Source organism: Pollutimonas bauzanensis, from assembly GCF_900129885.1.
Lineage (GTDB): Bacteria > Pseudomonadota > Gammaproteobacteria > Burkholderiales > Burkholderiaceae_B > Pollutimonas > Pollutimonas bauzanensis.
The window spans coordinates 1-114506 of the sequence record NZ_FQXE01000010.1 but is presented as its reverse complement, the minus strand read 5'-3'; the positions used below and the strand labels follow the sequence as shown (position 1 = coordinate 114506).

103 protein-coding genes, 2 tRNA genes and 1 other RNA gene (1 of these 106 running past the window's edge) are annotated in these 114506 nt (G+C 62.5%); 73 read left to right on the top strand and 33 right to left on the bottom strand.

Annotation, left to right across the window (positions count from 1 at the left end; all coding sequences use genetic code 11):
- The 8 genes from BUB23_RS17565 to BUB23_RS17530 all read left to right on the top strand — a co-directional run.
- Positions 1-60: the end of a UvrD-helicase domain-containing protein gene (locus BUB23_RS17565; protein WP_073105439.1), read on the top strand. 3258 nt of this gene lie to the left of the window's left edge; the window shows 60 of its 3318 coding nt (coding positions 3259-3318); its start codon lies off the left edge, out of view; the stop codon is at positions 58-60.
- Positions 61-88: 28 nt separating this feature from the next.
- Positions 89-186, top strand: an RNA gene (gene ffs, locus BUB23_RS17560) — signal recognition particle sRNA small type.
- Positions 187-284: 98 nt separating this feature from the next.
- Positions 285-2402: a DNA polymerase III subunit gamma/tau gene (locus tag BUB23_RS17555; protein ID WP_073105436.1), complete on the top strand. Its 2118-nt coding sequence runs from the start codon at positions 285-287 to the stop codon at positions 2400-2402.
- Positions 2403-2443: 41 nt separating this feature from the next.
- Positions 2444-2770: a YbaB/EbfC family nucleoid-associated protein gene (locus BUB23_RS17550; RefSeq protein ID WP_073105433.1), complete on the top strand. Its 327-nt coding sequence runs from the start codon at positions 2444-2446 to the stop codon at positions 2768-2770.
- Entirely contained in the window at positions 2770-3378 is a 609-nt protein-coding gene (recR, locus tag BUB23_RS17545) for a recombination mediator RecR (RefSeq protein ID WP_073105430.1), read from the top strand. The genes BUB23_RS17550 and recR overlap by 1 nt, the downstream gene beginning before the upstream one ends.
- A 123-nt stretch (positions 3379-3501) precedes the next feature.
- Positions 3502-4542, top strand: a complete 1041-nt coding sequence (locus tag BUB23_RS17540; protein WP_073105428.1) for an ABC transporter substrate-binding protein — start codon at positions 3502-3504, stop codon at positions 4540-4542.
- Positions 4535-5344, top strand: a complete 810-nt coding sequence (locus BUB23_RS17535) for an ABC transporter ATP-binding protein (protein WP_073105425.1) — start codon at positions 4535-4537, stop codon at positions 5342-5344. The genes BUB23_RS17540 and BUB23_RS17535 overlap by 8 nt, the downstream gene beginning before the upstream one ends.
- Position 5345: 1 nt before the next feature.
- The gene (locus BUB23_RS17530) at positions 5346-6140 is read left to right on the top strand and encodes an ABC transporter permease (protein ID WP_073105422.1); all 795 of its coding nucleotides are present in this window, start codon (positions 5346-5348) and stop codon (positions 6138-6140) included.
- A 51-nt stretch (positions 6141-6191) separates the two neighbouring features.
- Here BUB23_RS17530 and tal read toward each other — a convergent pair whose 3' ends face one another.
- Positions 6192-7151: a transaldolase gene (tal, locus tag BUB23_RS17525; protein ID WP_073105419.1), complete on the bottom strand. Its 960-nt coding sequence runs from the start codon at positions 7149-7151 to the stop codon at positions 6192-6194.
- A 165-nt stretch (positions 7152-7316) separates the two neighbouring features.
- On the opposite strand from tal, the gene carA reads away from it, so the two are divergent.
- From carA to BUB23_RS17480, 9 genes are all read left to right on the top strand, one after another.
- The gene (gene carA, locus BUB23_RS17520; RefSeq protein WP_073105415.1) at positions 7317-8471 is read left to right on the top strand and encodes a glutamine-hydrolyzing carbamoyl-phosphate synthase small subunit; all 1155 of its coding nucleotides are present in this window, start codon (positions 7317-7319) and stop codon (positions 8469-8471) included.
- Positions 8472-8480: 9 nt separating this feature from the next.
- On the top strand, positions 8481-11723 hold the full coding sequence (carB, locus tag BUB23_RS17515) for a carbamoyl-phosphate synthase large subunit (protein ID WP_073105410.1): 3243 nt from the start codon (positions 8481-8483) through the stop codon (positions 11721-11723).
- Between the two features lie 13 nt (positions 11724-11736).
- A complete protein-coding gene (locus BUB23_RS17510; RefSeq protein WP_073105407.1) occupies positions 11737-12498 on the top strand; it encodes an SDR family oxidoreductase in 762 nt (253 codons plus the stop codon).
- A 322-nt stretch (positions 12499-12820) separates the two neighbouring features.
- Positions 12821-13522 carry a response regulator transcription factor gene (locus tag BUB23_RS17505; RefSeq protein WP_178372335.1) on the top strand — a complete coding sequence of 234 codons (702 nt, stop codon included), beginning with the start codon at positions 12821-12823 and terminating at the stop codon, positions 13520-13522.
- 12 nt (positions 13523-13534) lie between these two features.
- A complete protein-coding gene (locus BUB23_RS17500) occupies positions 13535-14950 on the top strand; it encodes a HAMP domain-containing sensor histidine kinase (protein WP_073105403.1) in 1416 nt (471 codons plus the stop codon).
- Positions 14951-15349: 399 nt separating this feature from the next.
- Positions 15350-16102: a transferrin-binding protein-like solute binding protein gene (locus BUB23_RS17495; RefSeq protein ID WP_073105399.1), complete on the top strand. Its 753-nt coding sequence runs from the start codon at positions 15350-15352 to the stop codon at positions 16100-16102.
- A gap of 156 nt (positions 16103-16258) precedes the next feature.
- Entirely contained in the window at positions 16259-17992 is a 1734-nt protein-coding gene (locus BUB23_RS17490) for a transferrin-binding protein-like solute binding protein (RefSeq protein ID WP_073105395.1), read from the top strand.
- 107 nt (positions 17993-18099) lie between these two features.
- Positions 18100-19569, top strand: a complete 1470-nt coding sequence (locus tag BUB23_RS17485) for a surface lipoprotein assembly modifier (RefSeq protein WP_073105390.1) — start codon at positions 18100-18102, stop codon at positions 19567-19569.
- An 80-nt stretch (positions 19570-19649) separates the two neighbouring features.
- The gene (locus BUB23_RS17480) at positions 19650-21833 is read left to right on the top strand and encodes a FepA family TonB-dependent siderophore receptor (RefSeq protein ID WP_178372334.1); all 2184 of its coding nucleotides are present in this window, start codon (positions 19650-19652) and stop codon (positions 21831-21833) included.
- 27 nt (positions 21834-21860) lie between these two features.
- Here the strand turns inward: BUB23_RS17480 and BUB23_RS17475 are convergent, their stop codons facing one another.
- The 6 genes from BUB23_RS17475 to BUB23_RS17450 all read right to left on the bottom strand — a co-directional run bounded on the left by BUB23_RS17475 (position 21861) and on the right by BUB23_RS17450 (position 28073).
- Entirely contained in the window at positions 21861-22292 is a 432-nt protein-coding gene (locus BUB23_RS17475) for a YchJ family protein (RefSeq protein WP_073105385.1), read from the bottom strand.
- A 7-nt stretch (positions 22293-22299) separates the two neighbouring features.
- Positions 22300-22947: a histidine phosphatase family protein gene (locus BUB23_RS17470; protein ID WP_084136093.1), complete on the bottom strand. Its 648-nt coding sequence runs from the start codon at positions 22945-22947 to the stop codon at positions 22300-22302.
- On the bottom strand, positions 22944-23852 hold the full coding sequence (locus tag BUB23_RS17465; RefSeq protein WP_073105382.1) for a LysR family transcriptional regulator: 909 nt from the start codon (positions 23850-23852) through the stop codon (positions 22944-22946). The genes BUB23_RS17470 and BUB23_RS17465 overlap by 4 nt, the downstream gene beginning before the upstream one ends.
- Before the next feature lie 15 nt (positions 23853-23867).
- Positions 23868-24953: an ABC transporter ATP-binding protein gene (locus BUB23_RS17460; RefSeq protein WP_073105374.1), complete on the bottom strand. Its 1086-nt coding sequence runs from the start codon at positions 24951-24953 to the stop codon at positions 23868-23870.
- Positions 24950-26662 (bottom strand): ABC transporter permease, encoded by a 1713-nt coding sequence (locus tag BUB23_RS17455; RefSeq protein WP_073105370.1) that lies wholly within the window; start codon positions 26660-26662, stop codon positions 24950-24952. Before BUB23_RS17455 ends, BUB23_RS17460 begins: the two co-directional genes overlap by 4 nt.
- Positions 26663-26753: 91 nt before the next feature.
- Positions 26754-28073, bottom strand: a complete 1320-nt coding sequence (locus tag BUB23_RS17450) for an ABC transporter substrate-binding protein (RefSeq protein WP_073105364.1) — start codon at positions 28071-28073, stop codon at positions 26754-26756.
- Positions 28074-28290: 217 nt separating this feature from the next.
- On the opposite strand from BUB23_RS17450, the gene BUB23_RS17445 reads away from it, so the two are divergent.
- Together BUB23_RS17445 and greA are read left to right on the top strand one after the other, a co-directional pair.
- The gene (locus BUB23_RS17445) at positions 28291-29625 is read left to right on the top strand and encodes a solute carrier family 23 protein (RefSeq protein ID WP_073105357.1); all 1335 of its coding nucleotides are present in this window, start codon (positions 28291-28293) and stop codon (positions 29623-29625) included.
- A gap of 232 nt (positions 29626-29857) precedes the next feature.
- Positions 29858-30334 carry a transcription elongation factor GreA gene (greA, locus tag BUB23_RS17440; RefSeq protein ID WP_073105355.1) on the top strand — a complete coding sequence of 159 codons (477 nt, stop codon included), beginning with the start codon at positions 29858-29860 and terminating at the stop codon, positions 30332-30334.
- 103 nt (positions 30335-30437) lie between these two features.
- On the opposite strand, the gene BUB23_RS17435 is transcribed toward greA, so the two are convergent.
- A complete protein-coding gene (locus BUB23_RS17435) occupies positions 30438-31007 on the bottom strand; it encodes a YhbY family RNA-binding protein (RefSeq protein WP_073105352.1) in 570 nt (189 codons plus the stop codon).
- Positions 31008-31024: 17 nt separating this feature from the next.
- Between BUB23_RS17435 and BUB23_RS17430 the strand changes: the two genes are divergently transcribed.
- The 5 genes from BUB23_RS17430 (at position 31025) to BUB23_RS17410 (ending at position 36752) form a co-directional block, all read left to right on the top strand.
- Positions 31025-31660 (top strand): RlmE family RNA methyltransferase, encoded by a 636-nt coding sequence (locus tag BUB23_RS17430; RefSeq protein WP_073105349.1) that lies wholly within the window; start codon positions 31025-31027, stop codon positions 31658-31660.
- Positions 31661-31794: 134 nt separating this feature from the next.
- Complete coding sequence (gene ftsH, locus BUB23_RS17425; RefSeq protein WP_073105346.1) at positions 31795-33690, top strand: ATP-dependent zinc metalloprotease FtsH; 1896 nt, start codon at positions 31795-31797, stop codon at positions 33688-33690.
- Between the two features lie 30 nt (positions 33691-33720).
- Complete coding sequence (folP, locus tag BUB23_RS17420; RefSeq protein ID WP_073105343.1) at positions 33721-34560, top strand: dihydropteroate synthase; 840 nt, start codon at positions 33721-33723, stop codon at positions 34558-34560.
- On the top strand, positions 34557-35903 hold the full coding sequence (gene glmM, locus BUB23_RS17415; protein WP_073105341.1) for a phosphoglucosamine mutase: 1347 nt from the start codon (positions 34557-34559) through the stop codon (positions 35901-35903). Before folP ends, glmM begins: the two co-directional genes overlap by 4 nt.
- A gap of 66 nt (positions 35904-35969) precedes the next feature.
- Positions 35970-36752, top strand: coding sequence for a GNAT family N-acetyltransferase (locus BUB23_RS17410; RefSeq protein WP_073105338.1), 783 nt, complete (start codon positions 35970-35972; stop codon positions 36750-36752).
- A gap of 15 nt (positions 36753-36767) precedes the next feature.
- Here the strand turns inward: BUB23_RS17410 and BUB23_RS17405 are convergent, their stop codons facing one another.
- A complete protein-coding gene (locus BUB23_RS17405; protein WP_073105336.1) occupies positions 36768-38258 on the bottom strand; it encodes a Ppx/GppA phosphatase family protein in 1491 nt (496 codons plus the stop codon).
- Positions 38259-38446: 188 nt separating this feature from the next.
- Here BUB23_RS17405 and ppk1 point away from each other — a divergent pair, with 188 nt between their 5' ends.
- The 13 genes from ppk1 (at position 38447) to BUB23_RS17340 (ending at position 55485) form a co-directional block, all read left to right on the top strand.
- Positions 38447-40519: a polyphosphate kinase 1 gene (gene ppk1 / locus BUB23_RS17400; protein WP_073105333.1), complete on the top strand. Its 2073-nt coding sequence runs from the start codon at positions 38447-38449 to the stop codon at positions 40517-40519.
- A 102-nt stretch (positions 40520-40621) separates the two neighbouring features.
- Complete coding sequence (pstS, locus tag BUB23_RS17395) at positions 40622-41665, top strand: phosphate ABC transporter substrate-binding protein PstS (protein ID WP_073105331.1); 1044 nt, start codon at positions 40622-40624, stop codon at positions 41663-41665.
- 109 nt (positions 41666-41774) lie between these two features.
- Positions 41775-42713, top strand: coding sequence for a phosphate ABC transporter permease subunit PstC (gene pstC, locus BUB23_RS17390; protein WP_073105328.1), 939 nt, complete (start codon positions 41775-41777; stop codon positions 42711-42713).
- Positions 42714-42728: 15 nt separating this feature from the next.
- The gene (gene pstA, locus BUB23_RS17385) at positions 42729-43589 is read left to right on the top strand and encodes a phosphate ABC transporter permease PstA (RefSeq protein WP_073105325.1); all 861 of its coding nucleotides are present in this window, start codon (positions 42729-42731) and stop codon (positions 43587-43589) included.
- Between the two features lie 39 nt (positions 43590-43628).
- A complete protein-coding gene (pstB, locus tag BUB23_RS17380) occupies positions 43629-44408 on the top strand; it encodes a phosphate ABC transporter ATP-binding protein PstB (RefSeq protein ID WP_073105323.1) in 780 nt (259 codons plus the stop codon).
- A 130-nt stretch (positions 44409-44538) separates the two neighbouring features.
- Positions 44539-45939 carry a S8 family serine peptidase gene (locus BUB23_RS17375; RefSeq protein ID WP_218599061.1) on the top strand — a complete coding sequence of 467 codons (1401 nt, stop codon included), beginning with the start codon at positions 44539-44541 and terminating at the stop codon, positions 45937-45939.
- A gap of 15 nt (positions 45940-45954) precedes the next feature.
- Complete coding sequence (locus BUB23_RS17370) at positions 45955-46185, top strand: hypothetical protein (RefSeq protein ID WP_073105320.1); 231 nt, start codon at positions 45955-45957, stop codon at positions 46183-46185.
- Positions 46186-47656: 1471 nt separating this feature from the next.
- Complete coding sequence (locus BUB23_RS17365) at positions 47657-49039, top strand: substrate-binding protein (RefSeq protein WP_073105318.1); 1383 nt, start codon at positions 47657-47659, stop codon at positions 49037-49039.
- 47 nt (positions 49040-49086) lie between these two features.
- Positions 49087-49962: a branched-chain amino acid ABC transporter permease gene (locus BUB23_RS17360; protein WP_073105315.1), complete on the top strand. Its 876-nt coding sequence runs from the start codon at positions 49087-49089 to the stop codon at positions 49960-49962.
- Positions 49959-51878 (top strand): branched-chain amino acid ABC transporter ATP-binding protein/permease, encoded by a 1920-nt coding sequence (locus BUB23_RS17355; RefSeq protein WP_245801313.1) that lies wholly within the window; start codon positions 49959-49961, stop codon positions 51876-51878. Before BUB23_RS17360 ends, BUB23_RS17355 begins: the two co-directional genes overlap by 4 nt.
- Positions 51875-52579 (top strand): ABC transporter ATP-binding protein, encoded by a 705-nt coding sequence (locus BUB23_RS17350; RefSeq protein WP_073105313.1) that lies wholly within the window; start codon positions 51875-51877, stop codon positions 52577-52579. Before BUB23_RS17355 ends, BUB23_RS17350 begins: the two co-directional genes overlap by 4 nt.
- 32 nt (positions 52580-52611) lie before the next feature.
- A complete protein-coding gene (gene acs, locus BUB23_RS17345; RefSeq protein ID WP_073105310.1) occupies positions 52612-54591 on the top strand; it encodes an acetate--CoA ligase in 1980 nt (659 codons plus the stop codon).
- A 108-nt stretch (positions 54592-54699) separates the two neighbouring features.
- On the top strand, positions 54700-55485 hold the full coding sequence (locus BUB23_RS17340) for an AraC family transcriptional regulator (protein WP_073105307.1): 786 nt from the start codon (positions 54700-54702) through the stop codon (positions 55483-55485).
- On the opposite strand, the gene rssA is transcribed toward BUB23_RS17340, so the two are convergent.
- The 3 genes from rssA to BUB23_RS17325 form a co-directional block, all read right to left on the bottom strand.
- Positions 55460-56431, bottom strand: coding sequence for a patatin-like phospholipase RssA (gene rssA / locus BUB23_RS17335; RefSeq protein WP_073105304.1), 972 nt, complete (start codon positions 56429-56431; stop codon positions 55460-55462). The two genes, BUB23_RS17340 and rssA, sit on opposite strands and share 26 nt — an antisense overlap.
- A 50-nt stretch (positions 56432-56481) precedes the next feature.
- Complete coding sequence (locus BUB23_RS17330; protein ID WP_073105302.1) at positions 56482-56892, bottom strand: DoxX family protein; 411 nt, start codon at positions 56890-56892, stop codon at positions 56482-56484.
- A 105-nt stretch (positions 56893-56997) separates the two neighbouring features.
- Positions 56998-57447, bottom strand: a complete 450-nt coding sequence (locus BUB23_RS17325) for an AMP-binding protein (RefSeq protein ID WP_073105299.1) — start codon at positions 57445-57447, stop codon at positions 56998-57000.
- A 152-nt stretch (positions 57448-57599) separates the two neighbouring features.
- Between BUB23_RS17325 and BUB23_RS17320 the strand changes: the two genes are divergently transcribed.
- From BUB23_RS17320 to BUB23_RS17295, 6 genes are all read left to right on the top strand, one after another.
- Positions 57600-58349 carry an IclR family transcriptional regulator gene (locus BUB23_RS17320; protein WP_073105296.1) on the top strand — a complete coding sequence of 250 codons (750 nt, stop codon included), beginning with the start codon at positions 57600-57602 and terminating at the stop codon, positions 58347-58349.
- Positions 58350-58374: 25 nt separating this feature from the next.
- The gene (locus BUB23_RS17315; RefSeq protein WP_073105293.1) at positions 58375-59121 is read left to right on the top strand and encodes a transporter substrate-binding domain-containing protein; all 747 of its coding nucleotides are present in this window, start codon (positions 58375-58377) and stop codon (positions 59119-59121) included.
- Positions 59118-59786, top strand: a complete 669-nt coding sequence (locus tag BUB23_RS17310) for an amino acid ABC transporter permease (protein WP_073105290.1) — start codon at positions 59118-59120, stop codon at positions 59784-59786. The genes BUB23_RS17315 and BUB23_RS17310 overlap by 4 nt, the downstream gene beginning before the upstream one ends.
- Positions 59783-60556 (top strand): amino acid ABC transporter ATP-binding protein, encoded by a 774-nt coding sequence (locus BUB23_RS17305; protein WP_073105287.1) that lies wholly within the window; start codon positions 59783-59785, stop codon positions 60554-60556. Before BUB23_RS17310 ends, BUB23_RS17305 begins: the two co-directional genes overlap by 4 nt.
- Entirely contained in the window at positions 60553-61515 is a 963-nt protein-coding gene (gene hutG / locus BUB23_RS17300; RefSeq protein ID WP_073105285.1) for a formimidoylglutamase, read from the top strand. The genes BUB23_RS17305 and hutG overlap by 4 nt, the downstream gene beginning before the upstream one ends.
- Before the next feature lie 64 nt (positions 61516-61579).
- Positions 61580-62683 carry a PLP-dependent cysteine synthase family protein gene (locus tag BUB23_RS17295; protein WP_218599059.1) on the top strand — a complete coding sequence of 368 codons (1104 nt, stop codon included), beginning with the start codon at positions 61580-61582 and terminating at the stop codon, positions 62681-62683.
- A 20-nt stretch (positions 62684-62703) separates the two neighbouring features.
- On the opposite strand, the gene BUB23_RS17290 is transcribed toward BUB23_RS17295, so the two are convergent.
- Positions 62704-62985, bottom strand: coding sequence for a hypothetical protein (locus tag BUB23_RS17290; RefSeq protein WP_073105282.1), 282 nt, complete (start codon positions 62983-62985; stop codon positions 62704-62706).
- 100 nt (positions 62986-63085) lie between these two features.
- Between BUB23_RS17290 and BUB23_RS17285 the strand changes: the two genes are divergently transcribed.
- Positions 63086-63994, top strand: a complete 909-nt coding sequence (locus BUB23_RS17285; protein ID WP_073105279.1) for a LysR substrate-binding domain-containing protein — start codon at positions 63086-63088, stop codon at positions 63992-63994.
- Here BUB23_RS17285 and BUB23_RS17280 read toward each other — a convergent pair.
- Positions 63948-64850 (bottom strand): alpha/beta hydrolase, encoded by a 903-nt coding sequence (locus BUB23_RS17280; RefSeq protein ID WP_073105276.1) that lies wholly within the window; start codon positions 64848-64850, stop codon positions 63948-63950. The genes BUB23_RS17285 and BUB23_RS17280 overlap by 47 nt on opposite strands.
- Positions 64851-64961: 111 nt before the next feature.
- Here BUB23_RS17280 and BUB23_RS17275 point away from each other — a divergent pair, with 111 nt between their 5' ends.
- Positions 64962-65678, top strand: a complete 717-nt coding sequence (locus BUB23_RS17275; protein WP_342743860.1) for a spermine/spermidine synthase domain-containing protein — start codon at positions 64962-64964, stop codon at positions 65676-65678.
- Positions 65679-65689: 11 nt separating this feature from the next.
- Here the strand turns inward: BUB23_RS17275 and BUB23_RS17270 are convergent, their stop codons facing one another.
- Positions 65690-66178, bottom strand: coding sequence for a CreA family protein (locus tag BUB23_RS17270; RefSeq protein ID WP_073105274.1), 489 nt, complete (start codon positions 66176-66178; stop codon positions 65690-65692).
- A 116-nt stretch (positions 66179-66294) separates the two neighbouring features.
- Here BUB23_RS17270 and BUB23_RS17265 point away from each other — a divergent pair, with 116 nt between their 5' ends.
- From BUB23_RS17265 to BUB23_RS17235, 7 genes are all read left to right on the top strand, one after another.
- The gene (locus BUB23_RS17265; protein ID WP_073105271.1) at positions 66295-66909 is read left to right on the top strand and encodes an LON peptidase substrate-binding domain-containing protein; all 615 of its coding nucleotides are present in this window, start codon (positions 66295-66297) and stop codon (positions 66907-66909) included.
- Positions 66910-67154: 245 nt separating this feature from the next.
- Complete coding sequence (locus tag BUB23_RS17260; RefSeq protein ID WP_073105268.1) at positions 67155-68414, top strand: ABC transporter substrate-binding protein; 1260 nt, start codon at positions 67155-67157, stop codon at positions 68412-68414.
- Between the two features lie 42 nt (positions 68415-68456).
- Positions 68457-69326 carry a branched-chain amino acid ABC transporter permease gene (locus BUB23_RS17255; RefSeq protein WP_073105265.1) on the top strand — a complete coding sequence of 290 codons (870 nt, stop codon included), beginning with the start codon at positions 68457-68459 and terminating at the stop codon, positions 69324-69326.
- 56 nt (positions 69327-69382) lie between these two features.
- Positions 69383-70273 carry a branched-chain amino acid ABC transporter permease gene (locus BUB23_RS17250; protein ID WP_084136101.1) on the top strand — a complete coding sequence of 297 codons (891 nt, stop codon included), beginning with the start codon at positions 69383-69385 and terminating at the stop codon, positions 70271-70273.
- Positions 70270-71019 carry an ABC transporter ATP-binding protein gene (locus BUB23_RS17245; RefSeq protein ID WP_073105260.1) on the top strand — a complete coding sequence of 250 codons (750 nt, stop codon included), beginning with the start codon at positions 70270-70272 and terminating at the stop codon, positions 71017-71019. The genes BUB23_RS17250 and BUB23_RS17245 overlap by 4 nt, the downstream gene beginning before the upstream one ends.
- Entirely contained in the window at positions 71016-71756 is a 741-nt protein-coding gene (locus BUB23_RS17240; RefSeq protein ID WP_073105257.1) for an ABC transporter ATP-binding protein, read from the top strand. The genes BUB23_RS17245 and BUB23_RS17240 overlap by 4 nt, the downstream gene beginning before the upstream one ends.
- Before the next feature lie 91 nt (positions 71757-71847).
- Positions 71848-73509 (top strand): acyl-CoA synthetase, encoded by a 1662-nt coding sequence (locus tag BUB23_RS17235; protein WP_073105254.1) that lies wholly within the window; start codon positions 71848-71850, stop codon positions 73507-73509.
- Here BUB23_RS17235 and BUB23_RS17230 read toward each other — a convergent pair.
- Positions 73506-74435 (bottom strand): LysR family transcriptional regulator, encoded by a 930-nt coding sequence (locus tag BUB23_RS17230; RefSeq protein WP_073105250.1) that lies wholly within the window; start codon positions 74433-74435, stop codon positions 73506-73508. The two genes, BUB23_RS17235 and BUB23_RS17230, sit on opposite strands and share 4 nt — an antisense overlap.
- Before the next feature lie 92 nt (positions 74436-74527).
- Between BUB23_RS17230 and BUB23_RS17225 the strand changes: the two genes are divergently transcribed.
- From BUB23_RS17225 to BUB23_RS17195, 7 genes are all read left to right on the top strand, one after another.
- Positions 74528-76000 carry an aldehyde dehydrogenase gene (locus BUB23_RS17225; protein ID WP_073105247.1) on the top strand — a complete coding sequence of 491 codons (1473 nt, stop codon included), beginning with the start codon at positions 74528-74530 and terminating at the stop codon, positions 75998-76000.
- 18 nt (positions 76001-76018) lie between these two features.
- Complete coding sequence (locus tag BUB23_RS17220) at positions 76019-77041, top strand: NAD-dependent epimerase/dehydratase family protein (protein ID WP_073105244.1); 1023 nt, start codon at positions 76019-76021, stop codon at positions 77039-77041.
- 85 nt (positions 77042-77126) lie between these two features.
- The gene (locus tag BUB23_RS17215; RefSeq protein ID WP_073105242.1) at positions 77127-78086 is read left to right on the top strand and encodes a tripartite tricarboxylate transporter substrate binding protein; all 960 of its coding nucleotides are present in this window, start codon (positions 77127-77129) and stop codon (positions 78084-78086) included.
- Positions 78087-78171: 85 nt separating this feature from the next.
- Entirely contained in the window at positions 78172-79140 is a 969-nt protein-coding gene (locus BUB23_RS17210) for a tripartite tricarboxylate transporter substrate binding protein (RefSeq protein WP_073105240.1), read from the top strand.
- 59 nt (positions 79141-79199) lie between these two features.
- Positions 79200-79868 (top strand): RraA family protein, encoded by a 669-nt coding sequence (locus tag BUB23_RS17205; RefSeq protein WP_073105237.1) that lies wholly within the window; start codon positions 79200-79202, stop codon positions 79866-79868.
- Positions 79865-80836 (top strand): 2-hydroxyacid dehydrogenase, encoded by a 972-nt coding sequence (locus BUB23_RS17200; RefSeq protein ID WP_073105235.1) that lies wholly within the window; start codon positions 79865-79867, stop codon positions 80834-80836. The genes BUB23_RS17205 and BUB23_RS17200 overlap by 4 nt, the downstream gene beginning before the upstream one ends.
- Positions 80833-82245 carry an FAD-binding oxidoreductase gene (locus BUB23_RS17195; RefSeq protein WP_073105232.1) on the top strand — a complete coding sequence of 471 codons (1413 nt, stop codon included), beginning with the start codon at positions 80833-80835 and terminating at the stop codon, positions 82243-82245. The genes BUB23_RS17200 and BUB23_RS17195 overlap by 4 nt, the downstream gene beginning before the upstream one ends.
- 120 nt (positions 82246-82365) lie before the next feature.
- Here the strand turns inward: BUB23_RS17195 and BUB23_RS17190 are convergent, their stop codons facing one another.
- Entirely contained in the window at positions 82366-82692 is a 327-nt protein-coding gene (locus BUB23_RS17190) for a nuclear transport factor 2 family protein (protein WP_073105230.1), read from the bottom strand.
- Between the two features lie 160 nt (positions 82693-82852).
- Between BUB23_RS17190 and BUB23_RS17185 the strand changes: the two genes are divergently transcribed.
- Positions 82853-83194: a winged helix-turn-helix transcriptional regulator gene (locus BUB23_RS17185; protein ID WP_073105228.1), complete on the top strand. Its 342-nt coding sequence runs from the start codon at positions 82853-82855 to the stop codon at positions 83192-83194.
- 139 nt (positions 83195-83333) lie between these two features.
- Here the strand turns inward: BUB23_RS17185 and BUB23_RS17180 are convergent, their stop codons facing one another.
- The 4 genes from BUB23_RS17180 to BUB23_RS17165 form a co-directional block, all read right to left on the bottom strand.
- Positions 83334-83753: a PH domain-containing protein gene (locus BUB23_RS17180; protein ID WP_073105633.1), complete on the bottom strand. Its 420-nt coding sequence runs from the start codon at positions 83751-83753 to the stop codon at positions 83334-83336.
- A gap of 139 nt (positions 83754-83892) precedes the next feature.
- Entirely contained in the window at positions 83893-84210 is a 318-nt protein-coding gene (locus BUB23_RS17175; protein WP_073105225.1) for a BrnA antitoxin family protein, read from the bottom strand.
- A gap of 113 nt (positions 84211-84323) precedes the next feature.
- Positions 84324-84400: transfer RNA gene (locus tag BUB23_RS17170), tRNA-Pro, on the bottom strand.
- Between the two features lie 48 nt (positions 84401-84448).
- On the bottom strand, positions 84449-86032 hold the full coding sequence (locus tag BUB23_RS17165) for a TerC family protein (protein ID WP_073105223.1): 1584 nt from the start codon (positions 86030-86032) through the stop codon (positions 84449-84451).
- Between the two features lie 231 nt (positions 86033-86263).
- Here BUB23_RS17165 and BUB23_RS17160 point away from each other — a divergent pair, with 231 nt between their 5' ends.
- Positions 86264-86845 (top strand): DJ-1/PfpI family protein, encoded by a 582-nt coding sequence (locus BUB23_RS17160; protein WP_073105222.1) that lies wholly within the window; start codon positions 86264-86266, stop codon positions 86843-86845.
- A 28-nt stretch (positions 86846-86873) separates the two neighbouring features.
- Here BUB23_RS17160 and BUB23_RS17155 read toward each other — a convergent pair whose 3' ends face one another.
- Entirely contained in the window at positions 86874-88763 is a 1890-nt protein-coding gene (locus tag BUB23_RS17155; RefSeq protein ID WP_073105220.1) for an LTA synthase family protein, read from the bottom strand.
- Between the two features lie 114 nt (positions 88764-88877).
- Between BUB23_RS17155 and BUB23_RS17150 the strand changes: the two genes are divergently transcribed.
- Genes BUB23_RS17150 through BUB23_RS17135 form a run of 4 tightly spaced genes read left to right on the top strand, consistent with a single transcriptional unit; the run spans position 88878 to position 93537 of the window.
- Positions 88878-90086 (top strand): ABC transporter substrate-binding protein, encoded by a 1209-nt coding sequence (locus BUB23_RS17150; protein ID WP_073105218.1) that lies wholly within the window; start codon positions 88878-88880, stop codon positions 90084-90086.
- A gap of 39 nt (positions 90087-90125) precedes the next feature.
- Positions 90126-92012: an ABC transporter permease gene (locus BUB23_RS17145; RefSeq protein WP_073105217.1), complete on the top strand. Its 1887-nt coding sequence runs from the start codon at positions 90126-90128 to the stop codon at positions 92010-92012.
- On the top strand, positions 92009-92788 hold the full coding sequence (locus BUB23_RS17140) for an ABC transporter ATP-binding protein (RefSeq protein WP_073105215.1): 780 nt from the start codon (positions 92009-92011) through the stop codon (positions 92786-92788). The genes BUB23_RS17145 and BUB23_RS17140 overlap by 4 nt, the downstream gene beginning before the upstream one ends.
- Positions 92785-93537, top strand: coding sequence for an ABC transporter ATP-binding protein (locus BUB23_RS17135; RefSeq protein WP_073105213.1), 753 nt, complete (start codon positions 92785-92787; stop codon positions 93535-93537). The genes BUB23_RS17140 and BUB23_RS17135 overlap by 4 nt, the downstream gene beginning before the upstream one ends.
- Positions 93538-93563: 26 nt before the next feature.
- Here BUB23_RS17135 and BUB23_RS17130 read toward each other — a convergent pair whose 3' ends face one another.
- Entirely contained in the window at positions 93564-97160 is a 3597-nt protein-coding gene (locus BUB23_RS17130; protein ID WP_073105211.1) for an indolepyruvate ferredoxin oxidoreductase family protein, read from the bottom strand.
- Between the two features lie 130 nt (positions 97161-97290).
- On the opposite strand from BUB23_RS17130, the gene BUB23_RS17125 reads away from it, so the two are divergent.
- On the top strand, positions 97291-98241 hold the full coding sequence (locus BUB23_RS17125; protein ID WP_073105207.1) for a LysR family transcriptional regulator: 951 nt from the start codon (positions 97291-97293) through the stop codon (positions 98239-98241).
- A 29-nt stretch (positions 98242-98270) separates the two neighbouring features.
- Here BUB23_RS17125 and BUB23_RS17120 read toward each other — a convergent pair whose 3' ends face one another.
- Positions 98271-99575 (bottom strand): phospholipase A, encoded by a 1305-nt coding sequence (locus BUB23_RS17120; RefSeq protein WP_073105205.1) that lies wholly within the window; start codon positions 99573-99575, stop codon positions 98271-98273.
- A gap of 212 nt (positions 99576-99787) precedes the next feature.
- Here BUB23_RS17120 and BUB23_RS17115 point away from each other — a divergent pair.
- A tRNA-Arg gene (locus tag BUB23_RS17115) sits at positions 99788-99864 on the top strand.
- A 59-nt stretch (positions 99865-99923) separates the two neighbouring features.
- Here BUB23_RS17115 and BUB23_RS17110 read toward each other — a convergent pair.
- The 9 genes from BUB23_RS17110 to BUB23_RS17070 form a co-directional block, all read right to left on the bottom strand.
- Positions 99924-100670 carry a GntR family transcriptional regulator gene (locus BUB23_RS17110; RefSeq protein WP_073105201.1) on the bottom strand — a complete coding sequence of 249 codons (747 nt, stop codon included), beginning with the start codon at positions 100668-100670 and terminating at the stop codon, positions 99924-99926.
- Between the two features lie 96 nt (positions 100671-100766).
- The gene (locus BUB23_RS17105; protein ID WP_073105197.1) at positions 100767-102107 is read right to left on the bottom strand and encodes a class-II fumarase/aspartase family protein; all 1341 of its coding nucleotides are present in this window, start codon (positions 102105-102107) and stop codon (positions 100767-100769) included.
- A gap of 35 nt (positions 102108-102142) precedes the next feature.
- Positions 102143-103105, bottom strand: a complete 963-nt coding sequence (locus BUB23_RS17100) for a Bug family tripartite tricarboxylate transporter substrate binding protein (protein ID WP_073105194.1) — start codon at positions 103103-103105, stop codon at positions 102143-102145.
- A 29-nt stretch (positions 103106-103134) separates the two neighbouring features.
- The gene (locus tag BUB23_RS17095) at positions 103135-103803 is read right to left on the bottom strand and encodes a 3-oxoacid CoA-transferase subunit B (protein WP_073105190.1); all 669 of its coding nucleotides are present in this window, start codon (positions 103801-103803) and stop codon (positions 103135-103137) included.
- The gene (locus BUB23_RS17090) at positions 103800-104471 is read right to left on the bottom strand and encodes a 3-oxoacid CoA-transferase subunit A (RefSeq protein WP_073105186.1); all 672 of its coding nucleotides are present in this window, start codon (positions 104469-104471) and stop codon (positions 103800-103802) included. The genes BUB23_RS17095 and BUB23_RS17090 overlap by 4 nt, the downstream gene beginning before the upstream one ends.
- 58 nt (positions 104472-104529) lie before the next feature.
- Positions 104530-105699 (bottom strand): thiolase, encoded by a 1170-nt coding sequence (locus BUB23_RS17085; RefSeq protein WP_073105181.1) that lies wholly within the window; start codon positions 105697-105699, stop codon positions 104530-104532.
- A complete protein-coding gene (locus BUB23_RS17080; RefSeq protein WP_073105177.1) occupies positions 105696-106103 on the bottom strand; it encodes a Zn-ribbon domain-containing OB-fold protein in 408 nt (135 codons plus the stop codon). The genes BUB23_RS17085 and BUB23_RS17080 overlap by 4 nt, the downstream gene beginning before the upstream one ends.
- A gap of 24 nt (positions 106104-106127) precedes the next feature.
- Positions 106128-107030, bottom strand: coding sequence for an SDR family NAD(P)-dependent oxidoreductase (locus BUB23_RS17075; RefSeq protein ID WP_073105172.1), 903 nt, complete (start codon positions 107028-107030; stop codon positions 106128-106130).
- A 437-nt stretch (positions 107031-107467) separates the two neighbouring features.
- Positions 107468-108523: a GntR family transcriptional regulator gene (locus BUB23_RS17070; RefSeq protein ID WP_073105167.1), complete on the bottom strand. Its 1056-nt coding sequence runs from the start codon at positions 108521-108523 to the stop codon at positions 107468-107470.
- A 283-nt stretch (positions 108524-108806) separates the two neighbouring features.
- On the opposite strand from BUB23_RS17070, the gene BUB23_RS17065 reads away from it, so the two are divergent.
- From BUB23_RS17065 to BUB23_RS17040, 6 genes are all read left to right on the top strand, one after another.
- Entirely contained in the window at positions 108807-109976 is a 1170-nt protein-coding gene (locus tag BUB23_RS17065) for an alpha-hydroxy acid oxidase (RefSeq protein ID WP_281255562.1), read from the top strand.
- A gap of 109 nt (positions 109977-110085) precedes the next feature.
- Positions 110086-110850 carry an acetoacetate decarboxylase family protein gene (locus BUB23_RS17060; RefSeq protein WP_073105163.1) on the top strand — a complete coding sequence of 255 codons (765 nt, stop codon included), beginning with the start codon at positions 110086-110088 and terminating at the stop codon, positions 110848-110850.
- 181 nt (positions 110851-111031) lie between these two features.
- Complete coding sequence (locus BUB23_RS17055) at positions 111032-112276, top strand: ABC transporter substrate-binding protein (RefSeq protein ID WP_073105158.1); 1245 nt, start codon at positions 111032-111034, stop codon at positions 112274-112276.
- Positions 112273-113010 (top strand): SDR family NAD(P)-dependent oxidoreductase, encoded by a 738-nt coding sequence (locus BUB23_RS17050; protein WP_073105152.1) that lies wholly within the window; start codon positions 112273-112275, stop codon positions 113008-113010. The genes BUB23_RS17055 and BUB23_RS17050 overlap by 4 nt, the downstream gene beginning before the upstream one ends.
- Before the next feature lie 123 nt (positions 113011-113133).
- Complete coding sequence (locus tag BUB23_RS17045) at positions 113134-113991, top strand: fumarylacetoacetate hydrolase family protein (protein WP_073105146.1); 858 nt, start codon at positions 113134-113136, stop codon at positions 113989-113991.
- A gap of 105 nt (positions 113992-114096) precedes the next feature.
- A partial coding sequence (locus BUB23_RS17040) for an ATP-binding cassette domain-containing protein (protein ID WP_245801311.1) occupies positions 114097-114506 on the top strand: 410 nt, incomplete at its 3' end.

Here is a 114506-nt window from a genome sequence, read left to right as displayed (position 1 = left end):
GGGCGGCCCGCGCGCGGCGCCCTGTACTTTCCCCGGGCCGATGTGTGGGTGGATTACTGAAACCGCAAACCCTGTTAAACTCTTACTTGGCGGGCCCCTTCGCATGGTTCGGCGGTGAAACTGGTCAGGTCGGGAACGAAGCAGCCATAGTCGCTCAGAATCAGTGCCGAAGTCAGGCTCGCCTTCTTGTTTTTCTGTTTATCCCCCCGAATACCCCAAGCTTGCGTCTAATCCGGTACACTTTTCGTTTATCGTCTGATAGCCTCCGGCTTTAAGCTTTTCGCATGACTTATCTGGTACTGGCGCGTAAATGGCGGCCACGTTCGTTTGACACCCTCATAGGCCAGGACCACGTGGTCCGGGCGCTGACGCACGCCCTGTCCACCCAGCGCCTGCATCATGCATGGCTGTTCACCGGCACGCGCGGCGTGGGCAAGACGACGCTGTCGCGCATCCTGGCCAAGTCGCTCAATTGCGAAATCGGCATTACCGCCACCCCTTGCGGCGTTTGCCGCGCCTGTACGGAAATCGATACGGGCCGTTTCGTCGATTATGTCGAGCTCGATGCCGCCTCGAACCGGGGCGTCGAAGAAATGACGCAGTTGCTCGAGCAGGCGGTGTACGCTCCGGGCAGCGGGCGCTTCAAGGTCTACATGATCGACGAAGTCCATATGCTGACCGGGCATGCCTTCAATGCCATGCTCAAGACGCTCGAAGAGCCGCCGCCGCATGTGAAGTTCATCCTGGCCACCACCGATCCGCAGAAAATACCCGTCACGGTCCTGTCGCGCTGCCTGCAGTTCAACCTGAAGCAGATGACGGCGGAAGCCATCGTGGCGCATTTGCAGGAGGTGCTGGGCCAGGAGGACATGCAGTTCGAAACGCCCGCGCTGCGCCTGCTGGCGCAGGCCGCATCGGGCTCCATGCGCGACGCGCTGTCCCTGACCGACCAGGCCATCGCCTACAGCGCCGGCAATCTCACGACCGATGCCGTGCAGGGCATGCTGGGAACGATAGACCATCGGCATCTGGTCGAACTGCTGCAGGCCCTGGCGGCGGGCGATGCGACGCAGGTATTGCGCGTGGCCGACGAACTGGCGTCGCGCGGCTTGTCCTATTCGGGGGCGCTGGCCGATCTGGCCGTATTGCTGTCGCGCGTCGCCATCCAGCAGCGCATTCCCGGCACGATACCGGCCGATGACCCGCAGGCCGGCGATATTGCGCAGCTTGCGGCCGTCCTGCATCCCGACCAGGTGCAATTGTTCTACTCGGTGGCGGTGCATAGCCGCCAGGAACTGTCGCTGGCGCCCGACGAATACGCGGGCTTTGTGATGGCCTGCCTGCGCATGCTGGCGCTGGTGCCGGCCGGGTCGCTGGCCCCCGCCGACCCGCCTCAGACACCGACACCGACACCGACACCGACCGATGCGGCGCCGCTTTCGGCGCCCGCCGCCCCTGCGCCGGCGCAGCCATCCCCTCAGCCGGTTGCCGATGCCTCTGCGACCACGGCGTCGTTGCGTGCAAGCAGCCCTTCGGCGGCCAAGGCCGTTGTCGCAGCGGTCGCAGCGCCCGTGGCGAATCCCGCCGGGCTTGATGATACCCCCGCCTGGGAAGAGGCGCCCGCGCCGTCGGCGCCGCGGGCCAGCCGGCCGGAGCCCAGCCAGGCTCAGCCCAGCCAGCCCAGCCAGCCCAGCCAGCCCAGCCAGCCCAGCCAGCCCAGCCAGCCCGAACCTCCGATCGCGGCGGCCCGGCAGCCCTCTAATCCGTCCGCCCGGCAGGCCGTCCGGGCGGACGAGCAGGATGCCGCCTTCGAAACCCTGCAGACCCGGGAATTCGAAAGCGCGCAGCCTCAGGAATTCGAACCCATGGACGAGGGCCGCTATGAGCCGGTCGACATGGGCGATCCCGGCTTCGATATGCCCGAAGACACGCTGCAGGGCGCCGTCGAACTGGCCGCGCCGGTGTTTGCGGCGGAACGCAAGAAAACCAGGTCGCCCCGCTTGCGCGGCATGAGCGGCCAGGCCTGGCCCGCCCTGGCGGCCACTTTGCCGGTCACCGGACTGGCCGCCGAACTGGCGCGCCAGAGCGAATGGCTGGGCGTGCAGGGCGAGCAGATCAATTTGCGCGTGGCGATCCGCACGCTGGCCGAAAGCCCCGGCAAGGCGCGGCTTTGCACCGTCCTGTCCGAGCACTTCGGCACGGTGGTCCAACTGAATGTGGAATATGGCGCCACGGGCGATGAAACCGCCCATGCGGTCGAGCAGGCTCAAAAAGCCGTGCGCCAGCAAGAGGCCGAGCAAGCCGTGGCGGCCGATCCCTTCGTTCAGACCCTCATTAGCGAATTCGGCGCCAAGGTGGTGCCGGGTTCCATACGCGCCGCGCCCCTGAGCCGGGCCGCCTAGGCGCCAGTCCCACTTACTCTCTTACTTCAGGAAAGCTAGCCATGATGAAAGGTCAGATTGCCGGTTTGATGCGCCAGGCGCAGCAAATGCAGGAAAACATGAAAAAGGCGCAGGACGCGCTTGCCGACATCGTCGTCGAGGGCGGTTCGGGCGGCGGCCTGGTGAAAGTCTCGATGACCTGCAGGCACGACGTCAAGCGCGTCACTATCGATCCCAGCCTGCTGGCCGACGACAAGGACATGCTGGAGGACCTGGTGGCCGCGGCCTTCAATGACGCCTTGCGCAAAGCCGAAGCCACGTCGCAGGAAAAAATGTCGGCCGTCACGGCCGGCATGCCTTTGCCTCCAGGAATGAAGCTGCCCTTCTGATGGACGAGCCGCTGCCCGAGCCGGAGCCGCTCAAGACGCTGATCGATGCCTTGCGCCGTTTGCCCGGCGTCGGTGTGCGTTCGGCCCGCCGCATGGCCTACCATCTGCTTCAGCACGACCTGGCCGGCGCCGAGCAGCTGAGCCGCGCCCTGTCCAATGCGGTGCAGGGCCTGCGCCACTGCTCGCGCTGCAATGGCTTTGCCGAGGACGATATCTGCGCCACCTGCGCCAATCCCAAGCGCGATCCCGCGGTGCTGTGCGTGGTCGAGACGCCCGCCGATCAGAACATGATCGAGTCCAGCCACGGCTACCGCGGCCTGTACTACGTGCTGATGGGGCGGCTGGCGCCGCTGGAAGGCGTGGGGCCCAATGAGCTGCAGTTCGACCGCCTGATAAGCCGCGCCACCGACGGCGTGGTGCAAGAGGTCATACTCGCCACCAATTTCACGGCCGAGGGCGAAACCACGGCGCATTATTTGTCGGAGCTGCTGCGCTCGCGGGGGCTGTCGGTGACCCGGCTGGCGCGCGGCGTGCCGGCGGGCAGCGAGCTGGAATACGTCGATGCGGGCACCATCGCCTGGGCGCTGATGGAAAGGCGCAGCACATAATCCGGCGCCGGATCGCCCTGCATCGCATGGAATAAACAATGTTTATCAATACAAATCCCGATGAGCAGCGGCTGCATTCTCGGGTAAGATGTGAAAAAATTCATACTTCCCAGGAGACCCCTAATGTCCATATCCCGTCGCGATTTACTTAAACTGGCTGGTGTCGCGGGCGCCGCAAGCGTCGCGCCCGGCATGGCCCAGGCCCAGCAACTCGAAAAGAAAGACGTCGTCGTCGCCGTGGGCGGCCAGGCCCTGATCTACTACCTGCCCTTGTCCATCGCCGATATCAAGGGCTACTTCAAGGAAGAAGGCCTGAATGTCCAGATCGCGGACTTCGCCGGCGGCTCCAAGGCTTTGCAGGCCGTGGTCGGCGGCAGCGCGGACGTGGTTTCGGGCGCCTTCGAGCACACCATCACCCTGCAGTCCAAGGGCCAGGCCTACCGCACTTTCGCCCAGCAGGGGCGCGCGCCCATGATAGTGCTGGTGGTGTCCAACAAGACCATGGCCGGCTACAAGACCCCGGCCGATCTCAAAGGCAAGAAAATCGGCGTCACCGCGCCGGGTTCCTCCACCAACATGATGGCCAGCTTTTTCCTGGCCCAGCATGGCCTCAAGCCCACCGATGTTTCCTTCATCGGGGTGGGCGCCGGCGCCGGCGCGATCACCGCCATGCGCACCGGGCAGATCGACGCCATGGCCAACCTGGATCCCGTGATCAGCACGCTGATCAAGGAAGACGCGGTCAAAGTCATTGCCGATACGCGCACCCTGAAAGACACGATGCAGATCTTCGGCGGCAACATGCCGTCGGGCTGCCTGTATACCTCGCAGGAATTCATCGACAAGAATCCCAACACCACCCAGGCCCTGGCCAACGCCATCGTGCGCGCCGACAAGTGGATACAGGCCGCCAGCCCGGACGACATCGCCAAAGTGGTGCCGCAATCGTACTTGCTGGGCGATCCGGACCTGTACAAGCTGGCGCTCAAGGGCAACAAGGAAGCCTTGTCGCCCGACGGCAGCGTCGCCCAGGACGGCCCGCAAACCGCGTTGAAGGCCCTGGCCGCCTTTGTGCCCAACTTCCCGACCGATAAGATCGACATCACGAAAATCTCGACCAACGATTTCGTGGTCAAGGCCAACAAGAAGTATCCGAATGCCTGACGCTGCACTATTGCTTGACAACATCACCTGCACCTTCGCTTCGCACGACGGCGACAAGCAGGGCTATACCGCGGTAAAGCAGGCCTCGATCGCCATCGCCCCGGGCGAGTTCGTTTCGGTGGTCGGGCCTACCGGCTGCGGCAAATCCACCTTGCTCAATGTGGGGGCCGGCTTGCTGGCCCCCTCGTCGGGCGAAATAAAAGTGTTTGGCAAAACGCTGCGGGGCGTGAATCACCGCGCCGGCTACATGTTCCAGGGCGAAGCGCTCATGCCCTGGCGCAGCGCCTTGTCCAATGTGATGGCGGGCCTCGAATTCGCCAATGTGCCCAGCGCCCAGGCCCGGGAGCAGGGGCGCGAATGGCTCAAGAGGGTGGGGCTGGGCGGGTTCGAGGACCGCTATCCGCACCAGATGTCCGGAGGGATGCGCAAGAGGGCCATGCTCGCCCAGACGCTGATCCGCGACCCCGATATCATCCTCATGGACGAGCCGTTCTCCGCGCTCGATGTCCAGACGCGGCAGTTGATGGAAAACGAGGTCCTGGACTTGTGGATGGCCAAGCGCAAGGCGGTGCTCTTCATCACCCACGATCTCGACGAAGCCATCGCCATGAGCGACAGGGTGGTCGTGCTGTCGGCTGGCCCGGCCACGCACCCCATAGGCGAATTCGATATCGACATCCCCCGCCCGCGCGATGTCGCCGAAGTGCGCAGCAACCCGCGCTTCATCGAGCTGCACAAGGCTATCTGGGATGTCTTGCGCGAAGAAGTGCTAAAGGGCTACGCCCAACAAAAACGGGCCTGAAATGTCCAATTCCAAGAAATCAAATTCCTACACTATGCGGTTCTGGCAAATCCTGCTGCTGGTGATCATCCTGGTGGCATGGCATTTTGCCGCGCGGGACAAGAACTTCGCTTTTTTCTTCGGGCAGCCCATCGAGATCGCCAAGGTCGTCTGGGTATGGTTCGTCGTCAATGCCGACATCTACCGGCATCTGGGCGTGACGCTTTCCGAAACGGTGCTGGCCTTTTTCATCGGGACCATCGCGGGCCTGGCAGCCGGGCTCTGGCTGGGACTGTCGCGCGGGGCCAGCGCTTTGCTCGATCCCTACATTACCGCCGCCAATTCCATGCCGCGCGTGATCCTGGCCCCGATTTTCGGCATGTGGTTCGGGCTGGGCATCTGGTCCAAGGTGGCGCTGGCGGTCACCCTGGTGTTTTTCATCGTGTTCTTCAACGTGTACCAGGGCGTGCGCGAAGTGAGCTCCACTTTGCTGGACAATGCCCGCATGCTGGGCGCCAACCGCAAGCAGCTCCTGCGCCATGTCTATATCCCGTCGGCGACCAGCTGGGTGTTTTCCAGCCTGCACACCTCGGTGGGGCTGGCCTTCGTGGGCGCCGTGGTGGGCGAATACCTGGGATCGGCCAGCGGCGTGGGTTATCTCATCCTGCAGGCCGAAGGCACGCTGGACGTCAACACCGTCTTTGCCGGCATCGTGGTGCTGACGGTCTGCGCCCTGATACTGGACGGCCTGGTCACCCTGTTCGAAGACCGGATGCTGTCCTGGAAGCCCAAGGCCGGGGAAACCGAAAAGCTGTAGGGCCGCCGGATCGCGCGCCGCGGCCCGCATGCGGGCCGGCGGCGCATTCCGCTACTTCTGGCGCGCCTGGGCGATCAGCGCGTCCAGCTTGACGGCGTCGGCGGCGAACACGCGTATGCCTTCGGCCAGCTTCTCCGTCGCCATGGCATCCTGGTTCATTTCCGTGCGGAAAGAAACTTCATTGCTGGCCTGCCATTCCGGAGCATGCTGTTTCGAGGCTTGCGGATCCAGCTGGCGTTCGAGCGGCCCGGTGTTGGCGGCCAGCTCGCCCAGCAATTCGGGGCTGATGGTCAGCAGGTCGCAGCCGGCCAGGGCCTGTATCTGGCCGATATTGCGAAAGCTGGCGCCCATGATCTCGGTGGGGATGTCATAGGCCTTGTAGTAGTCATAGATCCGCTTTACCGACTTGACGCCGGGGTCGGCGGCTCCGGCATTGGCGGCTTCGTCCCACTGGCCGCCCGCCGATTTCTTGTACCAGTCGTAAATGCGGCCCACGAAGGGCGAGATCAGCTGGGCTTTGGCCTGGGCGCAGGCCAGGGCCTGCGGCAAGGAAAACAGCAAGGTCATGTTGCAGCGTATGCCTTCCGCCTGCAGCACCTTGGCCGCCTGTATGCCTTCCCAGGTGGATGCCAGCTTGATCAGGATCCGTTCGCGCGCGATCCCGGCGCGCCGGTAGATTTCGATGATCTGCCGCGCTCGCTCGATGCTGGCCTGGGTATCGAAGGACAGGCGCGCGTCGACTTCGGTCGAGACCCGGCCGGGCACTATCTTCAATATTTCCTGCCCGAAGGCTATCAGCAACTGGTCGACCAGCTCGCTGCTGGAACCCTGACTGTGGTCGGCGACCACTTTCTCGAGCAAGTGCCGGTTTTCTTCTTTTTGCACGGCCTTGAGTATCAGCGACGGATTGGTGGTGGCGTCGGTGGGCCGATAAATGCGCATGGTTTCGAAATCGCCGGTGTCGGCGACCACCGTGGTGAACTGGCGCAGGGCTTCAAGTTGATTGGGCATAATATTCACACTGTTAAACAAGTACGGGAAAGCGTCTGTTAATGTAGACCATTTTGGGGCCGCGCACAGGGTGGAGGCCGGTACTTGCCGCCCGTTCTTTGGGCGGCGACTGTCTCAAGGTATAATCGGAAGGTTTAATTATTGACTTTACAACCGGGGTTTACAGTGCTGCCGTCACTCTTTCCTGAGGGGGCCAACAGGTTTCCTTCTGCAATTCTTGCCTTGGCAGACGGTACCATCTTCAAGGGTGTCTCTATCGGCGCCGATGGTTATTGCGTCGCCGAAATTGTCTTTAACACCGCCATGACCGGCTATCAGGAAATCCTGACCGATCCCAGCTACAACGGGCAGATCGTCACCCTGACGTATCCGCATATCGGCAATACGGGCGTCAATGCGGAAGACGTCGAGTCCAGCCGCGTTCACGCGGCCGGCCTGGTCGTGCGCGATTGCTCCCTGCGCGTGTCCAATTTCCGCGCTACCCAGTCCTTGCCCGACTACCTGAAGGCCCAGGGCGTCGTCGCCATTTCCGGCGTGGATACCCGCAAGCTTACCCGCATATTGCGCGAGGGCGGAGCCCAGGGCGCCTGCATATTGGTGGGCGACGACGCCGAACGCGCCGTCGAGCTTGCCAGGAACTTTCCCGGCATGTCGGGCCAGGACCTGGCCAAGGTGGTGTCCATCAAGGACGCCGAAAACTGGCGCGAAGGCACCTGGCAGCTCGGCCGGGGCTTCGCCCAGCCCGAAAACAGCGGCTACCACGTCGTTGCCTACGATTACGGCATCAAGACCAACATCCTGCGCCTGTTGGTCGACAGGGGTTGCCGCATCACCCTGGTTCCGGCCCAGACCCCGATCGAGGAAGTGCTGGCCCTGAAGCCCGATGGCATCTTCCTGTCCAACGGCCCCGGCGACCCCGAGCCTTGCGTGTATGCCATCGACGCCTTCAAGGCGGCGATCGACAAAAAAATACCGCTATTCGGCATTTGCCTGGGCCAGCAGATCATGGGCCTGGGCCTGGGCGCCAAGACCATCAAGATGAAAACCGGCCACCATGGCGCCAATCACCCGGTCCAGGACCTGGGCACGGGCAGGGTCTTCATCACCAGCCAGAACCATGGCTTCAATGTCGATATCGATACCCTGCCGGCCAATGTCCGCGTCACGCATGTGTCGCTGTTCGATGGCAGCCTGCAAGGGTTCGAGCTCACCGACAGCCCTGCGTTCTGCTTCCAGGGCCATCCCGAAGCCAGTCCCGGCCCACACGATATCGTGGTGCTATTCGATAAATTCATCAGCCTCATGGCCGGACAAAAATAATTCAGAATTATGCCAAAGCGTTTAGACTTAAAAAGCATTCTCATCATTGGGGCCGGCCCTATCATCATCGGTCAGGCCTGCGAATTCGACTACTCCGGCGCGCAGGCCTGCAAGGCGCTCAAAGCCGAGGGCTACCGCACCATCCTGGTCAACAGCAACCCGGCCACCATCATGACCGACCCGGAAACGGCCGATGTCACCTACATCGAGCCGATCACCTGGGAAGCCGTCGAAAAAATCATCGAGCGCGAAAAGCCCGATGCCCTGTTGCCCACCATGGGCGGGCAGACCGCGCTCAATTGCGCGCTCGACCTGGTGCACCAGGGCGTGCTGGAAAAGCACGGCGTCGAACTCATAGGCGCCAACGAGCACGCGATCGAGAAAGCCGAAGACCGCCAGAAGTTCAAGCAGGCCATGACCAAAATCGGCCTGGAATCGGCCAAATCGGGCGTGGCGCACAGCCTCGATGAAGCCTGGGAAGTGCAGCGCCGCATCGCCAAGGAAGCCAATGTATCCGGCTTCCCGGTGGTGATCCGCCCCAGCTTCACCATGGGCGGTTCGGGCGGCGGCATCGCCTACAACAGCGAAGAATTCGAAAGCATTTGCCGGCGAGGCCTGGAAGCGTCGCCGACCAGCGAATTGCTGATCGAAGAGTCCCTGCTGGGCTGGAAAGAATACGAGATGGAAGTCGTGCGCGACAGCGCCGACAACTGCATCATCATCTGCTCCATCGAAAACCTCGATCCCATGGGCGTGCATACGGGCGATTCGATCACCGTGGCGCCGGCGCAGACCTTGACCGACAAGGAATACCAGATCATGCGCAATGCGTCGATCGCGGTATTGCGCGAGATCGGCGTCGACACGGGCGGCTCCAATGTGCAGTTCGCCGTCAATCCCGACAACGGCCGCATGATCGTGATCGAAATGAATCCGCGCGTGTCGCGCTCCTCGGCCCTGGCCTCCAAGGCGACGGGCTTTCCCATCGCCAAGGTCGCGGCGCGCCTGGCGGTCGGCTATACACTGGACGAGCTGCGCAACGAAATCACCGGCGGCGCCACGCCGGCCTCGTTCGAGCCGTCCATCGATTACGTCGTCACCAAGGTGCCGCGTTTCGCCTTCGAAAAATTCCCGGCCGCCGATTCGCGCCTGACCACGCAGATGAAATCCGTGGGCGAAGTCATGGCCATAGGCCGCACTTTCCAGGAATCCTTCCAGAAGGCCTTGCGCGGCCTGGAAGTCGGGGCCGACGGCCTGAACCAGAAAACCACGGATCGCGAAAAGCTCCAGATCGAACTGGGCGAGCCCGGTCCGGAACGCATCTGGTATGTGGGCGACGCCTTCGCCCAGGGCTTTTCTCTTGAAGAAGTGCAAAGCCTGACCCGCATCGACCCCTGGTTCCTCGCCCAGATCAAGGAAATCGTCGACATCGAGCTCGCGCTCGAACAAAAGACCCTGGCCGATCTCGACTACGACACCGTGCGGGAGCTCAAGCGCCGCGGCTTTTCCGATCGCCGCCTGGCTTTTCTGCTGGACACCTCCGAAACCGAAGTGCGCAAGCTGCGCCACCAGCTTGGCGTGCGCCCCGTCTACAAGCGCGTGGACACCTGCGCGGCCGAGTTCGCCACGCGCACCGCCTACATGTACTCCACCTACGAGGACGAGTGCGAGGCGGCGCCGACCGACCGCAAGAAGATCATCGTTCTCGGCGGCGGCCCCAACCGTATCGGCCAGGGCATAGAATTCGATTACTGCTGCGTGCACGCGTCGCTGGCCTTGCGCGAGGACGGCTATGAAACCATCATGGTCAACTGCAATCCGGAAACGGTCTCCACCGATTACGATACCTCGGATCGCCTGTACTTCGAGCCCGTGACGCTCGAGGACGTGCTGGAAATCGTGCACAAGGAAAAGCCGGTAGGCATGATCGTGCAGTACGGCGGCCAGACTCCGCTCAAGCTCGCGCGCGCGCTCGAAGCCAATGGCGTGCCCATCATCGGCACCAGCCCCGAATCCATCGACATGGCCGAAGACCGCGAGCGTTTCCAGAAGCTGCTGACCAAGCTCGGCTTGCGCCAGCCGCCCAACCGCACTGCCCGCACCGAAGGCGAGGCACTGGCCCACGCCGCCGAAATCGGCTATCCCCTGGTCGTGCGCCCAAGCTATGTGCTGGGCGGCCGGGCCATGGAGATCGTGCATGAGCAGCAAGACCTCGAACGCTATATGCGCGAAGCCGTCAAGGTCAGCAACGATTCCCCCGTGCTGCTGGACCACTTCCTGAATAACGCCACGGAAGTCGATGTCGATTGCATCGCCGACGGCGAGACGGTGTTCATCGGCGGCGTGATGGAGCACATCGAGCAGGCGGGCGTGCACTCGGGCGATTCGGCCTGCAGCCTGCCGCCGTATTCGCTGTCGGCCGAAGTCATCGCCGAAATCAAGCGCCAGACTTCGCTCATGGCCCGCGCCCTGAACGTGAAGGGTCTGATGAACGTGCAGTTCGCCATCCAGGATGGCGACGTGTACGTGCTGGAAGTCAACCCGCGCGCCTCGCGCACGGTGCCTTACGTGTCCAAGGCCACCGGCCTGCAGCTGGCCAAGATCGCCGCAAGGGCGATGGCGGGCAAGACGCTGGCCGAGCAAGGCATACGCAAGGAAATCGTGCCTGCGTATTTTTCGGTAAAGGAAGCCGTCTTCCCCTTTGTGAAGTTCCCGGGGGTCGACACCATACTCGGCCCTGAAATGAAGTCCACCGGCGAAGTCATGGGCGTGGGCGAAAGCTTCGGCGAAGCCTTCGTCAAGTCGCAACTGGCCGCCAGCGTGTCGCTGCCCGAATCGGGCACGGCGTTCATCAGCGTCCGCGAACAGGACAAGCCGCGCGCCGTCGAAGTGGCGCGGGGCCTGATCACTCTGGGCTTCAAGATCGTCGCCACGCGCGGCACCGCCGCCGCCATCGAGGCGGCCGGGCTGGAAGTGCAGGTCGTCAACAAAGTGACCGAGGGCCGCCCGCATATCGTCGACATGATCAAGAACGGCGAAATCGCGCTGGTCATCAATACGGTCGAAGAGCGGCGCAATGCGATTGCCGATTCGCGCACGATACGCATCAACTCGCTGGCGGCGCGGGTTACCTTCTTCACCACTATCGCCGGCGCGTGCGCGGCGGTGGAAGGCCTTCAGTACCTGCGCCAGGGGGGCGGCCTCAAAGTCTATTCCCTGCAGGACCTGCACGCCGGCCTGCCCAGGCAATGACGCGCCGCCGCCCATGACGCGCGTCTTCATTACGGGAGCGAGCGGCGGCATAGGCGCCGCGCTCGCCGTGCTTTATGCGCAGCGGGGGGCTCAATTGGGGCTGGTGGGGCGCCGCCATGATGCCTTGCTGGCCTTGAAGAACAGCCTGCCCGGCGATGGGCACAGGGTCTATGCGCTGGATGTGCGCGATCGCGGCGCGCTGCACGCGGCAGCCAGGGATTTCCTGGCGCAGGGCCGCGTGGATGTGGTGATTGCCAGCGCCGGCATCAGCGCGGGCACGCTGACCGAGGAGCCCGATGATTATGCCGTATTCGAGGCGATCATCGCCACCAACCTGAATGCGACGGCAGCGACTTTCGAGCCTTTCATTGCGTCCATGAAGCAGCAAGGCGCGGGGCGATTGGTGGGCATAGCCAGCGTCGCCGCGCTGCGTGGCCTGCCGGGAGCCGGGGCGTACAGCGCTTCGAAGGCGGCGGTCAGGATGTATTGCGAGAGCCTGCGGGTGGAGCTGGGCCTGACGGGCGTCAAGGTGGTGACCCTGGCGCCGGGTTTCATCCAAACGCCGATGACGGCGCGGAATCCATACAAAATGCCTTTCCTGATGCCGGCGGAACGCTTCGCCGCGCTTGCCGCGCGGGCGATCGACAGGGGCGTGTCGTACAAGGTGATTCCGTGGCAGATGGCCTGCGTGGCCAAGCTGCTGCAGGTCGTTCCCGACTGGCTCTACGATCATTTCGCCGCGCGCCGCAAACGCAAGCCGCGCATGGGGGCGTAGGTTTTGTCGGATCGTTTTTGAGATATGTGTTTGCCGGGATGTGCATGCCGATCCGGGCTGATCGCGCCGAGGACATTGGTAAACAGTTGTTGCAAATCAATCTGAATATCATTATCGTATCAAGAGCGTGTGTGGCTTTCTGATTCCACTCCTGTCGCCTTCGTACAGGGGCGCCTCCGGCCGCCTAGCCCTCAATTCGCGATGCTTCCAAGGTAAGACCGCCTGCGTACGTATTGCCTTGCGCTGCAACCGTTGAGTGCGCCTGTCACTGCGGCGGTGCAGAAGGTATGCAATGTGCCACGCGTTTTTTAGGAAAGCGGCGATGATGGCGTGCCAGAACCAGCGGATTTTGGTCATCGAAGATGATCTTACTCTCGCCTTTGCGTTGCAGAATCATCTCAACGATATCGGCTTCGATGTCACCCTGAATTGCGACTGCGCAAGCACCCTGCCGCTGCTGTCGGACGGGCGGTACGACTTGATGCTGATGGATATTCTGCTGCCGGGCGGCAACGGTCTCGAAGTGCTTTCCCGTGTGCGCGCCACCCATAAAGTGCCAGTCATTCTTATGTCTGCGCTCGGGTCGGAGCACGACCGCATCGCTGGCTTCGTGCAAGGCGCGGATGATTACCTGCCCAAGCCTTTCAGCATGGCGGAACTCGAAGTCCGCATTGCCGCGCTGCTGCGGCGCGTGGCCTACGAGCGCGTCGAGGCGCGGACGCCGTTCCGGGGCGGCGCGCAGCTGCATTGCGACGAGCGCCGGCAGGATGTCCGGGTCGGTGAACGCTGGGCCGGTCTGACTCCGACGGAATATCGTCTGCTGATGCTGCTGCTGCGTCACGACGAGGTGCTGAGCAAAGCCTTTCTCTACCAGCAGGTGCTGCATCGGCCGTTCATGCGCCACGATCGCGTGCTCGACATGCACGTCAGCCACGTTCGGCGCAAGCTGCTCAAGATTGGCTACACCGAAGGCAGCATCGAGACGGCGTGGGGCACGGGCTATATACTGAAAACCGCAGGTTGAATAGATGACGGCATGAAAATCCCCAACCGGCATTCCTTGTTCTGGAAACTGGTCGCGTCCTTGGCCGTGTTCTGCTTTCTGCTGATTGGTCTCTACGCCCAGCAGCGCGAGTCGCTGATTCAAATTACCTCATTCATTTCCGACGCCGACAAGGATATCCTGCGGAATTATGCCCGCCAGGCGGAGCTGGCCTGGAAAGAGCAGGGGAACGGCGGCTTGGCCGCCTATCTGGCAATGGTGCGTCAGAAAGAACAGGTCTGGGTCGAGGTGGTGGATGAACACGGGCGCACGATGGACGGTCTTCCTTTGCGGGGCCGCGAGCGCAAGCGCCTCAATTTCATGCGCGAACTGGATTGGAGCGTGGGCCGCCCCCAGCGCAACGACAATACCACCGTCTTCCTGCCATTCGCCGACGGGCTGCACCGCCTGGTCATGGAACTGCCCTGGCACATGAACCCGCGCCGCAATCTGGCCGCGCTGACCAATCTGCTGCACATAATGCCGGTGGCGCTCTCGCTGCTGCTCGGGCTGATGCTCTACCGCATCTTCATGACGCCGCTATCCCGTCTCGGCAGGAAGGCCAGTCTGCTCGGGGCCGGCGACCTCTCCGCCCGCATCGGCGCGCCGATGGTCAATCGCACGGACGAACTGGGCCGGCTGGCGGCAACCTTCGACCACATGGCGGATCGTCTCGAAAATACCATCGAGCTCCAGCGTACGCTGCTGCATAACCTGTCGCATGAACTGCGCACGCCGCTTAGCCGCCTGCGCGTGCTCAACGACAAAACTCCGGACGCGGACATGTTGCGCCAACGCCTGGGCTACGAGGTGGAGGGCATGGAGCGGCTGATCAGCAACACGCTGCAGCTGATCTGGCTCGAGACCGACACGCCTGACTTGCCATTGGAGCCGGTGGACGTGGCCATGCTGTGGGACATCATCCGCAGCGATGCATGCTTCGAAAGCGGCTGGGACTCAGGACGCATCCGCTGCGCAGTGGCACCCGGCGACTGCCTGGCAAGGGCGAATCTCTCCGGCTTGGGACAGGTGCTGGAAAATATCCTGCGCAATGCCATCCGCCACTCGCCGCCCGACGGCATCGTCACCTTGTCAGCCCGGCGCGAAAACGGCAATTGGCGCATCGAACTGCGGGATCGGGGCCCGGGTGTGCCGCAGGATAAGCTGGAGTTCATTTTCCTGGCCTTTGCGCGCCTGGACCAGCCGCGTGTCGGCGGCAATGGTTTCGGCCTGGGCCTTTCCATTGCGCGCCGCATGATGGCGCTGCAGGGCGGAGCGCTATGGGCCGAAAACGCCTGCCCGGGGCTGCGCGTCTGCTTGTCGCTGCCGGCCTGGCGCCCGGCCGGCGTAGGGCGCGATGCGCCGGCCGACCCTGACGCAGGCAGCGCGCTGGCCGCCACCACCTCCTGACGCTTCGCATCGCCAGACATATCCGTTGCGCAAAGCTGTGCGGCGCAGCCTGTTTCACAGGCCCGCGCGCTAACCCGCGCCCGCGGCTTGCGCAGTACGCAAAGGGCTGAAAGGGCCAAAAGTATATTCTGTAAATTCAGTTCGTCCAGTGAAAGATAATCATTATCATTCGTAGCGTTGAGCGGTGGGAAGTTGCAGAGCCCATCCGGAGGCCCGCTTCGGGAAAGGGAATGGCATGTGCATCAGCTTGAAGAAATGGGCAGGTTCATGCGCAAGCGTTTTCGTCCAAAACGCGGCGCCGCCGTCCTGTTGCCATACGTGCAACGGAAAGGGCCGCCAAGACCTTGGCGGCATCCATTTTTCAATAGCTTGTTTCAGCCATTTTTGAAAGGAATTGAAATGAAGAAAAATGTGATTTTGATTGCGGTGCTGCTGGCTTGCAGCGGGGTTGCGCACGCGGAAATAGAATCCGCTGTCTCGGGGTACGGGGTGACGCTGACTGGCGGCCTGGGCGGCGAGCAAGGCGTCGGTTTCATCCAGCCCATCGACTCCGACAGCCTCAACTCGGTGACCATCGACGTTGGCGGCAATGACGTCACTTTCGACGTCACGCTGCCCAGCCTCAAGGGTGATGCATACACGCTGGAGGGGCCTAGTCATGAATTTGAATACAGCGCCAACGTCGCGCAGAAGAAGTTCTTGTATTCGAGCAGGGACCTTCAATACGCGAAGTTCGGCAGCTGGATCAGCCGCATCACCAATCCCGACAAGATCGACGCCTTCTTCGCGCAGGGCAATGCCACGCTCGCGGCCGACGTGCCGTCCACGGGGACGGCAAGCTATTCCGGAGCGGCGGTATTCGGCGCCGCGGATGGCGCGGGCGGCTACGCCGGCCGGGTCGTCACGCCCGCATCGTTCGATGTCAATTTCGGCGCGCATCAGCTCATCGGCACCATAGGCGCGGACGGCGGCATCCTGAGCAATGATCTGGTCTTCAATGCCGCCATCAATGGCAATGCCTTCGAAGCGGGCTCGGCAGCCGGCGACGGCTTCCATACCCAGGGCAAGTTCTACGGCCCGAATGCCGACGAACTGGCCGGTGTGTTCCGGGACGCCACCTATGCCGGCGCCTATGGCGCGGCAAAGGACTGACGCCTGCGCTTTGAGCGCATGACCGTCCCCGGCTGACCGGGGACGCTTCGGCCTCGGCTTGCGGGCCGCGCCCAGGCCAAGGCGGCTTTTCCCGCCTGCCGGTATTTGAATAATCAAAAGTTCTGGAACATGAAAAACAATGGGGTTCAACGTCCTATGAATAGGAACAAATTCAGCGCCGCCGGCCTGGCCGTGGCTTCCATCCTGGCGCTTGGGGCGTGCAGCACCAGCCATCCGGTGGTTTTCAATACAAATCCCCCGGCTTCCGACGTCGGTTCGGGCGATGGCAATGACAACAGCGATGGCCTCAGCTACACCAAGGATACCTTCCCGTCCGACGCGACCACGGTGTCCGGCAGCTATGTCCGGCGCAGCAGCGAAGGCGGGGAAATCAGCGCCCTTACGGACACCTCGCATACGATTGCCGGCGGCCGTCCGGTCTTTACCGATACGTACCCCATCGCAATGGCCGATGGCTCCACGTACAACCCCATTTACGATTACCAGGCCAAGCTGCTCAACGAGGCGGTGAGCGCCGGCGAGGATTTCTTCGTCCTGGACAGATACGGCTTCTACGGCATAATCAAGTATTTCGGTGCCAATCTGGGCGCGGCGTTGTGGGGGCTGTCGTACAACAGGACGGACAGCATCAATGGCTTCGTCGAGGTGGCTTTCGCCCAGGGTTTTGCCACGGATGCCGGCGTGGTGGACGCGCAAACCGGCTCCGCCGTCTACAACGGCCGGGCCATCGTCAATGGCGCGGGGATCGAGCGCGTACAGGCGGATTCGTCTTTTACCGTCGATTTCGGCAACAAGATCCTGAGCGGCACCATTTCCCCTTCCGCGGGCAGCGAAACCACGTTTTCCAACATCCTTCTGGCGGCAAGCATCAATGGCAATTCGTTCAGCGGCGAAAAGGACGGCACCACGACGGCGGGCCAATTCTACGGTGTCAACGGCAATGAACTGGCCGGTACCTTTGCCAATGCCGAAAGGGATTTCCTGGGCGCCTATGGCGCGATCAGGGGTGTTTCGGGTGGTGGCGGCGGCGATGGCGGCGGCGGACCAATCGAACCGGAAATAGACTACAAGTCCGGCGGTTTTATTGTTGCTAAAAGCAACTTCTTCGACACCGGCCGCAGCATCATGGAAATCAACAAAAGCGAGCAGACCTTTCTTGATCTCACCCAATATCCCACAGATAGATATGGACATGTGGCATATCACGCTTACGACACTACGACATATTATGACCCGGTGTCAGAGCAGTATGTCGATCCGCTCTCGGATGCCTGCGTGATAAGCGAATGCACGGTCGAAGTCAGATCCATCACTTTCAATCTAAATGACCCCCACTATTTCCTGACCTCCTCCGCCACGGCAAGCAAGCTGGTTCTTTATCCTAATGCGGGCCATATCTATTTCCAGAGCAAGAAGTCCACGGGATTGGGTAATACGGCTATAGGATTGAATCTGAGACAGGGTCAATGGAGCGCTGGCCCCAGCAATGGAGTGAGTGCTGTATGGGCATTCGGCAACTTTACGCCCGAAGACGCCATGCCCATCAGCGGAACCGTGAATTACACCGGGTTGGCCGCAACCTATACCGGCGAATCCACGCTTGCGAACAAGTCAAATAACGTTATTCCGTCCACCGCGGCGTTCAGTGTCGACTTCGCCAACAAGGCGTTCGCGGGCACCATCACCGCCATGGACAGTTCGATCGACGAGATCGCGCTGGGCGGCAGGGTCGCCGGGAATACCTTCGTTGGCACCAAGGACGGCTTCGTGACGCAAGGCCATTTCCTCGGACCAGGCGCTGAGGAAATGGCTGGCGTCTATGTGAACAACGACACATTGGTGCAAGGGGCTTTCGGCGTCAGCAAGTAGCTGCGCCCGCGGCGCATGGCCGGATCCGGCGATTTTCCGGTAGGCATGCGCGACCCATACCGTAGATCCCTGCAGGCATGCGCGGCACTTACTTGTTGGAAAGAAATATGACGGAAGGACAACGCTGGGTCATCGCTATGCTGATGCCGGCATTGCTGAATGGCGGCGCGCTGGCGGCGCAGGCTGCCGAGTCCGCGCCCATGGCTGTTCCCCAGAACAATGTGCCCGAGCAGAACAGGAATTTCAATCTGACCGACCAGTGGCGGGAGGAGCGTCGCAACGATCAGCCCGCCATGCCCTTGCCCGGCGCGCAGAAAAGTCATTCCATCCGGCTGAGCGAGAAGGAACTGCTGCAGCATCCACAACTGCTCGGCCGCATGATGCTGTTGTCATTGCTGAAGCAGGATGTGGCGGGCGTGCGCCTGCTGCTGCCGCTGTACGTGCAACTGCCCGACCACGACCCTCTGATGGCCCAATACGGCGAAGGCCTCATTGCTCAGGAAGATGGCAACTTCGCGAGCGCGATTGAAAAGTACCGGGGCGTTCTGGAACGGGATGCCGCCCTGTCCATGGTGCGTTTCAGCCTGGCGGTGGCGCTGTTCATGGACAGCCAGCTGAACGAGGCCAGAGCGGAATTCAAGGCTATCGGCAATGACCCGCGGTTGCCCCAGGAACTTAGGGCCGTGCTGGAACAGTTTGAGAAGGGGATAGACAGGCAGACCGGGTTGAAAGTCGACGCCAGCCTCAGCTACGTGTCCGACCCCAACGTCAACAACGCCCCGAGCCAGCGCTACATCTATACCGCTTACGGCCGCTGGACCCTGCCTGAACCCCAGTCTGCGCATGGCGCCCGCTATTATCTGGGACTGCGCAAAGACACGCCGCTCTCCGGTCATTTCCACTGGCGCAACCAGGCTTATGTCTTCGGCAAGTATTACTGGGACAAGCACGATTACGACGACACTTACAGCCGCGTGACCAGCGGCATCGCATGGCGCAATGCGCGCCACGAGATATCGGTGATGCCGTTCTTCGCGTACCGCTGGTTCGGCACCGAGCCGTATTCGCAGACCGCGGGCCTGCGGGCGCAGGAAAGCTACTTCATCAATCGCGACTGGCAGATCCTGGCCGCCGCCGAGTATGGCCGGCTGTCGCACAAATCGCGCACGTTTCTGAATGGCCACAGTCTGTCGGCCTCGCTCTCGGTCGTGCACAGGCTCTCCGACCGCCAGTATCTCGTGCTGGGCACGGACGTGGGCAAACAGACCGCCGCGGACAGCAGCGAAGCCTACGACTACTACGGCCTGCGTCTTGGGCACATGTATGCCTGGCCGCTGGGCATTACTTCGCAAATAGATGCCAGTGCGCTGCGGCGCAAGTACCGGGCGCTCAATTTTTTCAATGTCATTCAGTCCGACAAGGATTATTCCGCGACGCTGTCCTTGTGGAAAAGCAATTGGAGCTGGAGAGGCTTCACGCCGCGGCTGACGTTCGAGTACCGCAAGGTGGACAGCAATTATGTGCTTGCCGCGTATTCGAAAAAGCAGTTCGGTGTGCAGATAAGAAAAGAATTCTGAGATACGCAGGGGCTGGCGCGCGCCCGGCATGAAAACTTCAATTCGAGCAACAGCGATTCGGGGAAGAGATGAAAAAAGAAATGAAAATCAGGAAAACCATCGTTGCGTCGCAGATCATGCTGCTGTTCTCGCCATGGTCAGCGCAACTCGCATCTGCGCAGGACGGCAGCGGCGTAACCGAACTCGAGACTATCTACGTGACCCCGGCAGAGCAGGTCAAGCAAAGCCTGGGCGCTTCGGAGGTGAGAGCCAAGGACATCGACCGGCAAGGCGTCACCAATGATTTATCCGAAATCATACGTAAACAGCCGGGCGTGAACCTGACCGGCAATTCCACCAGCGGCCAGCGCGGCAACAACCGCCAGATCGAGATCCGCGGCATGGGGCCGGAGAATACGCTGATCCTGGTTGACGGAAAGCCGGTGCGCAGCCGCAATTCCGTGCGCTACAGCCGGCGCAACGAGCGCGATACGCGCGGCGATTCCAATTGGGTGCCGGCCGAAATGGTACAGTCCATCGAGGTGTACCGCGGCCCGGCCGCGGCCCGTTACGGCGATGGGGCGGCAGGCGGCGTCGTGAATATCATCACCAAGAAAAAATTCGATGCGTTCTCGGGCAGCGTCAATACCTATTACGCTGCTCCATATCATGATGAAGAAGGCGACACGAAGCGCGCCAACTTCAACCTGATGACGCCTCTGGGCGGAAACTTCGGGCTGCGCGTCTATGGCAGCTACAACAAGACCGACGCCGACGCCTGGTATATCAACCTGCTGCACAACCGATCGGAAGACGGCAGCCTGCCGTCGACCATCACGGCCGGCCGCGAAGGGGTGAAGAATCGCGACGGCAACGTTCTGCTGCGCTGGTCGCCCGCCGCCCGGCAGACTCTCGACCTGGAATTCTCCAACAGCCGCCAGGAGAATATCTATGCCGGCGACGCGCAGATCAGCCAGGGCACCGTGGACGCCATCGCCAAGGGCGGCGGGCAGTTCGACCTGACCGACCTGATTGGCCAAAATTCCAACACCATGACGCGCAACGTCTATTCGCTGACCTACAACGGATCGTGGGACAACGTGAGCAATACCACCTATGTGCAGTACGAGAACACCAGGAACAACCGCTACGACGAAGGCCTGAGCGGTTTGGCGGAAGGCGCGATTTCCGGCGACCGCAGCCGCATCACGTCCAGGCTCAATAACCTGGACATCATGAGCGAGACCACGGTCAATTTCCGCAGCCCGTTCGCGCATAGCCTGACGCTAGGCCTGGGCTATACCCAGGCCAGGCTGCACGATATGAACATCGTGAAGCAGCAGGTGCTGGATCCGGACGATATCGGCGACCGCAGCCCGGACTATAAAACGAAATTGTTCAGCCTTACGCTGGAAGACAACATCATCCTCGAGAACGGCCTGACCATCACGCCTGGCGTCTTCTACGAGCGCCACAACGTTATTGGTTCCAGTCTCAACCCATCCCTGAACGTCTGGTATGCGCTCAATGATGAGGTGACCCTGAAGGCCGGGGTGGCGCGCGCCTACAAGTCGCCCAATATCTACCAGCTGGATCCCGATTACCGCATGTATAGTCAGGGCTTCGGCTGCTGGGGCGGCACTGGCCCGTGCTACGTGCGCGGCAACGAAGATCTTGAAGCCGAGAAAAGCCTGAACTCGGAGATAGGCCTGGAATACAAGAGCGAGCGCATCCTGACCAACCTGACATTCTTCAATAACGACTACAAGAACAAGGTGGAGCCGGGTATCCAGAGCGAGGGAAAATTCGGCAGCCTGTACGAGTACCAGTACTACAACGTGCCCAGGGCCATCGTCCGGGGGCTGGAAAGCACATTCAATGTACGGCTGACGGATAGGCTGAGCTGGGACAACAACGCTACCTACATGATCAAGTCGAAGAACCGGGATACCGGCGAGGCGCTCTCGACGACACCCAAGTTCACGTTGAACTCGATACTCGCCTGGGACATTACCGACAGGCTCAATGCGAATGTGATGGTGACCTGGTATGGCAAGCAGAAGTCGAGGACGCTGGATTCACGGGGAGAACCGTATCTTGGGGAGGATCGCGATCCCTATGCATTGCTTTCGGTGAGCGGAACTTTCCGGGTCAGCAAGCACCTCAATCTGCGGGCCGGCGTCAACAATGTGTTTGACAAGCAGCTGTATCGCAGCGGTGCCGGGGCCAACACCTATAACGAGCCCGGGCGCCTTCTGTGGGCCGGCGCGAGCGTTTCGTTCTGAGCGGTCGCGTTCCTTATGCGCCAGCCATCACCGCGACGACGCGTCGAAATCCACGTCGCCGTCCACATAAAACCATTGCCCGTTTTCCAGCACGAAGCGGCTGTGCTCTTTCAGGCGCCGCGCGCGGCCGCCTTCGCGGTACCTTGCCGTGAACATCACCTGCGCCTGGGTTTCCGTCAACTGCGTGTGGCTGTGGACCGCCAACTCCAGCCAGCGCATCGCATGCGGCGCGCCCGCGGCGTCCAGCGCCAGCTCCGGCGGCCGCGTGCTGGCGTGCCAGGTCGACAGCACATAGGCCGCGTCGCCCAGCGTGTAGGCCGTATAGCGCGACCGCATCAGGTGTTCGGCCGTGGGCGCCCGTTCGCGCCCCTCGATATAAGGCTGGCAGCAGGCCGCATAGCTAGCCCCCTGGACCATCCCGCCGCAGGGGCAGGCCGAAGCATTTCGCGCTTTTTTCATGCTTCGGCTAAACGATATCGTCCAGGGCGCTGATTTCCAGATGCCCGACGCGGCCCCAGTCCATCAGCGTCCAGTTATTGTCCCCGTCTATCGAGAAGCGGTTGATGCTGGTGTTCAGTATCGGATCGGGCCGTTCAGCGTCCAGCGACAGCCGGCTGGCCCTGCGCCAGGCGATATCGATGACGCCGCCGTGGGCGAACGCCAGGACATTGCGGCCCTGATGGCGCCGCGCCAGGGCTTCGAAGGCCTCGCGGATGCGCGCATCGAAGCGGTGCAAGGCCTCGCCTTTCTCAATGTCCTGCTGCGGATCGCGAAAATTCACCGCGGCGGCGCCCGTCAAGGGATTGTTGAGCATGGCCCAGTCCTGGCCTTCGTAGACGCCGTAGCTGCGCTCGCGCAATTCCGGGCTGGCCTCGATGGCGTGGCCAAAATGGCTGGCGGCGATGCGCGCCGTTTCGAAGGCGCGGCTCAGGTCGCTGCTGACCACGGCGTCGATGGCCGCGTCAAAGGACGGCGAACGCAGATAATCCGCCAATTGTTCCGCCTGCCTGATCCCGACCGAGCTCAAGGGGATGTCCAGCCATCCTTGGAGGCGCCTGCTGGCGTTCCATTGCGTTTCCCCATGGCGGACCAGCCAGAAGTGAGTGATGCTCATGCTACGATTTTTTCCATTAGGTTATCGATGTTCCAGATCTCTTTCAGCATCGAAATCAGGGCGACAAGTATCGGTTGCGCGGCGTTTTCGGTGGACGTAATGAACCCCAGGCTGGCGTCTATCCTTGCATGACCCCACACAAGGAAGTCCTGCCGCTGGGCGCCGGCCAGCGCGACCTCTTCGCGCACCAGCGCGCAGCCCGCGCCGGCCCGGACCAGCGCGTCCATATTGGCCTGGTCGGCGCTATTCATGACGACCCGTGGGGTAAGCCCATGCCGTTCGAAAAGCTCCCGCAACAGAAGGTGTATATGGCTGCCATGCGGACCGTCTAGCCAGGGCAGCATGGCCAGTTCCGGCCAGCCGCCCAGTTTGAGATGCTCCGCCATGGCGTTGGGCAGTACGATGCGGTAGGTGATGCTGCGCAGCGGCATCCACTGGACATCGCGCGGCGGGTAGGCCGCAATGGTCAGGGCGGCCGACAGGCGGCCGGTGCAGACATATTCTACCAGTTGAGTGGTCGGCAGCACCTGGGTCTGCAGTTCGATGAGCGGCAGGCTTCTTGTGACGCTGCTGGCCAGTTCGCCCAGGCGCAGGAAATCCACCTGTTCGCTGGGAATGCCCAGCTCCACCGTGCCATGCAGCTCGCCCTGCAGCTTAAGCGCTTCGGACTTGAGCTGGGTGCCCAGCGCCAGCACGGCTTCCGCGGTGGGCAGCAGGGTCGCGCCCGCCTTGGCCAGGGCGAACTTGCCGGCGCTGCGGTCGAACAAGGCCACGCCCAGGCTTTGTTCCAGGGCCTTGATCTGGGCGGTGACGGCGGGCTGAGTCAGGTTCAGGGCCTGGGCCGCGCGGGTCAGGTTGCCGACCCGCGCCACGGTGACGAATGCCCGTATCTGATAGATTTCCATCGTCCAGCTTGCCGGTCAGGCGCTGAGCAGGCGGATCTGGGCCGGTTCCAGCCCGATGGATACCGGCGCGCCGGGCCGATACAGGCTCAGGCCGGCATAATGCGCCTGGTCCGCCGTGATGCGCTGTTCTCCGACCCGCACTTCGTAGCGCGTGAATTCGCCCAGGAATTCGCTGCGCTCGATAATGCCGGGCAGCCAGATAAAGCGCGCGTCGCCCCAGCCGCCGGCGTTTTCCATTTGCACGGTATGCGGGCGAAAGCTTGCCGCGATCCGCGGGCTGTCGGGAGCCTCGGCCTGCAAGGGCAGGCTCAGGTCGCCGACGCCGCCTATGCTGAGGGTGATGTTCTTGCTGCTGCGCTGCTTGACCTCGCCTTCCAGCACATTCATGGTGCCCACGAAATTGGCGACAAAGCGGTTGCACGGAAAATCGAACAGGTTGGACGGGCTGCCGACTTGCTGTATCACCCCCTGGTCCATCACGGCCATGCGGTCCGCCGTGGTCATGGCTTCTTCCTGGTCGTGCGTCACGAAGATGGTGGTGATGCCCAGCCGGCGCTGCAGCGCCAGCAATTCCTGGCGCATCTGCACCCGCAAGTTCTTGTCCAGGTTGGACAGCGGCTCGTCCAGCAGCAGCACTTGCGGTTCTATGACTATGGTGCGGGCCAGCGCGACACGCTGCTGCTGGCCGCCGGAAAGCTCATTGGGGCGCCGCTTGCCGTACTGGGACAAGCCCACCAGCTCGAGCGCGGCGCCGACCCTGGCCTTGATTTCGGCCCTGCGCAGCTTGCGCTCCACCAGGCCGAAGGCGACGTTGTCCCATACCGTCATGTGCGGCCAAAGCGCATAGCTCTGGAATACCATGCCGATATTGCGCTTGTGCGGCGGCACCCCGCCTATGTCCTGGCCGTCGACGAACAGCTGGCCGGAGTTCTGCTGGTTGAACCCGGCGACCAGGCGCAGCAGCGTGGATTTGCCCGATCCGGACGGTCCCAGCAAGGCGAAGAATTCCCCGGGTTCGATCAGAAGGTTGATGTCTTTCAGGACTTCGGTCCTGCCATAGGACAGCCTGATGTTGCGGCATTCGACACTGACTTTTTTCATGTTGTTTCCTGGCTTGCGGGGGAAGGGCGCTGGCGGGCCGAAGCGCGCTCGACGATGACATGGGAAGCATAGGTTCCCGCCGCGACGGCGACCACGGCCAGCACGCCCAGAGCCGCGCCGGGCCCGCGCCCGGATGCGCTTTGCATGTAGAGATAAATGCCGTAGCTCATGGGCGCATCGCTGTCCCGGGTGACCAGCATAATGGTAGCCGAGAGTTCGACCGCCGCCGTGATGAAGCTGGTCACGAAGCCGGCCAGCATGCCGCCGGCCATGAGGGGGATCACCACCCGCCGTATCGTGCTGAAGCGATTGGCGCCCACGGAGGCCGCCGCTTCCTCCAGCGACAGGTTGATCTGCTGCAGGGCCGCCACGCAGGAGCGCAGCGCGTATGGCAGGCGGCGCACCGAGTAGGCGATCATGATGAGCACCCAGGTCGTGGTGAGACCTATCTGCGTGCCGGGCAGGTCGACACCGCGGAACGTGCGCATGAAACCTATGGCCAGCACAATGCCGGGCACCGCCAGCGCCGCCGAAGATATCCAGTCCAGCCATTGCCGGCCGGGAAGCTTGGTGCGCAGCATCAGGTAGGCGATGGCGGTGCCCAGGATGACATCTATGCCGGCGGCCAGGCCGCAGTAAAGCAGGGTGTTGCTGATCATGCCCTGCGATTCCTGGAACACCGCCGAATAATGCGCCAGGGTATAGCCGTCGGGCAGCGGGGCGTAGCTCCATACGGTCGCCAGCGAGAGCAGCAGTACGCCCAGGTGGGGCGACAGCACCAGCAGCAGCACCATGGCTATCCAGCCATAGGCCAGGACGGTCTGGGTCTTGTTCAGGGCGCGCTGCTGCAGCGAACTGCCGCCCTTCTGCAGCGTGGAATAGTCCTTGCCCTTGAGCATCCTGGCCGAGAGCCACAGCGCCAGGATGGAGAAGCCTATCATGATGACGCTGATGACATAGCCCAGCGGGTCATCGATGCCGACCTGCGTGATGCGCAGGTAAGCCTGCGGCGCCAGCATATTGGTAATGCCCAGCACCAGCGGCGTGCCCAGGTCGTCGAAGACCTTGACGAACACCAGCGACGCGCCGGCGACATAGCCCGGCAATGCCAGGGGGAAAATGACGCGCCTGAACAGGCGCCAGCCTTTGGCGCCGAGGTTGACCGCCGCCTCTTCCATGGCGCCGTCGATATTGCGCAGGGCCACCGTGAGATTCATGAGGATGAAGGGGAAATAGTGCAGCGATTCCACGAAGATGATGCCGTTGAGGCCGTCCATCAGGGGCAGCGTGACGCCGAACCATTCATCCAGCAGCAGGTTCACGCTGCCTGCGCGGCCGAAGATCAGTTGCATGGCGACCGCCCCGACAAAAGGCGGCATGATGAGCGGCAGCACGCCCAGGGTCTGGATGATGAGCGCGCCCCTGAAGCGGAAGCGTATCGTCAGATAGGCCAGCGGAACGGCGATGATCGAGGAAAAGAATGTCGCGGCCAGGGCGACGTACAGGCTGTTGAAAAACGACTCCTTGAGGAGCGTCTGGTGGAAGAAAGCGCCGAAATGGCCCAGCGTGAAGCTGCCGTCCGCGTTCACGAAGGCGCTATAGAAGACGGTGCCGACCGGAATGACCAGGAACATGGCCAGGAACGCCAGCACGATCAGCGCGACAAGCACGAAACCCGAAGGGAATCGCGATGAGAAGAATGGGGTCATGGAGGCCTCGGAATGCGCCTGGCGCAGCCTATGTCGCTACGGAAAACAAAACGGGCCCAAGGCGCGCCAGGCGGCCTTGGGCATACACGGCCTATAGCGACGCGGCTTCTTTCGCCAGCGCCTGGGCCTTCTCGTAATTGGCCTTGGCCTGGCTGTTCCAGTCGCCCTGGAGCCTGGACAGTTTCTGGCTTATGTCGGCGTCCTTCTTGTTGCCCTTGAATATGGCCAGCAGCTCCGGGGATTGCGCCTGCTTCACGTCCAGCAGAGGCGTCCAGGCGAGTTTCCTGGCTTCGGCCAGCAGCTCGCCGGCCTTCGCGCCAGGCTGGGCGCCCAGCTTGGCCTGGGCGTCGTGGATGGCCTTGGTGGCCTGCTGCAGATCGGCGAAGCGGAAGGTGATCGTCTGGTCGAACAGGGACTGGACAATGTAGTAGCGGCTTTGCGACAGGTCGACGTCGAACTGCACTTTGCTGCGCTTGGCGATTTCGTCCGGGTCGGGATAGCCTTGCGGCACATTGGAGAGGTTTTTGTACGGCAGCACCGGCAGGCGCGAAATCTCCGGCCTCAGCAGCAGCTCCTGGCCTTCCTTGCTGAGCGTGTAGGCAATGAATTTCTTGCCTTCTTCCGTGTTTTTCGCGCCGGCTATCAGGGCGATATTGGCCGGCACGATAGCGGTTTCCTCGGGGTATACGAATTCGACCGGGAATTTGGAGTATTTGCTGGACAGGCCGAAAAAGTCGATGACCGGGCCGGCGCCGAATTGCCCGTTGTTGACGCCGTCGGGCACGCCGAAGGAACGATCGGTGACGGCGGCGCTATTGCCCGCCATGCGCAGCAGCGTGTTCCAGCCCTGGTCCCAGCCTTCGCCCTGCAGAATGGTTTCCACCGTCAGGTGCATCGTGCCGGAGCGCGACGGCGAGGTAATCCCCACGTTGCCATACCATTCGGGCTTGAGCAGGTCGGTCCAGGATGCCGGCGCGGCCAGCTTCTTGGCCTTGATCAGGCGCGTGTTGTACATGATGCCGTAGCCGGCCAGGGCTTGGCCCATGAACATCCCGCCCGGGTCGTTGATAGGAAAATTGCCTATCTTGTCGGGCACGTCGGGGTTGGCGATGTCGCCCGCTTTTTCCAGCAGCTTGGCCTGGGCCAGCACTTCGAAGGCGTCGGGGGCGCTCGCCCAGAAGACTTCAGGCCGCTTGCCCGCCTCGGTTTCCCTTACGTAGGCGATGCCCGACACCGTGTTCTTGTTGAGGATCTCCAGCTTGATATCGGGATGGGCTTGCTCGAAGGCGGACTTGTATGCCTGCGTCAATTCCTTGGGAAAAGAGGTGATCACCGTGACGGTTCCGGCCAGCGCCGGCGCGCCCGCGGCCAGCAATAAGGCGGACAGCAAAGGCTTGAGCTTCTTATTCATGTTTGTCTCCCTGACAGTGGTGGATCTTCGCAACATAGGCAATGCGGGCGCCGCAGTCCAATCAAAATTTTTAATGCGGACGATAAGCCCCAGCCAATTGGATGCTTTTTTCAGGGTAAACGCCAGGGAAATGCATCAGTGATTGCCGCCGCGGGCGCGGCGACCGTACACTCTCGCCACGGTAAAACAGCTCATCTTTAAAAAAAGGTCCCATTCCATGTCGAATTCTTATTTCCCGCGCTGGCGCAAGGTGCAAGGCGGCTCGCAGGACGTTGTCGTGCAGCCCGACGAATGTCTGTCCTGGCCGCAGAATATTGCCATGGGAGCCCAGCACGTCGTGGCCATGTTCGGCTCCACCATCCTGGCGCCGCTGCTGATGGGCTTCGACGCCAACGTGGCCATCCTGATGTCCGGCATAGGGACGCTGGTGTTTTTTGTTTTCGTCGGCGGGCGCGTGCCCAGCTATCTGGGCTCGAGTTTCGCCTTTATCGGCGGGGTGATCGCGGTTACGGGCTACGCCGGTTCCGGGCCCAACGCCAATATCGGGGTTGCGCTGGGGGCCATCATTGCCTGCGGCCTGGTCTACACCCTTATCGGCCTGTTCGTGTGGTGGATGAATGCCCGATCCGGCGGCGGCGCCGACTGGATCAACCGCTGGATGCCGCCGGTCGTCACCGGCGCCATCGTCGCGGTCATAGGCTTGAACCTGGCCCCGATAGCGGCCAAGGGCGCCATGGGCGGCTCCACCTTCGACGCCTCGATGGCCCTCATGACGGTCCTGTGCGTGGGCGGCATCGCGGTGTACACGCGCGGCACGGTGCAGCGCCTGCTGATACTGGTGGGCCTGCTGCTGGCCTGCCTGGTGTATGCCTTTTTCGCCAATGTGCTGGGTTTCGGCCAGGCCATAGACTTCAGCGGCGTGGCCCGGGCCTCATGGCTGGGCCTGCCGCATTTCGCCGCGCCGGTATTCCAGCTGCACGCGGTCAGCGTCATCGTGCCGGTCGCCATCATACTGGTGGCGGAAAACCTGGGCCACATCAAAGCCGTGAGCGCCATGACCGGCAGGAATCTGGACGTATATCTGGGCCGCGCCTTCGTCGGCGACGGGGTGGCCACCATGCTGTCGGGCGCCGTCGGCGGCACCGGCGTGACCACCTATGCGGAAAACATCGGCGTCATGACGGTGACCCGCATCTATTCCACCCTGGTGTTCGTGGTGGCCGCGCTGATCGCCATATTGCTGGGCTTCTCGCCCAAGTTCGGCGCCTTGATCCAGACCATACCCGGCCCTGTGCTGGGCGGCATGTCGGTAGTGGTGTTCGGCCTGATCGCGGTGGCCGGCGCGCGCATCTGGGTCGTCAACCAGGTGGACTTCGGCGACAACCGCAATCTCATCGTCGCCGCGGTCACGCTGATATTGGGCGCGGGCAATTTTTCCCTGCAGCTGGGCGCCTTCAAGCTCGACGGCATCGGCACGGCGACATTCGGCGCCATCATTCTTTACGCGCTCCTGCGCCTGGGATCGCGGGGCCGGGCGGCGGCGGGCCGCTAGTCCTTTCGGGGGGCTTGCAATTTTCCTGAAGTTTGCCGACAATAGACCCATATCCCCGGTTTGGATCCAGGCCGGGGTTTTATTTCGAGCTAGACCCAACCGTTGTTTACAGCCATAACAAACCAACGCTTCCTTTAGTTCGCATCACAGAACAGTCCGGTACTGTCTGACCAATTCATTGCTAGGCGCTCCTTTGTGAGGAGCGTCTTTTTACTTCTTATTCAGGAATATTATGTCTGCGATACCGTTGACAGCACGCGGCGCTGAGCGCTTGCAAGCAGAGCTACACCGTTTGAAAACCAAAGAACGCCCCGAGGTCATCAACGCCATCGCTGAAGCCCGGGCGCAGGGCGACCTTTCCGAAAACGCCGAATACGACGCCGCGCGCGAGCGCCAGGCATTCGTGGAAGGGCGCATCCAGGAACTGGAAGGCACCCTGTCCAACGCCCAGATCATCGACCCCGCGGCGCTGGATGTCGAAGGCAAGGCGGTATTTGGCGCCACCGTCGAGATCGAAGACCTTGAATCCGGCGAACGGGTCACCTACCAGATCGTCGGCGATGTCGAGGCCGATATCCGCGCCAACCTCATTTCCGTTTCCAGCCCGGTGGCGCGCGCGCTCATCGGCAAAGGCGAGGGCGACGTCGTATCGGTCAAGGCGCCCGCCGGAATCCGCGAGTTCGAAGTGCTCAACGTCAGCTATTTATGATGTAGCGCGCCTGCCGCTGCGGCGGCTGGCGTACAATGCAAGGCACAAAAAAGAAAAGCCCATGCACGACGCGTGCTGGGCTTTATAATTTGTGCGGGCCGTATCAGCGTTTTCCAGGGCCCTGCGTCCGGCGGGCGCCGGCGCGCAGCGACATGGCGCTGCCGGCACGGCGCGGGATTGCGTGGGCCGGGCGCTCGGGCGCGGCGGCAGTGGCGCGGCGGGCCCGCGGCGGCGCCGATTCGAGCCTTTCGGCCTTGAGGGCCTTGCGCTGCGCTTTTTCAGTGCGCCGGGTGCGCGTAACCCCTTGCGCCGCCAGTTTCTTGGGCGTATGCGGTTCCGATGGCTTGCGCACCGCGCGTGTTGCGTTCTCGGCCTCGGCCTTGGCGCGCGCCGCGGCGGTGTCGGGGCGGTAGATGATCAGGGTTTTGCCCAAGTGGTGAACCAAAGCGCACGATAGCGTCTCGCATATGGTTTCGAGCATGGCGGTGCGCGCCTGGCGATCGTCGTCCGCGATGCGTACCTTGATCAGCTGGTGGGCATTCAGGTTGAGATCGATTTCTTTAAGCACCGATACGGATAAGCCCCGGTCTCCAATCAGTACGACCGGACGCAAAGGGTGGGCGGCGGCGCGAAGTGCGCTGCGCTCTTGGGAAGTAATGTCGAGTTTTGGCATAATGAGATTGTACGGGAATGGCCAAAAAAAAATTCTCAAAAGAATGGATTCAGCAGCATATTAATGATCCCTACGTCAAAATGGCGCAGCAAAAGGGGTATAGGGCCCGTGCGGCCTTCAAGCTGTCTGAAATTCTGGATACTGAAAAGCTCCTGCGCGGCGGCGATATCGTGGTCGACCTGGGCTCGGCGCCCGGCAGCTGGTCGCAGGTTGCGCGCGAGCGCCTGCTGGGGGCGGGCGGGGTTGTCAATGGGCGCATCATTGCGCTGGACATGCTGCCCATGGAGCCCGTGGCGGGCGTCGAGTTCATACAAGGCGATTTCCGCGAAGATTCCATACTAGAGCAATTAAAGAATTTGCTCAATGGGCAGCAGGTAGACCTTGTGATTTCCGACATGGCCCCCAATCTATCAGGGGTAGGCTCGGCCGATTCAGCTAGAATTCAACATGTGTGCGATCTGGCGCTCGATTTTGCCTGCCATCACTTGAAACCGGACGGGGCGCTTATCGTCAAGGCGTTCCATGGCAGCGGGTTCTCCCAAATAGTGGAATCGTTCAAGCAACGCTTTCAACGGGTGGTGGAGCGCAAGCCCAAGGCCTCGCGCGTCAAGTCCTCGGAAACCTTTCTGGTCGGACGGCGTCTTAAACCTTAAGGGTTTTGACCACGGGCCGGAGTTCTTCACAAACAGGATTCTTTCTATCGAGTAGAATGAGTCATTGACATACTTGTTTTGCTGCCGTATTTGCGGGGGTCTGGCAAGTCGTAGTTACAAGTAGGAGGTTGGCTTTGAACAACTCGTTTTCCAAAGTTGCGATCTGGATGGTGATCGCGCTGGTCCTGTTTACTGTATTCAAGCAGTTTGACGGGCGCGCGACCGCCACCGAGACCGTGACTTATACCCAATTCATGAGCGACGCCCAGGCGGGCCGCATCAACAAGGTGGACATCCAGGGCGACACCCTTTATGTAACGCCTGATGCCGGCCGTCCGTACAGCCTGACCTCGCCCGGCGACCTCTGGATGGTGCCCGAACTGGTCAAGTCCGGCGTCCAGGTGTCGGGCAAGGCCCGCGAAGAGCCTTCCTTCCTTACCAGCCTGTTCATTTCCTGGTTCCCCATGCTGCTGCTGATAGGCGTATGGGTATTCTTCATGCGCCAGATGCAGGGCGGCGGCAAGGGCGGAGCCTTCAGCTTCGGCAAATCGCGCGCCCGCATGATGGACGAGAACACCAACCATATTACGTTCGCCGACGTCGCCGGCTGCGACGAGGCCAAGGAAGACGTCCAGGAACTGGTCGACTTCCTGCGCGATCCCACCAAGTTCCAGCGCCTGGGCGGCCGCATTCCGCGCGGCGTCCTGATGGTCGGCTCGCCGGGCACCGGCAAGACGCTGCTGGCCAAGGCCATTGCCGGCGAAGCCAAGGTGCCGTTCTTCAGCATTTCCGGTTCCGATTTCGTCGAAATGTTCGTGGGCGTGGGCGCGGCCCGCGTGCGCGACATGTTCGAGAACGCCAAGAAGCAGGCGCCTTGCATCATCTTCATTGATGAAATAGACGCCGTGGGCCGCCAGCGCGGCGCGGGCCTGGGCGGCGGCAACGACGAACGCGAACAGACGCTCAACCAGCTGCTGGTCGAAATGGACGGCTTCGAAACCGGCCAGGGCGTGCTCGTCATCGCGGCGACCAACCGCCCCGATGTGCTCGATCCGGCCCTGTTGCGCCCGGGCCGTTTCGACCGCCAGGTAGTGGTGTCTTTGCCCGACATCCGCGGCCGTGAACAGATACTCAAGGTGCACATGCGCAAAGTGCCGCTGGCCACCAATGTCGACGCCATGATCCTGGCGCGCGGCACTCCCGGCTTCTCGGGCGCCGACCTGGCCAACCTGGTCAACGAAGCCGCCTTGTTCGCGGCGCGCCGCAGCGGCCGTACGGTCGAGATGAGCGATTTCGAAAAAGCCAAGGACAAGATCATCATGGGCGCCGAGCGCAGGTCGCTCATCATGCCCGAGGAAGAGCGCCGCAACACGGCCTATCACGAGTCCGGCCACGCGCTGGTGGCGCGCAGCCTGCCCAAGACCGACCCGGTCCACAAGGTCACCATCATTCCGCGCGGGCGCGCCCTGGGCGTCACCATGCAGTTGCCGGACAGCGACCGCTACAGCATGGACAAAGAACGTCTGCTCAATACCATCGCGGTCCTGTTCGGCGGCCGCATCGCCGAGGAAGTCTTCATGCACCAGATGACGACCGGCGCCTCCAACGACTTCGAGCGCGCCACGGCCATCGCCCGCGATATCGTCACACGCTACGGCATGACCGATTCGCTCGGGCCGGTGGTCTACGCGGAAAACGAAGGCGAAGTCTTCCTGGGCCGCAGCGTCACGAAAACCACCCACGTCTCGGAATCCACCATGCAGAAGGTGGACCATGAAATCCGCGCCATCATCGATCAGCAATACGCCGTGGCGCGCAAGATCATCGAAGAAAACCGCGACAAGATGGAAGCCATGACGGCGGCCCTGCTCGAATGGGAAACCATCGATGCGGAACAGATCGAAGACATCATGCAAGGGCGTCCTCCCCGTGCCCCGCAGCCGCCGGCTTCGCACAACGACACTCCCGACAGCCCACCGCCGGCAGGCCAGACTTCGGCCGGAGGCAACGCTGCCGCTACTCCCGTATAGGGCGGACCTGGCATTACACGCATTACGCCAATGAGCTCAACCTTGGTTTGTGGGCGCTTCGAGCTGAAACTCGAGCGCCCATTAATAATGGGGATCGTCAACGTCACCCCGGACTCCTTTTCCAGCACTTCCCCTCATTTCGGAACCACTGCGGCCATCGATCACGCCCGGCGGCTTATCGCCGAGGGCGCGGATATGCTGGATATCGGCGGCGAATCGACGCGCCCCGGCGCGGAACCGGTGCCTGCCGCCACTGAGCTGGAGCGTATCCTGCCCGTCATCGAAGGCCTGCTTGACGCCGGCGTGCCATTGTCGGTCGACACCTTCAAGCCCGAGGTCATGCGCCGGGCGCTCGCCGCCGGCGCGGACATGATCAACGATATCTACGGCTTCCGCCGGGAAGGCGCGCTGGATGCCGTGGCGCAGTCGCATTGCGGCCTTTGCGTAATGCATATGCAGGGCGAGCCCAAGACCATGCAGCAGGCGCCGCGCTATGACGATGTATTGCGGGAGGTCGGCGATTTTCTGCAGGCGCGCGTCCAGGCCTTGCGGGAGGCCGGCATCGACAGCCGGCGCATAGTCCTCGACCCGGGTTTCGGTTTTGGCAAGACGCCGCAGCAGAATTATCTGGTGCTGCGGCGATTGAACGATATTGACAGCAAAGGCTACCCCTGGCTGCTGGGCATGTCGCGCAAATCCATGATAGGCCACGTCACCGGCCGTCCGCCGGCCGAACGGCTGGGTGGAAGCGTGGCGGCGGCGTTGGCGGGTGTTGCGCGAGGTGCGCATATCCTGCGTGTGCACGATGTCGCGGCGACGGCGGATGCGGTAAAAGTGTGGCAGGCAATAGAACATGGGACATACGTATGACAGATCGTAAATATTTCGGCACCGACGGCGTGCGCGGCGAAGTGGGCGGGCCAACCATCAATGCGGAGTTCGCATTGCGCCTGGGCTACGCGGCCGGCCGTGTGCTGGCGCGCCAGCATCCCGGCCGCGGCCGGCCTACGGTGGTCATAGGCAAGGACACCCGCATTTCGGGCTATATGCTGGAATCGGCCCTGGAGGCCGGCTTGTCGGCCGCGGGCATCGACGTCTTGCTGGCGGGCCCGGTGCCCACCCCGGCGGTGGCCTACCTCACCCGCGCGCTCAGGCTGGTGGCGGGGATAGTGATCAGCGCCTCGCACAATCCCTATCAGGACAACGGCATCAAGTTCTTTTCGGCGCAAGGCATGAAGCTGCCCGACGAGATAGAATCCGAAATAGAAGCGGCCATAGACGAACCGCTGGGCTGCGTCGGTTCCGCAGCCCTGGGCCGCGCCCGCCGCATAGAAGACGCCGCGGGCCGCTACATAGAATTCTGCAAAAGCACTTTTCCCAACGAACTGGACCTGTCGGGCCTGTCCATCGTGGTGGACGCCGCCAACGGCGCCGCCTATAACATCGCCCCGCACGTGTTCCGCGAGCTGGGCGCCGAAGTGTACGCCATAGGCTGCAAGCCGGACGGCTTCAATATCAACGAAGGCGTGGGCGCCATGCATCCGGAGCATCTGGCCGCCGAAGTGCGCTCGCGCGGCGCGGATCTCGGCATCGCATTGGATGGCGACGCCGACCGCCTGCAGATGGTCGACGGCTCGGGGCGCATATATAACGGCGATGAACTGCTCTATGCCATCATCCGCGACCGCATGACCCAGCATCCCGTCGAAGGGGTGGTCGGCACGCTGATGACCAACTTCGGCTTCGAAAAGCAGATGCAGGCCCTCGGCGTCGGCTTCGAGCGCGCCAAGGTGGGCGACCGCTATGTGCTCGAAAGCATGCAGAAGCGCGGCTGGCTGTACGGCGGCGAAAGTTCCGGCCATTTGCTGTGCCTGGACTGCCACACCACGGGCGACGGCATCATCGCGGCCCTGCAGGTCCTGACGGCCATGAGCCGCAGCGGCGACAGCCTGGCCGACCTGGTCGCCGACCTGAAAATGTATCCGCAGAAGATGGTCAATGTGCCGCTGGCCCCGGGCGTGCAGTGGCAGACGCATGCAGGCCTGCAGGCGGCCAAGGAAAATGTCGAGCGGCAATTGAACGGCCGCGGGCGGGTCCTGATTCGCGCTTCGGGCACCGAGCCCAAGCTGCGCCTGATGGTCGAGGCGGAAGAGGCGGTCTTGGCCGAGGAAGGCGTGCGGCAGCTGGTCGCGGTGAATTTAACCGCCGCGTAACGTGACCATCAAAAACCTGCAATATTTGGTACGCATAATCGTGCCATCTTTACGGGGGTCACAGAAATGCACGAGCTTGCACGCACTCAACCGGAAACTGGCAGAAGCGCCGGATGGCCGCAGCCCACCGCGGGCGGCCTGGCCTTGGGGCTGGCCCGCAGCAACGAGGAGCTGGAGGCCATACAGCGCCTGCGCTACCAGGTCTTCACCGAGGAAATGAACGCGGTGTTTCCCGACACGGCCGACGGCCTGGACAGCGACCGCTACGATGCCTGGTGCGAACATCTCATGGTCCAGGAAATCGATACCGGCCGCGTGGTGGGAACCTACCGGCTGCTGTCGCCGGCCAATGCGAAAAGCGCCGGCGGCTATTACTCGGAATCCGAATTCGATCTCGCCGGCCTGGGCGACCTGCGCCGGGAAATCGTCGAAATCGGCCGCTCGTGCACGCATGCCGATTACCGCAATGGCGCGGTGATCATGCTGCTCTGGTCTGGCATCGCCAGCGTGGTGCGGCAGTTGGACCTGCGCTATGTGCTGGGCTGCGCCAGCGTCAGCCTGCGCGACGATGGCGCGGCCGCGGCCGAGGTCTGGCGCAGGGCGCGCGATACGATGGCCGCCCACCCCGACCTGCCGCGCCTGGTTCCGCACCATCGCTATCCTGTCGAGCGCCTCGATAGCGTGTTGCCGGCCCGCGTGCCGGCGCTGATCAAGGGCTACCTGAAGGCCGGCGCCCAAATATGCGGCGAACCGGCGTGGGACCCCGATTTCAATACCGCCGACTTCCCGGTGTTGCTGGATGTGGAGCGCATGGACGCGCGCTACCGCAGGCACTTCGGCATGGTCTAGCCGGCACGGGCGGGCTTAGATCTCGGCCAGCTCGAATTCGAATCCGGCTTTGTGCCATTCGCGCTTCTCGGCCTGCAGGGAATATTCGGTCAGGGGATGCGCCGCCAGCCATGAGCGGTCGGCGCTCACGCGTATGCTCTTGCCATTGGCCTTGATCGTGATCGGCAGCGATTCCGGATCGTCGCGGCGGCGCGACAGCAGGACGGCGAGCCGCAGGCAGAACAGGGTCAGCCATTTGGCGCGGGTGGGTTCCAGCACCTGGAGCTTGCCTATCTTGCCTTGATGCCCCAGGGCGAACAGGGCGAGCACCGCCTGGTCGTCATTGGAGAATCCCGGCATGTCGGCATGCTCGAGGATATAGGCGCTGTGCTTGTGATAGTCCGCGTGCGCGATGCTGATGCCTATTTCATGCAGATTGGCCGCCCAGCCCAGGGTGCGCGCCAGTTCCTGTTTTTCAGGGCCATCCTGCAGGTCCAGCTGCGCGAAGAACTCCAGCGCCGCGCGCTTGACGCGGTCGGACTGGCGTGTATCGACATGGTAGCGCTTCATGAACTGGCGCACGGTTTCGTCGCGCTTGTCGTGCTGCGAATCGCGGCCCAGCAAATCGTACAGTACGCCGACCCGCAAGGCGCCTTCGCCCGGCAGCATGAGCTTGATTTTCAGTTCCTGGAAGGCCGCCATCATGATGGCCAGGCCGCCCGCCAGCACCAGGGAGCGGTCATGCTTGAGGCCCGGCAATTCGCTCATGATGACTCTGCCGTCCTTGATGAGCTTGGCCTTGAGCTGCTCCATGCCGTCCAGCGTGATGCCTTTCCGGGACATGCCGCCTTCGGTCAGGATGGCCAGCAGGCCTTTGGCCGTGCCTGACGACCCATAGGCTTCCTGCCAGCCCGTCTTGCGGTATTGCCTGGAAATGCCTTCGAGTTCCCGCCTTGCCGCAAGCTGCGCCTGCTGCATGCGCGATTCGGTGATGCGCCCGTCGGGGAAAAACTGGCGCGTATAGCTGACGCAGCCCATGTACAGGGACGACAGATGCAAGGGCTGGAAGCCTTTGCCGATGATGACCTCGGTGGAGCCGCCGCCGATGTCTATCATGAGCCTGCGATTGGCCGAGGGCGGAAGCTCGTTGGTGATGCCCGAGAAAATCAGCCGCGCCTCTTCCTGCCCGGCGATAACTTCGATCGGAAACCCCAGCGCCTCTTCGGCGCGCGGCAGGATCTCGGCCGCGTTGCGGGCGATGCGGAAGGTGTTGGTGGCCACGGCGCGCACCCGGTTGGGGTGGAAGCCATCGAGCCGTTCGCCGAAGCGCTTGAGCACCGTGATGGCGCGCTGGATCGCCGCTTCGCAGATGATTTTGTCGTCGCCCAGCCCGGCGGCCAGCCTTACCGATTCTTTCAGGCGGTCGATGGCGTAGATCTGGGCAATGCCGTCCTGTTGCACGACTCGTCCGATGGAAAGCCGGAAACTGTTCGAGCCAAGGTCGACGGCGGCTAGTAGGTAGTCCATTATGCAGGTGTTCTTCGGTGAATACTCCGCGATTATAAGGACCGCGCCGGACCCGGCTGCCGGGTCCGGCAAAAAAACCGGCATATTTGCTAGTATTGGCTACATAATGGCCTATCTCGCCGACTGTCACATAACCGTAAAAAAAATGTAGTAAAAGATCGCGTCATATTCCCGCACGGACCCACTTTATGCTTCCTTCGTCGTCTGAACCTGTCTTGCTGAACCGGGAATTGTCCCTGCTCAAATTCAACGAGCGGGTATTGGCCATGGCGGAGCACCGCGACACGCCTTTGCTGGAACGGCTGCGCTATCTTTGCATAGTCAGCTCCAACCTGGACGAATTTTTCGAAATCCGCATTTCCAGCCTGAAGGAACAGCAACGCCAGAACCCCGGCCAGACAGGGACCGACGGCTATACGCCGGGCGAGGCCTTCGACCGGGTGCAGATCGCCACGCATGGGCTGGTCGACAGGCAGAACAGCCTGCTGACCCATGATGTGCTGCCCAGGCTGCGCGACGAAGGCATAGCGCTGCTGGACCCGCCGTGCTGGAGCGAGGAACTGCGCGCGTGGGCCCATGCCACTTTCGAGCGCGAAGTCATGCCCATGCTCACGCCCATAGGGCTGGACCCGGCGCATCCCTTTCCCCGGGTGTACAACAAGAGCCTGAACTTCATCGTGTCCCTGCATGGCCAGGACGCCTTCGGCCGCAGCGCGTCGATCGCCATTGTGCAGGCGCCGCGGGCCTTGCCGCGCGTCATGAAGGTGCCCACTGAAGTGTCGGGCCTGCCCCACGGCTATATGCTGCTGACGGCCCTGATCAGCGCATTCGTGGGCGAGCTTTTTCCCGGCCTGGACATCAAAGGCTGCTATCAGTGGCGGGTTACCCGCAACAGCGACCTGTTCGTCGACGAGGAAGAAATCACCAATCTGCGCCAGGCCTTGCAGGGCGAGCTGTCGCAGCGCAATTTCGGCGCCGCCGTGCGGCTGGAGATCGATCACGCCATGCCCGCCGCGCTCGCCGTGTTCCTGCAAAAGGAATTCCTGCTCGAGCCGCGGGATACCTACCGTGTCAGCGGCCCGGTGAACTTGTCGCGCCTGATGCAGCTGTGCAATGTGGTCGAGCGCCCCGAGCTCCTGTTTCCCGAATACCGGCCCAAGATACCCCCGCCCTTCGATATGGCGCTGGACAATCCCGTCGAGCTTTTCGGAGCGATAGCCGAGCGTGACCGCCTGCTGCACCATCCCTACCAGTCCTTCCAGCCGGTGCTCAATTTCCTGACCGCGGCGGCGCTCGATCCGGCGGTGGTCGCCATCAAGCAGACCATCTATCGCACCGGCGAGGACTCGGAGCTCATGCGCCTGCTGGTGGCCGCGGCCAAGGCCGGCAAGGAGGTCACGGTAGTCGTCGAACTGATGGCGCGCTTCGACGAGCAGACCAACATCAACTGGGCCGCCAAGCTCGAAGAAGTCGGCGCGCATGTCAGCTATGGGGTGGTGGGGCACAAGACGCATGCCAAAATGGCTTTGGTGCTGCGCCGCGAAAACGGGCACATCCGCCGCTACGGCCACCTGGGCACCGGCAATTACCACCCGCGCACCGCCCGGCTCTATACGGACTTCGGCCTGCTCACCGCCGACCAGAAGCTGTGCGTGGACATGGACAAAGTGTTTTCCCTATTGACCGGGCTGGGCGCGCGCCGGCCATTGAAGCTGTTGCTGCAATCGCCCTTCACCCTGCATGAAACCATGGTCGCGCTGATCCGCAACGAGGCGATCAACGCCAAGGCGGGGAAAAAGGCCCGCATCATGGCCAAGATGAATTCCCTGCTCGAACCCATCATCATCGAAGCCTTGTACAAGGCCAGCCAGGCGGGCGTCAGGATAGATCTCATCGTGCGCGGCGCCTGCGCATTGCGCGCCGGCGTCGCGGGCCTGTCGGAAAATATACGGCTGCGCTCCATCATCGGGCAGTTTCTGGAGCATTCCCGGGTTTTCTATTTTTACAATGACGGCGCCGAAAACGTGTATTTGTCGTCCGCCGACTGGATGGACCGCAATTTTTTCCGGCGCGTCGAGATCAGCTTTCCGGTTCTGGACCCGGCGCTCAAAAAGCGCGTCATCAATGAAGCGTTCACCTACGCCTTGCGCGACAACCAGCTGGCATGGCGGGCGCTGCCCGACGGCACCTACGTGAAAGTCAGGGGCCGCGGCAAGCCCTTCAACCTGCACCACCACCTCATGCGGCAACTCGGTTCGTAAACAGTTTGCGCCCTGTCACGAACATGTCATATTGCTTGCTTAATATAGCGTTTGTGCAGGCCCAGCCTGTCTTAACTCGTATCAGGTAAAGAGGATTCCTCTATGTTTACACGCGCTTTATTGCAAGTTTCGGTCGGCGTGGCTTTCGCCGCGGCCTCTCTGGCGGCGCATGCCGCCGATATCACCGGTGCGGGGGCTTCCTTCCCTTATCCTATTTACGCCAAATGGGCGGCCCAATACCAGCAGGAAACCGGCAACCGCATCAATTACCAGTCCATCGGCTCGGGCGGCGGGCAGCAGCAGATCATTGCCAAAACGGTTGATTTCGGCGCGTCCGATGATCCCATGGCGGCCGACGCCCTGGACAAGAACGGCCTGTTCCAGTTTCCGGCCATTATCGGCGGCACGGTCCCGGTCATCAATGTCGCAGGCATCAAACCGGGCGAACTGAAGCTGTCGGGCCCGGTGATCGCCGACATCTTCCTGGGCAAAATCACCAAATGGGACGATGCGGCGATCAAGGCCATGAATCCCGATGTGAAGCTGCCCGCCGCGGCCATCATCGTCGTGCACCGTTCCGACGGCTCGGGCACGACATTCGGCTGGACCAACTATCTGTCCAAAGTGTCACCGGCCTGGAAAGAGCAGGTCGGCGAAGGCAAGGCCGTGAAGTGGCCCGCGGGGCAGGGCGGCAAGGGCAATGAAGGCGTGGCCGCCTACGTGCGCCAGTTGAAGAACTCCATAGGCTATGTCGAATACGCTTATGCCAAGCAAAACAATCTGGCCTGGACGCAGCTCAAGAACAAGGACGGCAAGTTCGTCCAGCCGACGCAAGCGGCGTTTGCCGCGGCCGCGGCCAATGCCGACTGGAAAAGCGTTCCCGGCATGGGCGTGGTGCTGACCGAAGAGCCCGGCGCCGAATCCTGGCCCGTGACCTCGGCCAGCTTCATCCTGGTCCACAAGAAACAGGACAAGCCCGAAAACGCCAAGGAAACACTGGCTTTCTTTGACTGGGCCTTCAAAAAGGGCGGCAAGCTGGCCGAAGAACTCGACTACGTGCCCATGCCCGACAGCGTGACCGGCGAGATCGCCAATGGCTGGAAGACGGAAATCAAGGCGGCCGACGGCGCTGCAATCTGGAAGTAATGGGTAAAATCGGGTTTCTACTAGCCCGATGAGCCTGGCAAAGACGGTGCTGTGCAGATGGCACCGTCTTTGTGTTGTGTAAAAATGATGGAACGCAAAAAAATCCGACATGAAAAATAACCAGAGCGCGCTCATGGACATGCTGTTCAAAAACCTGACGCGCACCTTCGCGTTTCTTGTTTTCATATTGCTGGCGGCCATTATGGTGTCGCTGCTTTATGGCAGCCGGGAATCCATTGCCGCCCATGGCATCGCTTTCCTGTGGACCAACAATTGGGACCCGGTCCAGAACGTATACGGCGCCATGGTGCCCATTGCGGGCACCTTGCTGACATCCGCCATCGCGCTGGTGATCGCCGTGCCGGTATCGTTCGGCATCGCCATGTTCCTGACCGAACTGTCGCCGCTCTGGCTGCGCCGGCCCCTGGGAACCGCCATTGAAATGCTGGCCGCCATCCCGTCCATCATCTATGGCATGTGGGGCCTGTTTGTGTTCGTGCCCTTGTTCCAGGAGTACGTGCAGCCGCATATCATCGATTTTTTCGAGGGTGTTCCCCTTTTGGGCGAGGCTTTTGCCGGCCCCCCGTTCGGCATAGGCGTGTTCACCGCCGGCCTGATACTTTCCATCATGGTGATTCCCTTCATCACGGCGGTAATGCGGGACGTCTTCGAGCTCGTGCCGCCCCTGCTCAAAGAGTCCGCCTATGGCCTGGGCGGCACCACCTGGGAGGTGGTCTGGAAAATCGTCCTGCCCTACACGAAAAGCGGCGTGATCGGCGGCATCATGCTGGGGCTGGGCCGCGCGCTGGGCGAGACCATGGCCGTGACCTTCGTGATCGGCAACGCCTTCAACCTGCCCTCGTCGATTTTTTCGCCCTCGAATTCCATCGCCTCGGCCTTGGCCAACGAATTCAACGAAGCGGGCGGAATGCAGAAAGCGGCGCTCCTGGAACTCGGCCTTATACTTTTCCTGATTACCACCGTAGTGCTGGCTTTCTCCAAACTCCTGCTTCTTCGCCTGTCAAAAGGCGAAGGGACTTCGCACTAACCCGAGCGATAAGCCATGTTTACTTCCGATTCCATCGTCAATTTGTCCAATCCGGTCTACAAGAAGCGGCAGCGTTTTAACCGCGTCCTGCTGGGCTTGTCCGGAGCCACCGTGGTGTTTGGCCTGTTCTGGCTGTGCTGGATCATCCTGACCCTGTTCATCAAAGGCGGCTCGGCGCTGTCGCTGACCCTGCTGACCGAAAGCACGCCGCCCCCCGGCGCCGACGGCGGGCTGCTCAACGCGATCATGGGCAGCGTCATGATGGCGGCCGTCGGCACCCTGATCGGCACTCCCATCGGCGTGCTGGCGGGGACCTACCTGGCCGAATACGGCCAGCGCGGCTGGCTGGCGCCGGCCACCCGCTTCCTGAACGATGTGCTGCTTTCCGCGCCTTCCATCATCATCGGCCTGTTCATTTATGCCACCTATGTGGCGCAAGTGGGCCATTATTCCGGCTGGGCCGGCGCGCTCGCCTTGTCGATACTGGTGATCCCGGTGGTGGTCCGGTCCACCGACAACATGCTGCTGCTGGTGCCCAACAGCCTGCGCGAGGCCGCCGCCGCGCTGGGCTGCCCGCAATGGCGCATAGTGATGAACATCTGCTACCGGGCCGCCCGTTCGGGCATCATCACCGGCATCCTGCTGGCCATCGCCCGCATTTCGGGCGAAACCGCGCCGCTGCTGTTCACCGCGCTCAATAACCAGTTCATGTCGCTGAACATGAACGCGCCCATCGCCAACCTACCCGTGGTCATTTTCCAGTACGCGGCCAGCCCCTATGAGGACTGGAACCGCCTGGCGTGGGCGGGCGCCGTGCTGATCACCTTGCTGGTGCTGGGCATCAATATTGCCGCCCGCAGCCTTTTCCGTAAATAAAATGTGGCGGGCGGCCTTGCCTGCCCGCCGGGAACCATTATGCCGATCTCTACTCACCATACCGAACGCACCAAGCTGGAAGTCAAGAACCTGAATTTCTTTTATGGCAAGTACCAGGCCATAAAAGACGTGAATCTGTCCATCAAGGAAAACAAGGTCACCGCGTTCATCGGCCCTTCCGGCTGCGGCAAATCGACGCTGCTGCGCACGTTCAACCGCATGTTCGAGCTCTACCCCGGCCAGCGCGCGGAGGGCGAGATCAATCTGGACGGCGAAAACCTGCTGTCGTCCAAGACGGATATTTCATTGATACGCGCCAAGATAGGCATGGTTTTCCAGAAACCCACCCCTTTTCCCATGAGCATCTACGACAACATCGCTTTCGGCGTGCGCTTGTTCGAAAAGCTGAGCAAGGGCGAAATGGACGAGCGCGTCGAGTGGGCCTTGTCCAAGGCTGCCTTGTGGACCGAGGTCAAGGACAAGCTCAGCCAAAGCGGCAACAGCCTGTCGGGCGGCCAGCAGCAGCGCCTGTGCATCGCGCGCGGGGTGGCCATCAAGCCGGAAGTATTGCTGCTGGACGAGCCCTGCTCGGCCCTGGATCCTATTTCCACCGCCAAGATCGAAGAGCTGATCGCCGAGATCAAGTCCGACTACACCGTGGTCATCGTGACGCACAATATGCAGCAGGCGGCGCGCTGTTCGGACTACACGGCGTACATGTACCTGGGCGAACTCATGGAATACGGCGAAACCGACCAGATATTCGTGAAGCCCGGCCGCAAGGAAACCGAGGACTACATCACGGGCCGCTTCGGTTGACGCCGGGGCGGGGACACCAAATGTAGTAATTCGGGCTTGACGCGCGGCGCCCGCGCTCGCATGCTGGGAATTCCGGCCGGCCCGGCCCGCGGCTTGCGCGCCGTCCCCGGCATTTTCCAGGAGAGCGCGCGTGCCCAAGCCAGATGAAAAGCCCCGGCCTTCCGCCCCCGGCGCCGATTCCGCCGCGGGCAGCGGCGGCCCTGTCCCGCCGGAGCCCGCCGGCCCGGATCAAGGCGCTACAGGTCGTTACCTGGTATTGCTATGCCAGGACAAGGCCGCGGAAGCCGTCAAGACACTCAGTGAAATGGCCGGCGTCGAGATCGTCGGCGCGGCGGCGGGTTCCGCGGATGCGGCGCTGCGCGGCAAGCTCCCGGCCGAATGCGCCATTGTCTTCGAACGCATAGGCGTGGCCCTCGTCCGGTGCAGCGGCGACAAGCAGCAATTGCTGCATATGGCCGCCGTGGGCGGCAATGAGTCGATTCTGGCCGTCGAGCCGGAAAGGCGGGTATACGCGATTGCCGGGAAGCGCGATGTCGGCATTCCGGCTCCCGTGGCGCCCGGGGATGCCTCGCTGGCGACATACCTGGCCGGCTACCGCGACGCGGTGAACGACCTTGTCGAGCGCGCCCTGGCCCGGGACGGCAAGGCCGGCGCGGCCGGCCAGGCGGCGGCGACCGATGAAACCTCGTCGACCTGGGGCATACAGGCCACCCGTTCGGCGGTTTCTTCGTATACGGGGAAAGGCATACGGCTGGCCGTGCTGGATACGGGCCTGGACCTGGAGCATCCCGACTTTGCCGGGCGCGGCATCGTATCCCGTTCTTTCGTGGAAGGCCAGGCGGTGCAGGATGGCAATGGGCATGGCACGCATTGCGCCGGCATTGCCGGCGGCCCCGCGGCGCCGGGCCGGCCGCCGCGATACGGCGTGGCCGGCGAGGCGGAGCTGTACATAGGCAAGGTGCTGGGCGACGAAGGCGGCGGGGCGGACGGCGGCGTGCTCGACGGCATCAACTGGGCTGTCGAAAACCAGTGCCAGATTGTGTCGATGTCGCTGGGCAGCGCCCTGCAGGACGGGCAAGGTTATTCGAGGATTTTTGAAGAGGTCGCCAGGCGCGCGCTGGCGGCGGGCACTGTCATCATCGCCGCGGCGGGCAATGACAGCCGCCGCCCGGAATTCATCGCTCCGGTTTCCCACCCGGCCAATTGCCCGTCCATCCTGGCGGTCGCCGCGGTCGACCAGGATCTGCAGATCGCGCCTTTTTCAAGCGGCGGGCTGGTGGAGGACGGCGGCCAGGTGGATGTGGCGGCCCCGGGGGTTGCTGTAACATCGTCCTGGCCTGCGCCGCAGATGTACAACACGATAAGCGGCACGAGCATGGCGACGCCTTTCGTATCCGGCATCGCCGCGTTGCACGCCCAGGCCGATCCGGCTGCGCGCGGGCGTGTTCTACTCAATCTGATTCTCCAGAATACGCGCCGCCTGGCGCTGCCCTCGCGCGATGTGGGAGCCGGGCTGATTCAGGCGCCCTGATCGCAGAGGCGAACCATGGCCCAGATATTAGTGTCCATTCTTGTCGATGAAACCTTCCTGCCGCGCTTTGCCGAAATCGTGGCGAGCTGCAAGGCGGCGGGCATGGTGGTTCAGCGGGAAATGACAACGGTTGGTGTTATTTCCGGCACGATAGACGGGGCCGGCATTCCGGTTCTCAGCCGGATCAAGGGCGTGCGCCATGTCGAGCAGTCGCGTGACGTGGGCTGCCTGGGGAAACCTCAATGATGAAAATACCCAAACCCTCGCCGCGTTCTAAACCCGGCGCCGTGGGTTTCTAAACCCGTCACCGTGGGCGGGTATGGGTTGGGCTCAATATCGCTGCGGTCCCGGGCTTCGCCCGCGACTGCGCGGCTTGCTCAAACTTTCGCCCAATCCACACCCGCCCACGGCGCCTGGGCATTGGGTTTATTGGACGGGCGCTGATTTTTTTCCGTGAGTCGTGATTCAGCCCAAAGAATGGGCCAGGTTCTCGGTGTGTTACGGCAAGGTCCGATTCTAAACCCGGCGTTGTGGGTTTCTTAACCCGTCGCCGCGGGCGGGTGTGGGTTGGGCTCAATATCGCTGCGGTCCCGGGCTACGCCCGTGACTGCCCGCGCAGTCAACCTGTTTCCGGGCGCCCGCGAACTCGCGGAACGGGCAGCCCCCGGCTGCCTGTAAGCGACCCGCTCAAACAAGCGCGGGCTTGCCTCCCGGAAACAGGCCGCCTGCGCGGCTTGCTCAAAATTTCGCCCAACCCACACCCGCCCACGGCGCCTGGATAATTGAGTTTTATTGGGCGGGCGTTTGGGTCCAAGAAGCCTACGCCGGTCGATCTCGGATCAGCGCATGTAACGGGCACGCCCGTGTATTTTGCCCACGCTGAAACTGTCGGTATAAAAACCAGCAGCCTGTCAACTTATCAACCCGAATGCCAAAAAGGCGATCCGGCGGGGATCGACTTTTTGGCGGCCCCGCAAAGTCTTCGGCCGGCCGCCGCCACAACAAAAGAATGCCAAGCACCCCGCCCGCCCCAGCGACGCAACAATTAACAATACGCAGTGTGTCGGGTCCTGGGGGCCTTGTGGCGCGGCGTCCGGGGCCGAGCCAGCCGTAGGCGAAGGGAGCCCCGTACGGGGCGGACGAGCAAGGCGGCGCGGTGTCCAGCGCGCAGGCGCTGGACCGGCAACGCGTCGCAGAACAAGGCCCCCAGGACCCGGCACACGTCAAAAGAAACCATGAGGTACCAGAAACCGGCACACGTCAAAAGAAACCATGAGGTACCAGAAACCGGCACACGTCAAAAGAAACCATGAGGTACCAGAAACCGGCACACGTCAAAAGAAACCATGAGGTACCAGAAACCGGCACACGTCAAAAGAAACCACGAACCACCAGGAACCGGCACGCCTTCACGTTTACCCTTTGTTTGATTTCATAGTCTGATTCGAGACACTTAATGTCCATTTCGGATGAGTAGGGACCGGCCGGTTTTGATAACCTCCCTTCAATCGTTCGGCACAACAACTCGTAACAACGCTGACGATAGACTGAAAAAAAGAAGTGAGACAACACCGCCCATGCGCGCGCCCAAGTCGCTGCAGGGCGAATCCTGAGATCAAAATGCATTGCTTTCCCCCTCGGGGGGAAGGGCGCAGCCTGCCGGTGTAGGTCGGCAGACAGATCCGCGGATCACAGAAATACTCAAAGGAGAGTGACAGTGAAAGAGACAAACAGCCACAGCACCGAAACAGCTACAGCTTCCACCCATCGCCGCGGTTTTCTCAAAACCGGGGCGGCGGCCGCCGGCGGACTGCTCGTGCCGGGCGCGTACAGCTCCGCCGCATTTGCCCAGCAAAAGGACTATCCAAAACTGGGCAACTACCCCGAAGGCGTCGCCGGCGATACCGTGGTCGCGGGGCTCACTCTGGACCTGACCGGGCCTTATTCCGCCGAAGGCGCCGGCCAGCGCCGCGGCTTCGAGCTGGCCGCGGAACTCATCAATAATGGCGATGCGAGAATCAGGAAAGTTTCGCCTCTGACAAAAAAAGGCATACTCGGCAAGAAACTGGTGCTGGCCGTCGGCGATGCCGAAACCAAGCCCAATAGCGCCGTGCAGGCGGCCACCCGCTTCATTCGCCAGGACAAGGCCATGATGATAGCCGGCAGCGTCAGCAGCTCCGTCGCCATCGCCCTGCAAAATACCTGCGAACGCGCCAAGACGCTGTACTTCCCCATTATCAGCGGCTCCAGCGACACCACGGGCAAGGACTGCCGGCGCTACGGTTTCCGCCTGTGCCACCATGCCTACACCGCCGCCAAGGCGATCGCTCCGCCCATGGCCGAGGCCTACGGCAAGAAGATGAAGGCCATATACCTGGTGCCCGACTACAACTACGGCCATTCGATTCACGACCACATGCGCGAATTCACCCAGGCGCAGGGCTGGACCACCATCGACGCGCCGCAGATCCACCCGCTGGGCGCCACCGACTACAGCGCCTATCTGCTCAACATCGCCAACAGCGGCGCCGATATCCTGATCAATCTCGACTACGGCGCCGATGCGGTCAATTCCGCCAAGCAGGCGCACCAGTTCGGCGTGCTGAAGAACATGAAGATGTGCGTGCCCTATATGCCGGCCTATATGCTGGAAGAAGTCGGCCCCGAGATCATGCAGGGCGTGTTCGGCACCATGGACTTCTGGTGGACGGTGGCCGGCACGAATGAAATCGCCAGGGATTTCGTGGAGGCATACGAGGCCAAGTTCGGCGGCAAGCCGCGCGATCCCGAGCATAACGCCTACATGAGCATGCTGCTGTGGGCCGACGCCATCGAACGCGCGGGCACTTTCTATCCGGCCGAAGTCGTCAAGGCGCTGGAAGACAGCGTCAACCACAAGCGGCCGCACACCATGGGCGGGGACGTCTATTTTCGCGCCGAAGACCACGACGGCGCGGCGAACTTCGCGGTCGTGCGCGGCAAGAAGCCCGCCGATATCAAGAACAAGGACGACCTGGTGGACCTGGTCGCGGTAGCCGACGGCGTGGCGACGCTGCCGCCCGTGGGATACGCCGGCTGCAAGATGGCGCCCGCCGCGTAGCGGGAACACCAGGTTCGCTTGCCTTAAAGAAGAAGAGGGGGATTCGTATGCCTAGCCTGGGCCTATTCATGTCACAAGTGTTCAATGGCCTCGCGCTGGGGGTGCTGCTCTCCCTCATTGCGGCCGGCCTGACTATTATCTACGGCACGCTCGGTGTCATCAACTTCGCGCATGGCGCGCTGTTCGTGGTGGGCGCCTATGCCGGCTTTTCCGTATTCACTTTCACGGGCTCCTTCGTGCTGAGCATCGCCGGCGGCGCCCTGGCCGCGATGCTGGTCGGGCTGGTCATGGAGCGGGGCCTGATCAAGCGCTTCTACCACCGCCCGGTGGAAGACCAGATACTGGTCACCTTCGGCATCAGCATTGTGCTGGTCGAAGTGATCCGCGCCATCTACGGCGGGATCGGCCAGCGCGTACCCGTTCCCTCGTGGGGCGAGGGCGTGGTCGACATGGGCTTTGTCGTCTACCCCTTGTACCGCATCCAGATTCTGGCCATTGCCGCCGGGGCGCTGGGCCTTTGCTGGATGGTGCTGTACCGCACGCGCCTGGGCCTGATCATCCGGTCCGGCATCGAGGATGCGCTGATGGTCCGCTTGCTGGGCATCAACATCCAGCGGGCCTTCCTGGTGGTGTTCGGCGTGGGCGCCGCGGCGGCCGGCTTCGCCGGCATGATCTACGCGCCCATCGTATCCATCGTGCCGGACATGGGCTTCAGAATCCTGATCCAGTCCTTCGTGGTGGTGGTGCTGGGCGGTGTCGGGTCGTTCCCGGGCGCCATCCTTGGCGGGCTTATCGCCGGCCAGATATTGAGCCTGACTTCGCTCGTCAATCCGGTCTATTCCGATGTCATGCTGTTTGCGGCGATGGCTCTGGTTCTTATTTTGCGGCCTCAGGGTCTCTTGGGTGTGGAGGGCAGGGCATGATGAATCAGCCAAATCAATCCGTGGCCATCGATGCCGGCGCAAAGGCATCCAAAGCCGCGGGGCATGCGGCGGGCGGCCGCCCTGGAGGCGGCCTGCGGCGCCGCTACAGCGTGGAGTTCTTTACCGCTATGGTGCTGGCCGTGGCGCCGTTCCTGGCGCCTCTGGTCGGCGCCGGGCCGGACCTGCTGGGGCGGGTCCTGATCTGGGGCCTTTTCGGGCTGGGCTTCGACCTCCTGTTCGGCTACGCCGGCCTGCTGTCCTTCGGGCAGGCGGCGTTCTATGGAACCGGCAGCTTCGTCACGGCCTATCTTCTGACCACCGGCCTGATACCCAATATGCTGCTGGCGCTGCTGGCCGCCATGCTGGTCGCCTCGGTGCTGGGGCTGCTGATCGGCTACCTTACCTTGCGCCGTAGCGGCATCTACTTCGCCATGAGCACTTTGGCATTTGCCGAAATGATCTACTTCCTCGAGTTCGGGCCCTTGCGCGAATGGACCGGGGGAGAAAACGGCATACCCGGCATTCCCGAGCCGGTCCTGGACTTCGGCTTCTACAGCGTGTTGATCCAGCCGGGCTGGCCCATGTATACCTTTCTCGCCGGCATGTTCTTCATCGGCTTCATCATTGCGCGGCGCATTGCGCTGTCGCCTTTCGGCGTCGTGCTCACCGCCATACGCGGCAATCCGACGCGCGCCATGGCGGTGGGCCATAGAATCCAGCGCTACAAGCTGGCGGTGTTTGTCGTCGCGGCGGCGTACGGCGGCGTCGCCGGCGGCCTGCTGGGCCTGTTCCAGGGCTATATGCCGCCGGACGCGTTCAACCTGCACACTTCAGCCGAACTGGTCATACAGACGGTGATGGGCGGCTCCGGCACGCTGTTCGGCCCCTTGCTTGGCGCCTTGATCTGGCTGTACCTGTATGAAGTGCTGCAGTTCGTCGATGCCGTGGGAGCCTACTGGAGGCTGATACTCGGGGTCATCTTCGTGATTCTGGTGACGGTGTTCCGGCGCGGGATCTGCGGCGAGTTCATAGCCTGGCGCGACAAGCGCATGACGCGCCGCCTGACCCGCGCCATCGGCGCCGGCAATGGCGGTCCGGCGTCCGGCCAGCGCCATGGCGGGCAACTGCTGATGCGCCAGGCCAGGCCCGCGCCGGATGGCGCGCCCGTGCTGCAAGCCAATAATATCGCCAAGCATTATGGCGGCCTCAAGGCGGTAAAGGGCGTGTCGATATCCATCGAAGAGGGCGAGCTGCGCGGCCTCATCGGCCCCAACGGCGCCGGCAAGTCGACCTTCTTCAAGATGCTGGCGGGCGAAATCGAGCCGACATCCGGCGAAGTCTTCCTGCGCGGCAGCAATATCACCGGCATAGGCGTGACCCAGGTATGCCAGCTGGGCATGAGCAAAAGCTATCAGGTCAATGAACTGTTCGACGCGCTGACCGTGCGCCAGAACATCCTGATGTCGGTGCTGGGCCGGCAGCGCGGTTCCTTCAGGTTCGATGCCCTGGCCAGCCTGAATGGCGTCAGCGGCTACGGCCAGCAGGTCGAGGCGGCGCTGGAACTGGTCGAACTCGCCCACAAAGCCGATACGCTGGTGCACGAATTGTCCTATGGCGAGAAGCGCCGGGTCGAGATCGGCCTGGCGCTGGCGACCGGCGCCAATGTGCTTCTGCTGGACGAACCCCTGGCGGGCATGAGCCCCGAGGAGCGCGTGCAGACCGTCGCCTTGCTCAAGAGCATACGGCGCGGCCGGACGCTGCTGATCGTCGAGCACGATATGGACGCCATGTTCGAACTGGCCGACAAGATCACTGTCCTGTATGACGGCAATTTCCTGGCGGAAGGCACGCCAGAGGAAATCCGCAACAGCAAGGCGGTTCAGGAAGCTTATCTGGGAGGCGTGGACGCATCATGAGTCTGCTCGAGGTCGATCGCATCAATACCTTTTATGGCGATTCGCACATTTTGTTCGATGTATCGCTCAATGTGCGGGAAAACGAGGTGGTGGCGCTGCTGGGCCGCAATGGCGCGGGCAAGTCCACGCTCTTGAAAACCATAGCCGGCGCGCTGTCGCCCAAGTCGGGCGCGATAGCTTTCAACGGGACGCCGACGCAGCATTTGCCGGCGCACCAGATAGCCCGCCTGGGCCTGCAACTGGTGCCGGAGGAGCGGCGCGTAATAGGCGGCATTACGGTCCATGAAAACCTGCAGCTTGCCGCCATGACCGCCAGGAAGCCGCTGAGCTACGCCGAGATCTACCGGACGTTTCCGCGCCTGGACGAACGGCGCAACAACAAGGGCCGCGAGCTGTCCGGGGGCGAGCAGCAGATGGTCGCCATTGCCCGCGCCATGATCCGCGACGCGCGCCTGATATTGCTGGACGAGCCGTTCGAAGGCCTGGCGCCGCTTATCGTGCGCGACTTGATGAAGGTATGCCAGGATCTTGCGCGCCAGGGCCGGACCATAGTGGTGGTCGAGCAGAACGTCGCGGCCGCGCTGGCCATGGCCAGCCGTTGTTATCTTTTGAATACCGGCCACGTCGTGTTCGGAGGAAGCACCGCGGAGCTGCAGCAAAAGCCCGAGATCATGAATCGCTATCTGGGCGCAGCCGCCTGATTCATGCCTTAGTCATTGCCGGAGTGTATGTGATGTCGTCTACTATTGATTCCATTCTTGTCGAAGACCGGGTGTTTCCTCCATCTCGCGCCGCCGTCGAGGGCGCCGCGGTGCCGGGCATGGCAAGCTATAAAGCGTTATGCGACGAAGCCGAACGCGATCCTGAAGGGTTCTGGGGCCGCCTGGCCAGCGAGCATCTCCGGTGGCGCAAGCCATTCACCAGGATACTGGACGAATCCCGGGCGCCGTTCTATACCTGGTTCGAAGACGGCGAACTGAATGTCTCCGAAAACTGCCTGGACGTCCATCTTGAAAATGGCAATGCCGACAAGACCGCCATTATCTTCGAGGCCGACGACGGGACGGTCGAAAGCATCTCTTACCGCCGCTTGCACGCCCGGGTATGCCGCATCGCCAACGGCATGAAGTCACTGGGGTATGGCAAGGGCGATCGGGCCATTATCTACCTGCCGATGTCCATCGAGGCCATTGCCACCATGCAGGCCTGCGCCCGCCTTGGCGTCACGCATTCGGTGGTGTTCGGCGGATTTTCATCCAGGAGCCTGCATCAGCGCATTGTCGACGTGGGCGCGACCCTGGTCTTCACCGCCGACGCGCAGTTGCGCGGCGGACGTCCTATTGCATTGAAGCCCGCGGTCGACGAGGCCCTAGCCGGCGAAGGCGGCGAAATCGTCAGGAAGGTCATCGTGTACAAGCGCAGCGGCGCGGACGTGGCGTGGGACGATGGCCGCGATGTATGGCTGCATGAACTGGAGGCGGCGCAATCCGATATCTGCGAACCCGTTGCGGTCGAATCCGAGCATCCGCTGTTCATCCTGTACACCTCGGGCTCCACCGGCAAGCCCAAAGGGGTGCAGCACTCCTCGGCGGGGTATCTGCTGTGGGCGTCGCTGACCTCGCAATGGGTGTTCGATGCGCGTCCGGGCGACGTATTCTGGTGCACGGCGGATGTGGGCTGGGTCACCGGCCATACCTATATCGCCTACGGCACATTGGCCGCGGGCATGACCCAGGTGGTGTTCGAAGGCGTGCCTACCTATCCCGATGCAGGGCGTTTCTGGGAAATGATCCAGCGCCATAAAGTCAGCGTTTTCTACACGGCGCCCACCGCCATCCGGTCGCTCATCAAGGCGGCCCAGGCCAGCCCGGATACGCACCCCCGGCGCTACGACCTGTCCAGCCTGCGCCTGCTGGGTTCGGTGGGCGAGCCCATCAATCCCGAGGCCTGGATCTGGTACTACAACAACGTCGGCAATGGCCGCTGCCCGATAGTCGACACCTGGTGGCAGACGGAAACCGGCGGGCATATTCTCGCGCCGCTGCCCGGCGCCACGCCGCTCAAACCGGGTTCATGCACCTTTGCGCTGCCCGGCATATCGGCGGGCATCGTCAATGAAGCGGGCGAAGACATCCCCAATGGGCGCGGCGGCTATCTGGTCATCAAGAGGCCCTGGCCGGCCATGATACGCAACGTCTGGGGCGATTCGAAGCGGTTCAAGGACAGCTACTTCCCGCCCGAGCTCAAAGGCTACTACATGGCCGGCGACAATGCGCAGCGCGACAGCGACGGCTATTACTGGATCATGGGGCGCACCGACGACGTGCTCAGCATCTCGGGGCATCGCCTTGGCGGAACCGAAATCGAATCCGCGCTCGTGGCGCATGAACTGGTGGCCGAGGCGGCCGTGGTGGGCCGGCCCGATGCGACGACGGGCGAAGCCATCGTGGCCTTTGTCATATTGAAAGGCCGGACGCCGGAAGGACCACAGGCCGAAGCCCTGGCCAGGGAACTGCGCGACTGGGTGGCGAGCGAGGTCGGTCCGATAGCCAAGCCGCGGGATATCCGTTTTGGAAACAATTTGCCCAAGACCAGGTCGGGAAAGATCCTGCGCCGCTTGCTGCGCGTCGTCGCGGAAGGCCAGGAAGTCACCCAGGATGTTTCCACGCTTGAAAACCCCGACGTATTGAAGCAGTTCAGCGGCGTGTATTGATCAAGGGCCAAAGCGCGGGGGTTTTCCTCCATGGATATAAATGCGCGTCCCGTTAGAATCACTATGGAATGCCGCGACAGATCGGTGTGCGGGGGATAAGTATTCGTTATGACGTCGCAAATCAATACGGGTGCTGCAGCAGGCGCCGGTGTGCGGGTGGGCGGCATTAGCCGGGACTTCGCCGATTCAACGGTGCTTACCGGCCACGGCCACGAAATGGGCGAGCTGAAATTCGCCTTGAGCGGGGTAATGGTGGTGGCGAGTTCGGACGGGCATTGGGTCGTGCCTCCCGGCCGCGCGCTCTGGCTGGCGCCCAACGTCAGGCACAAGGTGCGCATGCTGGGCAAGGTGCAATTGCGCTCGGTATTCATAGACCCCGATAGCCTTCCCGGCTTGCCGGTCGAAAGCCGCATGCTCTCGGTTTCCCCGCTGTTCCGGGAAGTCATCACCGCCGTGGCGGCCGCGCCCGCCAGGCCCAAGCCATGCCGGCGCATCCTGTTGCTGATGGATCTACTGCTCGAAGAAGTCAATGGCTGCTCGGCCCTGCCCTTGCATTTGCCGGCGCCGCGCGATCACCGCCTGGCCAGGATCTGCACCCATATCCAGGAGCACCTGGATGACATGACGACCCTGCAGGAGTGGGCCAGGGACCTGGGCTATGACCAGCGCACCCTGCATCGGCTGTTCATACGCGAACTGGGCATGTCATTCGTCCAGTGGCGGCAACAGGCCAAGCTGCTGACTGCGCTGGAGTGGCTGGCGCAGGGGCGGCAGGTATTGAGCATCGCCCTGGACCTGGGCTACCAGACGCAAAGCGCCTTCACCGCGATGTTCCGGAAGAACCTCGGTATCACGCCCAGCGATTTCATCAAGAATTCATTGATGGAGGAGTGAGGCCGGGCGGCGCCCCGGCGCCGGGGCTCGGCGCCAAGCCCAGTTCGACGAGGCTGGGAATGCAGCCCTCCGCGGCCCGCCGTCCTTCGTCTATGGCGACTTTGGCCCGGTGGAAATCCAGCAGGCCCAGATGCGCCAGCCTGGGTGAAATGACGATGTCCGGCGGCTCGCCAGCCATGCGGCTGCGCGTGAGGCGCACCTGCATGATGTTCAGGCTCGCGGCCACGACGTCCAGCATGGAGGGCAGCCGTTGGTCGCTGGGCAGTTGCTCGGGCAGGAAGGCGCTGATGTTCTGCTGCAGCTTCTGCATCCATTCCCTGCCCATCGATCCGGTCGCTCCCCCGGTGGCGCCCGGCTGGACGTTGCGGTTCAGGTGCCGGCCGAGGATGTCGGAATTGAGATCGACCGCTATCACCAGTTCGGCGCCCATGGCGCGCGCCAGCGAGACCGGCACAGGATTGACCAGCCCGCCATCGACCAGCAGTTGTCCGTCATGCCAGACCGGTGAAAACAGCCCGGGCAGGGCAATGGAGGCGCGCACCACGTCGACCGTCGAGCCGCTGCGCAACCATATTTCGTTGCCCGTGTGCAGCGCGGTGGCGACCGCTCCGAATGGAATCTTCAAGTCTTCCACCGGGTAGTCTATGAAGTTGCGGCGAAAGAATTCCATCAGCCGTTCGCCTTTGAGCATGCCGCCGTTCAGGCGCAAGTCCATGAAGGAGATGACGTCCTTGATGCCCAGCCCGAGCACCCATTTCTCGAAGCGTTCCAGTTCGCCCACGGAATACGCGGCGGCCACCAGCGCCCCGATGGAGGTGCCGCACACGATGTCCGGACGGATGCCGGCATGCTCCAGCGCCTGGATGACGCCGATATGCGCCCAGCCGCGCGCCGACCCGCTGCCCAGCACGAGGCCTATGCGTGGTTTGCGTCGGGGCGGGTTCACGTGCGTGCTCCTGTGTCGGGTGTGGGCCGGGCTTTGCCCGGATCGAGGATTCAGTTCCAGCTGCCGCCTTTGCCGCCTATGCTGTAGCGGCCGGCGCCCAGCATGGCGACTGCCAGGCCGCCGAACAGGAACAGGCCCTGGAGCTCCAGCCGCCAGCCGCCGCTGCCGCCCAATTGCAGCAGCTGCCCGCTATGGGCGAGCGCGATGGCGACCAGCATATTGACCATGATCAGCAGGCCGCCGAGCCGCGTGTACAGGCCCAGGATCAGCAGCAGCGGCGCAACGACCTCGCCGATGTACGCCGCCCAGGCAAGAAAGGCGGGCAGGCCGCGCGCCGCCATCATGGCTTCGATGGGTCCGACGCCATGGAGCACTTTGGCGATGCCGTGCAGCAGTATCAGTATGCCTATGGCCAGGCGCAGAATCAGTTTGCCCAGATCATCGAGGGTAGCGGGGGACATGTGCGGTTCCGTGAGTGAAGATGAATGCGATGTGCGACCGTGCGATTATAGGAGCATGCAGCGCGTCGGCCGCGTCCGCCTTCGCCTGGCCGGACGCGGCCCGCTTTATTCGCCGGACCCGGCTGCGGCTGACGCAAGGTCGGGCTTGCGGCCGCGATAGGTATACACCAGCCCGGGGAATTGCGAGAATGGGATCTTCAGCTCGTCCTCGCTCTTGATCAGCGCGTTGCCCAGCTCGTCGACGATGATCGCGCTGGGATGCGCTTCCATGAGAATCTGGTGCATCTGTTCGGAAGTGCCGTGGCAATTCATGGGCACCAGGACTTTTCCGGCGGCCAGTATGGCCAGCAGGCTGACGACATATTCCATGGAATTGGCGGCGCACAGGCCCACCCGCGAGCCCGGCGAGGGGTCTTTCACCTGCAGCGCCACGGCCAACGCATTCACCGCCGTCGCCAATTCGGTATAGCTGACCTGGGTGCTTGCGTCTTCGAGGGCGATTTCGTCGCCATGCCGTTGCGCCATGTCATTCAGGAAATCAAGGGAAAGCAGCATGCGGGGCCTTTGCGGAGTATCGATATGCGCTGAGTATAGATAGCGCCACCCCGGCTTTCCGAAAAAAATTCTAAGGGTTTCCCCTTTGATTCTCATTTTATGGGAATCAATATTGCAGTTTATGGGAAAAATTCTATATTCTTCCATGCATCATGCAAGAACAAGTCACTAAAGGCGGCGCCGAGCGCGTGTTGTTTGTGCTGGCGACCCTGGCCAGGCTGGAGCGCCCGGTGTCGATGGCCGAGCTCGCGCTGGAAACCGGCCTGGCCAAAAGCACGCTATACCGGCAATTGTCCCTGCTCAAGCGCTGGGGCTTCGTGGTGGACGGCAGCAGCGGCTATGCGCCGGGTCCCATGTGCCTGCCGCTGGCCTGGGGGTTCGACCAGTCGTCGTACCTGGTGCAAGAGGCGCACGCCGAACTGGAATTGCTGTCGCGCAGCAGCGGCGAGTCCATAGGCTTGCTGGTGGCCGCCAACAACCAGGCGGTTTGCCTCGATATGGTCGAGAGCCAGCAGCCGCTGCGCTGCTCCTTCGTCAAGGGCCGCGGCCTTCCGCTATGCCGCGGGGCGTCGGCCAAGGCCTTGCTGGCCTTCATGAGCCATGAAGGCCAGGCGATGGCGCTCAGGCGATTGCGCCAGGAGGGGGTGATCGCCGCGGAAGATCTGCCGGAGTTGAGCAAAGCATTGAAAACCATACGGGCGCAAGGATATGCGACCTCCGACAGCGAAGTGGATATCGGTGTGTGGGGCATAAGCGCGCCCGTCTTCCAGCAAGGCAGCCATGCGGCGGCGGTGATAACGCTGATGGTGCCCAACACGCGTATCAGCAATCGTACGCAATCTTTTACCGATATGACGGTGCGTGCCGCATCGCGTATTTCTTCCAGGCTGCAAAGCCTTTAATCAGCGCAGTGCAAATGGAGTTGCCATGATATCCCGCAAAACACTAATCGCCACACTGCTCGCCGTTTCCTTGAGCAGCTTTGCAGCCGCCGGCAATGCCGCATCCGACACGGTCCGCATCGTTACCGATCCCACCTTCCCCCCGATGGAATTCACCAAGGCGGGTCAGCGCACCGGCTTCGACATAGAACTGCTCGAAGCGCTGGTCAAGGAAATGGGTAAAAAGCTCGAATGGACCGATATCGACTTCAAGGGTCTGATTCCGGCGGTGCTGTCGGGGCGGTCCGATGCCGCCGTGTCGGCCATCTACATTACCGACGAACGCAAGAAAGTGGTCGATTTCACCGATTCGTACTACGCCGGCGGCCTGGTGGTGCTGACACGGAAAGACGGCCCCATCAAGTCCCTGAAGGATCTCGACGGCAAGAAGGTGTCCGTGCAGGTGGGCACCAAGTCGGTCAAGTATCTGCAGGACAGCTATCCCAAGGTGCAGCGCGTCGAGGTCGAGAAAAACGAAGAGATGTTCAACCTGGTCGGCATCGGCCGCTCGGATGCCGCGGTCACCGGCAAGCCGGCCGCCAAGCTGTACGCCCAGGCGCATCCCGACCTGGCTGTCCTGGATGAGCAGATCACGACCGAAGAGTACGGCATCGCCGTCAGCAAGGACCAGCCCGGGCTCACCAAGGACTTCAACGCCGCGCTGCAGCGCATCAAGGCCAATGGCACCTACCAGAAAATCGTCGACAAGTGGTTCGAGGGTGGCGCTCGATGAATTTTGATTTCACACCGGCATTCACGGACTGGCGCGCGCTGCTGAGCGGGGCGTCCGTCACCATCGAGGTGACGGTCTGCGCCCTGGTCCTGTCATGCGTGCTGGGCCTTTTGATAGGCATAGGCCGCCTCAATCCCCGGCGCAAGGCCTTGTACGGCTTCTGCACGGTCTACCTGTCCTGCTTCCGCGGCACGCCATTGCTGGTTCAATTGTTTATCTGGTTCTTTGGCCTGCCGCGCTTTGGCATCCTGCTGCCCGCCTTTGCCTGCGGCGTGCTGGGCCTGGGGATGTATTCGGCATCGTATGTGTCCGAGATCGTGCGCGGCGCGATCCAGTCGATAGACCGGGGGCAGATGGAAGCGGCGCGTTCGCTGGGCATGTCGGCATCGCAGGCGATGTTCAAGATCATCCTGCCCCAGGCTTTTGTCCGCATGATTCCGCCTTTGGGCAACGAGTTCATCTCGCTGATCAAGAATTCGGCCCTGGTGTCCTTGCTGACCATCCACGATCTGATGCACGAAGGCCAGAAAATCATCAGCGTGTCCTATCGCTCCCTGGAAATCTACCTGGTCATCGCGGTGATCTACTGGGTCATGACGACCTTCACCACTGTCGTCTTGCGCCGCATCGAGTTACGTTTGAAAGCCGGAGGAATGGTGCAATGACAAATCCCGCCATGATCAAAATCAGCCAGCTGCACAAGTCTTACGGCAGCAACCAGGTGCTCAAGGGCGTGGACCTGGAAGTGGACCTGTCGCAGGTGGTGGTGGTCATCGGGCCCAGCGGCTCGGGGAAAAGCACCTTGCTGCGCTGCTGCAATGGCCTGGAACTTGCCCAGGAAGGCACCATCGATATCTGCGGCCAGCGCCTGATCGAGCACGGCGTGATCCTGCCCGAGAAAGAACTCAACAGGCTGCGCACGCAGGTCGGCATGGTTTTCCAGTCGTTCAACCTGTTTCCCCACTTGACCGTGCTGGAAAATGTCGCTGTCGGCCCGCGCACCCTGCGCGGCATGAACGCGGCGCAGGCCGAGGCGCTGTCCATGGGCCTGCTGGCCAAAGTCGGGCTGTCGGAGAAAGCCCAGGCCATGCCGGCCAGCTTGTCGGGCGGGCAGAAGCAGCGTGTCGCCATTGCCCGCGCGCTGGCCATGGAGCCCAAAGTCATGCTGTTCGACGAGCCCACCTCGGCGCTCGATCCCGAGCTGGTGGGCGAAGTATTGAGCGTGATGAAGCTCTTGGCCAAAGAAGGCATGACCATGATGGTGGTGACCCACGAGATGGGCTTCGCCAAGGAAATGGCCGACATGGTGGTGGTCATGGACGGCGGCCGCATCATCGAAGCCGACGTGCCCGAAGTCATTTTCAAGCGCCCGAAGGAAGAGCGCACCCGGGCTTTCCTGCAGGCGGTATTGAAGAACGAAGAGCCCGCGTTATGAACCTCACCGATAACCCCTGGCAGGGCCGCGACGATGCCGCCGAGCAAGGCGACACGCGCCGCCTGTTCCAGATCGTAAGAACCCAGGCTGGCGGCTATGGCGCGGCCAGCGCCGTGCTGCTGGGCTTTGCCAGCGATGCCGGCGTCAAGCGCAACCGCGGCCGCCTTGGCGCCCGCCTGGGCCCGCAAGCGATACGCGCCATGCTGGCCGGCCTGCCGGCCCACGGCCTGCGGGAATTCTGGGATGCCGGCGACGTCGTCTGCGAAGGCGACCGGCTGGAAGAGGCCCAGGCGGAACTGGGCGAGCGCGTCAGCCGGATACTCGACGCCGGGGCCAGGCTGGTGGTGCTGGGCGGCGGCCATGAAATCGCCTGGGGCAGCTTCCAGGGCCTGGACCGCCACCTGGCCGGGCTGAATGCCGGCAGCGGGGGCGATGCCGCCGGCAAGCCGTCCATCCTGATCGTCAATATGGACGCGCATTTCGACCTGAGGACCAGCCGCCCGGGCAGTTCCGGCACACCCTTCGACCAGATACTGGAAGCCTGCCGGGACCAGGAGCAGCCGGTCACCTATGCCTGCTTCGGCATTTCCAGGCTGGGCAATACGCGCGGCCTGTTCGAGCATGCCGGGCAGCTCGGCGCCGTGTATGTGGAAGACAGCGCCATGCAGGAGCGCCACCTGGATCAGCGCCTGGCCGAGCTCGACGGGCTGCTGGAAAAGGCCGACCATGTCTACCTGACGATAGACCTGGATGTGCTGCCCGCCGCCGTCGCCCCCGGCGTATCGGCGCCCGCGGCGTATGGCGTGCCGGTCAGCGTCGTGGAGGCGTTCGCGCAGCGCGTCAAGGCCTCGGGCAAATTGCGGCTGGCCGACATTGCCGAAATGAATCCCGCCTTTGACATCGACAACCACACGGCCCGGGTTGCCGCGCGCCTCGCCTGGACTTTGCTGGCGCCTTGAGAAATGCCGCAATGCTGTTAGCATGGCGGGGGCGGTTTTTTCTTGGGCGCGCGAAGGGCATACTATGATGAACAGCAGCAGGGCATGGGTACAGCAGGCGGTACGCAAGATCGAGGCCGATTTCAACCGTTCGGCCGATACCCATTTGATTCCCTTGCCCTTGCCGGCCTACCCGGATGTCCATCTTTACCTCAAAGACGAGTCCAGCCATCCCACCGGCAGCCTCAAGCACCGGCTGGCGCGCTCTCTTTTCCTGTACGCCTTGTGCAATGGCTGGCTGAATCGCGGCAGCACTGTCATCGAAGCGTCATCGGGTTCGACGGCGGTCTCCGAAGCCTATTTCGCCCGGCTCATCGGCCTGCCTTTCGTCGCCGTCATACCCAGGAGCACATCGCTGGAAAAAATCGCCGCCATCGAATTCTATGGCGGACACTGCCACCTGGTGAACTCCGGGCGCGAGATCTACGGGGAATCGGAGAGGCTGGCTCGCGAGCTCGGCGGTCATTACATGGATCAGTTCACCTATGCGGAGCGCGCCACCGACTGGCGCAGCAACAACAATATCGCCGAATCGATTTTCAGCCAGATGCGCCAGGAGCCGCACCCAGTGCCGGCGTGGGTCGTATGCAGCTGCGGCACCGGCGGTACGACCGCCACCATCGGCCGCTACATCCGCTACCAGGGCTTCGACAGCCGGGTATGCGTGGCCGACCCGGAAAACTCGGTTTTCTTCGACGCCTATGTCAACAACGACAATACGCTGGAGCTCGAGACGGGCTCGCTGATCGAAGGCATAGGCCGGCCGCGGGTGGAGCGCTCCTTCATTCCCAGCATCATCGACCGCATGGTCAAGGTGCCCGATGTCATATCCCTGGCCGCGCTGCGCTACCTGGAGCAAAGCCTGGGGCGTCGCTGCGGCGGGTCCACCGGCACCAATTTCGTCGCGGCCCTGCATCTGGCCCGCGAAATGCATGTAGCGGGACAGGCGGGTTCCATCGTTACGGTGCTGTGCGACAGCGGCGAGCGCTACCTGCCGACCTATTACGACGATGCTTGGCTTGCCGCCCGAAATATCGATGTCCAGCCCGCCGCCGCCGCAATTGCCGCCTGCGCCACGCGGGGCGATGCCGTGCCGTGGACGCTGGCGCAGCACCCCGCGCCAGCCTGATGCCGGGCGCGCCCGCGCCCTTAAAGGTCCGACAATTCCTGCAAGAGCCTGGACGGCGCGGTCCGGCGCTGTTGCGCCTGGGCTATGGCCCACGCCGGGGCGCCGATATCCCTGAGAATGTGGGCGTCCAGCTCCAGGATGCCGGGCAGGGCGGTGGCCCAGATCTCCTCGTCGGATTTGGCTTTGCGCGCTGCTTTCAACAAAGAGCAGAGGCGGCGCCATAGCGTGGGCGCGGCCGCCGGCTGGCATGCCAGGGCTATTGGCAGGGTGGAATCGGCGCTTTCGCCGGGTAGGGCAGCCATGGTGGTCTCCTGTTGATTATGGGTATTGGTAAGCTTAATCGCCCAGCTATTCCAATGGAATCAACTTGTTTTACCCATTCTGGTCGGATATGCTTACCAGATGTCCAGACTGCCCTTGAATACCTTGCCCGCTTTCCGCTGCGTGGCCGAACTGCAGAATTTGCGCGCGGCCGCCGACGTCCTGCACCTGACGCATAGCGCCGTCAGCCAGCAGATCCGCGTGCTGGAAGAGCAGCTTGGCTTTGCCCTCTTCGAGCGCCGCGGGCGCCGCGTGGTATTGAACGTGGCCGGCGCAGCCTTGCTGCGCAGCGTCCAGTCGGCCCTCGCCCAGCTCGATGACGGCGTGCAGGCCGCCGCGGCGGCGGCCTGCGGGCTCGAACAGCGCCTGCGGGTGACCGTGCTGCCTTCATTCGCGCAACGCTGGCTGCTGCCGCGCATGAGCCGCTGGCGCGAGCGCCACCCCGACCTGGCCCTGGAGATCGACGCTTCGCAACAGGCCCTGGACTTGCAGCGCGAAGGCTTCCATGCCGCGATACGGCAAGGAACCGGCCCCTGGCCCGGGCTGGTGGCCGAGCGCCTGTTCGACGCGCCCATGCCGCTATTCGTCGTCGGCTGCGCCATCGACGCCCGGCGGCTGGTGGGGCAGCCCGCGGCCGCCCTGCTGCGCGAGCCATTGCTGGGCGACCGGGAAATCTGGCGCAGGTGGTTCGCGGCCGCCGGCCTGCAGGTGCAGGTGACGCCGGTTGCCGAATTCAATGATATGGGCTTGATGCTGCAGGCGGCCGAACAGGGCCTGGGGCTGACGCTCGCGCGCGAGCTGCTGGCCGCCGACGCCCTGCGCGACGGCCGTCTGATCAAGCTCTCGCCGGTTGCGCTGGACTACGAAACCGGGCACGTCTACCATCTGGTGTATCCGCCCGCCTTGCGCGATTGGCCGCCTCTCGGCGCGCTGCGCCAATGGATCAATGACGAGCTGGAAATTTCGCTGCAGGACTTGCAGCGGAAGTAGCCGCCGCGATGTCCTGGATGAAATCCCTGACGGCCCCGTCATAGGCCATGCCGCTGCGGCTGGCGCCGGAGTGCGAGGCGCCTTCTATCTTCACCAGCCGCTGCAGCGAGCCGCGCCGCTTGCCGGCGGCGGCAAACAGGGCATCGCTCATGGCTGGCGGCACCACGCTGTCATGGGTGCCATGCAGGAACAGAATGGGGCAGCGCACGTCCTGTATGGCGGCCAGGGAATCGAATGGCTGCGTGATCAGCATGGCCAGGCCCGGTATGCCCGCATAGCGGGTGGTGGCTATCATGCTGCGGATATTGGTGAACGCGGATTCAAGGATCAGGCCGGCCAAAGCGGGCTGGTCCGCCTGCGCCGCCAGCGCGACGGCGACCGCGCCGCCCAGGCTATGGCCATAGACATAGCGGCGCGCCGCGTCGGGCTGGCGGCGCGCCAGTTCGCGCAGGGCGGCGCCGGCGTCTTCCGTCGCGCTGGCCTGCGAAGGCAGGATGGGGCTCGATTCGCCAAAGCCGCGGTAGTCGATGGCCAATACCGAAAAACCCATTTCCGCCCAGCGTTCCATGCGGAACGCGCTGCCATTGAGGTTCCAGCGCGAGCCGTGCAGGTAGAGAACCGTGGGCGCGCCGGGGTCCGCGTTGGGCAGGTACCAGGCCCTGACTTTATCGGCATTGCGCAGCGTGATGTCGAAAATTTCCGTGCCGGGCGGTGGCTCGCGCCACCAGCGGCTGTCGCCCAGCTCTATCGAGAATATCGTCGCCCGCTGCCAGCGGTCCAGCATGACATAGCCGCCGGCCGTGGCAAGCAGGGCGCAGGCGGCGATGAGCAGGGCGGGACGCAGGCGGATACGCATCGTTCAAGGAAATGAAAAAACCGACAGCTAGTAATATACGCGATGCACGGCGTAAGTTCCGCCGGCCCGATATTTAAGACTCAAAATGGATTCGATCCCGATATGCAGGAAGTGACTTTGACGGAAGCCGACGGGGTGCGCAACCTGCACTTTGGCACCCATTGGGTGCAGGGTTCGATGCGCCTGGCCGATCCCGATGCGATCGAGCTGGAATATGTCCAGCAGATGATGATGTGGGCGCTTTTTGATCCGCTGCCGGGCCGCATCGTGCAGTTGGGCCTGGGCGCGGGCGCCCTGACCAAATTCTGCCATCGCCATTTTCCGGGCGCGACGGTGACGGCCGTGGAGCTGCATCGCGCCGTCATCGACACATGCCGGTCCGCGTTCGCCCTGCCGCCCGACGATGCGCGGCTCGATGTCGTGGAAAGGGATGCCATGGCTTTCTTGATGGACGCGGCGAACCGCGGCGCGGCCGATGTGCTGCAGGTGGATTTGTACGACGCCGAGGCCCGCGCGCCGGTCTTCCAGTCGGCCGGGTTTTATCAGGCATGCGCGGATTGCCTGGCGCCCGGCGGCATGATGACGGTGAACCTGTTTTGCGATCCTCCCTATCATGGCAAGAACCTGGAAGCCATGGGGCTCGCATTCGAGGCGGTGGCCTGGCTGCCGGAAGTCCATGACGGCAATGTCGTGGCGATCGCCTTCAAGCGGGCGCCGGTCGTGGATTTCAGCGCGCTATATGAACGCGCCGCGCAGATACGCGGCGCATGGGGCCTGCCTGCGCAATCCTGGGTGGACGGCTTGCAAAGCTGGATGCAGCAGACCTAGGCCCTTGCGGCCTACTTCATTTCCAGCCTGGGCTCCTGCCCGCCCCAGGGCATGAGGGGGACCGTGGAAATGCTGTTGAAGGGCGAGCCTTCGATGATTTTTTCGCTGACGACCAGGTAGATCAGGGAATGGTTTTCCTTGTCCACCAGCCTGGAAACGTTCAAGCCCTTGAACAGAAAGCTCATGCGCTGCGTGAATACGTTTTCTTCGTTTTGCGCGATCGGCTTCTTGCCGGCTATCGGGCCCGACTGGCGGCACGCAATCGAAAAGCGCGACGGGTCCTCGGCAAAGCCCAGCGCGCCGGATATCCCGCCGGTCTGGGCATAGGATACATGGCAGACCACGCCGTCTATTTCCGGGTCCCGGAATGACTGCACGCAGACTTTATCATTATTGACCACGCGCCAGGTGGTGCTGACGCAGCCGATTTTTTCGGCATGGGCGCTATTGGCCAGCAGGCTGGCGGCGCTCAGGATAATGAAAGCGAATAAGTGTTTCATGGCAGCCCGCAAGGTAAAAAATCGATTTTATCGCGGCGCCGGCGTATTGCCCGCGTGGTTAAATGTGTTTTACCTGAATCGACCCGGGAAAACGGCTTTCCGGAGGGCCCGCGACTATGAACACGATACCCCTGTTTCCCCTGGGAACCACGCTTTTTCCCGCCGGCGTGCTGACCCTGCGTGTCTTTGAAGTGCGCTACCTGGACATGATCAGGAAATGCATCGCCAACGGGACGCAGTTCGGCGTGGTCAGCCTGATCAGCGGCAGCGAGCTGCGCAGTCCCGAGGGCAGGGAAGAACTGGCCGCGGTTGGCACCATGGCGCGCATCGATGAATGGAGCGCGCCCATGCCCGCCTTGCTGCATCTGCGCTGCACAGGCACGACGCGCTTTCACCTGGCGTCCAGCGAGCAGGGCAGATACGGTCTATGGGTGGGCGATGCCTTGCCGATAGACGACGATCCGCTGGCGCCGATACCCCGGCAGTTGCAGGCGAGCGCCAATGCCCTGGGCGGGGCGATCGCGAAGCTGCAGAGGGATGGCATGCCGGCGGCCGAAATGCCGTTCGCGCCGCCTTTCCGGCTGGATGAAAGCGGCTGGGTGGCCGACCGCTGGTGCGAGCTGCTGCCGCTGCCGATGGAAGAGAAGCTGCGCCTGCTGGCGCTGCGGGACCCTGTCGCGCGGCTGGAATATGTCCAGGCCTTCATGCAGGAACGCGGCCTGTTGGATTGACCACGAGCCCGAGCGGCATGCAGGCCGCGAGGTGGACGAAGCTCCGGCCCTTGGGCCGGAGTTCTCCACTAGGCCTTTCGGCCCGGTCCGGCAATAATATCTTGACACGATATATATTCAGGAGCAAATTAAGAGCCCGGGGGTAACAGCGTCACGCAGACCAGTGCGGCTTTTGATACGTTGTCCGTCCAAGGACACACGGGGATCCTTCGCTCGCACAGGCCAGGCGTAGAAGGAGTCTTTCAATGGAAAGTCAAACTACCTCAGCCCCGGTCAGCCGCCGTGCTGTCTTGCAACTTGCCGCGGCGGCGGGCATTGCGCAACTGGCGCCGCCCTTCATCATCCAGGCGCGGGGCGAGCAGCCGGTCAAGCTGGGACTGGACAACCCGCTCACCGGCACTTATGCGGCCACCGGCAAAAACGAACAGACGGGCTGCCAACTGGCGATCGAGCAGATCAACGCCAAGGGCGGCATACTCGGACGCCCGGCCGAACTCCTGAGCGAGGATTCGAGCAGCGGCGATGCCGGCACCGCGGTCCAGAAAGCCCGCAAGCTGATAGACCGCGACAAGGTTTCTTTTCTGCTGGGCAATGTCAATTCCGGGCTCTCCCTGGCGATGGCCCAGGTCAGCAGCGAGAAGGGCGTGCTGCATGTCGTGCCCGGCGGCCACACCGATGCCATCACCGGAACCACCTGCCATTGGAATGTGTTCCGGGTGTGCAATACGACACGCATGCTGACCAATGCCATTGCCAAGTCCCTGATGGACCGCTACGGCAAGAAGATGTATTTCATCACCTCGGACTACGCTTTCGGCCATACCCTGCAAGACGGCTACGACGCCAACTTGAAGCAGTACGGCGGCGCCAAGCTCGGCGAAGACCTCACGCCGCTGGGCACGACGGATTTTTCTTCCTATCTCATCAAGGCGCAGGCCACGGGCCCGGACGTCATTGTTTTCCTGATGAATGGCGACGATCTGCTCAATGCGCTCAAGCAGGCCGTTCAGTTCGGCCTTGACAAGCGCTTCCATCTTGCCGGCGCCAATACCGAACTGGAGGTGCTCGAGGGCTTGCCGCCCGAAGCCCGGATAGGCGATTGGGATGCCGAGTGGTACCACATTCAGCCCGGCGTTCCCCACGTCGATGAATTCGTGGCTGCCATCAAGAAGAAGACCGGCCGCGTGCCGACGGCGCGGACCTGGTTCGGCTTCGTGGGCGCATGGACCTGCGCGCTGGCGGCCAACCAGGCCAAATCGCTGGACGCCGTGAAAATGGCCCGCGCCCTGCAAGGCATGCATCTGCCGCCCGAGGTCGGGCTGATGCCGAACGCGCCGTTCTACCGCGCCGGCCAGAACCAGCTGATCGGGTCCATTTTTGTTGGCCATGCGCAGGCGCAGGGCTCGCAGCCCGACGACCTGTTCCACGTCGACAAGGTGGTCGACGGCGCCGAGATGGCGGGCACGGTGCAAGAGTCCGGCTGCAAAATGACCTGGCCCGCCTGAGGTCTTACGGCCCGGCACCGGCATGGGGAGGCAAGGCGCGCAATGACTGAACTGATTCTGTTCAATGTTTTCAACGGCTTGATCGTCGGGGCGTTCTATGCGCTGATGGCGCTGGGCCTGTCCCTGATCATCAACCTGACCAGCGTGATCAACTTCGCCCATGGCGGCTTCCTGGCGCTGGGCGCTTATATCGCCTATGAGCTGATTCCCTACCTGGGTTTCTGGGGCGCCCTGGTCGTGGCGCCACTGCTGACCGCGCTGCTCGGGCTGGCGGTCGAGCGCGTGCTCATACGCCGCCTGTACGGGCGCGATCCGCTCTACAGCCTGCTGCTGACATTCGGGCTGGCTTATGTCTTCCAGGACGGCACGCGCTATATCTGGGGCGCGCAAAGCCTGCCCTTCCAGGTGCCGGGGTGGCTTACCCGGCCGTTGAGCTCCTATTTCTTCTTCCTGACCGGATACCGGGTCTTCATGGTCGTGCTGGTCGCGCTGGCGGTGGCCGGACTGTTCTTCATCCTGACCCGCACGCGGCTGGGCATACGCATACGCGCCGGCACGCTGGATCTGGAAACCGTCTCGGCGCTGGGGGTCAATGTGCGCATTCTGCGCAACCTGAACTTCGGCCTGGGGATTTATCTCGCGGGCCTGGCCGGGGTGCTCGCCGCGGGCCTGCTCGGCCTGCAGCCAACCATAGGCGATTCCCTGATCATGCCCAGTTTCGTGGCCATCATCGTGGGCGGCCTTGGCAGCCTGTTCGGCACCTTGCTGGGCGGCCTCCTGATAGGCGTGGCGTCGGGCATCGCCACGGTATTCGTGCCGTCGGCGTCCGAGGCGGTCATCTACATCATGATGGCGCTCGTGCTGCTGGTCCGGCCGCGCGGCCTGCTTGGCGAAGAAGGGATGAACCTGTGACTATCCTGAATAGAAAAACGCTCGCCGTCATCCTGCTATGGACGGCGTTGCTGAGCATGCCTTACTGGATGGGGTTGGTGGGCGGCTACACAGGGCTCGCCACGCGCGTGCTGGTGCTGGGCCTGGCCGCCATGTCGGTGAATTTCCTGCTGGGCTTCACCGGCGTGCTGTCGTTCGGCCATGCGGCCTATTTCGGGCTGGGCGCATATGGCGCGGGCATGCTGCTCAAGTACCTGGCGCCCAGCACGCCATTGGCCATCGTCGTCGGCGTGCTGGCCGGGACGATAGCCGCCGCGGTCGTGGGAGCGCTGATCGTCAAGCTGCGCGGTATTTATTTCGCCATGGTGACCATCGCCTTCGGCCAGATGTTCTACTTCATCGCGTTTCGCTGGAGCTCGGTGACCGGCGGCGACGACGGCTTGACCGGCTGGTCGCGCAAGCCGATAGACCTGGGTTTCACGCGGATCGATATCGCCGGCAGCGGGGAAACCTATTACTACATGGCGCTGTTGATCTTTGCCGTTTCGGCGCTCGCCATGGCCCTGATATTGCGCTCGCCCTTTGGACGCACTTTGCTGGCCATACGCGAAAATGAACGCCGCGCCCGCTTCCTGGGCATTCCCGTCGAGCGCCACATATGGATCGCGTTCGTGATTTCCTGTTTCTTCGCCAGCCTGGCCGGTTCCCTTTACGCGCTGCTCAACAACTTCGCCGATCCGCATACGCTGCATTGGACCCAGTCGGGAGACTTCGTCATCATGGCGGTGGTGGGCGGCATGCGTTCTTTCTGGGGGCCTCTGGTGGGCGCGGCCATTTTCGTGGTGTTGCAGGACTATGTTTCCAGCTACACGCAGAACTGGATGTTCCTCATCGGCGTGTTCTTCGTGCTGATCGTGCTGTTTTTCCCGCGCGGCGTGCTCGGCATCATCCGCAGGAAGCTGTCATGAGCCTGCTGGAAGTGCGCCACGTATCGCAGCATTTTGGCAGCCTGGTGGCCGTGGACGATGTCTCCATGGCCGTCGAGGCGGGCGAGCTGCGCGGGCTGATCGGCCCCAACGGCGCGGGCAAGACCACCTTTTTCAACCTGATCAGCGGCTTCTTCAAGCCGACCGCCGGACATATTTTGCTCGATGGCCGGGACATCACCCGGCTTGCGCCGCACGAGCGCGTTGCGCGGGGCATGGCGCGGACATTTCAGATCACCGAAATCTTTCCCGAGCTGAGCGTGCGGGAGAATCTTCGCATCCCGGTCGAACTGGCGCAGGGCCTGCGCATGCAGCCGTGGCTGACGCGGGCGGCCGATGTCCGCATCAAGGAGCGGATAGACGAGCTCATGCAACTGGGCGGCCTGGGCGCGCACGCCAATCGGCTGGTGGGCGAGCTGTCCCACGGCGATCAGCGCGCGACCGAGATCATGATGGCGCTGGCGCTCAAGCCGCGCCTGCTGTTGCTGGACGAGCCGACGGCCGGCATGGGCAGCCATGAAACCTACAGCACCTCGGTGCTGATACGCAAATTGCACCGATCGCAAAACCTCACTATCGTGCTGGTCGAGCACGACATGCGGGTCATTTTCAACCTGGCCGATCGCATCACCGTGCTTGCCGAGGGCGCGGTGCTCGACGAGGGCGCGCCCGACGAGATCGCGGCGAGCGAGCGGGTGCAGGAAGCCTATTTGGGGAAAGCCGCATGAAAGCGCTGCAAGTGCAGGGGCTGCACACCTATTACGGCAAAAGCCATATCCTGGACGGTGTCGATCTGGTCGTGGAAGAGGGCGAGCTGGTCACCCTGCTGGGCCGCAACGGCGCCGGAAAATCCACCACCCTGCGCAGCATCATGGGCTTGACGCCGGCGCGCAGCGGCGCGGTGCGCGTGTTCGACCAGCTTGCCACCCGCTTGCCGCCTTACCGGATCGCCGCGCTGGGCGTGGGCTTCGTGCCCGAGGGCAGGCGCATTTTCGCCAATCTCACGGTCGACGAGAATCTCAAGGTGCCGGTCGACCGGCCCGGGCCGTGGACCATTGCGCGGGTATATGAACTCTTTCCCCGCCTGGCCCAGCGCAAGTCCCACAAGGGCCGCCAGTTGTCGGGCGGCGAGCAGGAGATGCTGGCGATTGCGCGCACGCTGCTGCTCAACCCCAGGCTGCTGCTGCTCGACGAGCCTTCCCAGGGGCTGGCGCCGCTGATAGTCCAGGATGTCTTCAAAGTGATCGCCTCCACCCGCGACGAAGGCACTTCCATCCTGCTGATCGAACAGAATGTGCGCGCCGCCGTCGAAATCGCCGACCGGGCCTATGTGCTCGATGACGGGCGCATCGTGTACGAAGGCTCGGCCGCCGAATTCGGGCAGAACGAGGACCGGGTGCGGGCGCTGGCCGGGGCGAGCGCGGAAAAATGGGACGAGCTGGAGAATGTCCAGCTGGGCGGATGAATGCATGCATAATTACGCCTGCTGCTAAAGTAGGCGGATATGCATAGTTCAAGACATTTCATCAACCCACAGACCAGTCCGGGGAAGCGCCATGTTGCCGACAGCACCAGCAAGTTATGAAGACATACGCGAGCGCTTCGCGTGGTCTATCCCGCCGCGCTACAACATCGGCGTCGACGCCTGCGCCAAATGGGCCGAGCGGGAGCCCGGGCGCCTGGCGCTGATCCATGTGAACCAGGATGGGGAGGCCCGCAATTACAGCTTCGGCCAGATGCATGAAGCATCGAACCGGCTTGCCAATCTGCTGGCCGGCCGGGGAGTGGAGCCGGGCGACAGGATAGGAATCCTGTTGCCGCAGGATCCGGCGACGGCCATCGCGCACATCGCCAGCTACAAGTCGGGATGCATCGCCATTCCGCTGTTTTCGCTGTTCGGCGCCGAAGCGCTGCAATACCGGCTTGCCGACAGCGGCGCCAAGGTGGTCATCACCAATGGCGAAGGGGCGGCCAAGCTGGCAGGGATACGCGATCGCCTGCCGGCATTGGCCGTGGTGTTCAGCATAGACGGCGCCGCGCCGGGCGTATTGGACCTGCACCGTGAAATGGCCGCCCGCGGCGGCGATTTTTCCGCCGCCGACACGGCCGCCGACGATCCCGCCGTCATCATCTATACCTCCGGCACGACCGGCCAGCCCAAGGGCGCTTTGCATGCGCACCGTGTGCTGCTCGGCCATTTGCCGGGCGTGGAGATGTCGCACAACCTTTTCCCCCGGGAAGGCGACCGGATATGGACGCCGGCGGACTGGGCCTGGATAGGCGGCCTGTTCGATGTATTGCTGCCCGCCTGGCATCACGGCATTGCCGTCGTGGCGCACCGCTTCCAGAAATTCACGCCCGAGGCCGCTTTCCAGTTCCTGCAGGACTTCGGCATACGCAACACCTTCCTGCCGCCCACGGCCCTGAAGATGATGCGCTCGGTGGCCAGTCCGGAAAGCCGCTGGAATTACCGGCTTCGATCGGTGGCCAGCGGCGGCGAAACGCTGGGCGGCGAATTGCTGGACTGGGGCAGGCGCACCTTCGGGCTGACGATCAACGAGTTCTACGGGCAGACGGAATGCAATATGACGGTCTCGTCGTGCGCCGACATCATGCCGGCCCGCCCCGGCGCCATCGGCCGCCCGGTGCCGGGGCATCGCCTGGCCATTGTCGACGCCGCGGGCGAGCCGGTGGCGCCGGGCTCTCCCGGCAATATCGCGGTGCTGCGCCCCGACCCCGTCATGTTCCTGCAGTACTGGAACAATCCCAAGGCCACGGCGGCGAAATTCGCCGGCGACTGGCTGCTGACGGGCGATGTCGGCACGATGGGCGCCGAGGGCTATATCCACTTCGTCGGGCGCGACGACGATGTGATCACCTCGGCGGGCTATCGCATCGGGCCGGGAGAGATCGAAGACAATATCCTGCGCCATCCGGCGGTGAAAATGGCCGCCGTGGTGGGCGCTCCCGACGCGCAGCGGACCGAGATCGTGGTGGCGGTGCTGGTGCTGCAGGACGATCAAGTCCCGAGCGATGCCCTGAAACGGGAAATCCAGGAGCATGTCAGGGTAAGCCTGGCGGCGCATGAATACCCGCGCGAAATTTTCTTCGTCGACGAATTGCCCATGACGACCACGGGCAAGGTCATCCGCCGCGAACTGCGCGATGCCGTGGCGCAGTGGCGCGCGGCCGGGGGCAGGCCCCAGGGTTTGGGCTAGGGCCGCCCGAGGGGCGGCAATGTCTTTTCCGTGTAGCGCGCGACCTTCTCCAGTTCCTTCCAGAAAGCCTGCGCGGCGGGCGAGGGATGGCGGTCGCGGCGCTGCAGTATGCCTATGGTGCGCTGCGCGGTGTCGTCGTCGATAGGGCGGTAGAGCAGGCCTTCCAGGTGCAGCGCCGGCAGGGCCAGGCGCGGCAGCAGCGCCACGCCCAGCCCTTGGCGCACCAGCTGGACGGCGGTGGTCATGTGCGTCACGTCGTAGCGCAGGCCGGCCGGCGCCGCGCTGTTGGCCACGGCCCGGTCGAATTGCGCGCGCGCGCTGGAGCCCTGGGACAGGAGTATCAGATCGAACGGAACCAGCTCGTCCCAGTGCAGGCTTTCCATGACGGCGACCGGATGCTTGGACCGGTATACCGCGAAGAAGGAGTCGGCGACCAAAGGCTTGAAGTCCAGGTCGGGGGCGGCGCCCAGCAGGGTGGCCAGCGCGAATTCGATCTGATTGGTGCGCAGCATGGTCAGGAGCTCATCGTTGTGCGCCTCGACCACCCGTATCTGCAGCCCCGGATGCTTGTGCTGGAGCGCCCCGAGCGTGGCCGGGATGAAGGTGAGGGCGGTGGACGGCAGAGCGCCCAGCACGATGGCGCCGCGCTTTACGGCGGCCAGATCCAGCATGCTGCGATAAGCTTCTTCCAGGTCGGCCACCGGCCGCTGGATGCGGGCCAGGAATTCCGCCCCCGCGGCCGTGAGGCCTATGCTGCGCGTCGTGCGCTCGAACAGCCGGACATCCAGGATGGCTTCCAGGTCCTGTATCAGCGAGGTGAATGAGGGCTGCGTCACGCCCAGGCGATCCGCGGCGTGGGTGAACGAACCGGTTTCCGCCGCCAGCAGCAGAGCCTTGAGCGAGCGATATTTTATATTTATAGTCATAGACTAATAATAATAGAAAAATATCTATTTGTGTCTATGAATGGAGTGCTGGAAGATAGCGTTCTTGCTAGCTTCTTCGACTTCGAGACATTATGGATATTCCTGTCACGCCTTTTCTCGTCGGCAATTCCTTGCGCCAGGGCGCCGACGACGGCCACATCATCACGTCCATCAATCCCGCCGACGGCAGCATTGCGGGGCGGGTGGCGCGAGCCACTCCGGAGGACGTCAACGACGCCGTCGCGGTTGCCTGGGATGCCTTTCGCAACAAGCCCTGGCGCAAACTGCGCCCGGACCAGCGCGCCGCGACGCTGTACGAAATCGGCCGCCGGCTGCTGGCCGAGCGCGACGCGCTTGCGCGCCTGCAAATGGCCGACAGCGGCAAGCCCCTGAAAGAATGCCTGAACATGGTCGACAGCGCGGCGGGGCATTTCCGCTATTACGCCGCCGTTTGCGAAACCTGGCAGAACGAAGTGACCTCGCCGCGCGGCGAGTACTTCTCCTTGGCGCTGGCCGAGCCTTTTGGCGTGGTCGCCTGCATCACGCCGTGGAATTCGCCCATCATGAACGAGGCGCAAAAGGCCGCGCCGGCGCTGGCGGCGGGCAATGCGGTATTGATCAAGCCTTCCGAAGAGACTCCCCAACTGGCGATCGAGCTGGCGCGCATCTGCGCCGAGGCCGGACTGCCGCAGGGCCTGCTGACGGTATTGCCGGGCCTGGGCGAGGATGTCGGCGCCGCTTTGGTGAAGCATCCCGGCGTGCGCATGGTGTCCTTCACCGGCGGAACGGAAACCGGCCGCGCCATCGGCGCGATCGCCGGCCAGCGCCTGATACCGGTCGGGCTGGAGCTGGGCGGCAAATCGCCGCATATCGTGTTCGATGACGCCGATTTCGACAAGGCGGTCGCGGGCGTCATTTCGGGCATCTTCGGCTCCGCCGGACAAAGCTGCGTGGCGGGTTCGCGCCTGTTCGTCCAGAAAAGCATCTACGACCGCTTCCTCGACGCAGTGGTCGAGCGCACGCGGGCCATACGCGTCGGCATGCCCGACAATCCGGCCACACAGGTGGGGCCCCTGGTCTCGCGCGCGCATCGCGACAAGGTCGCGGGCTACGTCGACCTGGCCCGCAAGGAAGGCGGCAGGGTCCGTGTCGGCGGCGAGCCGCCCGCCGATCCGGATCTGGCCAAGGGCTGCTTCTACATGCCTACCGTGATCGACGGCTTGTCCAACAAGGCCCGCGTGTGCCAGGAAGAAATTTTCGGCCCGGTCCTGGTGGCGCTGCCATTTGCGGACGAAGCCGACGTGATCGAGCAAGGCAACGATACGCCGTTCGGCCTGGCCGCCGGGATGTGGACGGGCGATTATGCGCGCGCATGGCGCGTGGCCCGCGAGCTGGAGGCAGGCTCGGTCTGGATCAACACCTATAAGCAATCGCATATCGCCACCCCTTTCGGCGGCTTCAAGGACAGCGGCATCGGACGCGAGAAGGGCCTGCACGGCTTGCGCCTGTACAGCCAGGTGAAGAGCCTCTACTGGGGCATGCACGAAAAACCATTGGGACTTTAAAAATCTGGAGCATCAAGAATGACGGAAAAGAAACGAGGAAAGGCGTTGAACCTGGGCGAGTCGCGCATCCTGATCGCGGGCGCCGCGAGCCTTGTGGGATCGCACACGGCCGACCTGCTGCTGGAGGCGGGCGCGCGCGAGGTGATTTTGCTGGATAATTTCGCGTTTGGCTCGATGGATGCCATCGCGCATCTGGTGGGCAACCCGAGGATCAAGGTATTGCGCGCGGATCTGATGCGTTTGCCCGATCTGCTGGCCGCCACCGAGAACGTGGACGGCGTGGTGCACTTGGCCGCCTATATGACGCTGGGCTTTGCCCAGACGCCCTGGCAGGCGGTGGATGTGAATATCCGCGGCGCCCAGAACATGCTGGAAGCATGCCGCGTCAACAAGGTCGGGAAAGTGGTTTTCGCGTCCTCCAATGCCGTCTATGGCTACGGCAGCGGCATCCATGGCGCCCTGGTGGAAAACGGGCCTTTCCATTCCGAAGGAGCGCCGCCCGCCGCCATCCTGTATGGCGTCTCCAAGATCATGGGCGAGCAGTTATGCCGCCAGTATCATCAAAAACATGGCCTCGATTATGTCGTGCTGCGCTATTCCACGGTGTATGGCGAACGCCAGCACTACCGGGCGGCCAATTCCCTTTACATCATGGAAACCTATGACCGCGTGAAGAAGGGCGAACGGCCTTTGCTGCCGGGCGATGGCAAAGACACCAAGCACTTCGTGCACGTTTCCGATGTGGCGCGCGCCAACGTCGCGGCCCTGGGCAGCACGGCGACCGATATCGCGGTGAATGTATCGGGGCCGGAGCCCATCACCACGGGCGAGCTGGTCAAGCTGGTGCTGGATTACTGCAAGAGCGACCTGCAGCCTGAAGTCAAGCCCGACCCGCCCGACACCGTGCGCCTGACTTCCGGCGGCGCTTTCCATATCCCCCACGAGCTTGCCGGCCGCGAGATAGGCTGGCAGCCCGAAGTGCGCATGAAAGAAGGCGTCGAGCGGCTGCTGGCATGGCGCGAAGCGCAGGAAGCCGGCTAGCTCCTGTAGTGGAGCGCAACGCAACGCAACGGCGCGCGCATGTCGCCGCCGTCGATTATTAGAAATCCGGTCGAGGAGATCATCAATGTCAGGATTCAAACCTTTGCTTGCCAAGGCCGCCGTGGGCGCGGCCTTGGCCTTGTCGGCGGCCGCGGCGTTCGCGTGGCCGGATCGCCCTATCGAACTGGTGGTGGGGTTCGCGCCGGGCGGGGGCACGGATATCACGGCCCGCACTCTTGCCTCTTATCTGGAAAAGGAGCTGGGCGGCTCCATCCTGGTGATCAACAAGCCGGGCGCGTCGGGCGCGATCGGCCTGAGCCAGGTCGCGCGCGCCAAGCCCGACGGCTATACGCTGGGCATGACCAATATGCCCGGCCTGCTGACCCTGCCGATCGAGCGCCAGTCGGGCTTTACCGCCCAGGACTTTACCTACCTGGCCACGCTGGTGCGGGATCCGAGCGCGTTCAGCGTAAGCCTGGACGCGCCCTACAAGACCCTCGATGACCTGATAGCGGACGCCAGGGCCAGGCCCGGGGCCATCAGCTATGGCTCCACCGGCGTCGGCACCGATGACCATCTGGCCATGGTGCTGTTCGAGCAGTTGACCCAGGTGGATCTGAACCACGTGCCGTTCAACGGCGCCGGCCCCTTGCGCAACGCGGTCATGGGCGGCCATGCGGTGATAGGCGGCATGAACCTGGGCGAAGCCATGCCATACAACGGCAAGACCTTGCGCATCCTCGGGCAGGCCAGCGAAAAGCGCTCCGAACTGGCGCCCGACGTTCCGACCTTCAAAGAGCAGGGCGTCGACCTGGTGTTCGCCTCGGAGCGCGGAGTGGTCGCGCCCAGGAATCTGCCGCCCGAAGTGGCAAAGAAGCTGATGCAGGCGCTAGACCGCGTCGCCAAGAACCCGGAATTCCAGGGCAGCATGAAGCAGCAGTTCACCGAAATGGATTATTTGCCGGGCGATCAATGGCAAGCCCGGCTGAAAGAAGCCGACACGCAGTTTCGCGCGTTGTGGGCAAAACAAAAGTGGGTCGAGTGATCGAGGGATCGCTCGCGCATCCACGCCCTGCCGGGCGTGCAACCTCTGCTGCGATCATCGCGGCGCACATGAAACGGAGACTTCAATGAAACTGATCAAGCATATTGCAGGTATCGCCCTGGCCGGCTGCATGGCGGCGGGCGGCGCGGCCCATGCCGCATTTCCCGACAGGCCGGTGACGATAGTCGTGCCCTATCCCGCGGGCGGGGCTACGGATGTCATCGCCAGGCTGGTCGCCGAAAAACTGCCGGCAGTATGGAAGCAGCCCGTGGTGATACGCAACCAGCCAGGCGCAGGCACCACGGTGGCCGCCGAGGCCTTGAGCCGCGCGGCGGGCGATGGATATACTTTGTATATGACGACGGCGGCCCACACCATCAGCGCCAGCCTCTACAAGAACCTCAAGTACGATCCGCTCAAGGACTTTGCGCCCATCACGCTGGTATCGACCATCCCGCTGGTATTGGTCACCACGCCGTCCTTGCCGGCGAAGACCCTGCCGGACTTGATCGGCGACATAAAGAAATCCAAGGAGGGCATGACCATAGCGTCGACGGGCAACGGCACGCCGCAGCATCTGACCGGCGAATTGTTCAAGTCCAAGCAAGGCCTGGAGCTGGTCCACATCCCCTATCGCGGCGACGCTCCCATGATCACCGATCTGATAGGCGGGCAGGTGCAGCTCGCCTTTGTCACCTTGTCGGCCGCCGTGTCCAACATCCAGGCCGGCAAGCTCAGGCCCATAGCCTTGGCGCACGCCACGCGGGTCAAGGCCATAGCCGATGTGCCGACATTCGCCGAGGCCGGCATGCCGGGCTTCGAGGCCGCCACCTGGTTCGGCCTGTTCGGGCCGGCCAGCATGCCTCAGGAGCTGCGCCAGAAAATCTATCAGGACGTCGCGAAAATAGTCGCCACCCCTGAAATGACCGAGCGGCTTGTCGCCATGGGCGGGGAAGTCAATAATAGCTCGCCCGAGGAGTTCCAGGCCTTCATCGACAAAGAGGCCAGGAACTGGGCCGAAGCCGTGAAAATCTCCGGCGCCAGCGTCGATTGACGCCGGACTCCATCCAACGGCCATCAGCCATCGATATTCAATTTGTTCAGGAGCTCGATATGAGTGAAGACCACCAAGACCTTTTGGCACGCTGCGCCGCTATTGCCTCCAGCACATGGTCGGACGCCCTGGATGCGCTGGGCATCCAGGGCGTGGTGCAGGGCGTGCCGCGGCGCGGCGGCGCGGGCCGCATCGCCGGCTTTGCCGTCACCGCGCGCCACGTATGGGGCAAGCTGGGCGACTTCGATCGTTCCGATTTTGCCGTGGGGCGGCTGGTCGCGGCCACCGGGCCGGGCAAGGTATTGATGGTCGACGCCGGCGGCGCGGCCATCTCGACTTTTGGCGGGATAGCCTCGCTGGCGGCCTCCCGGCGCGAGGCGACGGCGGTGGTGATAGACGGCGCCTGCCGCGATGTCGACGAAATCCAGGCCACCGGCCTCTGGCTGGCCAGCCGCTACGTGACGCCGTTGACCGGCAAGACCCGGCTCAAGCTGCAGGAAATGGGCGGCCCGGTCACGATAGGCGGCATTGCGGTCGCGCAAGGAGACCTGGTGGTCGGCGACGACACCGGCATGGTGGTCGTTCCGCGCGCGCGCCTGGCGCAAGTGCTCGAAGCGGCCGAGCATGCGCTGGAAGTGGACGAGCAGGTGGAGCAGGGCATACGCGGCGGCTTGTCATTCGCCGATGCGGCGGCCGCCGCCAACTATATCCCGGCCAAAGCGCAATGAGCGGCGCCGGCGCCTATGAGGTCGTGCAGGTCGCCACGCTGGGCGAGGACTTCGATGCGCGGCTGGCGGCGCGCTTTCGCGTGCTGCCGCTTTGGCAGTGCGCGGAGCCGCTGGAGGCCTTGGCGCAACATGCGGGGGCGAGCCGCGTCGCCGTGACGTCGGTGCGCGCCGGCCTGTCGCGCCGCCAGATCGAACTAATGCCCGCGTTGCAGGCGGCTTGCAGCTGGGGCGTCGGCTACGAGACCCTGGACGTGGACGCCGCCGCGCAGCGCGGGGTGCTGATCAGCAATACGCCCGACGTGCTGGATGATTGCGTGGCGGACCTGGCCTGGGCCCTGCTGCTTGCCGTGGCGCGGCAAACCGCGGTCGGCGACCGGTATGTCAAAGAAGGGCAATGGCGCAGCATCGGCGCGTTCCCGCTGTCCACCCGGGTGTCGGGCAAGAAGCTGGGCATACTCGGCATGGGGCGCATCGGCGCGGCGATCGCCAGGCGCGGCGCGGGCTTCGATATGGAAATCGGCTACAACAACCGGCATGCCCGCCCCGACTCGCCCTACCGCTATGTCGCGTCATTGGCGGAGCTGGCGCAGTGGGCGGACTTCCTCGTGGTGGCCTGCCCCGGGGGCGCGGCCACGCGCCATCTGGTCGATGCCGATGTCTTGCGCGCCCTGGGTCCGCGCGGCATCCTCGTCAACATCGCCCGCGGAACCGTGGTCGATGAGGCCGCGCTGGAGGCCGCGTTGCGCGCCGGGGAGCTGGGCGGCGCCGGGCTCGATGTGCTGGAACACGAGCCCGCGGTGCCGGAGGCTTTCAAGAATATGGACCAGGTCGCGCTCATGCCGCATGTCGGCAGCGCCACCCGCGAGACGCGCGCCGGCATGACGCAGCTGGTCTTCGACAACGTCGTGTCGTTCTTCGAGCACGGCATATTATTGACGCCTGTGGCGCCGGCGCGGGGCGGCGCATGAGCCTGGTCGATGCATTGATAGGCTGCGCCGGCGCGGCTAATGTATTGACGGGCGCGGACGCCCAGCCTTATTTGACCGATTGGCGGCGGCACGCGACCGGCCGCGCGCTGGCGGTGGTCCGGCCGCGGGACGCCGCGCAGGCGGCGCAAATCGTCCGCTTGTGCGCCCAGGCCCGCGCCCCTATCGTTCCCCAGGGGGGCAACACCGGCCAGGTGGCCGGGGCGACTCCGGACGGCACAGGGCTTGCTGTGGTCATCAACATGCAGCGCCTGAATCGCATCCGCGGCATCGATACGCAGAACGATACGATCACCGTCGAAGCCGGCTGCGTCCTGGAGGCCGTCCAGCAGGCCGCAATGCAGGCGGGCAGGCTGTTTCCGCTGTCATTGGGCGCGCAGGGCAGCTGCTTCATCGGCGGCAACCTGGCAACCAATGCCGGCGGCACGCAGGTCCTGCGCTACGGCAACGCCAGGGAACTGACCCTGGGCCTGGAAGTGGTGACGCCGCAAGGCGAAATCTGGCACGGCCTGCGCGGCCTGCGCAAGGACAATACCGGCTACGACCTGCGCGACCTGTATATTGGCAGCGAGGGTACGCTGGGCCTGATTACCGCGGCGACCCTGAAGCTTTTCCCGCTGCCGCGCGCGCGGCGCACGGCTTTGCTGGCCCTGGCCGGCCTCGATGCGGCGACCGCGCTGCTCAACCGCGCGCGCGGCGGGTTTGGCGCGGCGCTGACGGGGTTCGAAGTGATGTCCGCGGACTGTCTCGATCTGGTGACCGGCGTCTTTCCCGAACAACGTCTGCCGTTCGGTCCGATGCATCCCCGGCCCGCCTGGTACGCCTTGCTTGAACTGTCGGACAGTGAAAGCGAGGCGCATGCCCAGGACAGGTTCGAATCGGTGCTTGCGCCGGCCCTGGAAGCCAGCGAAGCGCTGGATGTCGCGGTGGCCAGCTCCGAGGCGCAAAGCGCCGCCTTCTGGCACCTGCGCGAGACCATCACCCTGGCCCTGGCCGCGGCCGGCCCTTGCATCAAGCACGACATTTCATTGCCGGTGTCGCAATTGGCGGACTTCGTCCACGAGACCGATGCCATCCTGCGGCAGTCCTACCCGGGCCTGCGCCTGATGGTATTCGGCCACCTGGGCGACGGCAACCTGCACTACAACATGCTGGGCCCGGGCGGCGCGGGCAAAGAGCAATTCGCGGCCATGGAAAGCGCGATCCAGGCGCTGGTGCATGACCGGGTGCACGCCAGCGGCGGCTCGATCAGCGCCGAGCAAGGCATAGGCCAGCGGCGGGTCGACGACCTGCGCCGCTATAAAAGCCCGCTGGAGCTGGAGCTGATGGGGCGCATCAAGCAGGCCCTGGATCCGCTGGGGATCATGAACCCGGGGAAGGTGCTGGCTTGATTCATCGCGCCGCCGCGGCCCGCGGCGCCCATCCGCTGCAGTCAAATCGGCCGCGACGTAGATAACATCTTCCGGCGCCTCCTCTGGAACCGATCCTGCCGCCATGGCGGCCTCTGACGCTCATATGATGATTTCCAGGGATGCGATCTTGTCGCCTTCGAGGCCAAAAAAGTATCGAAGATCGACGGGACTGCCGGGGAAGTTGCCGGTCACCCGGCTGGCGACCATGATTTTGCCTTCCCTGTCTTCGCAAGCGAAGGGCTTGCTCGTGTAGGTATATTTCTTTGAGGAATCCGCTTTCCACTGCTTGATGGCGGCTAAGCCGCTGTAGCTGCGGCCTTCGTCCTTCACGACGGCGTTCTCGGTGAAGCACATGGCGACAGCCTCGCTGTCGCCACTGTCCGCGGCGAAATAGGTGCCTATGGGCTTTGGGAGATTGATAGACATGCGGACAGCTCCTTCGTGAATGATCGGATCGCCGTGCGCGATCCGAATTGGCAAGTTGGAAGGATGAATGTAAACTCCGAAAATAACAAGAACACACGAAAAAGTAAGGTACGCACTAAAAAGTAAGGCGAAAATAAAAAGTAAGGCGAAAATAAAAAGTATGGGAAAAGCATGGACACCCACTTCGGCCGCCGACGGTGTCGAGCAGGCGCTCAAGATTCTCGAAGGGAAGTGGAAGCTGGTCATCCTGTTCCATCTGTTCGGCGGCAATTTGCTGCGATTCTCCGAACTCGAAAGGGCGATCCCTGCCATCACGCAGAAGATGCTGATCCAGCAGCTACGCCAGATGGAATCAGACGGCGTCGTTCGGCGCATCGTCCACCATCAGGTGCCGCCGAAGGTGGAATACGGCTTGACCGATTGGGGCCAGGCGCTCTGCCCGGCGCTTGACGCGCTGCTGAAATGGGCCGACCTGCGCCAGGAACGCCGTAGCGGCGACTGATTTTAAGATTCGTTTGAGGAGATGAGCAGAACTTCCCGACCTTCTTCCAGCCGCAACATGTATCCATCGTACAAGTCACGATGAGACGGGGAGTCGACAAGAGACAAATGGCTCGTCCATGATCCGCTGGAATGAATGCTTAGTCATCGCGACGCAGGGTCTCTAGTTCTTGAATGAACTGCTCTTTGTTGCGCGGCGAGATCATGATTGTGGAGCCGAGGCCATAATCTATCCGTAACCGGTCAAGCGACAGCGCCGGACTGGAAAGTGGATTTGAAGTTGGCGCGATGCTGGCAATATCGGCAATTGCGACACGCCATTTGAACGGCCCACTCTTTATGCGTAAATGCCTGGAATCAAGGGTGTAATCAGTACTGAGCAGTAGCCATAATGGCAGGCCTGCGCCAATACCGGCAATCAGAAAAGCTACGCACCATATCCATATGGACGGCGAGCCTGTCAAGATGATTTTGACACTCGCCCAAGCGGATGCGGCCATTGTGCCCAGAATAATGACGGCAAGCCACCAGTCGATCTTTGATTTGTACACCGTTGCCATGGCGCGCTCCTTCTTTTGGCTAAAGCTTTGGTCAAGCCGCGCCTCCAAGCGGTGTCGGCTTGAATGAATTGTCAGGCGTGTGCCTCATCTGATAGCGCTTGGCACCGCAATAGGCTCGGGGCCAATGTCTTTGACATGGTCAGAGTTTGCCTTTGTCCACCGCCTCGCGGATGAGCTGATGCAAGCGACTTTGCCAGCCTTTGCCCGATGCCCGTAAGCGTTCGAGCAGATCCGGGTCCATCCGCATGGTAAGCGCCGGGCGCCTGACCGGCACCCTGGGCCGCCCGGGCCCCCGGACTGTCACGGTTGCGGCTTCCAGATACTCGGCAGTGGCCTGCTCGTCGTTAGGGTCGTAGGGGTCAGTCGCGGGGTCAAACGGAATCGGCTTCGCATACGCCGCTTCTTGCCTGACTCGCTGCCAATCAGTCTTGGCGTGCTTCGTTGAGTGTTTGAACATAGTGGAGCAGGACCGGGATGGACACAGATGGGCCGATTTTATCGAAAACTTACGCGCAAAGAAAAAGGGCTTACGCGCGATTTGCGTAAACCCTTGATTTCCTTGCTACGAATTGGTCGGGGCGAAAGGATTCGAACCTTCGACCCTCTGGTCCCAAACCAGATGCGCTACCAGGCTGCGCTACGCCCCGAATTATTCACTGCCTCACGACAGCCAGCTACTATAACACAGAAAGGAGTCAGGCCGCGTGGGCGGAGTGGGCGCTGTCCTGGCCGTCCACCGCGCGCCGCTCGACGCTTACCTTGGCGATGCGCCGGCCCTCCAGTTGCAGGATGCGGAAATGGTATTCGCCGTGAGCCTGCGCGAGCGTGATGTCGTCGCCCACTTCGGGCAGGCGTCCGAACTGGCGCAGCAGATACCCCGCCACGGTGCTGTATTCGTCGGACTCCTCCATCAGGCCTTCGATGTCCAGCGTCTGCTCGAAATGATGCATGTCGGTGGCGCCATCGACGATCCAGCGGTTCTTGCCGTCGGCGATGATGTCGGGCGTCTCGTCCTCGTCGGGAAAGTCGCCGGCGATCGCTTCGAAGACATCGATGGGCGTGACCAGCCCTTCGACGGTGCCGAATTCATTGATGACGATGACCAGTTGCCCGCGCGCGGCCTTGAGGGTTTCCATCAGGTCCAGGATGCGCACGGTTTCGTGGACGATGATGGCCGGGCGGAAGCTTTTTGCATTCAGCGCCTTGTGCACGATGAGATCGGCGATCATGTCCTTGGCGCGGCCTATGCCGACGATGTCATCGAGGGACCCGCGGCATACCGGGAAAAAGCCATGCGGGGTGCTGCTGACTTCCTTGCGTATGGATTCCGGGTCGTCGTTCAGGTCTATCCAGGTGATGTCGGTGCGCGGCGTCATGATGGAACGCACGTTGCGGTCGGCCAGCCTGAGCACGCCGCTGACCATATTGCGTTCTTCGGCGGCGAAAGGGGTGTCGCCCTGGCCCGGCGCGATGTTGTCGCCGGCCTCGTCGGCGGATACCGGGCGCTTGCCCAGCATGCGCAAGATGCCTTCCGCCGTGCGTTCCCGCATGGGCCGGGGCGCATTCCTGTTCAGCAGATTGCGCCGCGCGACCTGGTTGAGCGTTTCGATGGCCACGGAAAAACCGATGGCGGCGTACAGATAGCCCTTGGGCACTTTGAAGCCGAAGCCCTCGGCGACCAGGGCGAAGCCTATCATCAGCAGGAAGCCCAGGCACAGTATGACCACGGTGGGATGGGCATTGACGAAGCGGGTCAGGGGCTTGGAGGCGACCAGCATGATGCCGATGGCGATGACCACCGCGGCCATCATCACTTCGAGCCGGTCGACCATGCCGACGGCCGTGATGACCGCGTCCAGCGAGAACACCGCATCCAGGACGACGATTTGCGTCACGATCACCCAGAAGCTGGGATACATGCGCGAGCCCGACAGGCTCGCGGCCTTGCCTTCCACGCGTTCGTGCATTTCCATGGTGCCTTTGAACACCAGGAAGAAGCCGCCGGCTATCAGGATCAGGTCGCGTCCGGAGAAGGCCAGGGGGCCGAGGGAAAACCACGGTTCGGTAAGCTTGAACAGCCACGAGATGCCCGAAAGCAGGGCCAGGCGCATGATCAGCGCCAGCGACAGGCCGATGACGCGGGCCCGGTCGCGCTGCGCGGGCGGAAGCTTGTCCGCCAGAATGGCGATGAAAATCAGATTGTCGATGCCTAGAACGATTTCCAGGACGACCAGTGTCAACAAGCCGACCCACATGGTGGGGTCAAGCAGCAACTCCATTAGAAGGCATCCAATAATAAAAAAGTGATTATAGAGATGTTTTGTCGATTTTTTTGCCGATTTTGCGCGCAGTTATAAAAATTCAGCTGTTTGTAATTATTCGGGCCCGCTTGTTTTTTTATTGGTTTGGATTGAATATGGCGCAGTCGGCGAACCGCCGGCGAGAGCGCCGCGGCAGGGCTGTTGTGGCGGCGAATTCATCAATCGGGCAAAACCAGGACGGGACGAATCATGAGCAAAAAACTGTTGATGCTGGTCGGCGACTATGCCGAAGACTACGAAACAATGGTGCCGTTTCAAACATTGCTGGCCGTCGGGCATACGGTGCATGCGGTGTGCCCGGACAAGAAGGCGGGCGATACGGTCGCCACCGCCATTCACGATTTCGAAGGCGCGCAAACCTACAGCGAAAAGCCGGGCCACCGCTTTGCGCTGAACCACGATTTCGACCAGGTCGACGTGGACGACTACGATGGTCTGGTCATCCCGGGCGGGCGGGCGCCGGAATACCTGCGCATGAACGAAAGGGTACTGGAAATCGTGCGGCAATTCGACTCGGCCGGGAAGCCTATTGCGGCCGTGTGCCATGCGGCGCAAATACTCGCCGCGGCCGGCATCCTGAAAGGCCGCACTTGCTCGGCGTATCCGGCGTGCGCGGCGGAAGTGCGCCTGGCTGGGGGCAACTACGCGGAAATCGGCATAGACCAAGCCCATACCGACGGCAATCTGGTGACGGCCCCGGCCTGGCCCGCCCATCCCGCATGGATGGCGCAATTCCTGGCCGTGCTGGGCACCCGCATCACGCACGCCTAGCCTCCGCGCGGCCCGCTGCGGGCCCGGCCTAGCTTTTGGGGCGCAGATGCGGCAGCGTATAGCCCTGGTTGCGGTAGACCCAGTTGGGCCACAAGGCGTGGGCCAGGGCCGTGCGCGCCAGGCCCGGGTCCGCCGGCACAGGGGTGTAGTTTGCCGGCGCCTCGTAGCGGTACTGGCTTGCCTCGCGGTGTGGCTCCAGCACGACCAACTGGTCGCCCTGCAGATAGCCATAGTTGTCGCCGTACTGCATCATGGCGCGGCCGCCGCCGTTACCCGTGAGGTCCTGCCCTATCATCGGGTGCTCGCAGCGCAGGCCCATGATGGACAGCAGCGTCGGGGGCAGATCGATCTGGCTGATCAGGCGGCCGTCGCGCCGCGGCGCCACGTCGGCGCCCAGGATCATCGCCGGGATGTGGAAGTGGCGCAAGGGCACGAGGCTGGCGCCGCCGACCCGGGAATCATGGTCGGCCACTATCAGGAATACGGTATTGTCCCAGTAGTCCGATTCCCTGGCGCGGTCGAAGAAGTGGCCCATGGCCCAGTCCGCATAGCGCACCGTGTTTTCCACCGTGGCGGGGTCGCCTTCGGGGTCGATGCGGCCGCCGGGATATTCCCACGGCGAATGATTGCTGACCGAGAATGCCAGCGTAAACGTTGGTTGTTCAGGCGTGGCATCGAGCAGGCTGTGCAGCTTGCTGAACATGTCCTCGTCGCTGGCGCCCCAGGTGCCCACGAAGGCGGGGTTCTTGAAGGTGGGCAGATCGTAAAGGTCGTCGAAGCCGTTGCCCAGGAAGAAGCTTTTCATATTGTCGAAATGGGCTTCTCCGCCATAAATGAAGCGTGAACGGTAGCCATGCTGCTTGAGCACCTGGGCCATGGTGAAGAAATTGCTTTGGGCACCGGAAAGCCGCAGCGCGGCGTCCGACACCGTGGGCGGAAATCCGGCCACCACCGCTTCCAGCCCGCGCACCGACCGTGTGCCGGTGGCGTAGGCGCGCGTGAAGTTCCATGCCGTCCTGGCCAGTTCGTCCAGGCAGGGGGTGAGATTGGCGCCGCCCAGGTTGCCGACATATTGCGCGCCCAGGCTTTCCTGGACAATCATGACGACGTTCAGCGGACGCGCCCGTTTGGAGCGGGGTTCCTGCAAGTGCAGGGTGGGAATCGCGGCGGGGCCGGGCCCGATATCCGCGCAGCCCCTGACGATGTCGTTCATGTCGCCGGCGGGCATCTTGCCGTATACGTCTTCGGCCGAGCGCTCGTTTTTCATGCTGTAGACGGCGTAAGACACGCTATAGAGCGAATTGAGCGGCAGGGCGTTGAGCATGCTGTCGCCGCAATAGGCCACCGTCGACGGGTTGATGGGCCGGTGGCCCAGCGTCCCGCGTATCGCCAGAAAGGTCAGGGCCGCGGCGGCAAGGGAAATTATCGGGCGCAGCCACCACAGCATGGCGCCGTCGGCCGCGGCGCCGATGAACAGCGCATGGCCCAGCCAGGCGAACAGCGCCAGCGCCGCCACGCCGCCGAAAATGACCGCCTTGTAGCCCTTCCATAGCATGCCGAAGACTTCATGCGGGTGCTTGAGGTATTCCACATAAATGCGGTTGGGCCGGGTATCATATTCGTGGATGAACTGCGGGGTGGAGACTTCCAGCAGCACCAGCAGCAGCCAGGCCAGCAGGAACCACCAGCCGGTAATCGCCACGGCCAGCGGGAAATGCCCTATCCATGGCGCAAGAATGGCCGGAATGCCGGCGATGATGGCTATCTGGTGGGCATCGATGCGCAGGCCGCCTTTCAATATCGGAAGCATGCCGCCGCCCTGTTTCACCCGCCGCCATTGCCAGGCCGCCAACAGGCATCGGCTCAGCGTCAGCAGGCATAGGCTGGATATGATAAAAATCAGGGTCAGGTCGCGCATGGGTGGTTCATGAAAAGTCGGTAGGGCGTAGTGTAATGGCTGCCGCTCCCGGTCCGTCTATATTGCGTACAATTTATTGCGTTACTTTTTGCACGGTCCAGCACAGGAATCTATATGCACTCCCCCCAGGTTTATGCGAAGTTATTGGGCGTGGCGGCCTTGGCCACGGCGGCCTCCGTCTGGGCGCAAGACACCATCAAGATAGGCGAGCTCAACAGCTATAAAACCCAGCCCGCCTTCCTCGGGCCTTACAAAAAGGGCATGGAGCTTGCCGTCGAGCAGATCAACGCGGCCGGCGGCGTGAACGGCAAGCCGCTGGAGCTCATCGTCCGCGACGACAACTCCAACCCCGGCGACGCGGTCCGCGCCGCCGAGGAACTGCTGGCGCGCGACAAGGTCGATGTCCTGACCGGCACCTTCCTGTCGCATATCGGCCTGGCGGTAACCGACTTCGCCAAGCACAAGAAAATGTTTTTCCTGGCCAGCGAACCGCTGACCGACAAGATCGTCTGGGCTGACGGCAACCACTACACCTACCGTTTGCGCAATTCCACCTATATGCAGGTGGCCATGCTGATTCCCGCCGCTGTGAAAATGAACAAGAAGCGATGGGCCATCGTCTATCCCAATTATGAATACGGGCAGTCCGCGGTGGCCACTTTCAAGACGCTGCTCAAGCAAGCCCAGCCGGATGTCGAGTTCGTGGCGGAGCAGGCCGCGCCGCTGGGCAAGATCGATGCGGGCAGCGTGGTGCAGGCCCTGGCGGACGCCAAGCCCGACGCCATGTTCAATGTATTGTTCGCCACCGACCTGGCGAAGTTCGTGCGCGCGGGAACGCAGCGCAATTTCTTCAAGGGCCTGCCGGTGGTCAGCATGCTTACCGGAGAGCCGGAATATCTTGACGCGCTGGGCAAGGAAACGCCGGTGGGCTGGGTGGTGACGGGCTATCCCTGGTACGCCATCGACACGCCCGAGCACGGCAAGTTTCTGAAAGCCTACCAGGACCGCTACAAGGATTATCCGCGCCTGGGCACCATCGTGGGCTACAACGCCATCCTGTCTCTGGCCGCCGGCATCAAGAAGGCCGGCTCGACCGATACGGAAGCGCTGGTCCAGGCATTCAAGGGGCTGGAAGTGGATACGCCCTTCGGCCGCATCATGTACCGCGGCATCGATCATCAGTCCACCATGGGCGCCTACGTCGGCACGCTGGGCCTTGAAGACGGCAAGGGCATCATGACCGATTTCGAATATGTCGACGGCGCCAGCGTTCAACCCACCGACGAGCAGGTCCGGCAGTGGCGGCCCGCCTCGGCCGATTGATGCGCCTTGGCGCGCCGCGCCGCCGGGCGCGGTAACCCCATGCATCTTACCGGCTTTATCGTTCAGTTCCTGAACGGCCTGGCGGAGGCGTCCTCCCTGTTCCTGGTGGCCGCCGGCCTCTCGCTGATCTTCGGCGTCAGCCGCATCGTCAATTTCGCGCATGGCTCGCTGTATATGCTGGGCATATACATTGCCTATTCCATTGTGCAGCATTGGGGGCAGGACTCTTACGGATTCTGGGCCAGCCTGATTGCCGCCGCGCTCGTGGTGGGCGCGCTGGGCGCGCTGGTGGAAATGGCGCTGCTGCGGCGCCTGTACAAGGCGCCGGAGATGTACCAATTGCTGGCCACCTTTGCGCTGGTGCTGGTTTTCAATGACGCCGCCCTGTGGCTGTGGGGGCCCGACGATTTGCTGGGGCCGCTGGCCCCGGGCTTGAGCGGCTCGGTGCAGATCTTCGACCGCTATCTTCCGGTATACGACCTGGCCTTGATGGTCATCGGCCCCGCCGTCCTGCTGGCCTTGTGGCTGCTGCTGACGCGCACCCGCTGGGGCACCCTGATACGGGCCGCCACTCAGGACCGCGAAATGCTCGGCGCCCTGGGCGTCAACCAGGCCTGGCTGTTCACCGGCGTGTTCGCCCTGGGCGCTTTTTTGGCGGGCCTGGGCGGCGCCATACAGATTCCCCGGCAACCCGCCAGCCTGATGCTGGACTTGAGCGTCATCGGCGATGCCTTCGTCGTTGTGGTGGTGGGAGGCATGGGCTCCATTCCCGGCGCCTACCTGGCCGCCTTGATCATCGCGGAATTGAAGGCCCTGTGCATTGCCCTGGGCGTCATGGAGATCGCCGGCGTCAGCATCGCCTTCCCCAAGCTGACCCTGGTGGTGGAGTTCATTTTCATGGCTTTCGTGCTGGTGTTCCGCCCTTGGGGGCTGCGCGGCAAGCCGCTGGCGGCCATCCGCCATGCCGGCGCGCCGCAGGCGCCGCTGAGCGCCGCCGGCGCGGCGTTCAAATGGCTGGCCGTGGCGCTGGTCGCGGTGTTCGCCGCGCTGCCTTTGCTGGCCGGCGCGTTTCCCTATGCTCCGGTATTGGCCCAGGACATCCTGGTGGCGGTATTGTTCGCCGTCAGCCTGCATTTCATGATGGGGCTGGGCGGCATGGCCTCCTTCGGCCACGCCGCCTACTTTGGCATCGGCGCCTACGGCGCGGCCTTGCTGTTCAAGTCGGCGGGCCTGGGCATGGGCGCGGCCATATTCGCGGCGCCCCTGGCGGCGGGTCTCGCCGCGGCGGTGTTCGGCTGGTTCTGCATCCGGCTCTCGGGGGTGTACCTGGCCATGCTGACCCTGGCTTTCGCGCAGATCGTCTGGTCCATCGTTTATCAATGGGACGCGGTCACCGGCGGCTCCAACGGCATAATCGGCATATGGCCGCAGGGATGGCTTTCCGGCGGCGCCTATTACTATTTCACCCTGGCCCTGGCGCTGCTGGCGATTTTCGCTGTGCGGCGCATGGCCTTCGCGCCTTTCGGCCATGCCTTGCGCGCGGCCCGCGATTCGGCCCTGCGGGCCGACGCCATCGGCATCGATGTCAAGGGCGTCCAGTGGACGGCCTTCATCGTGGCGGGCCTGCTGGCCGGCCTGGCGGGGGGGCTCTATGTCTTTTCCAAGGGAAGCACGTCGCCGGAAGTGATTACCGTGGGCAAGTCGGTGGACGGCCTGGTCATGGTGCTGCTGGGCGGCATACAGACCTTGTTCGGGCCGGTGGTGGGCGCGGCCAGCTTTACGATGCTGCAGGACTATTTCGTAGGCGTCACCGAATACTGGCGCGCCCTGTTCGGGGCGGTCATCCTGCTGATCGTCCTGGCCTTCCCGCAAGGGATCGCCGGTTATTGCGGCATGCTGATGCAAGGCAAGGGAAAGCGGATATGAGCCTGCTGGCGGTGCGCAACCTGACCAAGCGTTTTGGCGGCAACACGGCCGTCGACGACATCAGCTTCGACCTGGAGGCCGGCGAACTGCTGGCGCTGATAGGCCCCAACGGCGCGGGCAAGTCGACCACTTTCAACATGATGGGCGGGCAGTTGCCGGCCAGCTCGGGCTCCGTCAGGTTCGACGGGCGCGAACTGCTGGGTATGCCATCGCGCCGCATTGCCCACCAGGGCATAGGGCGCACATTCCAGATCGCCGCCACGTTCGCATCGTTCACCGTGCTGGAAAATGTCCAGATGGCCTTGCTGTCGCACCATCGCCAAGTGTATTCGTTCTGGCGCCCCGCGATCGGCCGCCACCGCGACGAAGCCTTGCGATTATTGGAACAGGTCGGCATGGGCAGCCAGGCCGGCCGTCCCTGCAGCGAGCTGGCCTATGGCGACGTCAAGCGCGTGGAACTGGCCATGAGCCTGGCCGGCAAGCCGCGGCTGTTGTTGATGGACGAGCCCACCGCCGGCATGGCGCCGGCCGAGCGCAACGCCCTGGTGGCCCTGGTGAAAAGCCTGGTCCTGCAAAACGATATGGCGGTGCTGTTCACCGAACACAGCATGGACGTGGTCTTTGCCTACGCCGACCGCATCATCGTGCTGGCGCGCGGCCAGTTGATCGCCCAGGGCAGCGCGCAGCAGATACGCGCCCACCCCAAGGTCCAGGAAGTCTATTTCGGCACGGGCAAGACGTTTGAAACCCTGGCGCCCGGAGCCACGCCGCCATGAACGACGACCGCAAACGGGCCGCGCCGCCGCCCTTGCTGTCGCTGGCCGGCCTGAACGCCTGGTACGGCGCGGCGCACATCCTGCACGACGTCAGCCTCCAGGTCGGGCCGGGCGAGGTCGTTGCGCTGATGGGGCGCAACGGCGCGGGCAAGTCCACCACGCTCAAGGCCATCATGGGCCTGGTTCCCAAGCGCAACGGGCAGGTCCGGTTCATGGGGCAGGCGCTTGAAAAGCGGCAGCCATACGAAGTGGCGCGCCTGGGCCTGGGCTATGTGCCCGAGGACCGGCGCATCTTCACCGAACTGACGGTCAAGGAAAACCTCATGGCAGGCCGCCAGCGGCCCCGGACCTGGCCCGATGGCCGGCCCGGCTTGAACTGGTCCCTGCCTGCTGTCTTCGAACTGTTTCCGAATCTGGAGGGCATGCAGGACAGGCCCGCCGGCGCGATGAGCGGGGGCGAACAGCAGATGCTGACCGTGGCGCGAACGCTGATGGGCAATCCTTATCTGCTTCTGCTGGACGAGCCCTCGGAAGGGGTGGCGCCGCTGATCGTGGAGCAGATGGCGCAGATGATATTGACGCTCAAGGCGCGCGGCGCCAGTGTGTTGCTGTCCGAGCAGAATATCCATTTCGCCGGCCTGGTGTCCGACCGCGCCTATGTGCTGGAGAAAGGCGCCGTCCGCTACAGCGGCAGCATGGACGAGCTGGCCGCCGACGAAGACGTCCGCCGTTCTTACCTGGCGCTGTAGGGCGCCCGCCGGCGCGGCGGGCGCCGCTAGGCGACCCGCCCCAATGGCGCCGCATCGCGGTAGCTCGCCAGCAATTCGCGGCGCCGCGCCTTGGCCGCCAGCAGGCTCTTTTCTTTTATATGGCCGAAGCCGCGGATATCGTCCGGCAGCGCCGCCAGTTCGACGGCGGCCGCAAGATTGCGCCGCGTCAGGGTGCGCGCGAGCTCGTCGACCAGCTCGAAATATTCGCGCACCAGCTCGCGCTCCTGGCGCCGTTCCCGCGTCTTGCCGAACACATCGAAAACCGTGCCGCGCAAGCCTTTGAGCCGCGCCAGCGCCTTGAACACCGGCAGCATCCACGGCCCGAATTTCTTCTTCACCAGTTGGCCCTGGTCATTGCGCCTGGCCAACAGCGGGGGCGCCAGATGGAAATGCAACTGGTAGTCGCGGCCGGGCTCGCCCTCGAACTGGGCGCGCAGCTTTTCCTTGAACGCCGGGTCCGTATACAGGCGGGCGACTTCATACTCGTCCTTGTAGGCCATGAGCTTGGCCAGGTTCACGGCCACCGCGCGGGTCAGCCGCAAGCCCTTGCCCGCCGGCGCCGCGGCGGTTTCCCGCGTAGCGGCCTCCCGCAGTGTGGTCTCGCGCGCGCGGATCAGCTCGACGGCTTGCGCATAGCGCCGCGCGTAGGCGGCGTCCTGGTATGCGGTCAGCCATTGCACATTGCGCTGGACCAGCCTGTCCAGCGTCTCCGGCATGGCGATGACGGTCGCCGCGGCTTCTTTGCCGGCCAGGTCCGGCGCGATCGCTCCGGCGCCGTGATGCGCCGCGGCGCGGCCCCATTCGAAGGCCGACAGATTTTTTTCCACCATGACGCCGTTGAGCTCGATGGCGCGCGCCAGGCTTTCATGCGACAGCGGTATCCAGCCTTTCTGCCAGGAATAGCCCAGCAGCAGCGGGTTCGCATAGATCGCGTCGCCCAGAAGCTTGACGGCCAGGGCGTTGGCGTTCAGGAATTCGCAATCCTTGCCTATCGCCCCGGCCAGGTCCTGCGCGGCCGCCGCCGCGGGAAACCGCCACTTGGGATCGTGGATGATGCCGGCCGTGGGAATCGGCGCGCTGTTGACCGCCGCCCGGGTCAGGTCCTTCTGCGCCTTGGACAAGACCTCGGGCGACGTGGTGACTATGGCGTCGCAGCCTATGATCAGTTCGGCCTCGCCCGTCGCGATGCGGGTGGCATGGATATCGGCGGGATGGGCGGCGATCTGCACATGGCTGAGCACCGCGCCGCCTTTCTGCGCCAGGCCGGCCATGTCCAGCACCGTCACCCCCTTGTTTTCCAGGTGCGCCGCCATCCCCAGCAGGCCGCCTATGGTGACCACGCCGGTTCCGCCTATGCCCGTGACCAGTATGCCGTAGGTGCCGCTGATGGCAGGCAGCACGGGCTGCGGCAGGCCGGTATTGGCCATGCCGCCGCTATCCGCCTCTTGCGGCGCGGGCTGCCTGATCTGCGCGCCCTCGGCGGTGATGAAGCTTGGGCAAAAACCGTTGACGCAGGAAAAGTCCTTGTTGCAGGAGGACTGGTTGATTTTGCGTTTGGTGCCGGCGGGCGTGTCCAGCGGCTCGACCGACAGGCAATTGGACTTGACCGAGCAATCGCCGCAGCCCTCGCAGACCGCGTCATTGATGAAAACGCGGCGGGCCGGGTCGGGATAAGCGCCGCGCTTGCGGCGGCGCCGTTTCTCGGTGGCACAGGTCTGGTCGTAGACCAGCACGGTCGTGCCTTCGATTTCGCGCAGCTCGCGCTGCACGCGGTCCAGCTCATCGCGATGGTGGACGGGCGGATTGCCCGCCAGCGCGACGCCCCGGAACTTTTCCGGCTCGTCGGTGACGACCACGATCTTGCGGGCGCCCTCGGCGTGGACTTGCGCAATGACGTCGCCGACCTTCAATACGCCGTCGACGGGCTGGCCGCCGGTCATGGCGACCGCGTCGTTGTACAGGATTTTGTAGGTGATGTTGGCGTTGGCCGCGATCGACGCCCGTATCGCCAGGACGCCGGAATGGAAATACGTGCCATCGCCCAGGTTGGCGAAAACATGCTTTTCCCGGGTGAAGGATTTTTGCCCTATCCACGCCACCCCTTCGCCGCCCATATGGCTGAAGGTCTCGGTTTTCCGGTCCATCCAGATGGCCATGTAATGGCAGCCGATGCCGGCCAGCGCCCGCGACCCATCCGGCACCTTGGTCGAGGTGTTGTGGGGACAGCCCGAACAGAACCAGGGCTTGCGTTCCGCGGTGGCGGCCGGCTTCTGCAGCTCGCGGTCCTTGGCTTCGACAATGGCGATACGGGCGGCGATCCTGGCGCGCACCTCGGCGGGCAAGTCGGCCTTTTCGAGCCGCCTGGCGATGGCTCGCGCGATCAGCGCCGGCGACAGCTCGGCGCTCGCGGGCAACAGCCACTGGCCGCGCGGAATCGACCATTCGCCGCCGGCATGGTCTTTCTCGTCGAATTTGCCGTACACCCTGGGCCGCACATCGTCGCGCCAGTTGTAGAGTTCTTCTTTCAGCGCGTATTCCAGTATCTGGCGCTTTTCCTCCACGACCAGGATTTCCTCCAGGCCGGTCGCGAATTCGCGGGCGTCCTGCGCGTTCAAGGGCCATACACAGCCTATCTTTATCAGGCGTATGCCGATGCGCGCGCAGGTGTTTTCGTCCAGCCCCAGGTCCGCCAGCGCCTGGCGCGTGTCGAGGTATGCCTTGCCGGCCGTCATGATGCCGAAGCGCGCGCGCGGCGAATCGATCACCACGCGGTTGAGCTTGTTGGCGCGCGTGTAGGCCAGGGCGGCATACCATTTGTAGTCGATCAGGCGGGCCTCCTGGGCCAGCGGCGGATCGGGCCAGCGTATGCCCAGTCCATCGGGCGGCAGCATGAAATCTTCAGGAATGATGATGCGGGCGCGATCGGGATCGATGTCCACCGAGGCGGTGGATTCGACCACCTCGGTGACGCACTTCATGGCGACCCACAATCCCGAGTAGCGGCTCATGGCCCAGCCGTGCAGGCCGTAGTCCAGGTACTCCTGGACATTGGAAGGATAGAGGACGGGGATGCCCGCCGCCTGCAAGGCGTGTTCGGACTGATGCGCCAGGGTGGAAGATTTGGCGCCGTGGTCGTCGCCGGCCAGCACCAGCACTCCGCCATGGCGCGCCGTGCCGGCCGAGTTCGCATGCTTGAACACATCCATGGAGCGGTCGACGCCGGGCCCCTTGCCGTACCACATGCCGAACACTCCGTCGCGGGTGGCGTCGGGGTACAGGGTGACCTGCTGCGTTCCCCATACCGAAGTCGCGGCGAGGTCTTCATTGAGGCCCGGCTGGAAGACAATATCGCTATCGCTCAGATGCTGCTTGGCTTTCCACAAGGCCTGGTCCAGCGCGCCCAGGGGAGAGCCGCGGTAGCCCGAGATAAAACCCGCCGTATTCAAGCCGGCGCGCTGGTCGCGGGCCTTTTGCAGCATGGGCAGGCGCACCAGGGCCTGCGTGCCGCTCATGTAGGCGCGGCCATGTTCCAGCGTGTACTTGTCGTCGAGGGATACCTTGGCCAGTGCCGCCAGCACCGCCTGATCTCGGGGAGCGTTCATCTCGGCTGTCTCCTGTAGGAATAATCTGTATTCTGGAATGATCCGGCTTTGCGCGGACCTTTACCCAGTGTATGGGTTAACGCCGCTATCGTAAAATCAATTTTTCCGCTATCAGGTATCTGAAAAACCAATGAAGAGCGAAGTCACACTGAGGCAGTTCCGGTACTTCATCGCCGCCGCGACGTCAGGCCAGTTTTCCGCGGCGGCCGTGTCGGAGCATGTATCGCAATCGGCCATCACCAGCGCCGTGCAAAGCCTGGAAAGGCAGTTGAAGGCGCGCCTGTTCGAGCGCCTGCCGCACGGCGTCGTGCTCACGCCCGAGGGCCAGGTGTTCTTCCACCATGCGCGGCATGTCATGGACTCGGTCAATGACGCCATGCGCCATGCCAGCCTGCTTCCGCAAACGGCCACTGGAACCATACGCCTGGCGGCCACCTACACGGTGCTGGGCTACTTCCTGCCGGATCTGCTGAGCCGCTTCAAGCGCAGCTACCCGCAGGTGGAAATCGATCTGGTCGATATGGACCGCCCGGCGCTGGAGCAAGCCCTGGCCGATGAAACCATAGACCTTGGGATAGGGCTGCTCTCCAATATCGAGGCCCGGCAGCGCTACGGCCACCACCTGCTCGTGCGTTCGCGCCGCCGCGCATGGATGGCGGCCAATCATGCCCTGGCAGAGCAGGCGGCGGTAAGCCTGTCGGAGCTTGCGCAGTGCCCCTACATACTATTGACCGTCGACGATGCGGACGCCGCGGCCATCCGCCACTGGGGCGCCGCCGGCGCCAGGCTCAAGGTGGCGATGCGCACCGGCTCGCTCGAAGCCTTGCGCGGCCTGGTTGCATATGGCTTTGGCGTGTCGATATTGTCGGACCTGGTGTATCGGCCCTGGTCTCTGGAGGGCAAGAAGATCATCGCGATCCCGATCAGCGACCCCGTGGCGCCCATGGATGTCGGCCTGCTATGGCCCAAAAAACAGAAGCCCTGCGGCCTGGTCGATGTTTTCAGACAGTTCCTGATCCATGCCTGCGACAGCGACGGCGAAAGCCATGCCGCGGGCGCGGTGGCGCGCAAACGGCAATAGGCGACCGGCCCTGGCGTTTCAGCGCGGCGTCATGGAATCAGCGCCAGCCCTATGCGAACCTGCGGCGCGCTCTTGTGGTTGTAGCCCAGCACGGTTTCCCCATAGCCCTTGAAATACTGGACGTGCAGATAGCCGTTCATATTGAGGAAGGTGCGGCGCAAGGGCCAGGCCGCTTCGACCAGCGTGGTGCTGCGGCTTTCGCGCCCCTGGCGGTACATGCCCGACAGGACCAGGCCGTTATCCTGGGCCCAGCGCAGCTTCCAGTCCATGTGGCCGGCGTAATCGGCATAGTCCGGGTTGTTGGACACGCCGAAATAGGCTTTCACGCGCGGCGCGAACGTCAGCGTGCTGCCGCCGTCGAAACGGTAATTGAATTCCGGCTGTATATAGCCGAAGTTGAGCGCGCGCGAATCGTCGCCGCTCTTGCCGTTGGATTCATGCTCGACGCCGCTGGCGAATCCCACGAACCAGTCTTTGCTGGCCGATTGCCAGATGGCGTCCTTGCGCCAGAAAACACTGGGCTTGAACGAGGTGTCGACAAAGGGGTGCGAATCCGAGTGCAGGTCCCACAAGGCGGTCTGGGTGTAGCCAAGATAGAGATTGTCTTCGAATCCGGGATTGGCCGGGTCGTTCGGAGTGAAAAGCCGATACTTGAAACTGACCTGGTAGCGCGCATTGCGTCCGTCTTCATGGCCCAGGTCGAAATAAATCGGCTCGTAGGGGGAAATCGCATTCCGGAAATTGTCGAACGCCGAAGGGGCGGCGCCCTGGGTCGCCGTGGAAGTCACCGCCGGCCCCTGAGTGAGCGACGCGCCCGTCGCCGCCGCGACGTTGGCCGGCAGGGCGGGATCTTCCCGCTGCCGGCCCTGGGCCGCGCCCGCGTCGACAATAGGCCCGTGCGCGGGCGTGCCCGATATGGGGCTTTTCTCGAGCGGACTGGTGTCCAGCGCCAACAGCGCGGCTTCGCCTTCGATGCTGACGGCTTGCAAGCCCTGGACGCCGGTGGGCACCACGGCGCGCCACGCGAACTTCACGAAATTATTGACCGGCACATTGGCCTGCCCGCTGTCCGTGGCCAGGTAGGCCAGGCTGCGTATGGCCTGCCCGTCCTGATTGCGCCACTGCAAGACCAGATTCTTGGGCGCCGTCCAGGTTATGGCGGTGTCGGTATCGTTGAACAAAAGGCCGATGACCTGTACGCTTTCGCCGGGCAGCGCCTGCGGCCGGTCCAGCCTGTATGTGATGCCGGCCGAAGCCGTTGCGGCCATCAGCACCCAGCCCAGCAGGGCGGTGATTTGAAGAAAGCGCTGCGTGGTTCTGGGGAAACAGATCATTGATAATTTAGGATTTTTATTGATACGCGGAAAACTGTAGCATTAGGCTGGATGGTTTACGCTACCTATTGTAAACAGTGTGGCGTAACGGCGACTCGGCCGCGGCATGGCGGTGCGAATCCGCCCGAAAAATCGCTTTCAAGTGGGCGATAACAGAGGCTTTTCCGCTTTTCCGCTCGACGCGCTAAAATGCGCGCTCCGCGATGGACAACGCGGCAGTAGCTCAGCTGGATAGAGCACGGGCCTTCTAAGCCCGGGGTCGGGGGTTCGAGCCCCTCCTGCCGCGCCACGGATCAATATGAATAAGCCGACGGGCTTGGGGTTTTCAGCGGCAGTTCGCAAAAGCCATCAAACCGTTGCGGAACCGGCTAGCTGGCGCTGCAAGACTGTTGTATAGCTAAAACGGTCGGCCGGCTGGATGCTGACCGCGACCTCGATCAGATTGTCCGATTGGTCGTAGTATTGGCGCAGGAATTCAAGCGCATGGGCGTCCGGCTTGGTGCCCATTTTCTGCGCCAGCTCGGCTGGCACGCCCACCGCCCTGACGGTCTGGCGGATTTCCTTGACGATGGAGCCCGTGGCTTCGCAAACGAGATCGCAGATCAGGCTCTGCTTCTGCCTCAATAGCCGGCGTATCTTGGCGCCGTCGGCCGCCTTGATATAAACATGGGACCATGCCACCGGGTAGGCTGGCGCGAGCGGGTTCATGCGCGCGGTCTGGATCTCCATCCAGTGGGTGCCGGGCGGGCAGCCAAGGCGCGCGCTCATTTCCACGTCGATCACGATGTTCCGGATACCGTGGATGACCCGTTCGGCATTGGTGCCGTATTGCACCAGTTCTTCTATGGTGGAAATCGTCGGGGTGTATTCCGTGGAACGGGGGCTTGCCGACTCGACCCGTGTGCCGGCCCGCTTGCGCCGGGAAATCAAGCCCAGCGTTTCAATCTGCTCGAGCGCGGCGCGCACGGTTCCGCGGCCGACTTTATACTTTTCGGCGAGTTCGAGCTCGGTCGGAAGGCTGCTGCCAACGGGATAGGCGCCGCACGAAATATCGCTCAGCAATATTTTGGTCAGTTTGATGTAACGCGGCTCCATTAGCTTGCAGCCCTCCTGTTCGGTTCGGCAAACAGGGATTTTATAGTCATCCGTGTTTATTAGCTGGCGCGCCCCGCCAGGAGAGCCGCGGCCTTGCTACTTGAATTGGCGCATGCGGTCGACCATCTGCGGCGCCGATCCCAGATAGTTGGCTGGATCGCAAAGCCGGTCTATCGCGGCGCGATCCAGATGAGCCGATACTTGCGGATCCTGGTACAGGACCTGGGCGAGCGGACTGCCGGAAGTGGCGGCCTTGCGGCAGGCATCATAGACGACGTCATGCGCGGTCTGGCGGCCCAGATACGGGGCAAGCCCCATCATGACCGCCTCCGAGGCGATGAGCCCGCCGGTAATGTCCAGATTGCGCTGCATGCGCTCCGTGTCGACTTCCAGGCCAGCCAGCATGAATTTCGCCTGCCGCAGCGACCCCGCCGTCAATACGAAGGATTCCGGGATCGCGGACCATTCGATATGCCAGGGGCCGGTGGCGCGTTCGAAGTCCTGCACCATGGCATCGAGCGCAAGGCCGGCATGCTGCCGCACGGTTTTCGACGCGCTCCACATCAGTTCGCAGGAAATCGGGTTGCGCTTCTGCGGCATGGTGCTCGATGCGCCCCGGTTCTTGACGAAAGGTTCGAATGCCTCGCCTATCTCGTTGGCCATCATCAACATGATGTCCAAGCCGATCTTTCCCAGCGTCGATGTGACCAGCCCCAGGAACTGGACCGTCTCCGCCAGCCCGTCGCGGGCGACGTGCCAGGTGACGGGAGCCGCGTCCAGAGCCAATTCCTTCATCAACGCTTCTTGCACGGCAATCCCTTGAGCGCCCAGGGACGCCAGAGTCCCCGCCGCGCCGCCGAATTGCCCGACCAGCACACGGGGGCGGAGCTGCTCCAGGCGCTGGCGGTGGCGGCGCACCATCAGCAGCCATACCGCCGCCTTATAGCCGAAGGTGATGGGCAGCGCATGCTGCAGATGCGTACGGCCCGCCATCGGCGTGTCCCGGTAGCGGCAGGCCTGCGCGTCCAGGATCGCATCGAGCTCTTCGAGGTCCGCTTCGATCAGGTCCAAGGCCTCGCGGATCTGCAGCACGGTGGCCGTATCCATGATGTCCTGCGTGGTCGCGCCCCAATGCAGGTATTCCCCTTCGGGACCGCACATCTTCGAGATCTGATTTACCAGCGGTAGAATGGGATAGCCCACGATCTCGGTTTCGATTTTTAGCTGTTCGAGGTCGATGAGCGACGCATCGGCGCGCTCCGCGATGGCGTCGGCGGCCGCCTGGGGAATGATGCCCAGGCGCCCCTGCACGACCGCCAGAGCGACCTCGGTCTCGACATAACGGCGCAAGGTCGCGCCATCGTCGAATACAGCCCGCATCGCCGCGGTGCCGAACATGTCTTTGAAAATGGCTGACTCGATAACGGAAATTGGCATGGTTGTGTGTGCTAGTGAATTTTAAGGAATCCGGGCTATTCGATCTTGATATTGGCCTTCTTGACCACTTGGGCCCAGCGCGCCATTTCCTGCTTTATGTAATCCATGAATCCCACCGGCGACGAAGGCGAGGGGATGTATCCCAGCCCTTCCACGACCTGGGTGAACTGCGGATCGGCCAATGTATCGGCCACGGCCTTGTTCAGAACCGCCACGGCGTCATCGGGTGTGCCGGCCGGCGCCAGCAGTCCGTACCAGCCCTGCACCTCATAGTCTTTCAGGCCCGATTCCTGGATGGTCGGGGTATCGGCCGTCAACGCCAGGCGCTTGGGACTGGTGACCGCCATCACATGCAATTTTCCGGCCTGCGCCAGATGCAGGCTGTCGGGCCCCGCAAATACAGCGTCCACCTCGCCTCCCATGGCGGCGATGATCGAAGGACCGCCTCCTTTGTATGGCACGTGCATAAGCTTGACGCCCGCCATGTTGGAAAACAGCTCGAGCGCGAGGTGGCTGGTGTTGCCATTGCCGGCGGACCCGACCGACAGGTCGCCGGGATGGTCCTTGGCGTACCGGATGAATTCCGGGATGGTTTTCGGCCCGAACTTGGGGTTGGTGTAGAGCACCAGCGGCAGCTTCGCCACCATTGAAATCGGCGTGAAGTCCTTTACCGCATCGTAAGGCAGATTGGGATAAAGGCTGGGATTGATCGCATGCGCCGCCAGCACCATTATCACGGTATAGCCATTCGGCGCCGCCCGCGCGACGTATTGGGTTGCTATCGCCCCGCTTGCGCCACCCTTGTATTGAACGACCACGGGCACGCCGAGACGCTTTTGCATGCCGGCGGCGAGAGGGCGTCCCACCGCGTCGGCGGTGCCGCCGGGCGGATAGGGAATGATCAATTCGATCGGGCGGTCGGGAAATGGCGCAGCGCTTGCAATCGATGAAGCCAGCAGCACCGCGCCGCCTATCAGATGTTTGAACAGATTTTTCATTGGTCTCGCTCCCTTTGGGTGATGTTGTGTCAAATAAAAATCAGTTTGTCCGGGAATGCCAGGGGCGCCCCGGTGGAAGCCTGCAGCGCGTCTCTGGCCATGCCTTCGACCATGGCCCGGACAACGAAGCCGCGTTCGGGATCGATATCGATGATTGCCATATCGGTATAGACGGTGTTCACGGCGCCTTTGCCGGTCAATGGAAAGGAGCACGACTCCAGCAGTCTGGGCGCGCCTGCGCGGGTGGTGTGTTCCATCACGACGATGACTTTGCGCGCGCCGGCCACCAGGTCCATGGCGCCGCCTATGCCTGGAACGGCTTCGCTGTCGTCCGTCGCCCAGCTCGCGATGTCGCCATTGCTGGATACCTGGAATGCGCCAAGCAAGGTGGCGTCCAGGTGCCCGCCGCGCATCATGGCGAATGAAAGCGACTGGTCGCAGATGGAAGCGCCCCGGATCAATTGCAGCCTTGCCTTGCTTGCATTGATCAGATCCTCGTCGCCATCGTCGCCGGGGCTCACATCTTCTATGCCAAGAATGCCGTTCTCGCTATGAAGAATGATTTCCTTGTCCGGATCCAGGTACTTGGCAACCAGGGTCGGCATGCCCAGGCCGATATTGACGTAGCTGCCGGGAAGGATGTCGGCGGCGACCAGTTGAGCGACACGGTCGCGGCTTAATTTTTTGACGTCGTTCATTGATGGCTGTCCTTGCGTACGACCTTGCTGACAAAAATTCCCGGCGTCACCACGGCCTCCGGCGGAATCAATCCCAGCGGAAGGATATCGTCGACCTGGACGATCGCGGTTTTCGCGGCGGTGCACATGACGGGACCGAAGCCTCTCGCGGCCAGGCGATAGGTCAGATTTCCCCAGCGGTCGCCGTGATAGGCCTTGATCAAGGCGAAGTCGGCATGCAGAGGCTCTTCCAGCACATAGCCTTTTCCCTTGAAGAAACATTGCTGCTTGCCATCGGCGATGGGCGTGCCAAAACCGGTGGGGGTATAGAACGGCCCCAGGCCTGCGCCGGCCGCGCGCATCCGTTCGATCAGCGTGCCTTGAGGCACCAGTTCCAGCTCGATCTTCTTCGCTTCGTACAAGGCCCTGAATACGTCCGCGCCGGACGACTTGGGATACGTGCATATCATTTTGCGCACGCGCCCGGCGGCAAGCAGGGCGGCGAGGCCGCCGGTCCCTGTCCCGGCGTTATTGCTGATGATGGTCAGGTCCGCGGCGCCATGCTCGATCAGCGCGTGAAGCAATTCGCGGGGCAGGCCGGAATCGCCGAATCCCGTGACCATCACGGAGGATCCGTCGACGATGCATGACACCGCTTCGAGCAGAGTGGCAGAAATTTTGTTGATCATTTGGGTCTCTTGCAAAGAGGGGAACATGAACTTTCCTTGAGCTTGCCGGCCGCGGATTTCATAGCGTGGCGGAACTGCCTAGAATCGCGGTCGATTGGCTCGATAGCGTGGCGCCGTTGCCATGCACCAGCGCCACATCGACCTTCTGCTGCCTTGCGCCGGCTTCGCCACGCAATTGCAGTACCGCTTCGATGATGAGGAATACGCCATACATGCCCGGATGGCCGAAAGACAGTCCGCCGCCATTGGTATTGACCGGCAGTATGCCGCCTGGCGCGATTGCGCCTGCGCTGACGTAGCGGCCTCCTTCGCCTTTGGGGCAGAACCCCAGGTCCTCCAGGAAAAGTATCGTGTTGATCGTGAAGGCGTCATACAGGCAAAGCAGATCGATATCATCTTTGGATAGCCCGGCCATTTTGTAGGCGCGCTGTCCCGATTCGGACGCGGCGGTAACGGTCAGGTCGCGCATGGAGGATATCTGGCGGTGCCAGACCGCCGTGGCATTGCCCAGCACATACGCGGGCTTGTGCGGCGTTTCCCTGGCGCGGTCGCCGCGCACCAGGACAAAAGCGCCGGCGCCATCCGTCAAAAGGCAGCAATCCCGTATCGTCAATGGATCGCAGATCATGCGCGCATCCAGCACATCCGAAATCGACAAGGGGTCGCGGGAATATGCCTCGGGATTCAACTGGGCCCACGCGCGAGCCGCGACCGCGACCTCCGCCAACTGCTCGCGCGTCGTGCCGAACTGCGCCATGTGGCGCGCCGCCGCCAGGGCGTAGGCGCTGATCGGCTGCATCGGTTCATAAGGCGTTTCATAAGGCTGAGGGTCCAGCGTCTGGCGCATTTTCCCCACGGCGGCGCGGTTGACCGCGCCCGTGCGCTGGGTGCTGCCATAGCAGATCAGCACCGCTTTGCATTCGCCCGCCATCAAGGCATGGATAGCGGGCATCAAGTGGGCGACAAAGCTGGAGCCGCCCAGCATGGTGCTATCGATAAAGGTCGGGCGGATTCCCAGATATTCGGCAACGGGCATTGCCCACATCGTGGCCGATGCGCTGCATGTGCACAGGCCATCGATATCCGACATCTTCATCCCGGCATCCGCCACGGCATTGGCTGCCGCCTGGGCCAGGATCTCCATTTCGGTATAACCATGGGCCGCGCCCAGGCCGGCGTGGCCAATGCCGATGATGGCCGTGGCGCCGCGGATCGAGGAACCGTTCATGCCGCGGACTCTGCCAGAGTGAACACGACGAGATTCTTGTGCGCCTCCCGATGCAAATTTGCCTTGACCCTGTCGCCGATCTTCGGCGCGCCGGGGTCGGCGCATTTGATTCGGCTCATCATGCGAAAGCCTTCGTCGAGGTCGACCAGGCATAGATTGCGGTCTCCGCCCGCTTGCGCAGGACGCCGCATCGTGGTGGTCGAATAGACGGTGCCCAACCCGGATGGCGCGATCCAGTCGAAAGCGGTTGCGCCGCAAGCGGTGCAGGCGATGCGTGGATAGAACACCATCTTGCCGCAGCCCCGGCATCGCGGCACCCGCCATTCGCCAGCATCGAGGTATTGGAAATAGGTTTGTTCGGGGCCTGCCGCAACCGGAGCGGCCAGGATATCTTTTTCCGGCATGACATTCTCTTTTCGAGGGAAGCTTCAGATGGGATCCCAACTGACAACGTCGGGCGAGCGTTCAAGTTCATAAAAATTCGTCTGCATGGCCGGAATCGCGACCTCGGCGATGAGTTCCGGCGTCCAGCCATCGCTCATGTGCACCGAGCGGATCGGGCGCGGCTGGCTGAAGAGAATGATTTCATTTGCCCGCACACCGAAGATCTGGCCCGTGACCGCGCTCGCCGCAACGCTGGCCAAATAAACCGCCATGGGCGCGATCTTGCCCGCGTCCATCTTCTTCAGCTTTTCGATACGTTGCAGTTCTTCCGGCGTGTTCGCGGGAATGGAGTCGGTCATGCGGCTCCAGGCAAATGGCGCGATGCAGTTGGATCGGACACCGTATTTCCGCATATCCAATGCGATGGATTTCGAGAGGCCCACGATGCCAAGTTTGGCCGCCGAGTAGTTGGCCTGGCCGAAATTGCCGATCAAGCCCGAAGTGGACGTCATATGCACGTAAGCGCCATTATTCTGGGCCCTGAAATGCGTCGCGGCAGCTCTGCTGACGAAAAAGGTGCCATGCAGGTGCACGTCGATGACGCAGCGCCATTCTTCTTCGGTCATGTTGTGGAAGAAGCGATCCAGCAAATTGCCGGCATTGTTGACCACGGCGTCGATGCGGCCGTAAGTGTCCAGGGCGCATGCAATGATTTTTTGCGCGCTATCCCAATTCGACACGCTGTCGGAATTGGCAGTGGCGATGCCGCCGGCCGCCTTGATTTCTTGCGCGAGCCGTTCGGCGACGCTGCCGTCTCCCCCTTCGCCGGCCAATGAAACACCCACATCGTTTACCACCACGCTGGCGCCGGCTCGCGCCAGCGCCAGCGCAATGCCGCGGCCGATTGCGCCGCCCGCGCCGGTAACCACAACCACACGATGTTCCATTTGATTCGTTCCATAAGCATTGGCCCGGCATACGTTCAGGAGGAGCATCTGTTTGTCATCCTGACCCGGGAGCGCCGGACCTGCGCTCTCGTACCGCCGTGAACCGATAGTTTCTATGTCCGAACATATTATAAGTTCTATACATATTTGCCGTCAACTGAATATCTCTCGCGATGCAGGGAGGCCCCGCAATGGCATCGGGTTCATGGGATGCTGGGCTTGTGGGGGCGCGAACTGGCGACCGGGCGATCGGAAAATGCCGTTATGCGCTGCGGGCTGGCGGGGTCGTCGATATGGAGTTGGCCTGGATAGGCCGCCGATGCCGGAGGGGCTTGCGCGGGATGCGGACGGCCCGCATCAGCGGGCGCTTATGGCGGCGCTCGATGCTTCATTTGCCGCCATAAGCATTCGGTCATCCGAGTATGGATAGCATCGGTCTAAGCGGTTTCTTGACGCTCTTCTGCCTCTTGCTTGTGAGCGTCGAGCCGGGTCAAATACGGCGGCAATTTCAGTTTGGCCATCTTGGCAGTGATTTCGAAACGCAGGAGCCAGCGATCCACTGCCGCGGAAAGATGCTTCTGCAAGGCTTGGGCGGATTGCTCTGGCTTTTTGGCGATTAGAAGATCAATGATCTCCTTGTGCTCTTCGATTGCTTCGCGGATAAGTTCCAGCGGAATACCCAGAAACTCATTTGTTAAATAGCGGGTCGGTCCGAAGAGAAAATGTGTGCGATTCAGCGCGCCCAGTATTTCTTTATTCGGGCAAAAACTCAGGGCGCGAACGTGCAGATCATTTTCCACATGATCGAAATGCGCGCTATCAATGGTGCCGTTTTCGAGGGCGGACAGGATATTGCCGCGGAATTCGTCCAGCAAGGATGCGGGTAGATAGGGGGCCGATCCCAGCAGCGCTTGGGGTTCGAGAATCGAGCGTAATTCGTAAAGATGGCGTATCCGTTCCGGAGTCACTTGCCGCGCGACCCAGTGGCCGGCGATATCTTTCGAAATCATGCCGACGCCATGCATATGCGCCAGGAGGTCGCGCGTAACGGTTCGGCTTACATCGTAATGCTGGGCGAGCCGCATCTCGTTAATTCGGACGGACCCAAAAAGCATTCTTATGATCAGATCCTGCTCGACCTCTTTGTATATTAGTTCCCACTGGCGAGGCACTGTCAGCTTGACGAGTTCTAGCCTTGCCATCCGATTATGCTGTGTGCCTGCCGGCTTGCCCGACACATGATAGCCGCGCTTTCCATGGGCCTCGACAAGTTTGTCTTTGCATAATAGTGTCAAGGCATGACGCGCGGGAGATCTGCTTATGCCGAAGGCATGCGCCACCTGTGCTTCCATCAGGCGGTCGCCGGGCTGTATTTGCCCTTTAGTTATCATTTCCCTTAAAAGGGTGTATGTCTGCTCCTGCAGGGAGGTTTGCCCTTCATTAGCGGAGCGCAAAGGACCGGTAATAAGTTTGTCGTTTGCTTTATTCGCCATACCTTTCCCTTGCGCCTCTCTATGGTGCAGACTGAACAAATGCCAGTTTAACGTACCCCATCAAGCACCGGCGCAATGCGCGTCGATTGCATGTTCCCGGCGCGGATGCATCACCCTGCGCCACGGTTCTGTTTTCGTACAGCCAGGGGGAATACAAAATATCGTTGACAGCAATGCATATTGGATGCAATATACGTTTGTCGGAAATATTGGCCGGACCGGCCTTCCGCAATATCGAATTATCCAGGTGTCATTCAGCCGCCCCCATGCCAGGACTCCCAACGTGAAACGCTCATACAAGAACATTACGTGCATCAAGGATCTGCAGATTCTTGCGAAGCGGCGTGTTCCACGAATGTTTTATGAATATGTGGATTGCGGGTCTTGGGATGGCGTCACCTATCGCGCCAATTCCGATGACTTTTCCAGGGTCAGGTTTCGCCAGCGTGTTGGCCTGAATATCGACCAGCGCATACAGCGCTGTGAAATGGCGGGTGAAAAAGTGGCGATGCCGCTTGCCATAGCGCCCACAGGCCTGGCCGGGATGCAGCGCGCGGATGGAGAAATTCTGGCTGCCCGCGCCGCAGAGCGTTTCGGCATCCCTTTTACGCTTTCAACAATGAGCATTTGCTCGATAGAGGATGTCGCGGCAAACACACGGCGACCATTCTGGTTCCAGCTTTATGTAATGAGAGACAGGGTATTTGTTAAACGCTTGATTGAGCGGGCTCGCGATGCCAATTGCTCCGCTCTGGTGTTGACGCTTGATTTGCCGGTTCAAGGGCTGCGCCATAAAGATATCAAGAACGGCCTGTCGACGCCGCCCAAACTGACGCTGCGAAATATCGTCAATATGGCTTCCCGTCCCGGCTGGTGCTTCGGCATGATGCGCACGAGGCGCCATTCGTTCAGAAATATTGTTGGCCATGTGTCTGGAGTTTCGGACATTTCATCCATGGCGCATTGGGTTAGCGAGCAGTTCGATCAGACGATGTCCTGGGATGACGTCAGATGGATCCGGAGGATTTGGGGGCGAAAACTTATCTTGAAAGGCATTATGGATGTTGCCGATGCGGAAATGGCAGTCCAATGTGGTGCCGACGCTTTGATAGTCTCCAATCACGGCGGGCGCCAGCTTGACGGCGCATTGTCGAGCATCGCCGTCCTTCCGCGCATTGTCGAAGCTGTTGGCGAGCGCATCGAAGTCTTGTTCGATGGAGGAATCCAATCCGGTCAGGACGTTTTAAAGGCCGTGGCATTGGGAGCTAAAGGCACCTTCATCGGGCGCTCTTTTCTCTATGGTCTCGGCGCCATGGGCGAGGCCGGTGTGACGCATTGTCTTGAGATCATTCAAAAGGAGCTTGATTTGACCATGGCGCTTTGCGGTGTGACCGATATAACAAAAGTAAATACAGAGATTCTGGAGTTCGACCATTTTCCGGTGTCTTATTGACGTGATCCATATTTTTGCAGATCTGTATCGATCGTCCTTTGGCATCAAGTAGTCGAGCCGGAAGTACTGGACAAGGTGGTCTGCTGAAACCCAATCTAAAGGAGTTAGTATGTTTGGCAAATATAAAATGCATCAGAATAGTGGCGTCAACCCGCCTTACGCCCCGGCCTATCCGTTGGAATGGGAGTGCGCGCTACGCACAGTAGAGGTTGTGACGCGGGTCGATAAAGCCAAGCTGGAGGAATTGCTTGCCGATACCCCGTTTGAACTCGTCAATGACCGGGTCGCGTTCCGTTTCATGCTATCGCCGGGGCATACGTTGGCGTTGCAGTCGGGTGCCATGTTCGATCTGATGGTTACCGTGGCCGTCCGATATGAAGACCTTTTCACCCAGACCCACATCTACATGTATTGCAGTGATCCCATGGGTATTGCGGCGGGCCGGGAAATCTTCGGATATACAAAAAAGGACGCGACATATCGGTTCAATGAGGCTGAAGATGGTTCGATCGACGGCTGGGTCAAGCGCCGCACCATTCCTTTAGCCGATTTCAGCTTTATCCCTGATCCGGCGGCGCCCCTGGTCCGGCTTGTTGATCAGCATGAACAGCCGTCGGGGGAGATCCACGTTCGCCGCGTGCCTCATCCGGAGCGCCCCGAGCCGGTGTATGCGGATATCGTATATCGCCGTACTCCGCTTGAATACTCCCGGCCTTTGCCCGGCCGCGTAGTCATGAAACTTCATGATTCTGAATTCGATCCGATCGCCTCTCTGAAGCCGGAAATACTTGGCGCGCATTTTATGGTTTCAGATGTTTATGGGGGCGGATTCGGCGTCGAGGACAGACGCCTTCTCAAGCGCCTGACACCCTAATACCTTGAGCGGTTCAGCCATGCCCTGGTTTTTGGATGGCCTGGATCAATGGAGCCTGCCCGGCGGCCTTCAATTGCCTGACTGCGGCCGGGCGCGATGGGCAAGTCCGGCGATCTCCGGATCAGAGACCATTTTCGATAAGCAGCGAAAAGATAATGAAAATAAATTGAGGAGCAATAAAATGAGCAAGGAAAAATTCAAGTACAAGAGGCGTTCGGTGCTTTTGAGCGGGCTCAATCTGCTTGCCCTTGGAGCCATGAATGTCAAGGCGCAGGATGTGAAGCCTTTGACGATCGGGGTTCTTACCGACATGTCCGGTATTTATGGCGATGTGACGGGTCAGGGGTCTGTGATTGCCGCCAAGATGGCCATGGAGGATTTTCTCGCGCAGGGAGGGCGAAGCACACGGCCCATAAAGATCATCAGCGCGGACCATCAGAACAAAGCGGATATCGCCGCGGCGACAGCACGGCAATGGATAGACAGGGAAGGCGTGGACGTCATCGTCGATTTGCCCAATTCGGCCGTCGCTCTGGCGGTCAACAATATTGTGCAAGGCAAGAACAAGGTGATGCTTGTCTCGGGCGCGTCATCATCCGACCTCACCGGAAAGAATTGTTCGCCCAACACCATTCAGTGGACCTATGATACGCACGCGCTTGCCGCGGGCGCCGCAACGGCGATTACCCAGTCGGGAGGAAAGACTTGGTTCAATCTTACTGTCGACTATGCATTCGGCCACGCCATGGCGAGGGATCTCGCGAACACGGTTGCCAAGAATGGCGGAAAGGTCATTGGAAGCGTGCTTACGCCGCTTAATACTCCGGACTTCTCGTCATTTCTTCTACAGGCCCAGTCATCCAAAGCTCAAGTGATCGGCTTGATCAATGCTGGCGGAGACACGATCAATTCTATCAAGCAGGCTGTAGAGTTCGGCATTACCAACAGCAAGCAGCGGCTGGTTGCAACGGTGCTGTATATCAACGATGTACATGCGCTGGGGCTGCCAATTGCGCAAGGCCTCCAATTCACGGAAGCTTTTTATTGGGATTTGAACGCGCAGACGCGCGCCTGGAGCCAACGTTACGCAAAACGGCTTGATGGCCGCTATCCCAGCGCTCTCCAGGCGGGCGTCTATTCATCTGTGCTGCATTATCTGCGCGCGGCGACAGCGCTGGAGGATCCGAAGGACGGGAAGCGTGTCGTTGAGAAGATGAAAGCGCTGGCGACAGACGACCCGCTTTTTGGCAAGGGGAGTATTCGGGTGGACGGCCGGAAAATCCATGACATGTACTTGTTCGAAGTGAAAAAGCCTCAGGAGTCCAAGTATCCCTGGGATTATTATCATGTCGTGAAAACCATTCCCGCGGCCGATGTATGGCGCCCGCTGAGTGAAGGTGGCTGCTCATTCGTGAAGTCGTCATGAGCGTTGCCTTGGTAACTGGGGGTGGGGGCGGCATCGGCCGGGCGGTCGCTTTGAAGCTTGCCGAAATGGGAAGTGATGTGGCTGTTGCCGATATCGATGCGGAGCTCGGCGCGGAAACGGTCCGTTGTGTCGAAGCGACTGGCCGCCTGGCAATCTTCGTTCGTACGGACGTCTCGGCGGGCGATCAGGTGGCCGCTTGCATCGATGAGGTGGAGAGTCGGCTTGGCCCCATCACGGCATTTTCAAATAACGCCGGTATCGAAGGCGTGGTTGCCCCGATTCACCTTTATCCTGACGAAGTTTTCGATCGCCTGTTTCAGGTCAATGCCAAGGGAGTGTTTCTTGGTCTGAAGCATATGCTCGCGCGGATGATGCCGCGGGGCGAAGGCGCTATCGTCAATACGGCGTCCACGTCTTCAATTCGCGGTCGAGCGGGTCTGGCCGGATACGTCGCGACCAAGCATGCGGTCCTGGGTTTGACGCGAGTGGCCGCGCTCGATGTCGCGGGTACGGGAGTCAGGGTCAATGCCGTGCTGCCGGGGCCTGTGGAGACTCGAATGATCAGGGCATTGGATAAGCAGGCGGGGCATCTGGGAGGGATACGCCGCGCGGGCGCATCAGCGTATGCGAATCCAGAGGATGTGGCCAGTGTCATAGCATTTCTCTTGTCGGCCCAGGCGGCGCACGTCAATGGCGCCGCCTGGGTGGTTGATGACGCTGTCACCGTCTCTTGAGCCGTTTTACGGATGGATGCTACGCCTGCACTGACCACCGTCGAAACCATGGCGATCCGCTCCAACGGGCGGGCGGGAAGATATCTGGACTTTTAAAACCAGTTGATAGGAAGCTGTTTGGAAATGAAATTATGTCAGTTTGGCGACGCCAATATGGAAAAAGCGGGTGTCATTGATGCCGAGGGGCGTTTGCGCGATTTATCGTCGGTTGTGGATACGATCGAGCCGCGAGATCTGTCGCCCCGGGGCCTTGCCCGGCTTGCATCGATAAACCCGTCCGACTTGCCTGTCGTATCCGGCGAGCCGCGTCTCGGTATTCCTTTCCGGGGGACTTCCAAGATTGTCTGTATCGGGTTGAATTATTCGGATCATGCCGAAGAGGCCGGATTGGCCGTTCCCGCGGAGCCCATCATTTTCTTGAAGCCCACGACAGCCTTATGTGGGCCCTATGATAATGTGGTCCAGCCGCGTCATTCGACTCGTCTGGATTGGGAGGTGGAGCTCGGCGTGGTCATTGGCAGCAAAGCGCAATATGTTCCTAAAGAAAGCGCCCTCGATTTTGTCGCGGGCTATTGCGTGGTCAATGATGTATCCGAGCGTGCATTTCAAATGCAGTCATCTCAATGGGACAAAGGCAAGGGATGCGACACTTTTGCTCCCGTGGGGCCTTGGCTGGTCACCACGGATGAATTGCAGGATCCGCAAAACCTGGACATGTGGCTCGATGTCAACGGCGTGCGTATGCAGCATGGCAAAACCAGCACCATGATCTTCGATATTGCAACGCTCATTTCTTACTGCAGTGAATATTTGACCTTGCTTCCTGGCGATATCATCGCAACTGGCACTCCGCCCGGGGTGGGTATGGGCAAGACGCCTGATCCTGTCTGGCTGCAGGCCGGCGATATCGTGACATTGGGCATAGAAGGCCTGGGTCGGCAGCGGCAGCGCATCGTCCGGTGGCCGGACAAGACCATGTAGCGCTTGAGGGCAGTGCCCCGGCTTGCCGCCGGGCATGAAAATCCGTTCGGCGATGTTGATCGCCCACGGCGCTCAGGCCGACCTATGCATAACAGAAAGGAATACATGATGGCTGATTTTATTCTGGAGGCCAGGCACCTGACCAAGGAGTTCCGCGGCTTTGTGGCCGTGAGCGACGTCAATCTCCAGGTCAGGCGCGGGACCATCCATGCGCTGATCGGGCCCAATGGCGCGGGCAAGACGACCTGCTTCAACCTGCTCACCAAATTCCTTACGCCCACTTCCGGAAAGATCTTTTTCGCGGACCATGAAATCACCGGCGAGAAGCCGGCGCAGATCGCCCGGCGCGGCATCATCCGGTCGTTCCAGATTTCCGCGGTGTTTCCGCAGCTCACGGTGCTCGAGAACGTGCGCATCGGCTTGCAGCGCGCCACCGACCTGTCGTTCCATTTCTGGCGCAGCGACCGCATTCTGGACAGCCTGAACGATGCGGCCCTTGAACTGCTCAAGGAAGT

What these genes read in the sequence shown, in the direction of transcription:
- BUB23_RS17465 (WP_073105382.1), bottom strand. Translation starts at nt 23,852, where the DNA reads ATGGAAATCTATCAGATACGGGCATTCGTCACCGTGGCGCGGGTCGGC.
- BUB23_RS17075 (WP_073105172.1), bottom strand. Translation starts at nt 107,030, where the DNA reads ATGGAACATCGTGTGGTTGTGGTTACCGGCGCGGGCGGCGCAATCGGC.
- BUB23_RS17325 (WP_073105299.1), bottom strand. Translation starts at nt 57,447, where the DNA reads ATGCTGCTTTCCCTTGATTTCCTGAATGACATGGCGCAACGGCATGGC.
- BUB23_RS17215 (WP_073105242.1), top strand. Translation starts at nt 77,127, where the DNA reads ATGTCAGGATTCAAACCTTTGCTTGCCAAGGCCGCCGTGGGCGCGGCC.
- BUB23_RS17350 (WP_073105313.1), top strand. Translation starts at nt 51,875, where the DNA reads ATGAGTCTGCTCGAGGTCGATCGCATCAATACCTTTTATGGCGATTCG.
- BUB23_RS17285 (WP_073105279.1), top strand. Translation starts at nt 63,086, where the DNA reads ATGTCCAGACTGCCCTTGAATACCTTGCCCGCTTTCCGCTGCGTGGCC.
- BUB23_RS17445 (WP_073105357.1), top strand. Translation starts at nt 28,291, where the DNA reads ATGTCGAATTCTTATTTCCCGCGCTGGCGCAAGGTGCAAGGCGGCTCG.
- BUB23_RS17460 (WP_073105374.1), bottom strand. Translation starts at nt 24,953, where the DNA reads ATGAAAAAAGTCAGTGTCGAATGCCGCAACATCAGGCTGTCCTATGGC.
- BUB23_RS17360 (WP_073105315.1), top strand. Translation starts at nt 49,087, where the DNA reads ATGCCTAGCCTGGGCCTATTCATGTCACAAGTGTTCAATGGCCTCGCG.
- BUB23_RS17050 (WP_073105152.1), top strand. Translation starts at nt 112,273, where the DNA reads ATGAGCGTTGCCTTGGTAACTGGGGGTGGGGGCGGCATCGGCCGGGCG.
- BUB23_RS17100 (WP_073105194.1), bottom strand. Translation starts at nt 103,105, where the DNA reads ATGAAAAATCTGTTCAAACATCTGATAGGCGGCGCGGTGCTGCTGGCT.
- greA (WP_073105355.1), top strand. Translation starts at nt 29,858, where the DNA reads ATGTCTGCGATACCGTTGACAGCACGCGGCGCTGAGCGCTTGCAAGCA.
- BUB23_RS17235 (WP_073105254.1), top strand. Translation starts at nt 71,848, where the DNA reads ATGTTGCCGACAGCACCAGCAAGTTATGAAGACATACGCGAGCGCTTC.
- BUB23_RS17180 (WP_073105633.1), bottom strand. Translation starts at nt 83,753, where the DNA reads ATGGCAACGGTGTACAAATCAAAGATCGACTGGTGGCTTGCCGTCATT.
- pstB (WP_073105323.1), top strand. Translation starts at nt 43,629, where the DNA reads ATGCCGATCTCTACTCACCATACCGAACGCACCAAGCTGGAAGTCAAG.
- BUB23_RS17355 (WP_245801313.1), top strand. Translation starts at nt 49,959, where the DNA reads ATGATGAATCAGCCAAATCAATCCGTGGCCATCGATGCCGGCGCAAAG.
- BUB23_RS17455 (WP_073105370.1), bottom strand. Translation starts at nt 26,662, where the DNA reads ATGACCCCATTCTTCTCATCGCGATTCCCTTCGGGTTTCGTGCTTGTC.
- BUB23_RS17320 (WP_073105296.1), top strand. Translation starts at nt 57,600, where the DNA reads ATGCAAGAACAAGTCACTAAAGGCGGCGCCGAGCGCGTGTTGTTTGTG.
- BUB23_RS17540 (WP_073105428.1), top strand. Translation starts at nt 3,502, where the DNA reads ATGTCCATATCCCGTCGCGATTTACTTAAACTGGCTGGTGTCGCGGGC.
- BUB23_RS17120 (WP_073105205.1), bottom strand. Translation starts at nt 99,575, where the DNA reads ATGATCTGTTTCCCCAGAACCACGCAGCGCTTTCTTCAAATCACCGCC.
- acs (WP_073105310.1), top strand. Translation starts at nt 52,612, where the DNA reads ATGTCGTCTACTATTGATTCCATTCTTGTCGAAGACCGGGTGTTTCCT.
- BUB23_RS17130 (WP_073105211.1), bottom strand. Translation starts at nt 97,160, where the DNA reads ATGAACGCTCCCCGAGATCAGGCGGTGCTGGCGGCACTGGCCAAGGTA.
- BUB23_RS17505 (WP_178372335.1), top strand. Translation starts at nt 12,821, where the DNA reads ATGATGGCGTGCCAGAACCAGCGGATTTTGGTCATCGAAGATGATCTT.
- BUB23_RS17055 (WP_073105158.1), top strand. Translation starts at nt 111,032, where the DNA reads ATGAGCAAGGAAAAATTCAAGTACAAGAGGCGTTCGGTGCTTTTGAGC.
- BUB23_RS17535 (WP_073105425.1), top strand. Translation starts at nt 4,535, where the DNA reads ATGCCTGACGCTGCACTATTGCTTGACAACATCACCTGCACCTTCGCT.
- BUB23_RS17495 (WP_073105399.1), top strand. Translation starts at nt 15,350, where the DNA reads ATGAAGAAAAATGTGATTTTGATTGCGGTGCTGCTGGCTTGCAGCGGG.
- BUB23_RS17220 (WP_073105244.1), top strand. Translation starts at nt 76,019, where the DNA reads ATGACGGAAAAGAAACGAGGAAAGGCGTTGAACCTGGGCGAGTCGCGC.
- BUB23_RS17210 (WP_073105240.1), top strand. Translation starts at nt 78,172, where the DNA reads ATGAAACTGATCAAGCATATTGCAGGTATCGCCCTGGCCGGCTGCATG.
- BUB23_RS17475 (WP_073105385.1), bottom strand. Translation starts at nt 22,292, where the DNA reads ATGAAAAAAGCGCGAAATGCTTCGGCCTGCCCCTGCGGCGGGATGGTC.
- BUB23_RS17175 (WP_073105225.1), bottom strand. Translation starts at nt 84,210, where the DNA reads ATGTTCAAACACTCAACGAAGCACGCCAAGACTGATTGGCAGCGAGTC.
- BUB23_RS17110 (WP_073105201.1), bottom strand. Translation starts at nt 100,670, where the DNA reads ATGGAGCCGCGTTACATCAAACTGACCAAAATATTGCTGAGCGATATT.
- glmM (WP_073105341.1), top strand. Translation starts at nt 34,557, where the DNA reads ATGACAGATCGTAAATATTTCGGCACCGACGGCGTGCGCGGCGAAGTG.
- BUB23_RS17225 (WP_073105247.1), top strand. Translation starts at nt 74,528, where the DNA reads ATGGATATTCCTGTCACGCCTTTTCTCGTCGGCAATTCCTTGCGCCAG.
- BUB23_RS17245 (WP_073105260.1), top strand. Translation starts at nt 70,270, where the DNA reads ATGAGCCTGCTGGAAGTGCGCCACGTATCGCAGCATTTTGGCAGCCTG.
- BUB23_RS17310 (WP_073105290.1), top strand. Translation starts at nt 59,118, where the DNA reads ATGAATTTTGATTTCACACCGGCATTCACGGACTGGCGCGCGCTGCTG.
- BUB23_RS17165 (WP_073105223.1), bottom strand. Translation starts at nt 86,032, where the DNA reads ATGGAGTTGCTGCTTGACCCCACCATGTGGGTCGGCTTGTTGACACTG.
- BUB23_RS17295 (WP_218599059.1), top strand. Translation starts at nt 61,580, where the DNA reads ATGATGAACAGCAGCAGGGCATGGGTACAGCAGGCGGTACGCAAGATC.
- BUB23_RS17080 (WP_073105177.1), bottom strand. Translation starts at nt 106,103, where the DNA reads ATGCCGGAAAAAGATATCCTGGCCGCTCCGGTTGCGGCAGGCCCCGAA.
- BUB23_RS17490 (WP_073105395.1), top strand. Translation starts at nt 16,259, where the DNA reads ATGAATAGGAACAAATTCAGCGCCGCCGGCCTGGCCGTGGCTTCCATC.
- BUB23_RS17150 (WP_073105218.1), top strand. Translation starts at nt 88,878, where the DNA reads ATGCACTCCCCCCAGGTTTATGCGAAGTTATTGGGCGTGGCGGCCTTG.
- BUB23_RS17190 (WP_073105230.1), bottom strand. Translation starts at nt 82,692, where the DNA reads ATGTCTATCAATCTCCCAAAGCCCATAGGCACCTATTTCGCCGCGGAC.
- BUB23_RS17485 (WP_073105390.1), top strand. Translation starts at nt 18,100, where the DNA reads ATGACGGAAGGACAACGCTGGGTCATCGCTATGCTGATGCCGGCATTG.
- BUB23_RS17205 (WP_073105237.1), top strand. Translation starts at nt 79,200, where the DNA reads ATGAGTGAAGACCACCAAGACCTTTTGGCACGCTGCGCCGCTATTGCC.
- BUB23_RS17145 (WP_073105217.1), top strand. Translation starts at nt 90,126, where the DNA reads ATGCATCTTACCGGCTTTATCGTTCAGTTCCTGAACGGCCTGGCGGAG.
- BUB23_RS17090 (WP_073105186.1), bottom strand. Translation starts at nt 104,471, where the DNA reads ATGATCAACAAAATTTCTGCCACTCTGCTCGAAGCGGTGTCATGCATC.
- BUB23_RS17430 (WP_073105349.1), top strand. Translation starts at nt 31,025, where the DNA reads ATGGCCAAAAAAAAATTCTCAAAAGAATGGATTCAGCAGCATATTAAT.
- BUB23_RS17370 (WP_073105320.1), top strand. Translation starts at nt 45,955, where the DNA reads ATGGCCCAGATATTAGTGTCCATTCTTGTCGATGAAACCTTCCTGCCG.
- pstS (WP_073105331.1), top strand. Translation starts at nt 40,622, where the DNA reads ATGTTTACACGCGCTTTATTGCAAGTTTCGGTCGGCGTGGCTTTCGCC.
- BUB23_RS17555 (WP_073105436.1), top strand. Translation starts at nt 285, where the DNA reads ATGACTTATCTGGTACTGGCGCGTAAATGGCGGCCACGTTCGTTTGAC.
- BUB23_RS17470 (WP_084136093.1), bottom strand. Translation starts at nt 22,947, where the DNA reads ATGAGCATCACTCACTTCTGGCTGGTCCGCCATGGGGAAACGCAATGG.
- BUB23_RS17280 (WP_073105276.1), bottom strand. Translation starts at nt 64,850, where the DNA reads ATGCGTATCCGCCTGCGTCCCGCCCTGCTCATCGCCGCCTGCGCCCTG.
- BUB23_RS17240 (WP_073105257.1), top strand. Translation starts at nt 71,016, where the DNA reads ATGAAAGCGCTGCAAGTGCAGGGGCTGCACACCTATTACGGCAAAAGC.
- pstA (WP_073105325.1), top strand. Translation starts at nt 42,729, where the DNA reads ATGTTTACTTCCGATTCCATCGTCAATTTGTCCAATCCGGTCTACAAG.
- pstC (WP_073105328.1), top strand. Translation starts at nt 41,775, where the DNA reads ATGAAAAATAACCAGAGCGCGCTCATGGACATGCTGTTCAAAAACCTG.
- BUB23_RS17070 (WP_073105167.1), bottom strand. Translation starts at nt 108,523, where the DNA reads ATGGCGAATAAAGCAAACGACAAACTTATTACCGGTCCTTTGCGCTCC.
- BUB23_RS17550 (WP_073105433.1), top strand. Translation starts at nt 2,444, where the DNA reads ATGATGAAAGGTCAGATTGCCGGTTTGATGCGCCAGGCGCAGCAAATG.
- BUB23_RS17095 (WP_073105190.1), bottom strand. Translation starts at nt 103,803, where the DNA reads ATGAACGACGTCAAAAAATTAAGCCGCGACCGTGTCGCTCAACTGGTC.
- BUB23_RS17500 (WP_073105403.1), top strand. Translation starts at nt 13,535, where the DNA reads ATGAAAATCCCCAACCGGCATTCCTTGTTCTGGAAACTGGTCGCGTCC.
- BUB23_RS17290 (WP_073105282.1), bottom strand. Translation starts at nt 62,985, where the DNA reads ATGGCTGCCCTACCCGGCGAAAGCGCCGATTCCACCCTGCCAATAGCC.
- BUB23_RS17270 (WP_073105274.1), bottom strand. Translation starts at nt 66,178, where the DNA reads ATGAAACACTTATTCGCTTTCATTATCCTGAGCGCCGCCAGCCTGCTG.
- BUB23_RS17045 (WP_073105146.1), top strand. Translation starts at nt 113,134, where the DNA reads ATGAAATTATGTCAGTTTGGCGACGCCAATATGGAAAAAGCGGGTGTC.
- BUB23_RS17315 (WP_073105293.1), top strand. Translation starts at nt 58,375, where the DNA reads ATGATATCCCGCAAAACACTAATCGCCACACTGCTCGCCGTTTCCTTG.
- folP (WP_073105343.1), top strand. Translation starts at nt 33,721, where the DNA reads ATGAGCTCAACCTTGGTTTGTGGGCGCTTCGAGCTGAAACTCGAGCGC.
- BUB23_RS17530 (WP_073105422.1), top strand. Translation starts at nt 5,346, where the DNA reads ATGTCCAATTCCAAGAAATCAAATTCCTACACTATGCGGTTCTGGCAA.
- BUB23_RS17135 (WP_073105213.1), top strand. Translation starts at nt 92,785, where the DNA reads ATGAACGACGACCGCAAACGGGCCGCGCCGCCGCCCTTGCTGTCGCTG.
- BUB23_RS17155 (WP_073105220.1), bottom strand. Translation starts at nt 88,763, where the DNA reads ATGCGCGACCTGACCCTGATTTTTATCATATCCAGCCTATGCCTGCTG.
- BUB23_RS17265 (WP_073105271.1), top strand. Translation starts at nt 66,295, where the DNA reads ATGAACACGATACCCCTGTTTCCCCTGGGAACCACGCTTTTTCCCGCC.
- BUB23_RS17410 (WP_073105338.1), top strand. Translation starts at nt 35,970, where the DNA reads ATGCACGAGCTTGCACGCACTCAACCGGAAACTGGCAGAAGCGCCGGA.
- BUB23_RS17340 (WP_073105307.1), top strand. Translation starts at nt 54,700, where the DNA reads ATGACGTCGCAAATCAATACGGGTGCTGCAGCAGGCGCCGGTGTGCGG.
- BUB23_RS17185 (WP_073105228.1), top strand. Translation starts at nt 82,853, where the DNA reads ATGGGAAAAGCATGGACACCCACTTCGGCCGCCGACGGTGTCGAGCAG.
- BUB23_RS17260 (WP_073105268.1), top strand. Translation starts at nt 67,155, where the DNA reads ATGGAAAGTCAAACTACCTCAGCCCCGGTCAGCCGCCGTGCTGTCTTG.
- BUB23_RS17195 (WP_073105232.1), top strand. Translation starts at nt 80,833, where the DNA reads ATGAGCCTGGTCGATGCATTGATAGGCTGCGCCGGCGCGGCTAATGTA.
- BUB23_RS17255 (WP_073105265.1), top strand. Translation starts at nt 68,457, where the DNA reads ATGACTGAACTGATTCTGTTCAATGTTTTCAACGGCTTGATCGTCGGG.
- BUB23_RS17125 (WP_073105207.1), top strand. Translation starts at nt 97,291, where the DNA reads ATGAAGAGCGAAGTCACACTGAGGCAGTTCCGGTACTTCATCGCCGCC.
- BUB23_RS17140 (WP_073105215.1), top strand. Translation starts at nt 92,009, where the DNA reads ATGAGCCTGCTGGCGGTGCGCAACCTGACCAAGCGTTTTGGCGGCAAC.
- ppk1 (WP_073105333.1), top strand. Translation starts at nt 38,447, where the DNA reads ATGCTTCCTTCGTCGTCTGAACCTGTCTTGCTGAACCGGGAATTGTCC.
- BUB23_RS17250 (WP_084136101.1), top strand. Translation starts at nt 69,383, where the DNA reads ATGCCTTACTGGATGGGGTTGGTGGGCGGCTACACAGGGCTCGCCACG.
- BUB23_RS17435 (WP_073105352.1), bottom strand. Translation starts at nt 31,007, where the DNA reads ATGCCAAAACTCGACATTACTTCCCAAGAGCGCAGCGCACTTCGCGCC.
- BUB23_RS17405 (WP_073105336.1), bottom strand. Translation starts at nt 38,258, where the DNA reads ATGGACTACCTACTAGCCGCCGTCGACCTTGGCTCGAACAGTTTCCGG.
- BUB23_RS17105 (WP_073105197.1), bottom strand. Translation starts at nt 102,107, where the DNA reads ATGCCAATTTCCGTTATCGAGTCAGCCATTTTCAAAGACATGTTCGGC.
- BUB23_RS17330 (WP_073105302.1), bottom strand. Translation starts at nt 56,892, where the DNA reads ATGTCCCCCGCTACCCTCGATGATCTGGGCAAACTGATTCTGCGCCTG.
- carB (WP_073105410.1), top strand. Translation starts at nt 8,481, where the DNA reads ATGCCAAAGCGTTTAGACTTAAAAAGCATTCTCATCATTGGGGCCGGC.
- BUB23_RS17085 (WP_073105181.1), bottom strand. Translation starts at nt 105,699, where the DNA reads ATGAACGGTTCCTCGATCCGCGGCGCCACGGCCATCATCGGCATTGGC.
- BUB23_RS17230 (WP_073105250.1), bottom strand. Translation starts at nt 74,435, where the DNA reads ATGACTATAAATATAAAATATCGCTCGCTCAAGGCTCTGCTGCTGGCG.
- BUB23_RS17510 (WP_073105407.1), top strand. Translation starts at nt 11,737, where the DNA reads ATGACGCGCGTCTTCATTACGGGAGCGAGCGGCGGCATAGGCGCCGCG.
- BUB23_RS17480 (WP_178372334.1), top strand. Translation starts at nt 19,650, where the DNA reads ATGAAAATCAGGAAAACCATCGTTGCGTCGCAGATCATGCTGCTGTTC.
- BUB23_RS17305 (WP_073105287.1), top strand. Translation starts at nt 59,783, where the DNA reads ATGACAAATCCCGCCATGATCAAAATCAGCCAGCTGCACAAGTCTTAC.
- hutG (WP_073105285.1), top strand. Translation starts at nt 60,553, where the DNA reads ATGAACCTCACCGATAACCCCTGGCAGGGCCGCGACGATGCCGCCGAG.
- BUB23_RS17200 (WP_073105235.1), top strand. Translation starts at nt 79,865, where the DNA reads ATGAGCGGCGCCGGCGCCTATGAGGTCGTGCAGGTCGCCACGCTGGGC.
- tal (WP_073105419.1), bottom strand. Translation starts at nt 7,151, where the DNA reads ATGCCCAATCAACTTGAAGCCCTGCGCCAGTTCACCACGGTGGTCGCC.
- BUB23_RS17160 (WP_073105222.1), top strand. Translation starts at nt 86,264, where the DNA reads ATGAGCAAAAAACTGTTGATGCTGGTCGGCGACTATGCCGAAGACTAC.
- BUB23_RS17450 (WP_073105364.1), bottom strand. Translation starts at nt 28,073, where the DNA reads ATGAATAAGAAGCTCAAGCCTTTGCTGTCCGCCTTATTGCTGGCCGCG.
- recR (WP_073105430.1), top strand. Translation starts at nt 2,770, where the DNA reads ATGGACGAGCCGCTGCCCGAGCCGGAGCCGCTCAAGACGCTGATCGAT.
- BUB23_RS17060 (WP_073105163.1), top strand. Translation starts at nt 110,086, where the DNA reads ATGTTTGGCAAATATAAAATGCATCAGAATAGTGGCGTCAACCCGCCT.